This window comes from Kitasatospora sp. NPDC001603 (genome assembly GCF_040298365.1).
Lineage (GTDB): Bacteria > Actinomycetota > Actinomycetes > Streptomycetales > Streptomycetaceae > Kitasatospora.
The window spans coordinates 1-87,298 of sequence record NZ_JBEPAA010000036.1; the positions used below are offsets into that span (position 1 = coordinate 1).

At 71.9% G+C, this 87,298-nt stretch carries 67 protein-coding genes and 5 pseudogenes; 35 read left to right on the top strand and 37 right to left on the bottom strand.

The window, feature by feature from the left end; genetic code table 11:
* Positions 1-429: 429 nt before the first annotated feature.
* Both ABT263_RS22290 and ABT263_RS22295 read left to right on the top strand, forming a co-directional pair.
* A pseudogene (locus tag ABT263_RS22290) lies at positions 430-656 on the top strand (hypothetical protein); the annotation flags it as partial.
* Positions 657-662: 6 nt separating this feature from the next.
* A complete protein-coding gene (locus ABT263_RS22295; protein WP_352292640.1) occupies positions 663-884 on the top strand; it encodes a discoidin domain-containing protein in 222 nt (73 codons plus the stop codon).
* A gap of 475 nt (positions 885-1,359) precedes the next feature.
* Here the strand turns inward: ABT263_RS22295 and ABT263_RS22300 are convergent, their stop codons facing one another.
* Entirely contained in the window at positions 1,360-1,911 is a 552-nt protein-coding gene (locus tag ABT263_RS22300) for an EF-hand domain-containing protein (protein ID WP_352292522.1), read from the bottom strand.
* Between the two features lie 133 nt (positions 1,912-2,044).
* Positions 2,045-4,354, bottom strand: a complete 2,310-nt coding sequence (locus tag ABT263_RS22305) for a molybdopterin-dependent oxidoreductase (protein ID WP_352292524.1) — start codon at positions 4,352-4,354, stop codon at positions 2,045-2,047.
* 607 nt (positions 4,355-4,961) lie between these two features.
* On the opposite strand from ABT263_RS22305, the pseudogene ABT263_RS22310 reads away from it, so the two are divergent.
* Positions 4,962-5,172: pseudogene (locus ABT263_RS22310) on the top strand (amidohydrolase); the annotation flags it as partial.
* A 1,129-nt stretch (positions 5,173-6,301) separates the two neighbouring features.
* On the opposite strand, the gene ABT263_RS22315 reads toward ABT263_RS22310, so the two are convergent.
* The 3 genes from ABT263_RS22315 to ABT263_RS22325 form a co-directional block, all read right to left on the bottom strand.
* Complete coding sequence (locus tag ABT263_RS22315) at positions 6,302-6,772, bottom strand: ricin-type beta-trefoil lectin domain protein (RefSeq protein WP_352292526.1); 471 nt, start codon at positions 6,770-6,772, stop codon at positions 6,302-6,304.
* 946 nt (positions 6,773-7,718) lie between these two features.
* Positions 7,719-10,646 (bottom strand): hypothetical protein, encoded by a 2,928-nt coding sequence (locus tag ABT263_RS22320; protein ID WP_352292528.1) that lies wholly within the window; start codon positions 10,644-10,646, stop codon positions 7,719-7,721.
* Positions 10,647-11,651: 1,005 nt separating this feature from the next.
* A complete protein-coding gene (locus tag ABT263_RS22325; RefSeq protein ID WP_352292530.1) occupies positions 11,652-12,521 on the bottom strand; it encodes an SDR family NAD(P)-dependent oxidoreductase in 870 nt (289 codons plus the stop codon).
* Between the two features lie 105 nt (positions 12,522-12,626).
* Between ABT263_RS22325 and ABT263_RS22330 the strand changes: the two genes are divergently transcribed.
* Both ABT263_RS22330 and ABT263_RS38940 read left to right on the top strand, forming a co-directional pair.
* Positions 12,627-13,202, top strand: coding sequence for a CGNR zinc finger domain-containing protein (locus ABT263_RS22330; protein ID WP_352292532.1), 576 nt, complete (start codon positions 12,627-12,629; stop codon positions 13,200-13,202).
* Positions 13,203-13,238: 36 nt separating this feature from the next.
* Positions 13,239-13,319, top strand: a pseudogene (locus tag ABT263_RS38940) (ATP-binding protein); the annotation flags it as partial.
* 81 nt (positions 13,320-13,400) lie between these two features.
* On the opposite strand, the gene ABT263_RS22340 reads toward ABT263_RS38940, so the two are convergent.
* From ABT263_RS22340 to ABT263_RS22360, 5 genes are all read right to left on the bottom strand, one after another.
* Complete coding sequence (locus ABT263_RS22340) at positions 13,401-13,799, bottom strand: hypothetical protein (protein WP_352292534.1); 399 nt, start codon at positions 13,797-13,799, stop codon at positions 13,401-13,403.
* A gap of 51 nt (positions 13,800-13,850) precedes the next feature.
* Positions 13,851-14,195, bottom strand: a complete 345-nt coding sequence (locus tag ABT263_RS22345; RefSeq protein WP_352292536.1) for a hypothetical protein — start codon at positions 14,193-14,195, stop codon at positions 13,851-13,853.
* Between the two features lie 60 nt (positions 14,196-14,255).
* Positions 14,256-14,993, bottom strand: coding sequence for a hypothetical protein (locus ABT263_RS22350; protein ID WP_352292538.1), 738 nt, complete (start codon positions 14,991-14,993; stop codon positions 14,256-14,258).
* A 389-nt stretch (positions 14,994-15,382) separates the two neighbouring features.
* Entirely contained in the window at positions 15,383-15,832 is a 450-nt protein-coding gene (locus ABT263_RS22355) for an SRPBCC family protein (protein ID WP_329491774.1), read from the bottom strand.
* A gap of 582 nt (positions 15,833-16,414) precedes the next feature.
* Positions 16,415-17,671 carry a serine hydrolase domain-containing protein gene (locus ABT263_RS22360; RefSeq protein ID WP_502885846.1) on the bottom strand — a complete coding sequence of 419 codons (1,257 nt, stop codon included), beginning with the start codon at positions 17,669-17,671 and terminating at the stop codon, positions 16,415-16,417.
* 327 nt (positions 17,672-17,998) lie between these two features.
* Between ABT263_RS22360 and ABT263_RS22365 the strand changes: the two genes are divergently transcribed.
* The 5 genes from ABT263_RS22365 (at position 17,999) to ABT263_RS22385 (ending at position 21,405) form a co-directional block, all read left to right on the top strand.
* Entirely contained in the window at positions 17,999-18,376 is a 378-nt protein-coding gene (locus ABT263_RS22365; protein ID WP_329485116.1) for a nuclear transport factor 2 family protein, read from the top strand.
* A gap of 353 nt (positions 18,377-18,729) precedes the next feature.
* On the top strand, positions 18,730-19,101 hold the full coding sequence (locus tag ABT263_RS22370; RefSeq protein ID WP_352292644.1) for a hypothetical protein: 372 nt from the start codon (positions 18,730-18,732) through the stop codon (positions 19,099-19,101).
* 679 nt (positions 19,102-19,780) lie between these two features.
* Positions 19,781-20,098, top strand: a complete 318-nt coding sequence (locus ABT263_RS22375; RefSeq protein WP_352292540.1) for a hypothetical protein — start codon at positions 19,781-19,783, stop codon at positions 20,096-20,098.
* Positions 20,095-20,361 carry a DUF4235 domain-containing protein gene (locus ABT263_RS22380; protein WP_329485119.1) on the top strand — a complete coding sequence of 89 codons (267 nt, stop codon included), beginning with the start codon at positions 20,095-20,097 and terminating at the stop codon, positions 20,359-20,361. Before ABT263_RS22375 ends, ABT263_RS22380 begins: the two co-directional genes overlap by 4 nt.
* Before the next feature lie 474 nt (positions 20,362-20,835).
* Positions 20,836-21,405 (top strand): Asp23/Gls24 family envelope stress response protein, encoded by a 570-nt coding sequence (locus tag ABT263_RS22385; RefSeq protein WP_352292542.1) that lies wholly within the window; start codon positions 20,836-20,838, stop codon positions 21,403-21,405.
* Positions 21,406-21,743: 338 nt separating this feature from the next.
* On the opposite strand, the gene ABT263_RS22390 is transcribed toward ABT263_RS22385, so the two are convergent.
* The 4 genes from ABT263_RS22390 to ABT263_RS22405 all read right to left on the bottom strand — a co-directional run bounded on the left by ABT263_RS22390 (position 21,744) and on the right by ABT263_RS22405 (position 25,545).
* Positions 21,744-22,607 (bottom strand): hypothetical protein, encoded by an 864-nt coding sequence (locus tag ABT263_RS22390; RefSeq protein WP_352292544.1) that lies wholly within the window; start codon positions 22,605-22,607, stop codon positions 21,744-21,746.
* 578 nt (positions 22,608-23,185) lie between these two features.
* Positions 23,186-24,298, bottom strand: a complete 1,113-nt coding sequence (locus tag ABT263_RS22395) for a TGL-type protein-glutamine gamma-glutamyltransferase (protein ID WP_352292546.1) — start codon at positions 24,296-24,298, stop codon at positions 23,186-23,188.
* Positions 24,299-24,467: 169 nt separating this feature from the next.
* Positions 24,468-24,815: a VOC family protein gene (locus ABT263_RS22400; protein ID WP_352292548.1), complete on the bottom strand. Its 348-nt coding sequence runs from the start codon at positions 24,813-24,815 to the stop codon at positions 24,468-24,470.
* A 196-nt stretch (positions 24,816-25,011) separates the two neighbouring features.
* Positions 25,012-25,545 (bottom strand): hypothetical protein, encoded by a 534-nt coding sequence (locus tag ABT263_RS22405; RefSeq protein ID WP_352292550.1) that lies wholly within the window; start codon positions 25,543-25,545, stop codon positions 25,012-25,014.
* Between the two features lie 750 nt (positions 25,546-26,295).
* Between ABT263_RS22405 and ABT263_RS22410 the strand changes: the two genes are divergently transcribed.
* Positions 26,296-26,541 carry a hypervirulence associated TUDOR domain-containing protein gene (locus ABT263_RS22410; RefSeq protein ID WP_352292552.1) on the top strand — a complete coding sequence of 82 codons (246 nt, stop codon included), beginning with the start codon at positions 26,296-26,298 and terminating at the stop codon, positions 26,539-26,541.
* Between the two features lie 460 nt (positions 26,542-27,001).
* Entirely contained in the window at positions 27,002-27,859 is an 858-nt protein-coding gene (locus ABT263_RS22415) for an SMI1/KNR4 family protein (protein WP_352292554.1), read from the top strand.
* Positions 27,860-28,658: 799 nt separating this feature from the next.
* On the opposite strand, the gene ABT263_RS22420 is transcribed toward ABT263_RS22415, so the two are convergent.
* Positions 28,659-29,573, bottom strand: a complete 915-nt coding sequence (locus ABT263_RS22420) for an oxygenase MpaB family protein (RefSeq protein WP_352292556.1) — start codon at positions 29,571-29,573, stop codon at positions 28,659-28,661.
* 417 nt (positions 29,574-29,990) lie between these two features.
* Positions 29,991-31,130: a PucR family transcriptional regulator gene (locus ABT263_RS22425; RefSeq protein ID WP_352292558.1), complete on the bottom strand. Its 1,140-nt coding sequence runs from the start codon at positions 31,128-31,130 to the stop codon at positions 29,991-29,993.
* A gap of 132 nt (positions 31,131-31,262) precedes the next feature.
* Between ABT263_RS22425 and ABT263_RS22430 the strand changes: the two genes are divergently transcribed.
* Both ABT263_RS22430 and ABT263_RS22435 read left to right on the top strand, forming a co-directional pair.
* Positions 31,263-32,273, top strand: a complete 1,011-nt coding sequence (locus tag ABT263_RS22430; protein WP_352292646.1) for a ferredoxin reductase — start codon at positions 31,263-31,265, stop codon at positions 32,271-32,273.
* Between the two features lie 7 nt (positions 32,274-32,280).
* A complete protein-coding gene (locus ABT263_RS22435) occupies positions 32,281-33,405 on the top strand; it encodes a fatty acid desaturase family protein (protein ID WP_352292560.1) in 1,125 nt (374 codons plus the stop codon).
* Between the two features lie 39 nt (positions 33,406-33,444).
* On the opposite strand, the gene ABT263_RS22440 is transcribed toward ABT263_RS22435, so the two are convergent.
* Both ABT263_RS22440 and xylB read right to left on the bottom strand, forming a co-directional pair.
* Positions 33,445-34,638, bottom strand: a complete 1,194-nt coding sequence (locus tag ABT263_RS22440; protein WP_352292562.1) for an ROK family transcriptional regulator — start codon at positions 34,636-34,638, stop codon at positions 33,445-33,447.
* 73 nt (positions 34,639-34,711) lie between these two features.
* On the bottom strand, positions 34,712-36,142 hold the full coding sequence (gene xylB / locus ABT263_RS22445; RefSeq protein ID WP_352292564.1) for a xylulokinase: 1,431 nt from the start codon (positions 36,140-36,142) through the stop codon (positions 34,712-34,714).
* A 95-nt stretch (positions 36,143-36,237) separates the two neighbouring features.
* Between xylB and xylA the strand changes: the two genes are divergently transcribed.
* On the top strand, positions 36,238-37,410 hold the full coding sequence (xylA, locus tag ABT263_RS22450; protein WP_352292566.1) for a xylose isomerase: 1,173 nt from the start codon (positions 36,238-36,240) through the stop codon (positions 37,408-37,410).
* A gap of 134 nt (positions 37,411-37,544) precedes the next feature.
* Here the strand turns inward: xylA and yjfF are convergent, their stop codons facing one another.
* The 4 genes from yjfF to ABT263_RS22470 all read right to left on the bottom strand — a co-directional run bounded on the left by yjfF (position 37,545) and on the right by ABT263_RS22470 (position 42,170).
* Positions 37,545-38,516, bottom strand: coding sequence for a galactofuranose ABC transporter, permease protein YjfF (gene yjfF, locus ABT263_RS22455; RefSeq protein ID WP_352292568.1), 972 nt, complete (start codon positions 38,514-38,516; stop codon positions 37,545-37,547).
* Positions 38,513-39,598, bottom strand: coding sequence for an ABC transporter permease (locus ABT263_RS22460; protein WP_352292570.1), 1,086 nt, complete (start codon positions 39,596-39,598; stop codon positions 38,513-38,515). Before ABT263_RS22460 ends, yjfF begins: the two co-directional genes overlap by 4 nt.
* A complete protein-coding gene (locus ABT263_RS22465) occupies positions 39,595-41,118 on the bottom strand; it encodes a sugar ABC transporter ATP-binding protein (protein WP_352292572.1) in 1,524 nt (507 codons plus the stop codon). The genes ABT263_RS22460 and ABT263_RS22465 overlap by 4 nt, the downstream gene beginning before the upstream one ends.
* A 68-nt stretch (positions 41,119-41,186) precedes the next feature.
* The gene (locus ABT263_RS22470; protein ID WP_352292574.1) at positions 41,187-42,170 is read right to left on the bottom strand and encodes an ABC transporter substrate-binding protein; all 984 of its coding nucleotides are present in this window, start codon (positions 42,168-42,170) and stop codon (positions 41,187-41,189) included.
* A 984-nt stretch (positions 42,171-43,154) separates the two neighbouring features.
* Here ABT263_RS22470 and ABT263_RS22475 point away from each other — a divergent pair.
* A pseudogene (locus tag ABT263_RS22475) lies at positions 43,155-44,624 on the top strand (glycoside hydrolase family 10 protein); the annotation flags it as partial.
* Positions 44,625-44,927: 303 nt separating this feature from the next.
* Positions 44,928-46,349 carry a non-reducing end alpha-L-arabinofuranosidase family hydrolase gene (locus ABT263_RS22480; protein ID WP_352292578.1) on the top strand — a complete coding sequence of 474 codons (1,422 nt, stop codon included), beginning with the start codon at positions 44,928-44,930 and terminating at the stop codon, positions 46,347-46,349.
* Between the two features lie 164 nt (positions 46,350-46,513).
* Here the strand turns inward: ABT263_RS22480 and ABT263_RS22485 are convergent.
* The 5 genes and pseudogenes from ABT263_RS22485 to ABT263_RS22505 all read right to left on the bottom strand — a co-directional run.
* A pseudogene (locus ABT263_RS22485) lies at positions 46,514-46,702 on the bottom strand (glycoside hydrolase family 6 protein); the annotation flags it as partial.
* Positions 46,703-46,764: 62 nt separating this feature from the next.
* The gene (gene araA / locus ABT263_RS22490; RefSeq protein WP_352292580.1) at positions 46,765-48,273 is read right to left on the bottom strand and encodes an L-arabinose isomerase; all 1,509 of its coding nucleotides are present in this window, start codon (positions 48,271-48,273) and stop codon (positions 46,765-46,767) included.
* Between the two features lie 11 nt (positions 48,274-48,284).
* Positions 48,285-48,959: an L-ribulose-5-phosphate 4-epimerase gene (locus tag ABT263_RS22495; RefSeq protein ID WP_352292582.1), complete on the bottom strand. Its 675-nt coding sequence runs from the start codon at positions 48,957-48,959 to the stop codon at positions 48,285-48,287.
* Positions 48,956-50,653: a ribulokinase gene (locus ABT263_RS22500; protein WP_352292584.1), complete on the bottom strand. Its 1,698-nt coding sequence runs from the start codon at positions 50,651-50,653 to the stop codon at positions 48,956-48,958. The genes ABT263_RS22495 and ABT263_RS22500 overlap by 4 nt, the downstream gene beginning before the upstream one ends.
* 331 nt (positions 50,654-50,984) lie before the next feature.
* A complete protein-coding gene (locus ABT263_RS22505; RefSeq protein ID WP_352292586.1) occupies positions 50,985-52,016 on the bottom strand; it encodes a LacI family DNA-binding transcriptional regulator in 1,032 nt (343 codons plus the stop codon).
* A 645-nt stretch (positions 52,017-52,661) separates the two neighbouring features.
* On the opposite strand from ABT263_RS22505, the gene chvE reads away from it, so the two are divergent.
* The 8 genes from chvE to ABT263_RS22545 all read left to right on the top strand — a co-directional run bounded on the left by chvE (position 52,662) and on the right by ABT263_RS22545 (position 63,183).
* Positions 52,662-53,756, top strand: coding sequence for a multiple monosaccharide ABC transporter substrate-binding protein (gene chvE, locus ABT263_RS22510; RefSeq protein WP_352292588.1), 1,095 nt, complete (start codon positions 52,662-52,664; stop codon positions 53,754-53,756).
* A 115-nt stretch (positions 53,757-53,871) separates the two neighbouring features.
* Complete coding sequence (gene mmsA / locus ABT263_RS22515) at positions 53,872-55,437, top strand: multiple monosaccharide ABC transporter ATP-binding protein (RefSeq protein ID WP_352292590.1); 1,566 nt, start codon at positions 53,872-53,874, stop codon at positions 55,435-55,437.
* Positions 55,438-55,440: 3 nt separating this feature from the next.
* Positions 55,441-56,682: a multiple monosaccharide ABC transporter permease gene (gene mmsB / locus ABT263_RS22520; RefSeq protein WP_352292592.1), complete on the top strand. Its 1,242-nt coding sequence runs from the start codon at positions 55,441-55,443 to the stop codon at positions 56,680-56,682.
* Between the two features lie 316 nt (positions 56,683-56,998).
* Positions 56,999-59,650 (top strand): RICIN domain-containing protein, encoded by a 2,652-nt coding sequence (locus ABT263_RS22525; RefSeq protein ID WP_352292594.1) that lies wholly within the window; start codon positions 56,999-57,001, stop codon positions 59,648-59,650.
* Between the two features lie 478 nt (positions 59,651-60,128).
* A complete protein-coding gene (locus ABT263_RS22530) occupies positions 60,129-60,914 on the top strand; it encodes an expansin EXLX1 family cellulose-binding protein (RefSeq protein ID WP_352292596.1) in 786 nt (261 codons plus the stop codon).
* Between the two features lie 128 nt (positions 60,915-61,042).
* A complete protein-coding gene (locus ABT263_RS22535) occupies positions 61,043-61,576 on the top strand; it encodes a SigE family RNA polymerase sigma factor (RefSeq protein ID WP_352292598.1) in 534 nt (177 codons plus the stop codon).
* Positions 61,573-62,355: a hypothetical protein gene (locus ABT263_RS22540; protein ID WP_352292600.1), complete on the top strand. Its 783-nt coding sequence runs from the start codon at positions 61,573-61,575 to the stop codon at positions 62,353-62,355. The genes ABT263_RS22535 and ABT263_RS22540 overlap by 4 nt, the downstream gene beginning before the upstream one ends.
* Positions 62,356-63,183, top strand: coding sequence for a DUF4132 domain-containing protein (locus ABT263_RS22545; RefSeq protein ID WP_352292648.1), 828 nt, complete (start codon positions 62,356-62,358; stop codon positions 63,181-63,183).
* Positions 63,184-64,222: 1,039 nt separating this feature from the next.
* Here the strand turns inward: ABT263_RS22545 and ABT263_RS22550 are convergent.
* Positions 64,223-64,654 (bottom strand): hypothetical protein, encoded by a 432-nt coding sequence (locus tag ABT263_RS22550; RefSeq protein WP_352292602.1) that lies wholly within the window; start codon positions 64,652-64,654, stop codon positions 64,223-64,225.
* 422 nt (positions 64,655-65,076) lie between these two features.
* Here ABT263_RS22550 and ABT263_RS22555 point away from each other — a divergent pair, with 422 nt between their 5' ends.
* Positions 65,077-66,105, top strand: a complete 1,029-nt coding sequence (locus tag ABT263_RS22555) for an ArsR/SmtB family transcription factor (protein ID WP_352292604.1) — start codon at positions 65,077-65,079, stop codon at positions 66,103-66,105.
* A gap of 851 nt (positions 66,106-66,956) precedes the next feature.
* Here ABT263_RS22555 and ABT263_RS22560 read toward each other — a convergent pair.
* The 6 genes from ABT263_RS22560 to ABT263_RS22585 form a co-directional block, all read right to left on the bottom strand.
* Entirely contained in the window at positions 66,957-68,135 is a 1,179-nt protein-coding gene (locus ABT263_RS22560; RefSeq protein ID WP_352292606.1) for a Cmx/CmrA family chloramphenicol efflux MFS transporter, read from the bottom strand.
* Positions 68,136-68,830: 695 nt separating this feature from the next.
* The gene (locus ABT263_RS22565) at positions 68,831-69,205 is read right to left on the bottom strand and encodes a nuclear transport factor 2 family protein (protein ID WP_352292608.1); all 375 of its coding nucleotides are present in this window, start codon (positions 69,203-69,205) and stop codon (positions 68,831-68,833) included.
* 114 nt (positions 69,206-69,319) lie between these two features.
* Positions 69,320-70,372, bottom strand: coding sequence for an MFS transporter (locus tag ABT263_RS22570; RefSeq protein ID WP_352292610.1), 1,053 nt, complete (start codon positions 70,370-70,372; stop codon positions 69,320-69,322).
* Positions 70,373-70,564: 192 nt separating this feature from the next.
* Positions 70,565-70,981 carry a hypothetical protein gene (locus tag ABT263_RS22575; RefSeq protein ID WP_352292612.1) on the bottom strand — a complete coding sequence of 139 codons (417 nt, stop codon included), beginning with the start codon at positions 70,979-70,981 and terminating at the stop codon, positions 70,565-70,567.
* A 1,082-nt stretch (positions 70,982-72,063) separates the two neighbouring features.
* Complete coding sequence (locus tag ABT263_RS22580) at positions 72,064-72,492, bottom strand: MarR family winged helix-turn-helix transcriptional regulator (RefSeq protein WP_352292614.1); 429 nt, start codon at positions 72,490-72,492, stop codon at positions 72,064-72,066.
* Entirely contained in the window at positions 72,492-72,908 is a 417-nt protein-coding gene (locus ABT263_RS22585; RefSeq protein ID WP_352292616.1) for an SRPBCC family protein, read from the bottom strand. The genes ABT263_RS22580 and ABT263_RS22585 overlap by 1 nt, the downstream gene beginning before the upstream one ends.
* A 451-nt stretch (positions 72,909-73,359) precedes the next feature.
* On the opposite strand from ABT263_RS22585, the gene ABT263_RS22590 reads away from it, so the two are divergent.
* Complete coding sequence (locus tag ABT263_RS22590; protein ID WP_352292618.1) at positions 73,360-73,860, top strand: hemerythrin domain-containing protein; 501 nt, start codon at positions 73,360-73,362, stop codon at positions 73,858-73,860.
* Between the two features lie 146 nt (positions 73,861-74,006).
* Positions 74,007-76,271 carry a catalase gene (locus tag ABT263_RS22595; protein ID WP_352292620.1) on the top strand — a complete coding sequence of 755 codons (2,265 nt, stop codon included), beginning with the start codon at positions 74,007-74,009 and terminating at the stop codon, positions 76,269-76,271.
* 791 nt (positions 76,272-77,062) lie between these two features.
* On the opposite strand, the gene ABT263_RS22600 is transcribed toward ABT263_RS22595, so the two are convergent.
* Positions 77,063-77,419: a PRC-barrel domain containing protein gene (locus ABT263_RS22600; protein ID WP_352292622.1), complete on the bottom strand. Its 357-nt coding sequence runs from the start codon at positions 77,417-77,419 to the stop codon at positions 77,063-77,065.
* 205 nt (positions 77,420-77,624) lie between these two features.
* On the opposite strand from ABT263_RS22600, the gene ABT263_RS22605 reads away from it, so the two are divergent.
* Positions 77,625-77,765, top strand: coding sequence for a hypothetical protein (locus tag ABT263_RS22605; RefSeq protein ID WP_352292624.1), 141 nt, complete (start codon positions 77,625-77,627; stop codon positions 77,763-77,765).
* 110 nt (positions 77,766-77,875) lie between these two features.
* On the opposite strand, the gene ABT263_RS22610 is transcribed toward ABT263_RS22605, so the two are convergent.
* Together ABT263_RS22610 and ABT263_RS22615 are read right to left on the bottom strand one after the other, a co-directional pair.
* Positions 77,876-77,998 (bottom strand): hypothetical protein, encoded by a 123-nt coding sequence (locus ABT263_RS22610; RefSeq protein WP_352292626.1) that lies wholly within the window; start codon positions 77,996-77,998, stop codon positions 77,876-77,878.
* A gap of 328 nt (positions 77,999-78,326) precedes the next feature.
* Positions 78,327-79,130 (bottom strand): NAD-dependent epimerase/dehydratase family protein, encoded by an 804-nt coding sequence (locus tag ABT263_RS22615; protein ID WP_352292650.1) that lies wholly within the window; start codon positions 79,128-79,130, stop codon positions 78,327-78,329.
* A 1,099-nt stretch (positions 79,131-80,229) separates the two neighbouring features.
* Here ABT263_RS22615 and ABT263_RS22620 point away from each other — a divergent pair.
* The 6 genes from ABT263_RS22620 (at position 80,230) to ABT263_RS22645 (ending at position 86,589) form a co-directional block, all read left to right on the top strand.
* A complete protein-coding gene (locus ABT263_RS22620; protein ID WP_352292628.1) occupies positions 80,230-81,114 on the top strand; it encodes a SigB/SigF/SigG family RNA polymerase sigma factor in 885 nt (294 codons plus the stop codon).
* 92 nt (positions 81,115-81,206) lie between these two features.
* The gene (locus ABT263_RS22625) at positions 81,207-81,596 is read left to right on the top strand and encodes an STAS domain-containing protein (protein ID WP_352292630.1); all 390 of its coding nucleotides are present in this window, start codon (positions 81,207-81,209) and stop codon (positions 81,594-81,596) included.
* A gap of 107 nt (positions 81,597-81,703) precedes the next feature.
* Positions 81,704-82,156 (top strand): ATP-binding protein, encoded by a 453-nt coding sequence (locus tag ABT263_RS22630; RefSeq protein ID WP_352292632.1) that lies wholly within the window; start codon positions 81,704-81,706, stop codon positions 82,154-82,156.
* A 762-nt stretch (positions 82,157-82,918) separates the two neighbouring features.
* Positions 82,919-83,440, top strand: coding sequence for a TerD family protein (locus ABT263_RS22635; RefSeq protein ID WP_352292634.1), 522 nt, complete (start codon positions 82,919-82,921; stop codon positions 83,438-83,440).
* Between the two features lie 745 nt (positions 83,441-84,185).
* Positions 84,186-84,512: a MazG-like family protein gene (locus tag ABT263_RS22640; RefSeq protein ID WP_352292636.1), complete on the top strand. Its 327-nt coding sequence runs from the start codon at positions 84,186-84,188 to the stop codon at positions 84,510-84,512.
* A gap of 85 nt (positions 84,513-84,597) precedes the next feature.
* A complete protein-coding gene (locus tag ABT263_RS22645) occupies positions 84,598-86,589 on the top strand; it encodes an ATP-binding cassette domain-containing protein (RefSeq protein ID WP_352292638.1) in 1,992 nt (663 codons plus the stop codon).
* The last annotated feature ends 709 nt before the right edge of the window (positions 86,590-87,298 follow it).

Below are 87,298 nucleotides of genomic sequence, written 5' to 3' on the forward strand. Positions count from 1 at the left end.
CTGTTCTTGCGCCCGATCCGGTCCACTGCTGTGCTCTTCTACGCGGGCCCCGCCCCCCCGCCGCCCCCCCCCCCCCCGCCAGCGGCGTCTCCGGTCCGGCCTCAGGAGGACAGGTGGGCCCTGCGGAGGACTGCCCGTAGGCCGGCCCCGCAGCAAGCGGGCACAACGGAGGCAGCGCCGCGGACTGATCGGATGGCGTGGGGGTCCTATAACGTGACCCGCTCTCTGGGAGGGCGTAAGTGAACGACAAGACGCGCAATCTCATCCCGTGGGTAGTGCTCGTGGCCGCAGTCGGCGGCCTGGTCACCCGTCTGATCGACGCGCACGTGCGCTGACGGCCGTACAGGCCGAGCGCCGGGCGCGCCTCGCCGCGCTGCCGGACTTCACGGTGATCTGGAGGTGGCGCTGGAGGGGCTCGCCGAGGTGGCTTTGTCGGTGAGTAGGGAGAGCACCTGTTGCTCAGCGACGAGAGCACCTCGTCGACGGGCATGCCGGCTGCTGCGGCTGCCGGCCGTCCGCGCGCAGTTCCCCGAGCTCGCCGAGGCGGCCTCGCGCGAGCAGATGTGTCCTACCTCGGCTTCCTGGCAGAGCTGCTGAGGTCTGCGTGCGAGGACCGGGCCCGACGCCGCTCCGAGCGCCGCACCAAGGCCGCCGGCAGCCGGGTGAGCCTGACCCCGCGCACCGACGGTGCCAACACCGGTCTGGGCTTCCCGGTGGACTACACCGTCCAGGTCTCGGCGGACGGCAGCACCTGGTCGACCGTCGCCACCCGGACGGGCACGCCGCGCCCCGGCGCGGCGCCGCAGGTCCTCACCTTCGCTCCGACCACGGCCCGGTACGTGAAGGTCACCGGCACCCGGCTGTTCTCGGCCGTCAGGTCGTAGCGGGCGGTCAGTTCGGGGCAGATGCGCGCCAGATCCTCGGTGGTGCTGTCGGCGTCGGCCCCTACGGGATGGTACGCAGGCGGCGCCCGCCGCCTGCGTACCATCCCGGCCCGCACGTCGCACCCACCGTCCGCCGAGCTACATGCCGCTGGCGCCCGGTGCGGCCTCCGGACTCCCCGAGGCGTCCCAGCCCCGTCCCCTCGTCCCAGGGTCTGGTGGAGTCCCGCCTCGTGCTCGGTAGTGCTGGCACCGATCGCGGCTCCGTCACCCGATCGGTGGCCGCTCTGGACCTGCTCAGTGGTTCCGAGGTCCAGGTTCGGCCTCGGGGCGCCGTTGGCCCCCAAGGCCGAGGCCGCGTCAGCGGCACCATACCTCCGAAGGAGGCGCCAGAAACTGCCTGGCCCGTGGCCTCGACGCCGACGGCCCACACACCGGCAGGTGTGGGCCATCGGGGCCGGGGCCGTATCCGGGGCTGTCAGGCGGTGGCCCTGCCGAACAGGTGGTTGGCAGGAGCGTCCGGGTCGTCGCCGTAGAAGAACTCCGAGACCGCCTGGTGGAACTCGGTGCGGTCCAGCGCGCCGGAGCCGTCCCGGTCCAAGGCGGCGAAGACCTCGGCGCAGTCCTCGCCGGGAACGCCTGAGATCGAGTTGAACATCAGCTGGAACTCCGCCTGCTCGATCTTGCCGTTTCCGTTGAGGTCGACGAGGTCGAAGAAGCAGTTGGTGACCGGCTCGATCTGTTCCGGGAACCGGGCAGGGTCGGTCAGGGCCCGCTTGAAGCCTTCGGTCATCTCCCGCAGATCGACCTTTCCGTCACCGTCCTGGTCCATCGGGGCGATCACGTTCGTCCAGAACTCGTCCATCCCGTCGGTGAGCCGGCGGGCGGTCGCGGAGTCGGGCGCGGTGCCCCGGGCGGCGATGTAGCGCTCGCTCATCGCACGGACGTCCTGCCGGGTGATGAACCCGTCGCCGTCGGTGTCGGCGCCCCTGAACCACTGGCCGTACTTGAGGTCTCGAAGTGCACTCATGACTGCGCACAGTATTCATTCGGTTACCCAATCGCAAACGGGTGAGTGGGGTATCCCGGCGGGCCGGCCAGTGGCGCGCGCTTGACGACGGCGAACCCGAGACACGCCCCGACGGGGTCGGGAGTTCTTCGTGTCAACGTTCGAAGTGTGGCGGCACGAAGGCGAGCACCTCCGGAAGAGGGACGTCGTAGACCTCGACGTCGACCAGCGCGCTGTGCGCACTCGGCCCCTGGGACAGGCGCGAGCAGCCTCGATCCGCGGTGAGGGAGTTCGGATTGCCGTGGCGGTCCAGGGTTCCGCTCAGGCCCGGCCGGACCGGATCCCACCACGCTCCCGTGGACAGCTGGACGACGCCTGGCATGACGTCGTCCGACAGGACTGCGCCCGCCAGGCAACTGCCCCGATCGTTGTGGACCCGCACGATCATGCCGCTTTCGATGCCGCGGGACGCGGCATCCAGCGGATTGATCGTCACGGGCTCACGACCAAGGATCTTCGACTTGAGGCTGTGGCCGCCGTTGTCGTACTGGCTGTGCAGACGCGAGGCCGGCTGATTCGAGATCAGGTGCAGGGGGAATCGCTCCGACAGGCCGCCACGGAGCCACTCCACCGGTTCGAACCACGCCGGATGCCCGGTGCAGTCGTCGTAGCCGAACGAGTCGATCTCCTCGGAGAAGATCTCGATCCGACCCGAGGGCGTCGTCAGGGGGAACCGCTGCGGATCTGAGCGCAGCGCCTCGAAGCTGCCGGGGAACGGTCCGCTCAGCGCCGGCAGCGCAGCGGTGGAGCGTCGCCAGAAGTCGTCGAAGCTGGGCAAGGCGGTGTCGTCGCCGAGGCTGGCCCTCGTCTGCTCGTAGAGGTGCCGGACCCATTCGATCTCGGAGCGCGACTTCGTGAACTCCTGCTCGTATCCGAGCCGGGAGGCCAGGGCGGTGAAGATGTGGTGGTCGGTGCGCGACTCACCCTCCGGCTCGCGGACCTTCGGCATCGCGACGAGGTGAGGGTCGGAGAACCCGGCGGCGAAGTCGTCGCGCTCGAGGCTGGTGGCGACGGGAAGGACGATGTCGGCGAACTTGGCCGTGGTGTTCCACCAGGCTTCGTGCACCACCACCGTGTCAGGAATCTGCCAGGCGCGCGCCAGCCGGTGGAGATCCTGGTGGTGGTGGAACGGGTTGCCTCCGCACCAGTAGATCAGGCGAAGCTCGGGCAGGGTGAGGCGCCGGCCGTCGTAGTCGATGGTCCTGCCCGGATGCAGCAGGGTGTCGGCGATCCGTGCGACAGGGATGAAATCCGCAACAGGGTTGGGACCCTGGGGAATCGACGCCACGGAGGGCCGGCCGGGGGCGACACCGGTCGCGTCCATCGTCGCGTAGCCCGCGCCCCAGCCGCAGCCGGGCCGCCCCATCGAGCCCGCCATGGCAGCCAGCACGACCGACATCCAGACTGGCTGTTCGCCGTGGTCCGCCCGCTGTATCGCGTAGTTGACCATGATGAGGGAAGGTTGCGTGGTGAGGCGGCGCGCGAGGTCGGTGATCGTGTCGCGGCTGATGCCCGTGATCGTCGCCGCCCAGTCAGCGTCCTTCGGGACGCCGTCCAGGTCGCCGACCAGGTAGGAGGCGAAGCGGTCGAACCCGACGCAGCACCGGCGCAGGAAGTCTTCGTCGTGCCATCCGTTGACCAGCATCGTGTGGGCGATGCCGAGCATCGCGGCGGTGTCGGTGTTGGGAATGACGGGTAGCCACTCGGCGTCGAGGAAACCTGCGGCGTCGCTGCGGATGGGGCTGACGTTCACGAACCGCACCCCGGCCGCTCGGCACTTCCGTTGCAGCTCCTGCGTCCGGTGCCGGGCCAGCCCGCCCGGGTTGACCTGGCTGTTCTTCAGGGCCAGCCCTCCGAACGCCACCACCAGCTCACAGTTCTCGGCGATCTCGTCCCACATCGGCATCCGGGACTGGTAGCTCCACGGGGCCCCGCCGATCACATGGGGAAGGATGACCTCCAAGGCCGCGGTGCTGTACGTGTTGCGCGAGTCGGTGAATCCCCCGCCCAACGCCAGGAACCGGTGGAGCTGACCTTGCGCGTTGTGGAAGGCCCCCGCACTCGCCCAGCCGTACGATCCGCCGAACACCGCGCTGTCTCCGTGCTGGGCACGCACCCGACTCAGTTCCTCGCTCACCAGGGTGATCGCGTCGTCCCAACTCACCTCCACGAAGGCGTCCGTGCCCCTGGCCGTGTCGTGGACGCGCGGCAGACCGTTCAGCCAGCCCCTGCGGACCGCTGGGCGCAACACGCGAGCGCTGTCGTCGGCGGCTGTCACCATCCCGGGGCCGATAGGCGACGGCGCCGGGTCATCGCTCCTCGGCTCGATGCGCACCAACCGGCCAGAATCGACCACCGCGATGAAACTGCCCCAGTGCGTCGCAACCGACATGCGTCGTTCCACCGTGCATCAACTCCACTCCTGATGTTTGCCCGGCTCCCGGACAGCGGTTGTCTACGCCGCAGGGCTCCACTTCACTCGGCGGGCCGCAGAACACAGGCTCCCCCTGCGGCCCGCCGCCCAACCCAGTAGGTGACGAGCCTTCCAAGAGCCGCACGGCAGCGCCGACCGACGCCCGGCAGGTCGCCAGCCTGTTCGAGCCAGCGGGCCAGCAGGAGGGAAGTCGAGGGCGCGAGAACGCAGGTGCGGCCCCTCGTCCCCCGGGGCAGCCAGGAAGAACATCACCGAGTTCGCCTCGTCCGCGGACTTCCGGGACGCGACGAGGAGCAGGCCGACGGCCACGCCGGCCAGCTCTGCGACCCGGCTTTCGGGCACGCCCTCACGGACCGCTCGCTGCACCATCGGGTGGACCCGCACGGAGCGGTGCTGGTCCGCCGGGTCGTGGTCGAGCAGCCTCCAGCGGTGTGACGATGCTCCCGCTACCTCCCTACGATGCCCTCGGTGCCGGTGGCGTGCTGCGCGGGCTCACGCGACCGGCAGGTCACGGACGGCGGGACGGTGGTCGTGCTGACCCGCCGCGACCGACTGCCCGATCTGGTCCGCCGCTGACCACCTGGCGCGCCTCCAGGCCGTCGACCCGAGCGACCTGCCGCGCTCGGCGCGCTCGCCAACGTCCAGCCTCTCCGGGCTGCCCACGAGCCGCAGAGGGACGAGCTGACCATCCCGTTCCTCGGTCCCGAACGGGCCGCCTGGCCGTACCCGTTCGGCGGCCTGCGCGGGCCGGCGCCCCCCTGGCGGCGGGCAGCGACCGGCCGGCGGCCGTCGCTCGAGCGCCGGGCGCGTCCGCCGGGGTGGCGGACGCACCCGGCGTTCCGGGCATCCCCCGGCATTCCCGGCGCACCCCCGGCGCACCCCCGGCGTCCCCGCCCGCGCCGGGGAGCCGGCCGGCGGAGCGGTGCCGCCCTGCCCGCCGTCGAGGCCAAGCCGCGCATCGCCGCCGACGTGGACGCGGCCCTCTGCCGGTAGACCGGCGGGAGGGCCGACGCCTCCTCGCCGTCGAGTCCCGGGGGAGGCTCGACGGCGAGGTGACCGCCGCGGTCCTGACGCGTCCTGCTCGACCTCACCCCGGAGAGCAGGGCCTTCCGACCGCTTCGTGGCGGCGCGGGCGCAGTGGAGGACGTCGGCGAGGGCTTGGCGGGCACAGACCGCGCACCGTCGCGGGCCGACCGGTCGAGCTGGAGGAGCAGCAGGCGGTCGGCGCGCGCCAGCCGGTCGCCGAGGGCGAGGAGCTCGGCGGCCACCGGGTCATCGGCCAGGCCGTCGGGCAGCCCCGCTTCACCCCGGCGCGCTTCGGCGGCGACGGCGAGGGCCTTGCCCCGCTTCTCGTTCTCCCGGGCGCGGTCCGCCTTCGACGAGCACACCTTGGAGCAGTACGTCGGCCGGCGGCCCTTGCCCGCCCACGCCAGCTCCGCCGCGCACACCGGCCCGCCGAACAGCATCGGCTGGACCGCCACCTTTTGCCGCGGGAAGAAACTCATGCCCGGATGCCAGCCCCACGACCACCACCCTTTCCCCTCAGGGTGAAACGGCCGGACAGCAGGGGCCCGCGCGCAGCGGGCGATGCGCAGCATGCCGGGCCAGGGAGTAGACGGCGGGCGGCCGGGGGCTGGGCGCGCCGTCCGCGACCGGCCAGCGGTGGCCGTGGCCCTCGCGCCCTGCGCACGAGCGCGGTGAGAGCAGCCGCAGCCCGCGGTTCCGGTGGGATCGCCGAGAAGGGCCCACGCCGGGGTTTCGGACGGAGCGTGCGGCGGGCGGTCGCTGAACTCGGTCCTGCACGAGCGGGCCGCCGCAGCGCGGCGGCCCGCTGAGCCGATGTCACCTACGCGATCCCGCCCGTCAAGGGCGGCCTGCGGCCCGGAGATCACAGTGTCCGGGCGCGGTGGTGGGGCGTCAGGCGAGGGCGAGGCTGATCTGGTCGCCGAAGACGACCCAGTTCTGTCCGCGGTCGTTGCTGTCGCAGGGCTTGGTGGAGATGTTGGGGGTGTTCCAGGTGTTGGCGAGGCAGTAGGCGGGGGCGAAGGTGAGGGAGATCCTCTGACCGGTCACGGTCCAGTACTGGCCCTGGTCCTTGGAGTCGCACGGCTTCACCGAGACGTCCTGCGCGTTCCAGGTGTTGGCGAGGCAGTAGGCGGGGGCGTTGGCGAGGGAGACCTTCTGCCCCGCGAGAGTCCAGTGCTGGCCCTGGTCGTTCGAGTTGCAGGGCTTCGTGGAGGTGCTCGGAGTGCTCCAGGTGTTGGCGAGGCAGTAGAGGCTGGGGGTGCGCGGTGTCGGGTCGGCGGCGCCTGCCCCGCCGGCGGGCAGGAGAGAGGCGGCCAGGGTCAGCGTGGCGAGGGCGAGCGTCCTGCGAAGTGCGACTGCCATGGGTGGGTTCCCGTTCTCGCTGTTTGCCGTGCGGCTTCGCGTACGACAGTGGGGTGCTTTCCGGACAGTTGGAGATCTTGGCGATTGCCAGCGTCACTTGCCGACGAACAACCGTTTCTGCAGACCCGCGTTCATCCGAACGGGTGGCCGACCGGCCGAGCCGGGAAGCCCCACAGCGATCGGCTGAACCCGGACGGCCGGTGGAAACAACCCGTTCACGACACCGGCCGTCCTGCGGCAAACCCGCCCGGCCCGGCGTGACCGCCGCCTCCGGGAGCGGTTCACCTGCCATGACGCCCTCACTCCCCTCACTGCCGGCCCAGCCGCTGCCGCCGCTTGCCCCGTAGGACGGTGGCCCGCTCGCTCGCCGCGGCCCGGTAACCAACCCGGGCACGAGCCGGCGACAGTCCGGCCCCGGGTCGGTCAGCTCCCGCCGCCCGCCGCCGGGGCGCTCACAGCGGCGAACAGGGCGGCCGCCTCCTGGCCGGAGGTGTCACCGCACGAGCAGCAGGTCCAGCTCGGCGATGGAGCGCAGCACGGGCCGCGACAGCGCCGGTGGAGCGTCCGACCGAGCGGGCACGGCCCCCGACCTTCCTGGAGGACGGACGGATGGACTTCGCGGCGTCCAGGCCGAGGTCGGTCAGGCACGTCGCAAGACATCGACGCAAGTCTCCTTGCCGGCCGCCACGCTGCCGACGCAGGTGATCCTCGCGCCCCCAGGTCTCATGTCCCCAGGGTGCCACCCGCGACGATGGGCGAAATAGGCTCCCGGGCCGGCCGGGCTGTCGTCGTTCGGTTGTACTGGGCCCGGACGAGCCGGGCGCTGTCCGGGCACGTGCGTGCTCCCCGCACCTCACCACCGTGATCGCCGGCGGGCCCGCTTGGTGGGTGTGCTGGTCGGACGGGGCGGGCCCGGGTGGCGGCCCGGGCCCGCGTGGTGGGGTGATCAGGCTTTGGCCTCGGGCTTGCCGCCTTGGTTGAGCATGCCGCCGAGGGCGCTCAGGTTGCCGGCGCCGCCGGCGCCGCCGGTTACGAGAGGCGCTGCCTTGCCGGCGGCGTCGACGGCGATCTGGGCCATCTTCTGCAGGTGTTCGGTGGCGGTCTTCAGGGCCTCCTGGGCGCGTGCGCCGGCGTCCTTGTCGTTGCTGGCCGCGCTCTCGATGCCCTTGGTGAGGACCTGGCCCATGGTGTTGAGGCCGCTCATGTCGCGGAACAGGTTCGCGGTGGTGATGGCCTGCGCCGCCTGCAGGGCGCTCGGGTCGGGCATGGCGGCCAGGGGCGTGAACTTCGCCTGGGTGGCGGCCAGGGCGGCCACCGTGGTGTCGAGGTTCTGGGCGCGGGTGCCGGTGGCGACCGGTGCGATGTCGGCGGGCGTGATCTGGAGGGGCGAGTCCTTCCAGTTCCAGAAACGGGTGAGGTCGATCTTCTCGGCCGAGTTGGCCCGGCCGAGCACGGCCTCGGCGAAGACGCCCTTGGTGGCGATGGCGATCGTGTTGGTCACCGGCGTGCCGAAGGTGGCGTCGCCCGGCTGTCGGGCTTTGGTCCACTCCTGGCGCTCCTGTTCGCTGCCGAAGTTCCACCGGAAGCCGAGGTAGTTGCCGGTGGCGGCGATCGGCTTCGGGTCCAGCAGCGTGCCGAGCAGGACCGGCGGGGCGGTCGAGCCGGCAGGCGTGTACGAGTAGTTGGCGAGGATGCGGCTGAGCGTCAGTTCGTCCGCGTTGGCCCACACGGCCTGGCTGTAGTGGCGGCGGTTGTCGTTCAGGTGGTCCAGGACGGCCTGCGACACGTTGCCGCCGCGGACGTGGAAGCCGAGCGATGCGAGGTAGGTGCGGGTGCCGGACTTCACGGTCGAGCCGAACAGTCCGCAGATGGCGGCGCCGCCGGCGTCCTCGGTCAGGTCCGGCGCGGCGGCGGTGCTTTCCGCGATCCCGAAGTTGACCACGCCCGACGTCATCGTCAGGCGCAGCCCGGCGAGGCTGCCGCGGGCGGCGGTGCCGGACCAGGCGTCGAGGGAGAGGAGTTTGTCGGCGCCGGCGAAGGTGTGGGTCGCGTGGTGCTGTATGCCGGAGCCGCCGGTGTCGCCGCAGCGGAAGGTGTGGCCGGGGAATACCACCTGGAGGCTGCGGATCCCGAACTCGTCGTACCAGACGTCGATCTTGGAGGCGTAGGGGGAGTCGGTCTTCGGCGCGGCGTCGAAGGGGATCGGTGTCTCCCGTGGCGCGGTGAGCAGCCGCAGGAGCCCGGCGTTCGTCAGCGCCCAGTAGTCCCCGCCGGTGGACGAGACGACGTCGACCAGTCCGGTGGCCCCGTTGAAGTACTTGGGGGCGCTCCAGGTGGTCGCAGCGGGCTCCACCACCAGGGCCTTGCCGTCGGCCGTGATGCCCCACAGGACGCCGTCCAGGCCGGCGGACAGGCGCTTCACGTTCGGTGCGGGGGTCCGCTCCAACCAGGTGGTGCCGTTGCGCTCCCAGGTCCGTCCTTCCTTGCAGTACCAGAGCTTGTCCCTGCCGACGACGGCGACGTCGTCGGCCAGGATGTTCATGTCCTGCGATACGCCGCTCGGGGAGCGGTGGTGGATCGAACCGGCGCCCATGCCGATGAGGTAGAGCGTGCCGTCCGGTCCGCATGCGAGGCTCCGCCCCGCCCAGCCCTGCGGGTCGAGCCGCCAGGTCCTCCCGTCGAAGTACACGAGCCTGTTGTCCGTCCGCAGCCCCCACACCGTGTCCTTTCCCGGGGCGATGCGGACCAGGTCGCCGTCGAGCCCGGTGGTGGGCAGCGGGTTCCACTGCCGGGCCACCGGATCGAACCGGACCGGGCTGCCGTCGTACTTGCGCACCCCGTACACGCCCATGGCCGAGGCGGCGATGTCGGCCAGGTCCACGCCGTCGAACACCTGGGCGACCGACGGTGCCTCCGGTGCGGTGCAGGCGTCGAGCTTGCGCACGGTGGTGTCGAACGGGTTCGCGGCCCGGATCTTCGCCGCCCAGTCGGCCGGCGCCACCGACGCGAGCACCTCCTTGTAGCGTTGCAGGCTGGTGTAGTTGAAGGTGAGCTCCTGCAGCGGGATGAACAGGCAGCGTTCCAGCTTGGTCGGCTTGGTCGTCACGTTGTAGATCTGGACGACCTCGTAGTACTGCACCGACATCGCGTGCATGTGGTTGTAGTTGGTGACGACCCGGGTGAGGACCTGGTCCTTCTCCGCCTGCGTCGTCTCGCGCACGACGGTCATGTTGCGGCTGCGGGCCGCGGTCGCCAGCTGCTGGGTCCGCTCGCTGATGCGCTGCGAGGCCTCGACCGCGACCGACTTCACCCCGGTCGAGCGGGACACCGCGGTCGCGAAGCCGCTGTTGGACGACTCGCCCCAGTTGCCACCGCCGCCCAGGCCGAAGAACGCGACGCCGATGCTGCCGCCGGAGCTGGAGGATTTGCTCGACTGGGACATCTGGGAGTTGCCGTACTGCTCCTCGCGGGCGATCGCGTTCGCGACCTCGCTGATCGACCGGTTCTGGTCGGTGGTGGCGGACAGCGCGTCGGCCTCTGCGGTCGTCTCGGTGCCGGAGGCCTTGGTGGTGCGCTGCCAGTCGACGACCGCGACCTTGGTGCTCTCGCCGGGCGCGAGCGCCAGGCTGTGCAGCAGCCGGCCGAGCGTGACCCCCTGGGCCGACCAGCTCTGCTCGGTCGTGACGATCATGCCCTCGGCCGGCCGGTCGTAGAACGGCAGGTTCTCCTCCCCGAGGTCGATGGCCCCGGTCAGCTTCCGTGCCGGCTTCGCCCCGGGGATGTCGGTGAGCACCACCGAGCGGTACCGGACGATCTCCACCGGGTAGTTGCCCGTGGTCGGAAGCAGGTCCTTCGGCGTCGGGCCGTCGAGCATCGCCTTGTCCACTTCGAACGCGGGCGACGTGCTCGTCGGGGTCGCACTCGCGGGCGTTGTCCCGCTCGCCGGGGCTGTCGCTGGTGTGGTGGCAGGTGTTCCGGTACTCGGGGTGGTCATCACGATCCCGTCTATGAGGAAGAGGAGAGAGGCCGACACGCTCACCAGGACCTGGCGCGGCCAGCCCATCGGCGAACGCCGCCTTCCGGACCGCTCGAAACTACACAGCTCGATCACAACAGCCGCACAATTTCCCGAACTTGGCCGGAACCCGCACCCGCCCCAGCAGCCCTCCCGCAGCACCCGCTCCAGAAATCCGTCGGACGCTGCGCAAAGCGGCGGGCGTGATCGCGCAGCACTGCACGGCGTGCAGCGGCATCCGGCGCAGCCCGGCGGACCGTGCTTCACAGGCACCCCTCACGGCCGACATCCAGCGCGCCCGCACGTCGACCTCGGGGAGACACCCCCGCCTGAGGGAGCATCAGCCGGGCTGCGGTGGGGTACTTGCGGGTCGGCGTGAAGGACCGGCGCAGTCGGTCGACGGCCCTGGGCAGGTCCTCCAGCACGCCGTAGAGCACCGCATCCCGGGAACTGGGGGTGGGCAGCCGGGCGCCGATCCCGCATTCCACGGGGTGGAGTCACAGCGGAATGTTCCAGATCGGGCGTGTCCCGTCTCAACCGATCTGGTCCGGTGCGAACAGATGCTGCTCGCCGCCCCCATCGATCCGGCCTGCCAGTGCCGTTTCGAAGTGCCGCCGGCTCCGGCCGTTGAGCCGGAACTGATCCCGGATCCACCGGTCAACAGGCGGTCCAGGGCCTGGACACGAAGGCGCGGATGCTCTCTGACCTGGGAAGGTGGCTCTTCCTGCCGTTCCAAGTCCGCAGATCAGGAGAGCATCCGCGATCGGCCGTCTGCCGCCCCTGGCGCGCCTGCCTTGCGGCCCGAGGGCTTGGCGCTCGCACCGTCCGCACGACAGCTGACGCTCGCACGGCACCCCGTCGGTGCTACGGCTGACGGTCGTACGCTGCCCCGTCGGCGCTACGGCTGACCTCGGCCCAGGCGTCCAGTTCGCGCAGGCGTGCGGTGAGAGCCTGGCGGAGGCCGTCCTCGGCCGCGCGCCCGAGGGCGAGGCGCAGAGGAGGCTGCTTGGCGTCGACGGCGGCCATGACGGCCGCGGCGACCCGGGCGGGAGCGGCGAACGCCTCGGGCGGCAGTTCGCCGAGCGAGCTCTGGACGGCGCGCACGGTCCCGTCGTAGTCGGCGGTGGGTTCGGCGAAGACCAGGTGGGACAGGAAGCCGGTCCCCAGATATCCGGGCTCGATCATGGTGACCTTGATGTTCAGGGGCGCGAGCTCGGCCGCCAGAGCGTCGGAGAGTCCTTCGAGCGCGTACTTGCCGGCTGCGAGCAGTCCGACACCCGGGTGCGCCGACTGTCCGTAGAGCGAGGAGCCCTGGAGGATGTGGCCCGAGCGCTGCCTGCGCAGCACCGGCAGTGTCGCGCGCAGCACGTTGAGCGGCCCGAACACGTTGGTGTCGAAGATGGCCCTGGCCTGCGCGTCGGTCGCCTCCTCGACGGCGCCGAACAGTCCGTAGCCCGCGTTGTTGGCGACCACGTCGATTCGTCCGAACGCGGAAACGGTCTGCTCGACGGCGCGGTGGGCCGCTTCCTCGTCCCGGACGTCGAGTTGGAGGGCGATGGCCTGTCCGGGGTACCGCCCGACCAGGTCGCTGATCGATTCCGTGCGGCGGGCGGTGGCCGCGACGCGGTCGCCACGGTCGAGGGCGGTGAGTGCGAGGGCGCGGCCGAGGCCCTGGGAGGAGCCGGTGATGAACCAGGTGCGGGTGGTGTCCGAGGTCTGCTCGTTCTTCGTCATGGTTATGACCATATTGATTTAGCACCTAACGCACAAGCCTCAATGTGCCCTGGTGTCTATGTGCATGATCAGTGGCGCCTCTCAGGTCTCGGGTATCGTTGCCGTATGCCCATGGATACGACCCGGACGATTCTCAGTCCCTCGGCGGCTGCTGAGACTGTCCTCGCCTTTGTCAACACGCGGGCGATCGACGGCAGTCGGGAGCAGCTCGGGGACGGGGCGGCCTTCGCGCAGTGGCTGCGACTGGAGGGCCTGACCGGCCCCGGCGTGCTGGTCACCCATGCCGACGCCGCCGCCGCCCGGGAGCTGAGGGATGCCCTGGTCCTCGTCCTTCTCGCGCACGCGGGCGAGGAGGACGACGAGGGCCGGGCGAGAGCCGAGGAGTACCTGCGCCGCAGTGCACGGCTGTATCCCCTGGCGCCCGTCGTCACCGCTTCCGGCGTCCAGCTCCTGCCCACTGGGGACGGCGTCCCCGGCGCACTCGCACATGTGCTTGCCGCGGCGTCCGACGTCGCTCTACGAGGCGCCTGGATGAGGCTCAAGGCCTGCCGGAACCCCCCGTGCCACCTCGGGTTCTACGACCGCTCGCGCAACTCCTCGGCGGCGTACTGCAGCCCGAACCGCTGCGGGGCGCAGGTCGCCATGCGTACCTACCGCACCCGCAAGGCGCAGGAAGAGTGACCTTCCCCCGCTGAACTCGACAGAACAGCCAAGGCCGAGGCCGCGAACCTGTTCTTCCAACTCTCATCGGACAGGTACGAACGTGCCAGCGTGATCGTCACCTCGAACAAGCCCTTCACCAAAGCGCACATGTTCCGGCGAACTTGTGCGAGGTGCCGCCGAATGTCGACGGGTTCGGCTTGGGGTCTCGTCGCGTGATCAGTCGTCTGCATAGGAGAGGCAGACTGCGGTGGGTTCGAGCACCACCTGGTCTTGGGTGAAGCAGTCGGCCTGCTTGGTGGCCACTTCCGCTCCGCAGTTCCCGCAGACCACATTGGGTCCGTTGGTGCCGCTGGGTCCCTGGCAGCAGGCGCTCAATCGGTCCCACCCAGCGTGCAATTCGGTGCCGACGACGTCGTCGGGATGAACCACAAAGCCGGGGATGTCGATGGTGAACTCCCTCAGCCGGAAGTTCGGGGCATAGGTGCCGCGCGGCATCCGGGGCGGCCGTGTCCGGATGTCGGGAGTCTCTGAGGGCGGGACCGGCGGCGGAACTTTGATCTTGGTGACCGATGTGGTGAGCGGGCATCGGCAACGGTCACACAAGAAGCGCGGCATGCTGCTGATTCTGCAGCCCGATATCCGTCCTGACCAGCGATTTCAAACCGGTCACGGCTCCGGCAGACGGGTGGCATCGATGTGGTCGGCGAGATAGATCAGCGTGGCCGTGGGGTCCATGCCGAACGCGGCAGCGACGAGTTTGGGATCGACGGTGTTCGCCAGGTCAACCAGGCGGGTGCTGCGGACATCCGGGGGCGGGAAGCCCCAGTCGTTAAGGACGTGGGAAAGATAGGCAGTTGAGGCTGCTCCCCGTCCGGCTTTCGTTCCCTTGGTGACCATGACGTGGGGGTAGTCGGTTGGCCAGCTGTCGCGGTGGTCCAGGCACCGCTGCAGCATCGTCCAGGAGGCCGGGTCCAGGGAGACCTGGTCGACATCGAGCTGCTGCGCGCCCACATCGCCACCGAGGAAGCCGGCCCCGCCCTGCGGCGGCCTCGACCGGTGTGCCGTGCCGTCCTACTTGTCGAGGACGCCGACCGCGTGGGCGATGACGAGCAGCGAGGTCATGAGTGCGGCGATGCTCTCGATGGCCATCAGCGCCTTGGCCCGGGGGGACAGCGGCATGGTGTCGGTGGGGCTGAAGGCGGTGGAGTTGGTGACCGAGACGTACAGGTAGTCCATCAGGGTGGGGACCCAGTCGCTGGTGCGGGACGAGCCGTCGGCGACCTCCTCGACGGCGTCGTCGTTCTCGTCCTGGGAGAACCGGAAGTCGGCCAGCGGCAGTTCAGAGCGCTCGGCCTGGGTGCGCGCCACGGGGCCGCCGCGGTCGAGTTCCCAGAACGCCAGGCCGAAGACGATGATGCCGGTGGCCCAGACCTGGAGCGCGGCGAGCAGGAGGGGGCCGCCCTCCTGGGCCTTGTCGGTGACCATGGCGTGCACCAGCAGGCCGAGCGAGATCAGGTTGCTGATGCCGATGAGGGCGACCAGGGTCAGCGACACGATCCGGGAGAGGCGGTTCTGCCGGGTCATCCGGCGCGGGTTGACCGCGATCAGCGGTATCAAGAGCAGCACTTCCAGGCCCGGCACGACGAAGCGCGGGACGAACAGCAGCTGCTCCGGCAGGACGAGGTAGAGCAGCACGGCCGCCAGGGTGGCGAGCACCGCGGGCAGCCGGGCCTCGCCGCGGCGGTCGTGGCGCGGGAAGCGCTGCAGCGCCTTCGCCCGGTTGGCGGGCGTCTTCCTGCCTGAGTCCATGGAGCGTCTCCCGTGTGCGGCGTGGCTGTCACCAGCGGGTTCCCCGCCGTACGGGGTTCACGCTCCCGGGGGGCCGGTAAGGCACAGCAGACCGGTACATCCCGGAGGAGCGCCGAGGTGGACGCCGGCCAGGTGAATGGCGGAGCGTCGGCGGATCTCGTGCAGGGGCCCTCGGGTAGCTTCCTTCGGCTGAGCCAGACCCTCTCGCGGACCGGGCCACCATGGCGCCGGGGTGAGGTGCCCCCGCCTGCGGCCCGTCAGCTCCGGCGCAGCGCGTGACGCGGTGCTTCACCGGCGACGCGACGTCGGCCGGGTTCGGTCCCGCTCGCGCATGACCCCGCCCCGCCACATCCGTGGACGTGGCGGGGGGGCTGACGGCGTGGTCCGGGTCAGAGGGTGTCGCGGTAGCCGCCGGAGGCGGTGCCGCGCTTCTCGATGAAGTGCTTGAACCGCTTGAGGTCGCCCTTGACCTGCCGGTCGAGCATGCCGGTCATGTCGGCGGCCTTCTCGGCCATGCCGCCGGGCTGGAAGTCCATCTCCATCATCACCCGGGTATGGGTCGCGTCGATCGGCTCGAACCGCACCATCCCCGTCTGCCGCACGTCACCACTGGTGGTACGCCACGCCACGTGGTCGTCCGGCACCTGGTCGACGATCTCGGTGTCGAACTCCCGGGACACACCGGCGATCTTCGTCTTCCAGTGGTTGTGCCGCTCGTCGAGCTGGGTGATCTCCTCGACACCCTCCATGAACATCGGGAACTGCTCGAACTGCGTCCACTGGTTGTACGCCGTGCTGACCGGCACATCGACGTCGATCTGCTCCTGCACCTTGCTCATCGCTGCTCACTCGCCTTCGCATCGCTTTCACGGTCGGACAAGCGCCTGCCCCGACCGCCGGCCGGTATGCCTGGCCCCTACCGATTCCGTCCCATCCCGGGCGAACCGGCAGCAGCCCCACCCACCCGAGGACGAGCGCCTACGGCCGCGGTGCGCCTTACGGCGGTGCCGCAGCCCGGGGCACCGGCTGATGCGCCGCCGCCGTGCAGCCCGGTCGACCCTACGGTTGGGCGGGTCCGCTCTTCTCGCCCGTGCCCGCGGTTCCTCACCGCGCGGCACCCGGGTCGCAGCCCGGATGCTGCGCGGGAGGGGTGCGGTGCAGGGCCGGGTGCGGTGCCGCCGGGTCCGCACCGCACTGGCCATCCGGACGCGGGAACGGGAGCCGAGGGTGGTCCTCACCACGGCCCCCGGCCCCGGGACAGCGACCGCGGTGATGTGGCCATCACCTCGCAGGCGCACACGATCCGGTCGAAGGCCGGGCAGGTGCCACGTCCGGATCCGGGCCGCCGTCCCGTTCTCCTCGTCAAGGCGGGGGCCAATCCCCCGGGAGTCGGTACGGAGGGGGCCGGCCCTCCCGCCGGTCTACCGGCAGAGGGCCGCGTCCACGTCGGCGGCGATACGCGGCTTGGCCTCGACGGCGGGCACGGTGGTCACCGCGATGTTGGCGGCGCGGCCGTCCTCCGTGACGCCGCCGCGGGTCACATAGCCGGGGAGGGTACCGCCGTGGCCCCAGTAGACGCCGCCGCACGTCAGCGGGAAGCTGATCAGACCCAGCCCGTAGCGGGCCCCCTGGCCGAGGTGCTCGTCCGCCGGGACGGTCGTGCGCATCTGCGCGAGCAGCTCCGGGGCGATCAGGCCGCCGCCGATCAGCGTCGTGTAGAACCGGTTCAGATCGGTGTTCGTGGAGACCAGCGCCCCCGCGGCCCAACCCCAGGACATGTCCTGCCGCGTCACGTCGGTGAGCGGACCGCCCGGCGTCAGCCGGTCGTAGCCCTCGGGGTGCGCCTCGTGCACGGTGGTGTCCCCCGGGACCGGGAAGTAGGTGTGCCGCAGACCGATCCGGTCGATGACGCGGTGGGTGATCTCCTCACCCACCGGCCGGCCTGTGATCCTCTGGATGATCATCCCGGCGACCAGGTACCCGGTGTTGCTGTACTTCCAGCCGTCGCCAGGGGTGAAGTCGGACGTGTGGGCGAGCGCGAGGTCGAGGAGCTCCCGGGGCTCGTAGTAGCGGTCCAGCCGGTCGCCCTCCAGGTATTCCGTGTAGTTGGGCAGCCCCGAGGTGTGCTGGAGGAGCTGACGGACGGTGATGTTCCGTCCGTCGATGCCGTCCCCGCGCAGCAGGCCGGGCAGGTAGGTGTCGACGAAGGCGTCGAGCCCCACCTTGCCCTCGCCGACCAGTTGCAGCAAGACCACCGAGGTGAAGGCCTTGGTGTTGCTGCCGACCCGCACCTGGCCGTCCACCGGCACCTTCGCCCCGGTGGCCAGGTCACCGACTCCGGCCGTGTAGCGGCGGGTCCGGCCGTCCCGGCCGGTGACGGTGGCCAGCGCGGCCGGAGCCTTGAAGTCCCTCACCAGGGCCTCCAACCGCTGCTGGACTCCGTCCGGCCGCCGCGAGGCGGACGCGGCGTCACCGACGGTCGCCAGGTCGGCGGCGAAGGCCGTGGAAGCCCCGGAGGCCGGGGATGCCGTGGAGGCCGGGGACGCCGTGGCGGAGGTCGGCACGCCGATCGTCAGCGTGCCGAGCGTCAGTGCGCCGGCGATGACGGCCACCGCTGTGCGGGCCCGCCCGCCGGGTCGGGGACGGAGGCGGAACCGGGGCGACACACGCTCGTTCACGAAGGAACTCCTGTCGATGGAGGGTTCCCGGGGCCTCCCGGGTGGTTTCCAGCGAACCACCCACCGCCCACGAGGGTCGTCCGCGCACAGGACGAGACCACCCCCTCGCCGCTGCGCCCCCGGGATGACACCTCAGGGACCGCGGTCCCACCCACCCGTCCTCCCGGAGCCCGACGCCCCGCCCCGAGCGGCACCCCCTCCTTCCCTCTGCGCCCCCGCCGTTGCGGTGGAGCTCTTCGTCGCAGCGCTAGCGCTGTGACCGGTCCGCCGTGATCGGAAGGCGGCTCGCGGGATGAGCGCACGCGCGATGGCTGGTATTACTGGGGGATGCAGGAAGAGACGGCACGCTCCGCGATCGACACGTTCATCTCCGCGTTCAACACCTCGGACGACAGCTATGTGACTGCCCTGCTCTCCCGGGCCCTGACCTCAGACGTGGTCTTCTGGGGACCGTTGGGTCGCAGCGAAGGAATCGCGGCAGTCGAGCGGTTCGTGCTGGACATCCGACGCCACCCGGCGGGGAGCGGCACGATGGTGCGCTGCTCAGCGGTGGACATGCCTGACGAGTGGGCCCGGTACCAGTGGGTCTTCACCACGCCGGACGGAGGCCCCCGCCTGGCGGGAACGGACGTCGTCCATCTACGGCGGAGCCTCATCGACCAGTTCATCGTCTTTGCGGGGGAGATCGAGCCGTCCGCCTCCTGAATCGTCCTTCTGTCGCTGTCCTTCTCCTGAACGTGCCCCGTCGGCGTTCGGGGGCTGAGGTTCGCGGTCGCTCAGGCCGCGGTGTTGAGGGGGCGTCCGCCCCAACCGATGCCCTTCTCACTGCGGACAGCCGAACGGCCAGGATCACCTCCCAGGCACACACGGGCGGTGCCACCACCGCCCGTGGAGGGACACGGTGGAGAACGGCTCCCCCACCCGCCTGAGCGTCAGCGGGCCGCACCGTTCCGGGGCACGGGCGGGGAGCCGGGGTGCGGCGGCGGCGCCCCGAACCCCTGGCCGTCGGCCACGCGCCGTGAGATCGTCCGCAGGTGACCGACACCGCTGCCGGGGCAATGACCTCGGAACGCCCGGACGACCGCGTTGCGTCCGCGCTCCGCTTCTCGACGGAACTCGTCGCCTGGGTGGCCACCCCCTGGGCGCTGGCCGACTACTCGTGGCTGCTTGCCACCCTCTCCGTACTGGCCCTGATCGGCCTTCCGACGTTGTTCTCCACCCCGGGGGACAAAGCCAACGTGGTCGTCGCGGTGCCGGGTTGGGCCACGATCCTGCTGGTACTGCTCCAGCTCGCGGCGGCGGTGGTCTCCTCGTGGCTGGCCTGGCCCGCCTGGGTGGCGGCCCTCGTGACCGTACTGGCCGCCGCCACCCTCTTCACGGAGCGTCGACGCTGGCGGCGGCTGGTCTCCGCGCGCCGACGCGCAGGCTGAGGCTGCCCGCTGCCCGCTGCGGAGTTGGCCCGGCCCGGGTCCGCCGCAGGGTCCGCGACATCCGCGCCGACGCCCCGCTCCCCCGGCCAGCGTGCCGAGACCCTCCGGACCGGCCCCGGACGGTCCCAGGTTCGAAGAACCGCAAGCCAGCGCCCCGCCATGACGTCGGCGAGACCACTCAGCACTGCCTATGATCCGGTCCAGAACGGCGGTCCGACTGCCGCCCCCCGCGCCGCCGACGGCACACTCCACGTCACGCCAACGCCGCAGCCAGGAAGACCAGTTCGCGGTTCGACCGCTGACCTCTCCCTGATGGCCGCACTCGACCTGTTCGGGTGGCGGTGGAGCCTGCGCATCCTCTGGGAGCTGAGCGGCGGCCCCGTGCGGGCACTGCGCAAGGCGCTGGAGGAGCAGGGCGTTGTCGCGGGGCAGCCACGGCGCGGCGGCGAAACCGTCCGCTTCGGACATACCTCGCCACCGATACCCCGTCATCCCACGACCCCGTTCCACCCGGACGGGATCACCTGGGCCGCCCGCGCCGAACAAAGGCGGATGCGCGGCGCGTTCGGGGGTAGCCGGGGTTGTACCGGCCCAGCCGCACCCGCGGAGGACTCGGCCGTACATCGGACGCCGACGGGCGGGCCACGCACCCGGCCCTCGCCGACGAAAGGGGACAGCTGTGAAGAACCCGGCACAGGAGACCGTCGCACACGCCGCCGAGGCGGTTCGCGACACGGTCACCAAAACCGCCCGGACCATGCGTGACCACGCCCCGAAGGATGTCCTGGACCGCGCCGGAAACCTGGCGGCCCAGGCCCGCGGTACGGCGGCGCATGCCGGGCGTGTCGCGGCGGACCACACCCCGGCGCAGGTCCGCTCGAAGGCGGGCCGGGCCGTGGGGGCCGCCCGCGCCAACCGGTCGCCGCTGCTGGCAGCCGCCGCGGCAGCCGTCCTCGCGGTGGTCCTGCTCCGCAGCCTGCTCGGACGGCGCCGGTGAAGGCCGCCAAGATCGCCTACAGGCCGGTCGGCCTGCTGCTGGGCGCATCCGCCGGCCTCCTGGCCGGCGCCCTCTTCAAGCAGACCTGGAAGGTCCTGGGCCACGACGACGACGCGCCGAACGCGACCGACGAGCACCGTACCTGGCTGGAGATACTCGTCGCGGCCGCCCTCCAGGGCGCGATCTTCGGCACCGTGAAGGCCGCCGTCGAACGGGGAGGCGCGGCCGCCACCCACCGCCTGACGGGCACCTGGCCCGCCTGAACCACGGCACTTTCGAGCTGGAGCAGCGCCCCCGGCTCCGGTTAACGCCGAGCCCTACGACCCCCGGCGGTCGCCCCGTTCACGCCCGGGCCGAGGGCCGGGCGTGAATGGGGCCTCGACCCCACCGGCCGGACACCGGGCCACCCCGTTTCCACTGGATCCACTGGTTCCACTGGTTCCACCAGGGAGGGAAGCACAAGCGGGGGCGTCGAGCACGAGCGGGCACCGGGCGTTCTGCGCCTGCTGCCCCTCGGGACGGCACGCGGCGTGTTGTCCGCGGGCTCGGAAGACGTCGAGGCCGGCCTTGCTCGGCCATCTCCAGTAGCCGAACCTCAGCCGCCCGCCCTGCTCCCGGCGCCACGGCACCCCGATCGCCGGTCGCCGGTCGAACCAGGGTTGGTCCACCCGGTGGTGGGAAGGTGCTCGGTGGTCGGCCGGTACGGTCGGCCACGAGGTGCAGGCAGGTGAACGATGATGACCTATCCCACCAACCCGACGGGCAGCGGTGCGGTGCAGAAACCCGCGACGACGGCCCCCAGGCCCCCCGGCGACTACACGGCCGCAGCAGCCGAGCCCCCGTCGGCGCCCGGTACCGGGCCCGGACGCCCCGGGCCGAAGCGCCCCGGTCCCGTGGCCGCGGTACGGCAGCAGGACGCCTCGGAGCCGCCCGCCGGCAGAACGACCGTTCTGAAGGGTGCGGTGGCAAGGATCGTGGCCACCGCCGCCTGCGAGGTTCCGGGTGTCCACCGGCTGGGCGGCGGGCCTTCGCTCACACATGGCGATCACGGGGGCGCTGATCGGAACGACTCCGCTCGCGGGGTGGAGGTGGAGGTCGGCGAACGGCAGGCCGCCGTCGATCTCGATGTCGTGACGGAGTACGGGTTCTCCATCCCGCGCACGGTCGACGCTCTCCGGGCCGCCGTGGTCGCCGCAGTGGAGCAGATGACCGGCCTGGAGGTGGTCGAGGTGAACGTCCGCGTCACCGATGTCCACCTGCCTCAGGACGATCTCCCGGCGGCGGGCGAGACACCACGGGTCATCTGACCCGGACCCTCAGGGCCGTCCGGGGCCCACCCGTACGGCCTGTCCGGGCGCCCGGTCGACCGGTCCCGGTCGGCCCGATCACCGCAGGCCCGCTCCCGCACTCCCGGGCCGGCTTCGAGCACCGAGTAGCAGGAACGACCGGCCGCCCGCGCAGGCACGGACGGCCCCTGAACCTCCTCTCTCCAGCGGCAGGGCAGGCCGGCCGCGGCCCCGCTGGAGAGGCCACCCAGCGCCACCACTCAGCTGCACCAAGGAGTCGATCACCCTCCGCGCGCCCGCTGATCACCCAGCCACGCGCCGCCCCCGCCGGTGCGGCGCAGGGGCGGTTCGGGAGGAACTCAGACCGCCGCCCGCGCGGGGCCGTCGGCCGGGGAGCCTTGTGCCAGGTCGATCCGGTTGTCCGCGCTCAGGACGTCGCCGGTCAGGGGTGATCCGGATGCGCGTCGCAGCGCGCCGACGGCGGGGTCGGAGATGGAGACCGTGAGCCGGTAGGGCGGGTCGCCGATGATGGTGTTCGACGAGTCCAGCGGTGACACGAGCACCCGCTGGAGCGCGAAGCCGTCGTACCCCGGGCACAGCGCCTGCGCGGGGAGCGTGACCCCCGCCGATCCGCCGCTGCCCGGCGTGATGCGGACCTTGCCTTCCGGGGACGGGACCTCGTCGTCGGAGAGCGTGACCGGCAGGCCGTACGCACCGCCGACGATCCCCTCGGGTCCTTCGATCTCCACGGCCACGCCCTCCGGGCCGAGCGGGCCCGACAGTTCGAGCTCGCGCTCCGTGCCGGGGCCCAGTAGCAGATCGATGGTGAACTCCCCCTGGTCGTCGACCCCGTGTCGCCCGAAGCCGTAGGAGCCGAGGACCAGCTGCGGGCCCGGTGTGCGGCGACCCCGCCCTTCGCCCCGGCCGGTGGGCTCGGGGACAGGTGTGACCGGCGGTGTGAAGTGGTGGAAGTTCTTGGTACCGCACCGGCTCCCGATGAACGTGCCGCCGCCCGGCAGCGCCGCGTCGGTCGTCGGCCTCGGCGCAGTCGTGGGCAGGGCCGGGGCCGGAGGCCAGGCCGAGAAGGCGGGCCCAGCGGCAGATGCCGGCCCCGGAGAATCGGACCGGTTCGGGTCGAACCACGGATTCCGGTAGGTGACCAGGCCGCCGACCGCGGCCACGAGCACTACCCACGGGATGAGGTTCCGCGCCTTTTCGTTCATGTACGCCCTCCCAGACAGCGGGACACCTTATCGGATTCCCACCACATATGATCAACTGCTTGATCTCGTCCTTCGGCAGGTCCGAACCCTCACGAGGCGGCGGCGGGCTGTCGGGGCTACGGCTCGCGGGGGCGCAGAGCGTCGCTCTACCGCGGACCAGTCGGTTGAATTCCTCGGCGTGGACAGGATGTGGCCTCGAACGCCGTACTGGCTGGTTCCTCGTACTGGATCATGGTGCGGTCACGCGCCGGTGGCGCTCTCCTCGGGAGTGCACGGACGCGTTCGGTGGATCCCGGCCCTGCGAAATCCTGCTCGCGGCACCCTGCTCGGCCCTAAGGTCCTCGTGCGGTTCGCGGACCGGCCCCGGGGCGAGGGGCGGCCCGGCCGCTCCACCGGCACACGGCGCAGCACCCCCGCCGCCGGAGTCGGCGGTGGAGGCTGGACAGCTGAAACGTCACACCGCGCGCGACCCGCGACCCGGCCCGATCACTCCAACGCCAGGGACCGCGGGAGTCACAGATCCGACGCCCGCGGAGGTGGCCCGCTGAGCCGTCATCCGCACCGCCGCCCGGCGGCCGCTACCGGGCGGTGCTCTCCGGGGTGATCGTGTAGACCTCCACCTCGCCGAGGTAGAGCAGGTCGTGGACGTACTCGTCGAAGTCGTCGTACAGCAGGTTCTCCGTCCAGATCCGGTGGTCCATGATCCACGTGACCAGGGCCCCCCGGTCGTCGACGGCGAGCAACCGGTCCAGTTCCTCCTGTGCGGAGCGGGCCTCGTCCGGACCGATCGAGTCGTGCTCGCCGGCCACCGCGCGGGCCAGCGTGGCGTCGATCTCGTCGCCGTAGCGCAGCACGGTCTGCTGTGCGAGCGCCCGCTTCGTCGCCGCGGCCGAGAGGATGCCGAACGGGTGCGAGGCGTAGGTGCCGTCGGGCAGCTTGACGGTGTTCTCCCGCTCGAAGTCGCTGCCTTCGGCCTTCGGGTCGGCGTTGACGAACGCCACCCGGCTCCCCGGCGGAGCCAGGCGCAGCAACTGCGGCTCGTCCGTGTCGACGACGGGCTCAAGTGTTCGGAGGCGGTCGGAAGCGGGGGTGCGCAACCGGAACTCGGCGCCCTGCGAGTCCCTGAACCAGAGCTTGCGGTGGGTCAGCCCGGTGGATCCGTGCTCCTTGAGATCGAACGGCCGCGCGACCCGCCGGTCGAACGCGTCGCTCCCTACCGCTTCGGCCCACGCGCCGAGTTGGACGGCTTGCACGAACGTGGCGCAGTCCAGCGTCCAGGCGGCGGAGTGGTCCACCAGGTCGCGCACCGCGCTGTACGGCGAACTGCCGGTGCGCAGCCGAAGGAAGGCGTCGTCCCCGTGCCCCTGTTGCACCCAGTTCAGCCGGTTGAACGTCTTGTCCCGACCGCTGTTCTCGAACACGGGCCTTCCGGCGAGGATGCTGCGCGCGGTGAGGTCGACCTGCCCCCGGTAGGCGTAGGCGTAGCCGTCACCGCCGACGAGGCAGCCGCCCAGGCTCACCAGGACGGCGTCCAGCGAGGAGAACTCCGTCCGGCCGGCCTCTGCCAGCTCCGGCAGTGCGGCGACGTAACCGGCGTGCCAGAGCACGTCGCTGCCCTTCTCCGCCGCCAACCCCGCGATCCTGGTGAGAAGTTCCTGTGCCGTGTAGTGCTGCCCAGCAACCGTGAACACCACTGCCCCCCATCCGCTTCGAGCGACTCCACTCCCCTGCGGTGGGACACTAGTGACACCCCGTCACCCTGTCTACGCGATCGGCGGATCCCGGGCGGTGCCGGGCACGCCTGGGCGGTGCCGCGCGGCGCCTGGCGGGACGGGCCCGGTCGCCGCGCGGGACGCACCGTCAGCGGTGGCCCAGCACGTTGACCACGCGCCCGCTGGGGTCGCGGACGAAGAATCGTCGTACGCCCCACTCCTCGTCCTGCAAGGGGTAAACGATCTCGGCACCGCTCTGCCGCATGAGCGCGTAGGCCGCGTCCACGTCGTCCACCTCGACGCTCATGTCGGGTGTGACCGGCGCGGTCCTGTCCTCGGTCATGACGCTGATCTGCGCCGCCGGGCTGGCCGGGGAGGCGAGCGTCATGATCCAGCCGTGGTTCATGACCTCCTCGAAGCCCAGCAGGCCGTAGAACTGCCGACTCTCCTCCGCGGCCTCCGACCGGATGTTGGGAACGACACGGCGAACGGTCATCGACGGCTCCAAACGCGAGTGGACCTCTGGTTCTCCCAGGAGTACCAGGAAACGCCGGCCACCCGCGCGCACGTTCCGGCCCCCCCGGGCTGCCCCGGCCCTGCGGCCACCACGCTGCCGTGGCCCGCCCGGCCGGCCCAAGGGGGCAGGTAAGAGCCGCAGGGCGGCCGGTGCCGGGCGGTCCTTCAAGGGCGCGTCAGGCCCGGCGGCGGGAAAGCGCCACGACAGCGGCGGCGAGGAGCATGGCGGCACCGGCGGCGGCCAGTACCGGCCCGGCGTACCGGGCGGACTGGAGTACCACGTCCCGGGCCGGGCCCTCCCCGTCGCGCGCGACGGCCGACCCGGCCGTGTCGGCGAAACCCGCGAAACCCGCCTTCGCCCGCACCGCCCCGGCGCGCAGGCTGTCGGTGGCCCCGCCGAGCCCCTCCTCCACGGCGTGCCGGGCCTGGTCCGCGCCGTGGCCGACGAGTTCCCGGGCGTGCTCGGCGGTGTGGCTGACGCGCTCCCGTGCGTCGGCCACCCCGTGGCTGACCCGTTCCCGGGCCTGCTCGGTGCTTCGGAGCACGCGTTCCCGGGCCTGTTCGGCTGCATCGCGCGCCCGGGCAGCGACGTCGCTGGCGGCTTCGGGCTCCTCGCCCGTGTCGGCGAGACGGTCGCGGGCCTCCTCGGCCTGCGAACTCAGCTCCGCCATGGTGCGGGCGGACTCATTGGTGCTGTGGTCGGCGTCCATCGGGGCACACTCCTCGGTCACGTCGATGTGTCGGTCACGTCGATGTCGGTCAGGTGGACGGGGCGGTCAGCTGGACGGGGGCAGGGGCGGTCGTGCGGTTGACGTCAGCGCAGGGCCGACGGGCAGGTTCTCCCAGACGGACGCGGCCCGGTGGGGCCCGGGCGTGGGACGGGAACCGCGTCACAGCTCACGCAGGGCGGGGAGCAGGGCGCGCTCGGGCCAGTCGAGGAAGGCCTCCCGGTGGTCACCGCCGCCTGGACCGGCGCCACCGCGTCGGACCCCGCGTCGGCGTACGCCCGGACCGCTTGGACGAAGCCCTCGACGCGGTCGCCGCAGGGAGCCGCGAGGAATCGACTCGGCGACGTGTCCAGCCACGGAGAGTAGTCGTCGGAGATGGCAGCGAAGTCGTAGCCCGTCTGCTCGGCGTGGACGACGTCCCGCACCAGCTGCCGGGGGCCGGCCCGCCCGCTCATCACCGTGTAGCCGAATCTCACCATGTCCGGACGCCTGCCCGGGTCCCGCAGAACCACACTTCCTTGCCGGTCGATCGGCCCGAGATGGGGCGGCGGGCGCCGCTTCGAGCGACGCCCGACCGCCGCACGACCGCCCGCCGCACGACCGACCGCCGCGCCGGGGCAGCGGACGGCTGGAGCTCCACGCTCCTGTCGCGGCCCACCAGATTCGCTTCGGCCGAGGATGGGCACACGCCCGGTCGGACCCATGACGCGGTCGGAGCCGGGAGGACGCACCATGACGACCAAGTCCCACGCCACCGGGAACGGGAGAAAGCGGCTGCGGCGAGGCGACCACGTCTCCTGGCGTAGTCACGGAACCACCGTGACCGGCCGGGTCGAGCGGGAGATCACCTCGCGGGTCGAGGCCGCGGGCCGGACGGTCGACGCCTCACCCGAGGAGCCGCAGTACGAGGTGCGCAGCTCCGCCTCCGGGCGGACGGCCGTACACCGGCCGTCGGCCCTGCGCCGGCGGAAGGACTGACCGGACACGGCGGCGCCGGCACGCACCGCTCGCCCTGACGGCGCGCCAGCAAGAGCGGCTTCAGCCAGAGCGGCGTCAGCAAGAGCGTCGGCGGGTCGCCCTCCGAGAGGAACACGACCACGTCATCAGGCTTGCAGCGTGAGTCGGCGAGGTCGAAGAGGGACCCGAGCGCGGGCCGGCAGGACCGCTCGAAGGCCTCGTGCCCGGCCCAGGTCCGGTATCGGCCGAGCGGGCCGCCGCCCGGCCGCTCATGGTGGAGCACTGGCCCGCCGACGAGGAGTACCGGGCGAGGAACGACCGGTAGATCCCGGTGGTCGTGATCGAGCCGACGGCGTTCGGTCGGCCGACGGGCCGCCGGGGGCCCGGCCGGGCGGCCCGGCTCGACGCCGTCGTCCGGCGGGGACTGTCCCCTCCCGGCGGTAGGGTCGTGCCGCCGACGCACCGACCGAGGGGGACCCTGATGACCAACCGCACGACCGACCGCGCCGCGAGCACGCCCAGCGCGGCCCAGGTCGCCGGCAGCGCCGCCGGCGACGACGCCGTACGGACCGCGGGGCGGCTGCGGCGGGTGGCGGAGTCCTCCGAGGGGCTGGTGGTCCTGGACCCGGGGATCAGCGACGAGGAGATGGACGGCTGGCCGGCGCCGGTGCCCGAGGAGATCCGCGCGCTGCTGCGGGTCGTCGGGGGCGTGCGGATCACGGTCTCGCGGTCCGCGGTCAACCAGCACCTGTCGATCGAGCACGTCGACCTGGGTCACCCCTTCAACCGGGGCTGCTACCCGGCCGGTGACAGCAGCTGGTACGTGGAGCACGCCGGCGGCGCCGGCACCCACTGGTTCGTCCACCTCGACCACGGCGACGGCCACACCTACGTGGACGTCGACCGGGTCACGGGGGCGTGGGGCCCGGTCTTCCGTTTCTGGGACGCCACCGACTCCGTGCGCGTGGCGCCGTCGCTGACCGCCTGGCTGGAGCGCCTCGCCGACTGCCTGGAGGAGGCACTCGCCGCGGCCCGGGCCGAGGCCGGACCCGGCACCGCCATCGAGATCAGGACGTTCGGCCGACACTTCGGCGATCGGTGGCCGGACCCGGAGCGGGAGGCTACGACGGTGGAGCCGGTCACCGCCGCGGCGGCCCGGGTGAGCGGTGACCCCCTGCTGCGCGAGGCCGCAGCGGCCCTGCCCGACGACGCCCTGCTCGCCGATCTGCGGTCCGTCACCGGCCCCGCCGCCGTCGACTTCCCGCTGCCGGTGAGCTGCCGCTACGCCCGCTGGTCGGCCGGGGCCCTGCTGTCCGCCACCGCGTGGGACGGCGAATAGCTCCGAGGGGCGGGGCCGTCGGCCCACTTGGCCGAATCTCGCCCCCGGTCGGCGGGCCGACGCCCGTGTGGTCCCGGCCGCGCGGGGAACGCGGGCTCCCGGACGGCGCCGGACACGAGGTCCGGCGCCGCACGGCTGGACGAGAGAGGGCGATCCTCATGATGGCGACAGTGGCGGTGCTGGCTCTGACGATCCTGCTCTTCAGTGCCGGACTCGGTCTCACCGTGGCGGTGGCGGGCCTGGCGAATCGGTTCGGGCGGTCGGCCGCGCGCCGCCGGCGATGACCGGTGGGCGACCGACCCCGCCGGCAGGGGCCGCCCGTGCAGGACGGAGGAGAGCGCCGCACCGCACCCCGCCAGGAACCAGGCCAGGCGGCCGTGGGTGCGGGCCAGGCCGATCCCCGGCACGGCGAGCGCCTCGCGCCGCCGCTCCAGCCGCTGGGGCTCCACCGCACCCTCCCGGCCGGCCACCCCCGGCCGGCGGCCAGCGCCCGGTCCTCCGGCGTGAGGTCCCCACCCTGCCGTCCCGAGCTGCTGAGGTCGCTGTCCACCCCCTTCCCCCCGGTCAGGGCGGGGGGTCGCGATGGCCGCCCGGCCGCGGGCCGCGGACGGACTCCGGACACTGCGCTTCCCGACCCTCCCGGTACGGCGCCCGGCGCAGGAGGAGTTCAGCGAACCCGGCCGCCGGTCTGGTCCTGGCCGTGATCGGCGTGGTCCTCCGGGCGGCGGCCGCCGCCACTACCGGTAGACGCCGGGTGTCCACCCCCTCGGGGCACCGAGGTCCTGCTCAGACGCCCTGGTCAGGTCGGGACGCCCGGGTCCACCCGCCGACCCGCCTCGCCCCCGGGCGGGCGGGTCATCGCCCACCTGATCCCCCTGGTCACGGTGGCCGCGCCCAGCCGGACCGCAGGTCCCTCCACCACCGGCAGGGAGGGCAGGCGGAGCTCCCGCCGCGCCCACCCCGGCAGCAGCGAGACCGCGCCGGCCGCGAGCAGCCCGTAGGGCGGGCGGACCACCCACGGCAGGGGCGGCCGGAGGAGGATGAACCGCGCCGCGTCGAGGGCCGCCCTGGTCCGGTGCAACTCGGCGCGGTACGCCGCGAGGACGCCGGCGAGCTGCCGCTGGTCGCGCGGCGGGTCGACGACACCCAGCGCGGCGGCCACGACGGCGGCGTCGGCCACGTAGCCGTCATAGGCCTCGTCGTCCAACGGCCTTTCTCCGTAGGCCCGGTGGGCACGGAGGAAGCTGTCGACCTCGGCGGCGTGCACCCAGCCGAGCAGGTGTGGATCACCGGCCCGGTACGCCTCCCCCGAGGCACTGGTGCCGCGGACCCGCTCGTGCACCGCCCGTACGTGGTCGACCGCCTGCTGCGCGTCGGCCGCCGTCCCGAACGTGGTGACCGCGAGAAAAGTGCTGGTGCGCTGGAGCCGGCCCCACGGATCGCCCCGGTAGCCGGAGTGCGCCTCGACGGCGGCCATCGCCAGCGGGTGCAGCGACTGCAGCAGGAGCGCCCGGAGTCCGCCGACGAACATCGAGGCGTCTCCGTGGACGACCCGGATGGGCCGGTCCGGGCCGAACCACCGGGGGCCCGGCGTCTCGTGGATCCGGCTCCGGGTGGCCGGGCCCTGCGGCCCGGCCACCCGGGCGAACAGCTCCGCGCCGGCGCGCTGCCGGATCGCGGCGAGGGCCGGGATGCCGGAGATGCCATCGGTCATACCTGCCACTGTAGTTCCGCGCCGCGCCGACGCGCCGCCACCCACGGGCCGCCACCCACGGGCCGCCACCCACGGGCCGCCACCGACGGGCCGCGCCACCGGCCGGGCCGGTCGCGCGACGATCCCCGCTACCGGCGGCCGGGACCACGGACTGGGGTGAGGGCCCGTGGAGAGCCGGGCGGGGTCGGCTCTCCGGGGACCGTCGGAGCGGGCGCGCCGGCGCCCGGAGCGGCGGCGTAGGTGCCGTTCCCGTCGTCGCCGGCGCCGGAGACGGTACCGACTCAGGGGTCCGCACTGGGCACCGCACGCGGCCGGCCACGCACCTCACCTGGGAAGACGTGGCCCGGCCTTCGGTCCGGGAATCGCTTCTGATCCTGGCCCGCGCGCGGACGCGGTCGTGGACGCCCGGAGTACGCGTCAGCCGGCCGGAAGACCCACCGCCAGGGTGAGTTCGAGGACCCGGTACGGCGACGCGAGATCCGGGAACAGCTCCCGCAGCTGCGACATCCGGTACCGGACTGTCTGGGGATGGACGAACAGCGCCGCCGCCACCTCGTCCCGCCTGCCCTGGTGCAGCAGCCACGCTCGCAACGTCTCCTCCAGCCGCCGCGCGGTCGCGACGGGCAAGGTCCGCAACGGTGCGAGCGCGCGGGCACGCAGGTCTGAGAACGCGTCCATGTCGGCGCTCAGCACCAGCTCGGGCAGGTGGGCCTCGGTGTCGCGGATGTCAGAGGAGAGGGAGCGCGCGCGTACGGCTCGCGCGTACGAGGCGCACGCACGAGTCCACGGCCGGGCCGGGCCGACCACGGCGGTGCGGTCGGCCAGCTGCCGCAGGAGATGCGCTCTGTCGGCATCGGGAACGAGCAGCACACCGGTGGCGTCCGGCAGATCATCGAGGACGAGGGTGCCCGGGTCGAGCGCGCGGTAGGCAGGCCGGGCCTGGGCCGCGGGCAGCAGGACCGCGGTCAGCGACGTCGGAGGCTGCCACCCGGCCCGTTGAACAGCGGCCAGCAGCACGTCCGGGCTCGCGTCGGCGAGGAGGTCGCGGGCCAGGTGTTCCAGGTGGCGCTCGCGGGCCCTGCCCCGGGCCGCCAGTTCGTCGGCGTGGCCCGCGGCGCTCGCGGCGGAGAGCTCGTCGATGTAGGCGAAGGTCAGCTCGGCGAACTTGGCGACCTCGGCGGCGGGCAGGCCGACGGGTACGGCACCCGCTGCCAGGCATCGCCAGGCCACGCGGGCGCCGACGCGGTAGGCGCTGAGCAGGGCGTCCATCGATCGGCCGTCGCGCACCTCGCCGCGGCCCAGCTCGTAGGCTGCGTCACCGGCGTCGCCGCCCGTGGCATTCCCGCTCGCGAGGTCCAGGTAGTGGCCCAGGGCGGTGCGGACGGCTCGGCGGATGGTGCCGCCCATGCGGCCCGAAAGGGCGTTCGCGTAGGGAGGGACCTCGTCGATGATCGCCTGGACGACCTCGTCGGCGGTGGCCCTCAGCGCGGCCCGAAGCGCGGTGACCGTCGTCTCATCCAGGACCAGCTCGCTGGCCCGCCGGATTGCTTGACTCACGCTTTTGTTCCCTGCGAACAATTCGGTCGAGCAGATTCACGTCCTACGGTCAGGACTTTACACCCTGAGGCGCAGCAAGCTGGAGTCATGACGAGTACAGCCCTCCGCAAGAGGGCGTGGAAACTGCTGGAGATGGTCACGACGCCGCTGCTGCCGTCGGACTACCTCGACCTGGTCAGCCCGCTGCGTGCGGGCGCCGACCTGCGCGGGCGCATCGAGGCCGTGCACCCCGAGACGGGTGACGCCGCGACCGTCGTGATCAGGCCGGGGCGGGGCTGGCGCGGCCACGCGGCCGGTCAGTACGTGCGGATCGGGGTCGACGTCGACGGGAGGCGCCTGTGGCGCGCCTACTCCATCACCTCGCCGACGGACCGCCAGGACGGCCGGATCACGATCACCGTGAAGGCGATCCCGGACGGCAAGGTCAGCAACCACCTGGTCCGCAGGGCGACACCGGGCACGCTGGTCCAGCTCGACCAGCCGACCGGTGACTTCGTGCTGCCGCACGCCAAGCCCGCCAAGGTGCTCTACCTGACGGCCGGCAGCGGCATCACGCCCGTGATGGGCATGCTGCGCGACATCGAGTTGGATGACGTCGTCATGGTCCACTGTGCGCCGCGGCCCCAGGACGTGATCTTCCGCGACGAGCTGCACGGCCTGGTCGCGGACGAGAAGCTGCGCCTCGCCGAGGTGCACAGCGCCACGGACGGCAAGCTCGACCTCGCCCGCCTCGGCGAACTCGTGCCCGACTGGGCCGAGCGCGAGACCTGGGCCTGCGGGCCCGCGGGCCTGCTCGACGCCGCGGAGGAGCACTGGAGCGGGCACGGCGTCCGGGAGCGCCTGCGCACCGAACGCTTCCGACCCCGCGTCGTCGTGGCCGGCGACGGCGGCGAGGTCACGTTCAGCGCCACCGGCACGACAGTCGACGCGGACGGCGCCACGCCGTTGCTGGACATCGGCGAGGAGGCCGGCGTGCTCATGCCCTCCGGGTGCCGCATGGGCATCTGCTTCGGCTGCGTCACGCCGCTCAAGGCGGGCGCCGTCCGCGACCTGCGCACCGGCGAGATCACCGAGGCCGAGCCGGGCGTCCTCATCCAGACCTGCGTGTCCGCCGCGGCGGGCCCCTGCGACATCGAACGGTAGACGCACCTTGACCGCCATCGACCCCACCGCCCACCTGACCGCGCAGCAGATCGAGGAGCTCGGCCGCGAGCTGGACGCGATCCGCGACGAGGTGATCGCCGACCGCGGCGAGAAGGACGCCGCCTACATCCGCAAGGTCATCTCGGCGCAGCGCAAGCTCGAGCTGGCCAGCAGGGGCGTGCTGCTGTTCTCGGTCTTCCCGCCCGCGTGGCTGCTCGGCACCGCCGGCCTGTCCGTGGCGAAGATCATGGACAACATGGAGATCGGCCACAACGTCCTGCACGGCCAGTGGGACTGGATGCGGGACCCGAAGATCCACTCCACCACCTGGGAGTGGGATCACGTCTCGCCGGCCGAGCAGTGGAAGCACTCGCACAACGAGTTGCACCACACGTACACCAACGTGATCGGCAAGGACAACGACCTCGGCTACGGCATCATGCGCGTCGACGAGGACCAGAAGTGGCACCCGGCCCACCTCGGCCAGCCGCTGTGGAACTTCCTCAACGCCTGCTTCTTCGAGTACGGCATCGCGGCGTACGACCTGGAGCTCGGCAAGAACCTGCACAAGCGCCGCCGCAAGGACCCGGAGTTCCGCGCGCGGGCCAAGGCCGTGGGCCGCAAGATCCGCAAGCAGGTGCTCAAGGACTACGTGATCCACCCCCTGCTGTCAGGCCCGTCGTTCCTCACCACGCTCGCCGCCACGTTCACCGCGAACCTGGTCCGCAACGTCTGGTCGCACTCGGTGATCATGTGCGGGCACTTCCCCGAGGGCGTACAGGTCTTCGAGCGCCGGTCGATCAAGGGCGAGACTCGCGGCCAGTGGTACCTGCGCCAGATGATGGGCTCGGCGAACATCAGCGGCAGCAGGGCCATGCACTTCATGACCGGCAACCTGTCGCACCAGATCGAGCACCACCTGTTCCCGGACCTGCCGAGCAACCGGTACGCCGAGGTCGCGGTGAAGGTGCGCGCGCTGTTCGAGAAGTACGAGCTGGAGTACGTCACCGGGCCGCTGCCGGAGCAGGTGTTCTCCGCGTGGCACAAGGTCTTCCGGCTCTCGCTGCCCACCAAGAAGCCCAAGGTCATGACCCCGGCCGGGCGCGCGAGGGTCGTGGTCGAGCACGACTGACCCGGTGACGGCGACGGCCCCGGGACGCTCCCCGGGCCGTCAGCCGACGGACAGCAGGGTCGGGTCCGCGATGATCCGGCGGATCGTGGTCTGCGCCGCGCCCAGCACGGGTCCGCGACGCCCCAGGGCGGACGAGCGCAGCGCCTCCGGGGGCCAGGGCCGGACGGTGACCCGGTCGGTGAGTTCGGCACGGACGGACGGCAGCAGCCACGCGGCCAGTTCGGCGTAGGTGCCGCCGAGGACGAGGCCGTCCGGGTCGATGAGGTCGACGGCGGAGGTGAGGGCGAGGCCGAGGGCACGGCCGGCGCGGTCCAGGGCCGCCAGGGTCGGCGGGTGCCCGGCCCCGGCCCGCTCGGCCAGCAGGGCGACCGGGTCGCCGGCCGCCGCGGGTCCGGCCGGACCCGGGTCGTGCTGGGCGAGACCGGCCTCTCGCAGCACGGCCGCCTGGCCCGCGTACTGCTCCAGGCAGCCGCGCGCGCCGCAGACGCACCGGAGGCCGTCCGGGTGCACGGGGACGTGGCCGAGTTCGCCGGCGAAGCCGCGGGCGCCGCGGAACACCTGCCCGTCGATGACCAGGGCGGCGCCGATCCCGGCGTCCGCGGAGACGTGCACGAAGGTCTCCGCGGCCTGCTCGGCGTTCCAGTACTCGGCCAGAGCCCCGAGGTTGGCCTCGTTCTCCGGCTCGGGCGCGGTGTCCGGATCGGGCCAGTGGTCGGCGACGCGGACGGTGTGCCAGCCGAGGTTGGGCGCGCGATCGACCTGTCCGACGGGTTCGTTCGGCACCACCCCGGGCACGGCCAGGACCCGGCCCTCGACGCGGAGGCCGAGGTCGCGGGCCTCGGCCTCCGCGTCGGCGGCCAGCGCGGCGACCTCCGCCAGCACCTGCCCGACCGGCCGGCCGGCGTTCGACCGTTCGACCCGGCGCCACACCCGGGGTTCTCCGCGCAGGTCAACGACGCACGCGCCGAGGTGCATGACGCCGATCTCCAGACCGAGGCCGGCGGGGCCCCGGTCGCTCACCGACAGCGCGCGTCCGGGGCGGCCGACCCGTCCGTCGGGGGCGGTCTCCGTCTCGGTCAGCGCACCCCGGCCGATCAGTTCGTCGACCAGCGAGGAGACGGCCGCCCTGGTCAGGCCGACGCGTGCGGCGACATCCGCGCGGGACAGCGGGCGGCCGAGCGGGTTGTGCGCGGCGACCGCGCCGAGGACCACCGAGAGGTTGCGCCGTCGCATGTCCTGTTGCGAAGCGGGCCCGGAGCCCCGGCCGTGCCCCGTTCTGCCGACCACTCCCACGCGCGGGCCCCTCCTACCGGTCCTCGTCCGGGGCTCCCTGCAAGGCCCCGGCCCGACGCAGGGTACCGCTGATCCGTTCGAGTGCGTCCGCGTCCCGTGCCACGGGCTCCAGCACCGGGCCGTCGGCGGTACGCCAGCGGCGGGCCACCGCGTCGGCGGGCTCGCCGGTGAGCAGGGCGGCGGCTTGGGCGGCCGCGCCGAGTGCGACCAGTTCCCGCGCGGCGGGTACCCGCACGGCCCGGCCCGAGAGCCGCAGGACGGTCCGCTGCCAGGCGCGGCCCCGGGCGCCGCCCCCGATCAGCAGCAGCGGCTCGTCGCCCGCCGGCTCCTCGCCGCCCGCGCGCAGCACCTCGTCCAGGGCGGTGAGCAGGGCGTGGGCGGCGCCGTCGTAGGCGGCTTGGAGCACCTCCCCCGGGGTGGTGTCGTGACGGAGTCCGTGGACCAGGCCGGACGCGCCGGGCAGGTCCGGTGTGCGCTCGCCGTCCAGGTAGGGCAGCACCACCACGGTGCCGCCGTCCTCGACCTCCTCGCGCCCGCGTCCGAGGAGGCCGGCGACGCGGTCGACGGCGAGGGTGCAGTTGAGCGTGCAGGCGAGCGGCAGCCAGCCGCCGAGGGCGTCGGCGAAGCCCGCGACCGTCCCGCTCGCGTCCAGCGGCCTCTTCCGGCCGACGGCGTAGACCGTCCCGGAGGTGCCGAGGCTGAGCACGGGCTGGCCGGGCCGCAGTCCCAGCCCGAGGGCGGCGGCCATGTTGTCGCCGGTTCCGGCGGCCACCAGGGCCCCCTCGCGCAGCGCCGTCCCGGGGCGGACCAGGCCGGCCGGTGCGCCCGGCACGAGGACCTGCGGCAGCAGGGCCGGGTCGAGGCCGATGCGGTCGAGGACGTCCTCGTCGTAGCCGTCCGGCCCCCACCAGCCGGTCCCCGACGCGTCGCCGCGGTCGGTCACCGCCTCCCCGGTCAGCCGCTCGGTCAGGAAGTCGTGCGGGAGGCGGACGGCCGCGACACGGTCGGCCGCGGCCGGCTCGTTGGCACGCAGCCAGGCCCACTTGGGAGCGGTGAAGGCGGCGGTCGGCAGGCTGCCGGTGCGCCGGACGATCTCCGCCGGGCCGATCCCGGCTCGCAGCGCGGCGGCCTGGGGGGCGGACCGGACGTCGTTCCACAGCAGCGCCGGGCGGACCGGTGCGCCGGCCGCGTCGAGGGTGACCAGGCCGTGCTGCTGGCCGGCGATCGAGACGGCGGACGCGCGTCCGGCCCAGCCCGTCCCCGAGACCGCCTCGTCGAAGGCCCGCCACCACTGCTCGGCATCGCTCTCCCGGCCGGCTCCCTCGCTGACGGTGTGCGGGGCTCGACCCTCGCCCAGGACCGTGCCCGTGTCGATGTCGACGGCGAGGGCCTTGGTGGACTGGGTGGAGCTGTCGACGCCGATCACGACACGCTGCTCAGCCATGCGTTCCTCCGATGGGGGTTCCTTCTGACGCCCCGGCATACTAATTTGTTGAGAGCCCTGACAAACACCCCTCCGCACCGATCCGGAGCCGCGCCATGTCCAGCGACCCGCTCGCCCCCACCCCCGCGCACAAGTTCACCTTCGGCCTGTGGACCGTCGGCTGGCAGGGTCGCGACCCCTTCGGCGACGCGACCCGCCCCGCCCTCGACCCGGTCGAGACCGTGCGGCGGCTGGCCGGACTCGGCGCCTACGGCGTCACCTTCCACGACGACGACCTGATCCCCTTCGGCGCGGACGACGCCACCCGTGAGGAGACCGTCAAGCGCTTCCGCGCCGCGCTGGACGCCGCCGGACTGAAGGTCCCGATGGCGACCACCAATCTGTTCACCCACCCCGTCTTCAAGGACGGTGCGTTCACCGCCAACGACCGCGGCGTGCGGCGCTACGCGCTGCGCAAGACGATCCGCAACATCGACCTGGCCGCGGAGCTCGGCGCCTCGGTCTACGTCGCCTGGGGCGGTCGCGAGGGCGCGGAGTCCGGCGCGGCCAAGGACGTGCGCACCGCGCTGGACCGGCTGAAGGAGGCCTTCGACCTGCTGGGCGAGTACGTCGAGCAGCAGGGCTACGACCTGCGGTTCGCGATCGAGCCCAAGCCCAACGAGCCGCGCGGCGACATCCTGCTGCCCACGGTCGGCCACGCCCTGGCGTTCATCAACGAGCTGGAGCGCCCCGAACGGGTCGGCGTCAACCCGGAGGTGGGCCACGAGCAGATGGCCGGGCTCAACTTCCCGCACGGAATCGCCCAGGCCCTGTGGCACGGCAAGCTGTTCCACATCGACCTCAACGGCCAGTCCGGCATCAAGTACGACCAGGACCTGCGCTTCGGCGCGGGCGACCTCCGGCAGGCCTTCTGGCTGGTCGACCTGCTGGAGTCGGCCGGCTACGACGGCCCGCGCCATTTCGACTTCAAGCCGCCGCGCACCGAGGACTTCGACGGCGTCTGGGCCTCGGCGGCCGGTTGCATGCGCAACTACCTGCTGCTGGCCGAGCGCTCCCGCGCCTTCCGGGCCGACCCGGAGGTGCAGGCCGCGCTCGCCGCGTCCCGGTTGCCCGAACTCGCCCTCCCCACCGCCCAGGACGGCCTGGCCGGCCTGCTGGCGGACCGCTCCGCCTTCGAGGAGTACGACGTCCACGCCGCCGCGCGGCGTGGCATGGCCTTCGAGCAGCTGGACCAGCTGGCCCTCGAACACCTCCTCCGGGCCCGCTGACCCCGGCCACGGCGAAGCCGGGTCGTGCGCGCCGCACGACCCGGCGCCCCCCCGGTGCCCGCCTCGGCCGCTGGCCGCGGTCCGGTACGCACCCCGGCACGGCCGGGGCGGGCCGGCCGGGGTGGCGCGGTGTTCTACCGACGACGGACGGGGTTCAGGCGCTGGAGGACGATGAAGAAGAACAGCAGCCCGCCGATCACGATCCTGGTCCACCACGAGCTGAGGGTGCCCTGGAAGCTGATGACGGTCTGGATCAGGCCCAGCACCAGCACACCCAGCACGGTGCCCAGCAGGTAGCCGGAGCCGCCGGTGAGCAGGGTGCCGCCGATCACCACGGCGGCGATCGCGTCCAGTTCCAGCCCGACCGCGTGCAGGCCGTACCCGGAGAGCATGTAGAAGGTGAGCAGCACGCCGCCGAGCGCCGAGCAGAAGCCGCTGATCGCGTACACGGTGATCTTGGTCCGCCGCACCGGCAGACCCATCAGCAGGGCGGACTGCTCGCTGCCGCCGAGCGCGTACACGTTCCGCCCGAGCCGGGTGTAGTGCAGCACGACGAACCCGGCTGCCAGCACCAGCAGTGCGATCACCACACTCGGCGAGACGAACAGGTCGCCGAGCGGGATCCGGGTCTGCGCCATCGCGGTGTACCACGGATCCGTGATGGAGATCGACTCGATGCCGATCGTGTAGCACAGGCCGCGGGCCAGGAACATGCCCGCCAGCGTCACGATGAAGGGCTGGATCTCGAAGACGTGGATCACCCACCCCATCACCCAACCGCCGGCCGTGCCCATCAGCAGCACCAGCGGGATGACCACCAGCGGCGGCCAGCCGTGCCGCTCCACCAGCCAGGCGGAGACCATGGTGGACAGCGCCACCACCGCACCGACCGACAGGTCGATGCCACCGGTCAGCACGACGAAGGTCATCCCGATCGCGACCACGAGCAGGAAGGCGTTGTCGATCAGCAGGTTGAGCAGCACCTGCCCGGAGAAGAACCCGTCGTACCGCACCGAGCCGACGGTGAACATCGACACCAGCGCGACAGAGGTGACCAGCAGCGGGATCTGCTCGCGGACCCTGGTCAGCAGGGTGATGGCGTTCACGCGCCGACCTCCCGGTTGGTGATGGCGGCGGCGGGGCCCGGCCGGACGCCGCTGCGGCGGCCGGCGCCGCGCCGGGCGAGCTTGGCACGGAAGTTCGGCGACTGGATCAGACAGACCGTGATCACCACGAAGGCCTTGAAGACCAGCGTGGTCTCCGGCGGGATGCCGATGGTGTAGACGGTGGTGGCGAGGGTCTGGATGATCAGCGCGCCGAGGACGGTGCCGCCGATCGAGAACCGGCCGCCGTTGAGCGAGGTCCCGCCGATCACCACCGCGAGGATGGCGTCGAGTTCGATCCACAGCCCGGCGTTGTTGCCGTCCGCCGCCGAGACGTTCGAGGAGACCATCAGTCCGGCGACCGCCGCGCACAGCGCGCTGAACACGTACACCAGTGCGACCAGGCGCGTCGCCCGGATCCCGACCAGCCGGCTGGCCACGGGATTGCCGCCGACCGACTCCAGCAGCAGGCCGAGCGCGGTGGATCGGGTGAGCAGCGCGGTGAGCAGCGTGACGAGTCCGCTGAGCAGGATCGCGAACGGCATCGCCAGCCAGTAGCCGCCGCCGATCAGCTTGTACGGCTCGCTGGTGATCGTGATGATCTGGCCGTCGGTGATCAGCTGGGCGACGCCGCGTCCGGCGACCATCAGGATCAGGGTGGCGATGATCGGCTGCACCCCGACCCGGGCCACCAGCACCCCGTTCGCGATGCCCAGCAGTACCGCCGTGCCGAGCGCGATGGCGACCGCGCCGAGCACCGTGCCAAGGCTCCCCGGGTCGGTGGCCTCGCTGATGTGCAGGCAGGCCAGCGCGCCGGCGATGGCGACGGTGGAACCGACCGAGAGGTCGATCCCACCGGTGGCGATCACCAGGGTCATGCCGAGCGACACCAGGATCAGCGGCGCTCCGAAGTGCAGGATGTCGATCGTACTGCCGTACAGATGACCGCCCTTGAGGTGGAGGGCGAAGAAGTCCGAGGTGAAGGCGAGGTTGGCGGTCAGCAGCACCGCCAGCACCGCGGCCGGCCAGAACAGCCGGTGCCGGGTCACCGCCCTGATCCTCGGGGTGGTCGGCGCCGTGGTCATTGTTCCGCTCCGCTCGCGATGGTGGCCAGGACGCGCTCCGGGGTGAGCCCGCCGTCGTTGTCGAGTTGGGCGACCATCCGGCGGTCGCGCAGCACGCCGACGCGATGGCTGAGCCGCAGCACCTCCTCCAGTTCGGCGGAGATGAACAGCACCGCCATGCCCTTCTCGGCGAGGTTCGCGACCAGCTTCTGGATCTCGGCCTTGGCACCGATGTCGATGCCGCGGGTGGGCTCGTCCAGGATCAGCAGCTTGGGGTCGGTGATCAGCCAGCGGGCCAGCAGCACCTTCTGCTGGTTCCCGCCACTGAGGTTGCGGACCAGCGCCTCCGGGTCGCCCGGGCGGATGTCCAGGGCGCGGATCCAGCGCAGCGCCAACTCGTCCTGCGTGGTGCGCGACAGCGGACGGGCCCAGCCGCGGGCCGCCTGTAGCGCCAGCACGATGTTCTCCCGGACGGTCAGCTCGCCGACCAGGCCCTCGGTCTTGCGGTTCTCCGAGCAGAACGCGATGCCGTGGGCGATCGCGTCGCGCGGGCCGCGCAGGTCCGTCTCGGTGCCGTTGATCCGCACGGTGCCGCGGTCCTTGTGGTCGGCGCCGAACAGCAGTCGGGCGGCCTCGGTCCGGCCGGATCCCAACAGGCCTGCCAGACCGACCACTTCACCGGGACGAATGGCGAGGTCGTACGGTTCGACGGCGCCCCGCCGGGCCAGGCCCTCGGTCCGCAGGAAGGCCCGGTCGGTGGCCGGCACTGAGCGTCCGCGCCGCTTGCCGTCGGCGAGTTGGTCGAGCCCGGCGAGCTCGGCGCCGATCATCCGGGAGACCAGTTCGACCTGGTCGAGCTCGCTGGTCAGGTACTCGCCCTCGAGCCGGCCGTTGCGCAGCACGGTCATCCGGTCGCAGATCTCGTAGATCTGGTCGAGGAAGTGCGAGACGAACAGGATGGCGACCCCCTGGTCGCGCAACCGCCTCAGCACGGTGAAGAGTTGGCCAACCTCGTCACGGTCCAGGCTGGAGGTCGGCTCGTCCAGGATCAGCACCTTGGCGCAGACGCCCACCGCGCGGACGATGGCGACCAGTTGCTGGACGGCGATGGAGCAGCCGGCCAGCGGCGCGCCGACGTCGAGGTCCAGCTCCAGCGTACGGACCAGCTCGGCGGCCCGGCGGCGCATTTCGGCCCAGTCGATCAGGCCGAGGCGGCGCGGCTCCCGACCGATGAAGATGTTCTCCGCGACCGACAGGTTCGGGCAGAGGTTCACCTCCTGGTAGACGGTGCTGATGCCCGCCTGCTGGGCCTGCAGCGGACCGGCGATCCGCACCCGCTGCCCGGCCAGCACCACGTCGCCGCCGTCCGCCGGGTGCACCCCGGTCAGCACCTTGATCAGCGTGGACTTGCCGGCGCCGTTCTCCCCCATCAGGGCGTGCACCTCGCCGGGGAAGAGCCGGACGTCGACCCCGTCCAGCGCCACCACCCCGGGGAACTCCTTGCGGATCCCCCGCACTTCCAGGACCGGTTGCTGACGCACGCCGGTTCTCCTCTCCTCGTGCGGCCCGGACCGCCCGAGGAGAGGCTCCCCGGGCGGGCCGGAGCCGTTCAGTACTGGCGGGTCGGCAGCGCGGCAGCGGCCTGGTCCTGGGTGAAGACGCCCTCCTGCGTCTTGATCCGCTTCGGCACCTGTTCGCCGGCCTTGACCTTCTTCACCAGGTCCATCAGCTGGTCACCGAGGAGCGGGTTGCACTCCACATCGACGTTGATCTTGCCCTGGCTCATCGCGGTGAAGGCGTCCTTGACCCCGTCCACCGAGATGATCTTGATGTCGGCGCCCGGCTTCCGGCCGGCCTCCTCGATCGCCTGGATCGCACCGAGGGCCATGTCGTCGTTGTGCGCGTACAGCACGTCGATCTTCGGCTGGGCCTTCAGGAAGGCCTGCATGACCTCCTTGCCCTTCGCCCGGGTGAAGTCACCGGTCTGCGAGGCCGCCACCTTGAACTTCGCGTCCGCCTTGATCACGTCACCGAAGCCCGACTTGCGGTCGTTGGCCGGCGCCGAACCCGTGGTGCCCTGCAGCTCGACGATGTTCACCTCGTCGGACCTGCCCTGGTACTCCTTCACCAGCCACTCGCCGGCCTTCCTGCCCTCCTCGACGAAGTCCGAGCCGAGAAAGGAGACGTAGAGCGAGTCGTCCTTGGAGTCCACCGCCCGGTCGGTGAGGATCACCGGGATCCCGGAGTCCTTCGCCTCCTTCAGCACGGTGTCCCAACCCGACTCCACCACCGGCGAGAAGGCGATCACATCCACCTTCTGCTGGATGAACGAGCGGATCGCCTTGATCTGGTTCTCCTGCTTCTGCTGCGCGTCGGAGAACTTCAGCTCGATGCCCGCCTTCTTCGCGGACTCCTGGACCGACTTGGTGTTCGCGGTGCGCCAGCCGCTCTCCGCGCCGACCTGCGAGAAGCCCACGACGAGCTTGCGGCCGGCACCCTTGTCGGCCGAGCCTCCACCGCCGCCGGAACCGCATGCGGTGAGGACGATGACCATCGAACCGGCGACCAGGGCCGCCGCAGCTCTCTTGGACATGGTGGGACTTCCTCTCGGGGTTGTCGATCGCGCGAACGGCACCGCCGACGTGAACGTGACGCGTCGGCACCGTTTCGCTCGTGAGAGATTGTTAACGCTCACAATTGGCATCGGCAAGGCCGTCACGCCTCGTTACCCAATCTTGACCAGCCCGTCGGCCACAGCTGATGGAGTGTCAGTTCAGCGACGAAGGGAGCCCCTTGACCCGACTCTCACCCGCAGCACTCCCGGCCTTCGGCCCGGGAGCGCCCACCTCGCCCGCACGGACTCCCGCCGCGTTCCACCGGAGCGCGCGCACCCTCGGGCACCATGCACCCCGAGATCACGGCCGACGAGGGCTACCGGAGCAGCGGCCGCTCCCCCCTCACGCCGGCCTCCTCCACCGGCGGCGGCTGCGCCGCGACCCCCTCCGCCGGTACCCCGTGGAACGACCGCGACAACCCCAACGTCTCGGTCAGCGGCTCCGACGCGTGGGAGGTGACCGCGAAGCCCCCCGGAGAAGACCAGCTCGGCCTGGAACACCGGTGCGCCCCACCCCGGCGCCCGGACCCTCGTCGCCATCCCCGACGGCGCGGGCGGCGACTGGAGCATGACGATACGTCAACACCACCCGGCCGAGCGTCTCCTACGGCGTGGGCCGACGGACCGCCGCTGCGCGAAGCATTGACAACGCGCGCCGCCTGTTGAACATTAGCCTGAACACGTCAGGCAGGACGGGTACCTCTCGGGTCAATTGTTAGCGCTAACAGACTCCGGGCGGCCAGGCCGATCGCCCTTCGGCCGGACCGCGGGAACCTGTGAGCTGCGCGTCCACCGACAGCACGGCCCTTGCACGGGACCAGGCGCCACGTCCCCGAACGCACACCACCCACCCTGCGCGGCAGGAAGGGTCCGGCCGAGTGCGCGCTCGCACAGGCGTCAGGACGAGACGTCGGCTGCCGAGCGGCGCACGGCATCCCCCACCCACAAGGAGAACGCTCCGTCATGCCATGGATCAAGCAGAAACCCCGTCTCCGCACGGTCCTGACGGCGGCCGCGTGCCTGGTCGCCGGCTCAGCCACGGCCGTCACCGCGAGCCCCGCGGCGCATGCCGCCGGGGCGACCACGCTGGGTACGGCAGCGGCCGGCAGCGGCCGCTACTTCGGCACGGCAGTGCCCACGAGCAAGCTCGGCGACTCGACGTACTCCACCGTTCTCGACCGGGAATTCACCATGGTCACCCCGGAGAACGAGATGAAGTGGGACGCCATCGAGCCCGCCCGCGGGTCGTTCAACTTCGCCCCCGCCGACTCGATCGTCAACCACGCCTCCGCGCACGGCCAGCGCATGCGCGGCCACACCCTGGTCTGGCACTCCCAACTGCCCGACTGGGTCAAGTCCATCGGCGACGCCAACACCCTGCGCAGCGTGACGAACAACCACATCACCCAGGAGATGAACCACTACAAGGGCAAGATCTACGCCTGGGACGTGGTCAACGAGGCCTTCGCGGACGGCGGCAGCGGGCAGCACCGCGACTCCGTGTTCCAGAGCGTGCTGGGCAACGGCTTCATCGAGGAGGCCTTCCGCACCGCTCGGAGCGTCGACTCCTCGGCCAAGCTCTGCTACAACGACTACAGCATCGAGAACTGGACGGACGCCAAGACCCAGGGCGTCTACAGCATGGTCAAGGACTTCAAGGCCCGCGGCGTGCCCATCGACTGCGTCGGCTTCCAGAGCCACTTCGGCGCCGGCGGCCCGCCGGCCAGTTTCCAGACCACCCTGTCCAGCTTCGCCGCGCTCGGCGTGGACGTCCAGATCACCGAGCTCGACATCGCCCAGGCGTCCGCCGGCGCGTACGCCAACGCCGTCAAGGCCTGCCTCAACACCACTCGCTGCACCGGCATCACGGTGTGGGGCATCCGCGACAGCGACTCCTGGCGCACCGGCGAGAACCCGCTGCTGTTCGACGACAACGGCAACAAGAAGGCCGCCTACAGCGCGGTGCTCACCGCGCTGGGCGGAGCCGGCGGCGGCACGCCGACCGGAGGCATCACCCCCGGCGCCGTCTACACCCTCTCCGACGTGGCCGCCGGACGCGTTCTCGACCAGCCCGCCGGACAGAACGGCAACGGCACCCCGCTCCACGTGTGGGACGCCAGCGGCGCCACCAACCAGCAGTGGCGCGCCTCCCGGAACGGCGACGGCTCCTACACCCTCACCAACGTCGCCAGCGGCCGGGCCCTGGACGAGCCGGCCGACCGGACGGGCAACGGGACGAGGGTGGCGGTCTGGGACCCCAACGGCGGCGCCAACCAGCACTGGAAGGCCACCCGGAACGGCGACGGCTCCTACACCCTCACCAACGTCGCCAGCGGCCGGGCCCTGGAGACCCCCGGCAACCAGACCGCCAACGGCACCCCCGTCCAGATCTGGGACTCCCACGGCGGCGCCAACCAGCACTGGACCTTCAGGTGACCTGAACCGCCGGGGGTGGGGCGGGGGGCTCCCCCGCCCCACCCCGAAACCTCCGGGCCCACCGGGAGCCACCGGGGAGCACGACCCACCCGGTACCGCGGCGCGGCCCGACCAGAATCCCGGTGACCTGGCAGACGCCCAGGTCACCGGGCGTACGGAAGTCTCGACACCGTACGGGCAAGAGGCGCGGATTCCCGCGCCGGCCGAGTGACGACTCTTGGAGCGCGCACGCCCGGCGGCACTCGAATGCCGACAACACAGCCGTGTGACAGCTCCGTCCGACCACCAAGGAGATTCTCCGTGCGCAGACGAAGTTCCAGCCGCGGGCACCTGTCCGCCGTACTCACCGCCGTGCTGGCGGTCGTGGCGGCACTGGCGACGCTGGTCGTCGCCAACCCCGCTCAGGCGGCCACCAGCGGCGCCCTGCGGGGGGTGGGTTCGGGTCGATGCCTCGACGTGCCGAACGCCGGGCAGACCGATGGCACGAACCTGCAGATCTACGACTGCTTCGGCGGGACCAACCAGCTGTGGACGTCGACGGCCGGCAACCAGCTGACCGTGTACGGCAACAAGTGCCTGGACGTTCCGGGCCATGCCACCACGCCCGGCACCAAGGTGCAGATCTGGACCTGTAGCGGCGGTGCGAACCAGCAGTGGCGGGTGAACTCCGACGGCACGATCGTCGGCGTGGAGTCCGGGCTCTGCCTGGACGTCACGGGCGCCGGTACGGCCAACGGCACGGCCGTGGGGCTCTGGACGTGCGGCGGCGGCAGCAACCAGAAGTGGACCGGCCTGACCGGGACGACGCCACCGGGCGGCCCCTGTGCTCTTCCGTCGACGTACCGCTGGTCGTCGACGGGTGCGCTCGCGCAGCCGGCGAACGGGTGGACCTCGGTGAAGGACTTCACCACCGTGGTGTACAACGGCAAGCACCTGGTCTACGCGTCCGACGTGTCGGGCTCGTCGTACGGGTCGATGATGTTCAGCCCCTTCACCAACTGGTCGGACATGGCGTCGGCCGGCCAGACCGGGATGAGCCAGTCCACGGTGGCGCCCACGCTGTTCTACTTCGCGCCCAGGAACATCTGGGTGCTGGCCTACCAGTGGGGTGCCTGGCCCTTCATCTACCGGACGTCGAGCGACCCCACCAACCCCAACGGCTGGTCCGCGCCGCAGCCCCTGTTCACCGGCAGCATCCCCGGCGCCGCCCCGATCGACCAGACCCTGATCGCCGACGGCCAGAACATGTACCTGTTCTTCGCCGGTGACAACGGCAGCATCTACCGGGCGAGCATGCCGATCGGGAACTTCCCGGGCAACTTCGGCTCGTCGTACAGGACGGTCATGAGCGACACGGTGAAGAACCTGTTCGAGGCGCCGCAGGTCTACAAGGTCCAGGGCCAGAACCAGTACCTGATGATCGTCGAGGCCCGGGGGGCGAACGAGCAGCGCTACTTCCGCTCGTTCACCGCCACCAGCCTGAGCGGGTCCTGGACCCCGCAGGCCGCCACCGAGAGCAACCCCTTCGCCGGCAAGGCCAACAGCGGTGCCACCTGGACCAACGACATCAGCCACGGTGACCTGGTCCGCGACAACCCCGACCAGACCATGACCATCGACCCCTGCGACCTGCAGTTCCTCTACCAGGGCAAGTCCCCCACCGCGAACGGCCCCTACGACCAGCTGCCGTACCGGCCGGGCGTCCTCACCCTGCGGCGCTGACCTGCCCGAGCCACGGTGCTCGCGATCGGGTGCAGTCTGCCCGGTACGTGGAGCAGCGGTCCACGACGTGGGCCACGAAGCCGTGCCCCGGGCCCGGCCCCCGCCGCACGCGCCCCCGCTCGACGGGGGCCCGCGGCGGGGGCCGTCTCCGCACCGCTCCACGGTCAGTAGCCGTAGATCATCTTGTACGCGACCTCGGGCAGGAACTGCCCGGCGGTCGAGCCGGCGCCGACGCCGCAGTTTCCGTCGGACTCACCGGGCACCTTGATCCACAACAGCATCTCGGCGCCACCGCCCCACCGGGTCGTGGTCCCGATCCTCCGCCCCGCCGGGTTGCACCTGGCCGGATTCGCGGCCTGGGGTGCCACCGCCCAACCCGTGCCGCTGTCCTGGGGCGGTGGCGGACGCGCTGGGGTCAGAACCCCTGGGCCAGCCGGTGGTAGGCCTGGTTCCAGCGCAGTTCCTTGGTGAACCGGCGGATGTTCGTGTCGTCGTCGATCACCAGCAGCTCCACGCCGATCATCTGGGCGAGGTCCTCCAGTTCCTCGACCCCGAGCGCACCGGAGAACACGGTGTGGTGCGGTGCGCCGGCCGTCAGCCAGGCCTCGGTGGAGGTGCGCAGGTCCGGACGCGGCTTCCAGACGGCGCGGGCGACGGGCAGGTTGGGCAGCGGTGCCGGCGGCTCGACCACGTCGACCTCGTTGGCGACCATGCGGAAGCGGTCGCCGAGGTCCGCCAGGCCGACCACCACCGCGGGACCGGGTTCGGCGTCGAAGACCAGCCGGACCGGGTCCTCGCGCCCGCCGATGGAGAGCGGATGGATCTCGCAGGACGGGGTGGCCGCCGCGATGCTCGGGCAGACCTCCAGCATGTGGGCACCGAGGATCAGCTCGCGGCCGGGTTCCAGGTGGTAGGTGTAGTCCTCCATGAAGGAGGTACCTCCGGGAAGCCCGGTGGCGGCCGCCTTGAGGGTGCGCAGCAGGGTCGCGGTCTTCCAGTCGCCCTCGCCGCCGAAGCCGTAGCCGTCGGCCATCAGCCGCTGCACGGCGAGGCCGGGCAGCTGGCGGAGCCCTCCGAGGTCCTCGAAGTTGGTGGTGAAGGCCCGGAAGCCGCCCTGTTCGAGGAATCCGCGCAGGCCGAGTTCGATCCGCGCGGCGTACCGCAGCGACTCGTGGCGCTCCCCGCCGGCCCGCAGCTCGGGCGCGAGGCGGTAGCCGTCCTCGTACTCCTTGACCAGCGCGGTGACGTCGCTCTCCACCGTCGCGTCCACGGCCTCGACGAGGTCGTTGACGCCGTAGGTGTTGACGGAGACGCCGAAGCGGAGTTGGGCCTCGACCTTGTCGCCCTCGGTGACGGCGACGTCGCGCATGTTGTCGCCGAAGCGGGCGAGCTTCAGGTCGCGCAGTTCGGCCCGGCCGACGGCCGCTCGGGCCCAGGTGGCGATCCTGGCGGACACCGCCGGGTCGCTGACGTGTCCGGCGACGGTCGTGCGCGGCACCCCGAGGCGGGACTGGATGTAGCCGAACTCGCGGTCGCCGTGGGCGGCCTGGTTCAGGTTCATGAAGTCCATGTCGATCGTCTGCCACGGCAGTTCGACGTCGGCCTGGGTGTGCAGGTGGAGCAGCGGCTTCCGCAGGGCGTCCAGGCCGGCGATCCACATCTTCGCCGGGGAGAAGGTGTGCATCCAGGCGATCAGGCCGATGCAGTCGTCGGCGGAGTTCGCCTCCAGGCAGACCCGGCGAATCGCCGCGGCGTCGGTGAGGACGGGCTTCCAGACGATCTCGACCGGCACCGCGGCGTCGCCGTCCAGGGTCTCGGCGATCCGCTGGGACTGCCCCGCGACCTGGCGCAGCGTCTCCTCGCCGTAGAGTTCCTGACTGCCGGTCAGGAACCAGACCTGGCGGCTCTCCAGTGGCTTCTTCATGGGGTGGCTCCTCACCGGGCCTGGGGCTGGCCGTAGACGTTCTGGTAGCGGAAGTTGAGGCTGTCGATGTCCGCCTGGGCGATCGGCAGGGGCTCGCCGAGCTGGCGGGAGAGGTGGACGGTGCGGGCGACGTCCTCGCACATCACGGCGGCCTTGACCGCCGCCTCGGCGTCCTTGCCGATGGTGAACACACCATGGTTCTGCATCAGGACGGCGGGCGAGCGGTGGCCCTTGAGGGTGTCCACGATGCCCCGGCCGATCGAGTCGTCGCCGATCAGGGCGAAGGGACCGACCGGGATCTCGGCGCCGAACTCGTCGGCCATCGCGGTGAGGACGCAGGGGACGGCCTCGCCGCGGGCGGCCCAGGCGCAGGCGTAGGTGGAGTGGGTGTGGACCACCCCGCCGACCTCGGGGAGGTGGCGGTAGACGTAGGCGTGCGCGGCGGTGTCGGAGGACGGCGCATGGCCGCCTTCGACGACGTTGCCGTCCAGATCGCAGACGATCATGTTCTGCGGTGTCAGTTCGTCGTAGGAGACGCCGCTGGGCTTGATCACGAGCAGGTCCTCGCCGGGGACGCGGGCCGAGACGTTGCCGGCGGTCCAGACCACCAGGTTGTAGCGGATCAGTTCCCGGTGCAGGTCGCTGACCTGTCGGCGAATGAGGTCGATGGTCGCGTTCGCGTTCACAGTGCCTCGCTGGGTGTGGTGAGGGCGGCGTTCCGGATGTCGCGCAGGCGGTGCAGGAGCTTGTCGGCGCCGAGGCCGAAGTGGTCGTGCAGGGCGCGGTACTCGGCGAAGAGCCGGTCGTACACGTCGGCGGCGGCCTGGTCCGGCCGGTAGGCGCCCTGCCGCACCCGGCCCATGGCGTCGGCCGCGGTCCGTACGTCCGGGTAGGCCCCGGCGGCGACCGCGGCATGGATCGCCGAGCCGAGCGCGGGTCCCTGCTCCGACTCGGCCACCGAGACCGGCCGGCGCAGCACGTCGGCGTAGATCTGCATCAGCAGGGCGTTCTTCTTGAGGCCGCCGGTGACGATGAACTCGGTGACCGGGACCCCACCGCGTTCCAGTGCCTCGACGATGACCCGGGTGCCGAAGGCGGTGGCCTCCAGCAGGGCCCGGTAGATCTCCTCGGGGCGGGTGGCGAGGGTGAGTCCGACGATCACGCCGGACAGGTGGTGGTCGACCAGGGTGGAGCGGTTGCCGTTCATCCAGTCGAGCGCCACCAGGCCGTGGGCGCCGACGGGTTGGGCGGCGGCCTTGCGGCTGAGCAGCCGGTGCAGGTCCTCGCCGCCGGCCTCGGCCTCGGCCAGGTAGTCGGCGGGCACGCCCTGGCGCAGCCACCAGGCGAAGATGTCGCCGACGGCGCTCTGGCCGGCCTCGTAGCCGTAGGAGCCGGCGACGATGCCGTCCTCGACCACGCCACAGATGCCGGGGACGTCCGCGAGCACCGCGCCGTTGACGACGTGACAGGTGGACGTGCCCATGATGGCGAGGAGCCGGCCGTTGTCGACGGCGCGGGCGGCCGGGGCGGCGACGTGGGCGTCGACGTTGCCGGCGGCGACCGCGATGCCCTCCGGCAGGCCGGTCCACTGCGCCGCCTGTGCGGTGAGGGAGCCGACCCGGGAGCCGAGAGGGGAGAGCGGGTGCTCCAGGCGGGTGCGGGCGAAGTCGGCGAAGTCCGGGTGGAGCGCGGCGAGGTAGTCCTCGCTCGGGTAACTCCCGTCCTGGTGGATGCCCTTGTAGCCGGCCGTGCAGGCGTTGCGGCTCTCGGCGCCGGTGAGCTGCCAGACGATCCAGTCGGCGGCCTCGACCCAGCGGGCGGTCGCGGCGTAGACGGCCGGGTCCTCCTCCAGGACCTGGAGTGCCTTGGCGTACTGCCACTCGGCGGAGATCCGGCCACCGTAGCGGGAGATCCACTTCTCGCCCCTGGCGTGGGCCAGGGCGTTGATCCGGTCGGCCTGGCCCTGGGCGGCGTGGTGCTTCCAGAGCTTGGGCCAGGCATGCGGGCGGGTCGCCCACCCGGACGTCTCGGCGAGCGGGGTGCCGTCGGCGAGCACCGGCAGGACGGTGCAGGCCGTGAAGTCGGTGGCGATCCCGATGACGTGCGCCGGATCGACCCCGGCGGCGGCGAGCGCGGCGGGGACGGCGGTGCGCAGCACCTCGCGCCAGTCACCGGGGTGCTGCAGCGCCCAGTCCGGCGGGAGCGGCCGGCCGGCGCCGGGCAGTTCGCGCTCGATGACGGCGTGCGGGTAGTCGTGGACGGCGGTTCCCACCTCCTCACCGTCCCGCACCCGGACCACCACGGCGCGGCCGGAGAGCGTGCCGAAGTCGATTCCGACCACGTAGCGGTCCGGATCCGGGGCGGCGGGATTGTTGGTCACGTGTGCTCATCCTTCGTACGGGGTAACGGCGTTGGTGCCGTGAGCAACTGTTGTCGCCTGTCGCCGGCACGGTCCACGACCGGGGCAGGGGGAGCACACCGGCGACAGGCGCCGTTCCGCTACCTCTCCCTCATGGAGGGCGGAACGCGGGGACCACCGGCCGAGCACCCAGAAGCGGGATGTCAGTGCTCGGCCGGTGGAGCTGGGAGGCTCTTGTTAACGCTCACAGGAATTGTGAGCGTTAACAATATCCGTGTCAAGAGAAGTTCCCTGGTCGGCGGCCAGGTTCGGAACGGGAGAACAGGAGCGCTACCGCGGACCTGCCGTGGGGTCAAGGCCGGGCAGCGGGGCCCACACTGCGGCGCAGCACCAGCTCCGGGGAGATCTGCACCTGGGCCGGAGAGGGCGCGGTGCCCTCCAGCTCCTCGACGAGCAGTTCCAGAGCCCGCCTGCCGAGTTCGCCGAAGTCCTGCCGCACGGTGGTCAGCGGCGGGATGAAGTAGGCGGCCTCCGGAATGTCGTCGAAGCCGACCACGCTGATCTCCGCCGGGACCGACCGGCCGGCCTCGTTCAGGGCACGCAGCAGGCCGAGGGCCATCTGGTCGTTGGCGCAGAAGACGGCCGTGACATCGGGCAGTTCGGCGATCCGCAGCCCCGCCTGGTAGCCCGAGCGGGCGCTCCAGTCGCCACGCTCCACGTCCGGCACGGGGGCCCCCGCCGCCTGCAGCGCGAGGCGCCACCCTTCCTCGCGGTCCTGGCTCTCGACCCAGTTCGCCGGCCCCGCCACGTGGTGCACGGTGCGGTGGCCCAGGTCGAGCAGGTGCCCGGTGGCCTCTCCGGCACCGAAGCGGTTGCCCACCGACACCATCGGCACCTGCGTCTGCCTGCCCGATCCGACCGCGACGACCGGCACCGAGCTGGAGAGCCGGGCCACCGCGCTGACGGCGGAGGTCTGCGGCGCGATCACCACGACGCCCTCCACCCCCTGGTCGCGCAGCCGGTCGACGGCCTCCTGGACCGATCGGCCGTCCAGCGAGCGCAGGCTGGTCACGCTGACGAAGTACCCGGCACTGCGTGCGGCCTGCTCGATTCCGTCCAGCATCGAGGCGGGCCCGTAGAGCGTCGAGTCGAAGCTGACGACGCCAAGGGTCTGCGAACGACGGGTGACCAGGGCGCGGGCGGCGGAGTTGGGCCGGTAGTCCAGCTCCCGGATGGCCGCCAGCACCCGGTCCCGGGTGTCCGGCCGGACGTGCGGCGCACCGTTGAGCACCCGGGACACCGTCTGGTGGGACACACCCGCCAGTTTCGCCACGTCCGCCATCACGGGCTGGCGCTGTTCCGTCCCGGCACTCTCGGTTCCCACTCGCAGTCCCCTCTCGGCTGTGACCACAGTACGCGACCAGGTCCAGGCCAATTCGTCACCCTCGATCCGAAGGGTGGTCCTCTTCTTACCAGCCCTTCCGGCCGCCGGCATGTGGCCATTGCGGCGAGGGAGCGCTCCGGAGTTCGCCCCAACCATCAAAAGGGGCCGGATCGGACCTTTCGGGCACGTACATGATTTCGACGCCTCCGGCGCCTTCCCGCTTCGCGGCCGGGCCACAGTTTGGCGATCCACGCGCAAGCGACCACACCTCCGGTGACCCGACTCGGCCACCACCGCCGATCACCTGAACGCCAAGCGCGGCGAGGAGGTCCTGAGCCCGCGCCGGATCCCGGCGCCCGCCCGTCGATCGGCCACGCCCGCACCCGACGACTTCCGTCAGATCCTCCCCTCCGCCCCGCAGCGCACCGCGCGCCCGGCCGACGGCGCACCGCGATCCAACGGTGATCCCGGACCCTCTTGACGCCACCTTTGTGAGCGTTAACAATTCATTTCACGCCAGGCCAGAGCTATCGCCGCCGAACACTCCACAGCGCGAGGACCCGCTCCGGCCGGCCCCGCTCGACCGCTCCCAGTCGCCCATCAGGGGTGCTCTGTGCCCGGTCGCGGAACATCACTGGAGGAACTGTGCGGAAGATTTCGGCGGGCCTGGTCGCCGGGGGCCTGGTGCTCTCGCTGGCGGCCTGCGGCCAGAGTGCCAACGGTGCCGGTGACGGCCCCGCCACGGGCGACGCCAAGGGTGGCCTGGTCGGCATCGCGATGCCGACCAAGTCGTCGGAACGCTGGATCAACGACGGCACCAACATGGTCAAGGAGTTCCAGGCCAAGGGCTACAGGACAGACCTGCAGTACGGCGACAACGTGGTGGAGAACCAGGTCTCCCAGGTGGAGAACATGATCACCAAGGGCGCCAAGCTGCTGGTGATCGCGGCCATCGACGGCTCCTCCCTCACCAACGTGCTGCAGAAGGCCGCCGACGCCCACATCCCGGTGATCTCCTACGACCGGCTGATCCGCGGCACGGCGAACGTCGACTACTACGCGACCTTCGACAACACGAAGGTCGGTGTCCTCCAGGGCAGCTACATCGTCGACAAGCTCGGCCTCAAGGACGGCAAGGGGCCGTTCAACATCGAACTGTTCGCCGGTTCCCCGGACGACAACAACGCCACCTTCTTCTTCAACGGCGCGATGAGCGTCCTCAAGCCGTACATCGACCAGAAGAAGCTGGTCGTGCAGAGCGGCCAGACCGACTTCAACCAGGTCGCCACGCTGCGCTGGGACGGCGGTGTCGCCCAGTCCCGGATGGACAACCTGCTGAGCAAGGCCTACACCTCCGCCCACGTCGACGCCGTGCTCTCGCCGTACGACGGCATCTCGATCGGGATCCTGTCCTCGCTCAAGGGCGTCGGGTACGGCACCGTCAAGTCGCTGCCGGTCGTCACGGGCCAGGACGGCGAGCTGGCCTCGGTGAAGTCGATCATCGCGGGCGAGCAGACCCAGACCGTCTACAAGGACACCCGCCAACTGGCCAAGGCCGCCGTCCAGATGGGCGACGCACTGCTGACCGGCGGAAAGCCCGAGGTCAACGACACCAGCCAGTACAACAACGGCGCGAAGACCGTCCCGGCGCAGCTGCTCCAGCCGGTCAGTGTCGACAAGGACAACTACCAGCAGGTCCTGGTCGACAGCGGCCAGTACACCGCGGACCAGCTCAAGTAGCCCGCGGGGCCCGGCCGACGGGCCCCGCGCCGAGACCGGCGGTACGGATCCCGGGCTCCCCGGAGCCCGGGACCCTCCCCCACCGCACCGCCCCGAACGATACGGACGCACACCCATGGCTGGACCCGTTCTCGAAATGCGGTCGATCAGCAAGTCGTTCCCCGGTGTCAAAGCGCTCTCCGAGGTCAACCTGACCGTCTCCGCCGGCGAGGTGCACGCCGTCTGCGGCGAGAACGGCGCCGGCAAGTCCACCCTGATGAAGGTGCTCAGCGGCGTCTACCCGCACGGCGCCTACGAGGGCGAGATCCTCTTCGAGGGCGAGCCCTGCCGGTTCAGGGACATCCGGGCCAGCGAGCAGCGCGGCATCGTCATCATCCACCAGGAACTGGCGCTGGTGCCGTACCTGTCCATCGCCGAGAACGTCTTCCTCGGCAACGAACACGCCTCCCGCGGCATCATCAGCTGGCGCCGGACGCTCACCCACGCCGCCGAACTGCTCCGCCAGGTCGGCCTCGACGAGAGCCCGCACACCCGGATCGCCGACCTCGGCGTGGGCAAGCAGCAGCTGGTCGAGATCGCCAAGGCGCTGGCCAAGAAGGTCAAGCTGCTCATCCTGGACGAGCCGACCGCGGCGCTGAACGACGAGGACAGCCGCAAGCTGCTCGACCTGATCCTCGAACTCAAGGCGCAGGGCATCTCCTGCATCATCATCTCGCACAAGCTGAACGAGATCGCCCGGGTCGCGGACTCCGTGACCATCCTGCGCGACGGGCGGACCATCGAGACCATCGCGATCGGCCCCGGGGGCGCCTCCGAGGACCGGATCATCCGCGGCATGGTCGGCCGCGACCTGGAGCACCGCTACCCCGAGCGACAGCCCTTCACCGGTGACGGGGCCGGCGCCGGCGAACTCGCCTTCGAGGTCGAGGACTGGAGCGTCAGGCACCCCATCGACCAGCAGCGCATGGTGGTGGACGGCGCCTCGCTGAACGTGCGGCGCGGTGAGATCGTCGGCATCGCCGGCCTGATGGGCGCCGGCCGTACCGAGCTGGCGATGAGCGTCTTCGGCCGCTCGTACGGGCGGTGGGCCGCCGGCCGGGTGCGACTGCACGGCCGGGAGATCCGCACCCGGACGGTGCCCGAGGCGATCGGGCACGGCATCGCGTACGTGACCGAGGACCGCAAGCAGCTCGGCCTCAACCTCATCGACGACATCAGCCGGAACATCTCGCTGAGCGCGCTCGGCAAGGTCGCCAGGTACGGCCGGGTCAACCGACACGAGGAGAACAAGGTCGCCGAATCCTTCCGGCGCACCATGAACATCAAGGCCCCGACGGTGTTCACCCGGACCGGCACGCTCAGCGGCGGCAACCAGCAGAAGGTCGTCCTCAGCAAGTGGATCTTCGCCGAGCCGGAGGTGCTGATCCTCGACGAGCCCACCCGCGGCATCGACATCGGCGCGAAGGCGGAGATCTACACGGTCATCGCCGAGTTGGCCGCCCAGGGCAAGGCCGTGCTCGTCATCTCGTCCGAACTCCCCGAACTCCTGGGCCTGTGCGACCGGATCTACACCATGGCCGAAGGCCGGATCACCGGCGAGGTGGCCCGTGCCGACGCCACCCAGGAATCCCTCATGCGGCTCATGACCATGAGCGCCGCATCCAGCAACGAGCAGGTGTGAGGCATGGCCCAGACCGAGATCATCCCCATCCCGGATTCGTCCCCGAAGGCACCGCAGGCCGGCCCCGGCCCCTCCCTCGGCGGCGTACTGGCCCGCGCGCTGCGCGGCAACGTGCGCCAGTACGGCATGCTGCTCGCCCTCGCGCTGATCGTGCTGCTGTTCCAGATCTGGACGGACGGCATCCTGCTCCAGCCGCTCAACATCACCAACCTGATCCAGCAGAACGGCTACATCCTCATCCTGGCGATCGGGATGATGATCGTCATCATCGCCGGGCACATCGACCTCTCGGTCGGCTCGCTGGCCGCCTTCGTGGGGGCCGCCGCTGCGGTGATGATGGTCAAGCACCACCTGCCGTGGCCCGTGGCGGTGCTGGCCGCGCTGCTGATCGGCGCCCTCGCCGGGGCCTGGCAGGGCTTCTGGATCGCCTACCTGGGGATCCCGTCGTTCATCGTCACCCTGGCGGGCATGCTGCTCTTCCGTGGCGGCACCCAGATCCTGCTGCAGGGCCAGTCGGTGGCGCCGTTCCCCAAGGGCTTCCAGAGCATCAGCAGCGGCTTCCTCCCCGAGGTCGGCCCGCACACCGACTACCACAACCTCACCCTGCTGCTGGGCCTCGCGGTGCTGGCCGTCGCGATCCTGCAGGAGGTGCGCGGCCGGCGGCAGACCGTCACGTACGGGCTGGAGCCGCTCCCCCTCGCGCTGTTCCTGGCCAAGCTCGCCGTGATCACCGCGGCTGTGTCCGTCTTCACCCTGCTGCTGGCCAGCTACCACGGCGTGCCGATCGTGCTGCTGATCCTCGGCGCGCTGCTGGTCGGCTTCGGCTATCTGATGCGCAACTCCATCATCGGGCGGCACACCTACGCCATCGGCGGCAACGAGCCGGCGGCCAAGCTCTCCGGGGTGAAGAGCAAGCGGGTCGTCTTCTTCGCCTTCACCAACATGGGCGTCCTCGCGGCGCTGGCCGGGCTGGTCTTCGCCGCCCGCCTGAACGCCGGCACCCCGCAGGCCGGCATCAACTTCGAACTGGAGGCCATCGCCGCCGCCTTCATCGGTGGCGCCTCCGCCAGCGGCGGCGTGGGCACCGTCCTCGGAGCGATCATCGGCGGCCTGGTGCTCGGCGTGCTGAACAACGGCATGTCGCTGGTCGGTGTCGGCACCGACTACCAGCAGGTCATCAAGGGCCTGGTGCTGCTCGCGGCCGTCGGCTTCGACGTCTACAACAAGCGCCGGGCCGGTTCCTGACCCCGGAACCACCCCGAACGCCCTCGCCCTCGGCCGTCCTCCCTCGGACGGCCGAGGGCGACACGCGTTCGCGCCCCGGCGGACTCGACCAGGTCAGCCGGGCACGTGGTCAGGCCCGTGCCCGATCGTCAAGGCCGGACGCGGGCCACGAGAATCCTCGACCGGGCGGCAACCTCGCGCGCACCGGCGGCAACTGATGGACGACACCGCGGGCCGAACACCCCCGGGTCGTCCGATCGATCCCACCGCCGACCGCCGTCGCACCGCCTGACCGGGCGGGCGCGTGCTGGCGGGGCCGAAGCAAGGAGTAGCCCCCATGAACGAGACGGATCCCACGGCGGCCGGCCGCGACCGGCGCGGCCGCCCGGCCGCCAGTGGCGCGCGGCGTCCCCGTGGGCGTCACCGCCGGCGCTGGACCACGCTGGGCCTGGCCCTGGGGGTGCCCGGTGTGCTCGGCCCCTACCTGCTGTTCGGGCAGGCCGACTCGAAGGCCGCGTCGGTGGACCCCGACGCCTACTACACCGTGGTGTCCGTCCGCAGCGGCAAGGCGCTGGACGTGCCGGGAGCGGACACGGCAGACGGTGCCTGGATACGGCAGATGAACCGCGCGGCCGGCGCCGCGAGCCAGCAGTGGCGGACGCGGCTGACGGGGGACGGCTACTACGAGCTGGAGAACCGCGGCAGCCACAAGGTCCTCGGGGTGCGCGGTGACTCCTCGCAGTCCGCCGCCGCGGTCGAGCAGCAGAGCGACCGCGCCTCCGCCGCCCAGCAGTGGCGGATGCAGGACGTCGGGGACGGCGCGGTGAAGTTCGTCTCCCGCGGCACCGGCATGGTGCTGGACGTGTGGGGCGGCGGCAGCGACGAGGGCGTGCCCCTCGTCCAGTACGCCGACCGGGGCAGCACCAACCAGCAGTGGCGGCTGGTCAAGGTGTCCGGCACGGGCGGGTACACCTGGCACAACGCGCAGATCGTCGGCGGCGGCTTCGTCACCGGACTGGTCTTCAATCCCACCCGCAAGGACCTCCTCTACGCCCGGACCGACATCGGCGGCGCCTACCGCTGGGACGCGGCCGCCGGACGGTGGACCTCGCTGACCGACTGGATCGGCGGCACCGACTGGAACCTGCTCGGGATCGAGAGCCTGGCGACCGACCCGGTCGACCCGGACCGGCTGTACCTCGCCAGCGGCACCTACACCAACGACTGGGCGGGCAACGGCGCGATCCTCCGCTCCACCGACCAGGGCCGGACGTTCCAGCGCACCGACCTGCCGTTCAAGCTGGGCGGCAACGAGGACGGCCGGGCCATGGGCGAGCGGCTGGTGGTGGACCCGTCCGATCACCGCACGCTCTACCTGGGCACCCGCAAGAACGGCCTCTGGCGCAGCACCGACTACGGCGTCACCTGGAACCAGGTCGGCGGCTTTCCGGTCAAGGACGGTGCGAGCAGCGGGGTCGGCCTGTCCTTCGTGACCTTCGGCCCGTCCGGCAGCAGGACGATCTACGTCGGCGTGGCCGACAGGTCGACCTCGCTGTACCGCTCCACCGACGGCGGTGCCGGCTGGCAGGCCGTCCCGGGCCAGCCGACGGGGCAGTTGCCGCAGCACGGTGTGCTGTCCGGCGACGGCTCGTTCTACCTGACCTACACCAACGCGCCCGGCCCGAACGGGGTGACGGCCGGCTCGGTGTGGAAGTACACGCCGTCCACCGGGGCCTGGAAGAACGTCTCCCCGTCCAGCGGCGGTTACGGCTTCGCCGGCCTGGCGGTCGACCCGCAGCACCCGGCCACCGTGATGGTGACGACACTGGACCGCTGGTGGCCCTCCGACGAGCTCTACCGCTCGACCGACGGCGGCGGCGCCTGGAAGGCGCTCGGTGCGAGCTCGGAGCGGGACGACTCCGCGGCGCCCTACGTGGGTACCGGCATCGGGCACTGGATGGGCACGCTGGCCATCGACCCCTTCGACTCCGGGCACGTGCTCTACGGCACCGGATCGGGAATGTGGGGCAGCAGCGACGTGACGGCGGCGGACAGCGGGCGTCCGACCCACTGGACCGTCCCCGCCAGGGGCCTGGAGGAGACCGCGACGCTAGGTCTGGTCAAGCCTCCCGGCCTCCCGCTGATCAGCGCGCTCGGCGACGTCAGCGGGTTCCGGCACGACGACCTCACCAAGGTCCCCGCCAAGGCGCTGAGCGGGCCTCTGTTCACCAACACCACCGGCATCGACTTCGCCCAGGGCAAGCCGGAGTTCATGGTGCGGGTCGGCCTCGGCGGCGCGCAGCACGGCGCCTACTCGACCGACGGCGGTACCGGCTGGACTCCCTTCGCGACGGCTCCGGTGGGCGACGCGGGCGGCGGTTCCACGGCCGTCTCGGCGGACGGCGGCGCCGTGGTGTGGAGCCCCGCGGGCCGGACGCCGTTCCTCTCGACCGACCGGGGCGCGTCCTGGGCGGCGGTCTCCGGCCTGCCCGAGGACACGGCAGTGGTGGCCGACCGTTCGGTGGCGAGCGCCTTCTACGCCCTCAGCGGTGGCACCCTGTACGCCTCCACCGACGGCGGGAGGCACTTCACCGCCCGGGCCGCCGGGCTGGGCGACGGGCAGCTCAAGGCGGTCCCGGGTGTCGCCGGTGACCTGTGGATCGCCGGCGGGGGCAACGGGCTGCGGCACTCCACCGACGGCGGGGCGGGCTTCCGCGAGCTCGACGGCGTCGAGCAGGCGAGCGCCGTCGGTTTCGGCAAGGCCGCTCCCGGCGCCGGCTACCAGGCCGTCTACCTCAGCGGGAAGGTGAAGGGCGTGATCGGCCTGTTCCGCTCCACCGACGGCGGCTCGACCTGGGCCCGGATCAACGACGACCAGCACCAGTTCGGCGGGATCGTCATCAACGTCGTCTCCGGCGACCCCGACGTCTACGGCCGGATCTACCTGGGCGGCTACGGCCGCGGCGTGGTCTACGGCGACCCGTCCTGACCGGCCCGGCCCGTGGGCGGCAGATCCGCGTCGCCCGCCCACGGGCCGGCCCCAGGAAACGCCGGACAGAAAGCCGCGTCGGCGCGGCAACCTTTTCGCTCCCCGGCGCCCACTGCGCAGTGCGACGTCGAGTCGATCTACCGAATGGATGGGAATGAGGGCAACGAAGCACGCCGCCCCGCAGTCGAACCGCAGGCGTGGGCTGGTCATGGGCATTCCGTTGGCGCTGGCGGCGATCGGTGCGCTGATGTGCCTGGCCTTAGCACTCCTGCCGGGCCGCGGGGGTAGCGCCGAGTCCGCCGCGCCGGCTGCCGCCGGGTCCGCGGCGCCGGCTGCCGCCGGGTCCGCGGGGACCACCGGGTCCGCGGGAACCACCGGGTCCGCGGGAACCACCGGCTCTCCGGGGACCACCGGGTCGAGCGTTCCGGCGTCCTCCGGCGTCCCGACCGGTGCCACTCCCTCGGCGGCGGCGCCGTCGGTGACCGGCCCCGCGCCCTCGGCCACCGGCACCCCGCCGTCCTCGGGCAGTCCCACGCCGCGACCGGCCACCACGGCCTCCCCCACCGCGGCCACTCCCGTCCCGGCCACCCCGTCACCGCCGGCCGCCGCCAGCGGTACCGGCGCCGCACCGGCCGCGGCGCCGCCGGCCGGGCGGGTCAAGCCCGGGACGAGCTACCAGGGCGTCGCGACCTCCTACGACGCCGCCGACGGCAACGGCGCCTGCTCGTTCGGTCCGTCCGGCGATCTCATGGTCGCGGCGATGAACCACACCGACTACGAGTCGTCCAGGGCGTGCGGAGCGTCGGTGCTCGTCCGCGCCGCCAACGGGGTCGGCATCACGGTGCGGATCGTCAACGAGTGCCCCTTGCCCTGCGCGCCCGGGCAGCTCGACCTCAGCCACGAGGCCTTCGCCAAGCTCGCCGAACTCTCGGTGGGCCGCCTCCCGGTCACCTGGACGGTGCTGAGCCCGGGCACGGCGCCGGACACGATGTCGATCCGGTACAAGAGCGGGTCCAGCCAGTGGTGGTGCGGGATCCAGGTGATCGGCCACCGGAACCCGGTGGCGGCGCTGGAGGTCCGGACCGCCACCGGGTGGCGGCAGCTCGCCCGCACCGACTACAACTACTTCCTCTCCCCCGACGGTGGCGGGTGCGGCGGGCCGATCAGGGTCACCGACGTCTACGGGGAGCACCTGACCGTCGACGGGATCGCGGTGAAGCCGGACATCGCCCAGCCGACCCGAGTCCAGTTCGCCCGGCATTGACCGCGCCGCTCGCCCCTCGGCCGGCGGTCCCCCGCCGGGGCGACCACCGCCCCGTCCTGGAGACGGGCACTGCTAGGCTCACGCCTGTTGTTAGCGTTCACATTGCAGGGAGAGGGCGACCGGGGGACATGCTCCTCGATGCCGCGGACGCGGAGTTCCACGACTTCTTCGAACGCCACTACGCCGAACTCGCCCGTCTCGCCCACCTCCTGACCGGCGAGACGGACGCGGCCGACGACCTCGCCGCGGACGCCCTGCTCGCCCTGTGGCAGCGCTGGGACCGGCTCCGCGCGGCCGACCACCCGCTCGCCTACGCGCGCGGGGTGGTCGCCAACATGGCGCGGGCCCGGATCCGCAGCGCGGTTCGCGAGCGGCGCCGGGTCCTGCTGTTCTGGTCCCGCGCCCCGGAGCGAACGGACGGCCCGGACACGGCTGCCGTGCTGGACGTCCGTTCGGCGCTCGCCCGGCTGCCGTTCCGCAAGCGGGCGTGCGTGGTGCTGCGCCACGCCTTCGACCTGTCGGAGAAGGACACCGCCGCGGCCCTGGGCGTCTCGGTGGGTACGGTGAAGAGCCAGACCTCGAAGGGCATGGCCGAGCTGGAACGCGCACTCGGCGCACGAGCGGTCGGCGAACTGGCGACGGGAGGGAGGAACGAACGGTGAACGACCACATCGCCCGACGGCTGCGCGAGGCCGCCGAAGCCCACCAGCCCGACCGCGCACGGATGCTGGCACGGGTAGAACGCGGCGCGGCCGGCCCGCCCGCCCGCCACCGAAGCCCGTTGTTCGCGAGGTCGTGGCCCAGGGCCTCGCTCGCAGGCCTCGCCGTCGCCGGAATCCTGGCGACCGGCGGCCTCGCCGTCGCCGGCATCGTCCGGACGCCACCGCCGTCGGACACCGTCACCACCGCTCCGGCCGCCCCGTCTCCGACGGTCACCCCTTCGCCGACGCCACCGGCCGCCCCGAGCAGCGTCGCCCCGGCACCCGTGCCGGCCCCGGCCACCAGCACTCCGACCGGTCCGCGCCCGACCCCCTCGAGCAGCCACCCCCAGGACGGATCGCTGCGGTCGGAGGGGTCGGTCGACCCGCACAGCACGGTCTACTGGTCCCAGCACAACCTCGTCCTCAAGACCGCCCAGCCGCTCACCTCACTCACCGTGGAGCTGCGCATCGCCCAGACCGGCGACGTACGGGACACCGGCAACTGGCGGACCCTGCCGAGCGACGACTTCACCGTCACCGCTCAGGAGTCCGGCGGCCTACTGGTCTACCGCTGGGTCCTGAAGCCGGGCCGCACGGTGCCGGCCGGACAGCACGAGTTCGCCGGCCAGTTCAACCACGCTACCGGCACGCGCAGCGCCGCGAACGACGGCTACCGGGTCGACGCCCAGTCGTCCAGCGGGCCCGCCTCGGTCTGGGGAGGGTTCGGCCCGGCACGGTGACTGGACGCGGCCGGCGCCCGCCGCAAGGACCTGCCCGCCCCGGGGGCGCGGGACGACGCCGAGCTGGCGCCCGCCGAGCGCAAGCGCTTCGCCGCGCTGAAGAAGGACGTCCGCACGGTGGCGGGGGATCAGGTCCGCCGCCTGGAGGAGGCGATGATCTCCCAACGCTCATGGACGGCACAGGAGTTCGACCAGCTCTTCGTCGGGCATCCGCTGCTGTGGCACCTGGTGCGCCGCCTGGTGTGGCTCTCCGAGACGGACGGCACGGTGACGGCGTTCCGCGTCACCGAGGACCGCACCCTGGCGGACGTCCGGGACGAGGCGTTCGCGCTGCCGGCCACGGCCTCCGTCCGGCTGGCGCACCCGCTCCTGCTCGGCGACGTCCTCGCCGACTGGTCGGAGCTGTTCGCCGACTTCGAGATCCTCCAGCCGTTCCGCCAGCTCGGCCGCCCGGTGTACGCGCTGACCGACGAGGAGCGGGCCGGCCATCGACTCACCCGCTTCGAGAACGGTCCGGTGCTGCCCACCCCCCGGCTGGTCGGAATGGAACGGCGCGGCTGGCGGCGCGGCGAGCCCCAGGACAACGGCGTCGAGCAGTGGCTGTCCCGCCGGGTCGGGCCCGACCTCTACGTGGTGATCGCCCCGGAGGACGGCATCGCCGTCGGCATGTTCGACTCCTACCCCGAGCAGCGGGTGGAAACGGTGTGGCTCGACAGGCGCCCGGGCGACTACTGGACCCACGACCGCACCTTCCCGACCTTCGCCGAGCTCGACCCGGTGATCGCCTCCGAGGTGATCGCCGACCTCACCGAGCTGACCACGTTGTGACCCCTCGCCACCTCACCGACGGCCACCCGGGAAAGGCCGCCGGGACCACGATCACCACTGCGGAGGAGCTCCAGCGCCCGCCTGCCGAGATCCGGCCCGCCGCGGCGTGCGCCGCGCGGGCCGCGGCCCGGCCCGGGTCACCGCGGTCGACTGGCTGGACGACATCCACCGCGTCTTCCCGAGATGGCGTCTTCGTGACCTGCGAGGGCAGCGGACACGGGACCTATGCCCCAACCCGGGCCGGCAGACCTGCAGTCGGGCCGACCTGCGCGACGTGTGCATCGGCGCCGTACTGGGCGCCGTCCGCCCGCTCCTCCCCACCGATCCCGCACCCGACTGGCCGCGCTAGGTTCGTCGAAGTGGCGGCCCGATACCACCCAGGCTCGACCCGGACACCCTCTTCGCAGCCCCGGCCGTCCCATGTGAGGGCACGCCGGACCGGACCGGCGAACGGCGTGCGCTGACCGCGATCGCGGCCGAGTTCGGTGTGAGCCTGGTGCAGTCGGCTGTCCGTCACGCGGAGCTGTACTTCGTCAAAGGCGACCGCCGCAAGTCCGTTCGGCTCAGAAAGTGTTGGTAATTGATCAACTGCGTGGCGTGATCCGCCGGCGGCTCCCGGATGCCGGATGCCGGCCCCACCAGTGGCCTCCGGGACCGTCCTGCTGCACGGACGGGTGCGGCGGCGACCGTGCCACCATCACGGCCTGCGGAGCCGAGCCCGCCTGAGCATGGCGCCCTCTGTCCGGGACACGTCCGGAGCCGTCCCGGACGGGATCTCCCCTTGCCGCTCCCGGCCGGCCCGCCACAAGGTGAGGTCGCTGCCGGACCAACCCGGGCCCGCGGCGTAACCTCCCCGGTCGAATGGAGCACCAGCATGCGCGTTCGAGTCCTCACCGCCACCGCGGGCATCGCGGTCCCGGCCGTCCCGGTGGCCCCGGTCGCCGCTTGGGCGGGTGACGTGGCCGTGGCCGGTGATGCTCGACCCCGCCGGCGCCGCCGGGCGGAACGGACGTCCGTTCGCCCGGCGACCCGGAGCGGCCTAGCCGTACGTCACGCAGTCGATGAACTGGTCATCGCCGTAGTACTCGCACACCTGGAGGGCGGCGCTGCTGACGTTGTAGACGGTGACGGAGCTCAGCAGCGCGCTCCGCCCCTCGCCGGAGACGCTCCCGAGCTTCGTGATCTGCTTCGTACCGGTGCCGCACTTGTACGTGATCAGATACGCGATGGCCCCGTTCCCGTCGCCGTCGGTGTCGTAGATCTTCGCGGCCCCGTCGGACTTGACCTTCGCGTAGTCGCAGCCCGACGTGGGCTCGATGAGGGTGCCCTCGACCTTGGCACCCCGGTCGGAGTTGTAGCCGGAGATCCAGTGGCCGCTGCTGGCGGCCGACGGGCCCGCGAGCCCGAGCAGCAAGCCGGTCACGGCGGTCGCCGCGACCGCGGAGCGAACCAGTACGGAGCGAATGGTCATCACGCTTTCCTTTGCGAGATCGGCCGGGGAATCCCGGCGACGAAATTACCGATGACATCGGCGACGACGGCGGGTCCGACGTACGAACCCGGCCGGCGCGCCGGCCGGACCAACCGTGAGACGTCACAGAAATACGTGCACGAAGGAGACGGCCGCTCAGGTTGACCCCCAAATCGGAAAGTCGAAGGCGCCGTCATTGAGCGATTCGTGTCGACACCTTCCGGCCGCCCCCGGCCCGGCGCGACGGCGTCGGCGCGACACACATGCACGTGCTCCCTCCTCCAGGGACGCCTGGTCGGTCTTTCGGTTGGCCTGGACACAGCATGTTCGGCCGCGGGCTCTCTCGACAACGACCTTCGGGCGTAGCCGAATATCCCTGGCCTCGGGAGGAGTCCTTCGAGAATCGGACACAGGGGACTGTCATGTTGCGAATCCACTTCACGGCCGAGGATCTGGCCCGGACGGTGCTGACCGGCGGCCGCGCGCTGCCGGTGAGCGAGGCGGTGATGAGCCTGCAGACGCTGCGGCGCCCTTGCGGGCGGAGGTTCTCCGCGTGGCGGCAGCACGTCCTGCAGCGGCTACCCGAACACGCCTCACTGCTCGGTTCGGTGGTTCCGGCCACCGGCTGGGTGCCGGACTTCCTCACCCTCGGCACCCGGGCGTCCTCCGGCCCGGCCGCTCTCGACGCGATACGGTCCACGCCCCGCAGGCGTCTGTTGGCCGACCTGCGGCGCCTCGCGGGCCAGCAGCGCCTGCCCTCCTGGACGGGGGCACTGGCCGCGGGGGACCGTGCGGCACTGGATGCCGTGGTCGACGCGCTGGCGGCGTACTACGACATCGCCGTGACGCCCTTCGCCGGGCAGATGCGGACGGTCCTGGACGCCGACCGGGCGTGGCGGGTGCACACCATGGCCCGCGCCGGCATCGGGGCGGTGCTGACCGGACTGCATCCCCGGGCGCGCTGGCAAGAGCCCGTGCTGGAGCTGCCCGCGCTGACCGGACAGGAGGAGGCCGACATCCACCTGGAGGGGCGAGGCCTTTCCCTGTGCGCCCACGTCTTCTGCGGCCCCCGCCCCCGGGCCCTGATCAACGACCTCGACACGCCGGTCCTGGCCTACCAACCCGTCTGGGCCTCCCGGAACGGTCATCTCACCCCCGGGCCGTCGCCCGCCGGCCCCGGCCGGACACCGGGCGCCCTGGCGACGCTCCTGGGCCGCACCCGTGCTGCCGTACTGACCGTCCTGGCCGCCCTGGACGGCCGCACCACCACGCAGCTCGCCCGGGATCTCGCCATCTCACCTGCCTCGGCCTCCGAGCACGTGGCGGCCCTGCGGGCCGCCGGCCTGGTGACCAGCCTCCGGCACGGCAACACGGTGCGGCACGCCGCCACCCGGTCGGGGACCGACCTCGTCTCGGCTGCGCGCACCTGCGGCGACGGCGGAGGCGAGTGACCCCGGCCGCGGCTCGCCGCGGCCACCGGGGGGGCAGCGGTGCTGCCCGGGGGCAGGGACGGTGCAAAGACTGCCAGCGGTCTGCCATCTGGACGGCCTGCGGCGCTCCGACGGAGGCGCCCTCAGAGAAGTACGGTGCGCGGTCGCGGCATACGTTCTCGACGCCAGGGGCGCCCGGCGAGCCAGGCCGTCAGGCCCGCGCCGATGCCCGCCGGCCGCCCCCAAGCCCGGCAAGATCGCCCCGAGCCGGGGAGTGCTGGCCGGCCGGGAACAGCACCCAGTCGGCTACGCCGGTGTGGTCGACCACCGGGCGGCCAGGGGGACCGACGCGCCCCGGATGACGATCACGGAGCCGTCGGCCAGTACCGTCGCCGCCACGACGCTGATGGTCGCCGGCCACGGGGCGACGAGCGGCGCCACCGGAAGCACCGGAGTGGGGTTGGTAACCCTCGACCTCCGCAGTTGCTCACCCTGGCCACCGACAGCCCGGTCTACTTTCTGTGATCCGGACAGCCCCTGGCAGCGCGGCTCCAACGAGTACACCACGGCCTGCTCCACCAGTACTCCCCCAAGGGCACCGACCTGGCCGGTCCAGGCCCGCAACACGAACCGGGCCTGGACCGGCCTCGACGAGATCCCCATCACCTACGTACGCCCGCACATGGTCCGCAGGACGATGGCGATGGTCCCCGACCAGTTCCCCAACTCCGAGATCGCGCCGGCATCCACCTCAAGCACATCGCCGAGCGGGCCCGGGCCACACCCTTGGCGGGGTCTCAGTGACGGTCAGCCGCATCGAACCGGGCCGTGGTCGAGACCACCCGTTATCTACTCGGCGACGGTGGCATGCGTCACCGGAGCGCCTCGGCGCGTCGGCCAGGGGAGATCACAGTACGGAGGGGGAACGCGATGAGCAGCGCGACAGCGACCAGGAGCCCGCTTGCCCACAGCGGCCCGAGGTCCCCGGCCGCGGTGCCAAGAGTTGTCGCGGCGATGAGAGGTCCGGCGGCAGCGCCCACATTGAGTGCCGCGGTCGCGTACGAGCCGGCCATGGTGGGCGCTCCCGCCGCCGCGTAGAGAACCCGCGTGATCAGCGTGCTGCCCAGCGCGAACGACAGAGCGCCTTGAACGAACACGAGGCCGAGCAGCGCGACCGGCTCGTCAGCCAGCACGGCCAGGGCTGGCCAGCCGATGAGCAGCAGCGGACCACCGACTGCGAGGACTTGGGTCGGGCGCTGGTCCGACAGTCGTCCAGCGACGGTGACGCCGACGAAGGAACCGGCACCGAAGAGCACCAGAGCGACAGAGATCCACAGCTCGTCCAGCCTGGCGGTGTCGGTCACGACCGGGGCGAGGAAGGTCAAGCCGGCGAAGGTCGCCGCGTTCACCAGCGCGCCGAGCAGCATGACCAGCGTCAACCGAGGGCTTTTGAGCTGGGCGAGCTCCGCGCGCAAGGTTAGCCCGCCAGTCGCCTCTTCCTTTACACGGCCTGCGGGGACTCCCGTCAGGATGCCAAGAGCCGCAGGCAGACAGAGGGCGGCGACCGCCCAGAATGTGGTCCGCCAGCCGAGTAGCATGCCGAGTACCGACCCACCGGGGACGCCGGCGATCGTGGCTACCGTTGTGCCTGACAGGAGTACGGCCAGCGCACGTCCCTTCCTGTCGGCAGGGACCAGTGTGGCGGCAGCCGTCAGAGCGACCGCGAGGAATCCTGCGTTCGCGAGCGCGGCGACGACCCGGGTGGCGAACAGCATCGGGAAGCTGGTGGTGATGGCTCCCACGGCGTGAGCTGCGGCGAAGGCGAGGATGAACGCCAGGAGGGTGGAGCGCCTGGGCCAGTTGCGGGCAAGCGCAGCCACAAGGGGAGCACCGACGATCATGCCGATCGCGAAGGCCGAGGTGAGTGCGCCTGCTGTCCCGACTGTGACGTCGAGATCCGAGGCGATGTCCGGCAGTAGGCCGGCGAGCATGAACTCCGAGGTGCCCATGGCGAAGACCGCCACGGCAAGTAGGTACAACGGAAGAAGCATCGAGTGGCTCCGAAGTCGAGGAGAAGCACGAGAAGGTCATCTCGTCACCGCGACCAGCCCCCCGGGGGCGCGCTCGTCCGACCGCGGAACGCGGCGCGACGGCAGGATGATGAGCTCAGTGACTCAGGGGGCTGACGGCGTGACCGAAAGCCCCCACGGTGTCTGACTCAGGACTCGACATGGTCAGCACGCTACCCGACCACCGCCCATCGAGGCACCTTGGTTTCACCAACGTTGGCAAGTGTGCCGCGGACGTCATGGCTCGCGACAAACAGTGACTCGTTCAGCGTCTGCTGGCCGCGCTGCCCCTGCGAGCTACGGACGAGGCCGAAGCCGAACGGCGGCTGCCGTCAGCGGCTGCTGTCAGAGCTGATCGGCCCGGGTATGGGCGGCGGTCGACGGCCGGACGAGCCGAGAGGGCCGCGAGCCCCGCTGCGGGCGCGGGCGTCGGTGACGGCGGCGGCGGCATGGATCCTTCCGATCTCACACAGGTGCTCACGTCCATGCTGCCGAAGGCTTCCGCCCCGGCATCGGGAGGTCCGGCCGCAGGGCCACGCGGAAGGTGGCGGTCTCGGCGTAGCTGGCCACGCTGACGAGCCAGGACTTGAAGCCATCGCCGCTGGTCTCGCCGGACTTCCGGCGCGGGCGAGGTGGCTGTGGCCTCGTGGCCCGCGCCGGAATCGGGACGGCGGGGTTCAGTTGGCGAGTTGGGCCTGGAAGACTGCGCGGTTGAAGTAGGCCTTGGCGTCCCGGATGAGGCCGGCTTCGTCCAGTTCGTAGACGTTGATGCCGGACCAGTTGACCGGCCTGCCGTCGACGGTGACGGCGGCTCCCCGCCAGGAGACGGCGACGTGGTTGCCGAGGGTGTGGGCCTCGGTGGGGGTCAGCCCGAGGAAGGGCTGGAAGGCGGGCAGGACGCCGGCGATGAAGTCCCGGATCGCCGCGCGTCCAACGATCGGCGGGGTGCCGACGGGGTCGTGGAAGACGCCGTCCTCGGCGAACGCCTTCGCCCAGGTGTCGGCATCGCCCTCCCGGGAGGCGCTGAAGAACTGCAGGATGGCGGGTGGCATGGCCGGGAACGTCATGGTGATCCTTCACGTCGGGTTCTTGATTCGTCTGCGTCTGCGACTGCGTGGCTGGGCACGGCAGCGGTGGTGGTGCCCGCGCCGAGGTCCGGTGGCCGTTCACCGCGGTGGTCCGGCGTGCGATGCGATGTGCTCCCCGACGTCCGACCTCTCGGGCCGCGGACGGTGGTGGTAGCGGCGGCGGTCGGCGAGCCGGGCGGTGAGGGCGAGGGCCGCGGCGAGGGCGATGAGCGCGCACACGCCGGGCCAGTCCAGCAGGGCGAAGGCGTGGATGCCGAGCCAGGATCCGGCGGTGCCACCGAGGAACGAACACGTCATGTAGGCGGTGTTGAGGCGGCTGCGGGCCTCCGGGCGCAGCGAGAAGATGCGGGCCTGGTTGGCGATCTGGCTGGTTTGCACGGCCAGGTCGAGCAGCAGGAGTCCCAGGGCGACGGCCGCCAGCCCCGCCGCGCCGCCCGCGACCCCGGCGGTCAGTGCCGGCGCGGCGGCGAGGACGCCGCCGGTGCACCAGGTGCTCACGTGGTCCGCGCCACGCCGGTCCACCCAGCGTCCGGCGGCCGGGGCGCAGCCCATGCCGGCCGCGCCGATCAGGGCCAGAACGCCGACGGCCTGGGCGTCCATGCGGTAGTGCGGGCCGGTGAGCAGCAGGGCGAGCGCCGTCCAGGCGGCGCTGAAGGCGCCGAAGAGGGTTGACTGGTAGAGGGCGGAGCGGCGCAGGTCCGGCTCGGTGCGTAGCATCCGCACGGTGTCCGCGAGGAGTGCCGGGTACCGGTCGCGGGTGGCGGGCGCGGTGGTGGGCAGGGCCAGGCCGAGGACGAGGGCGAGCAGGCCGGTGAGTACGGCGGCGGTCAGGTACGGGGCGCGCCAGCCGAGGTGTTCGCCGATCACGCCGCCGAAGGTGCGGGCCAGCAGGATTCCGCCGATGAGGCCGCCCTGGAGGGTGCCGATCACCGAGCCGCGCCGGTCCGGGGCGACCAGGCCCGCGGCCATCGGCAGCAGGAGCTGCGGGACGACGGTACCCTCGGCCTGGTCGGCTGGACCCTGGCCATGCCTCAGCTTCGCCGCATGATCCTCGGCGCGGACCACAGCCTCGACGATCTCCGCTCCACCATCGCCCACGCCGTCCGCGCCCTGCCGACCGAAGACGGGCAAGGCCCGGCGCACCACGACAGGGCGTAGGCCCGGGAGGCGTCCACGCCGGTCGCGGACGGCCGGAGACCCCGTCCGTCCGCGACGACGAACGAAGCCGCGAGCAGCGGACCCCGGGCCCGGGAGGGACCGGCCCGGGCCGAAGGTGTACCAGGCGGCAGCTGACCGGGCGGCAGCGGCGTCGCGGGGACCTCCTCACAGGTCCCGGACCTGGTAGGCCGACCTGACTTTCCGCAGAAGGTCGTCGGCGGTCCGGCCCGCCGTCGTGCCGGCCGGGACGTCCACCCAGATGCTGAGACGCTCCTGACGGGAACTGACCAGGATCAAGGCCTTGGACAGCCGCCTGGGCGTCCCCTTGCTGTCCTGGCTGTAGGTCTCGGTGATGATCGCAGCGTCCCGGCCCTGCTCGGTGCCGGACTCCACCGTCGCCACGCTGGCGGCGCCACCCTGTGGAGGGGTGGCCCTCTCGTGTTCCCGCTTCCAGCGCTCGGCGATCGCCCGGGCCGCCTCGGGGGACTTCTCCTTCCGGTCGACCCCGATCCACATGTCTCCCTTGGGTGAGGTGTAGGAGGTGCCCCGGTAGGCGCCGCTGGTGTCCTCCAGGCCGTCCAAGGGTCTTGATGGTCCAGTCGGCCGGGGCCGCGAGGGCCAACTGCATCCGGTACTCGTCGTAGCGCTTCCGCCCGTCCGGGAGGTCACCCCCCGCCAGTTGCACGACGAGGGCGAACACAACGGCGAGGGCGACCGCGCCCACCACGCTCGTGGTGAGGCCGGTGCGACTGCGCAGCCAGCGCCGGGTCCGGACCACGGACGGGGCCCGCCACACCGTGCCCATGCCGCCGGCGCCGAGGCGTTCCAGCAACGGGTACCGGCCGCCGATCAGCCGCCCAGCACCGGCTGCCGGGGCTGCCGCGCCCGGCACCGGTCGAGGCGCCGGACGGCCGGCCGGCAGCGACTCGGAGCCAGCGGGCGTCCCGTTGGTCGTCTCGCGCTGTTGCTCCGGTCGGCGCACCTGTGGTGGCGGCCAGAGACCGCAGCTGGGCGGCTCGCCCTGTACTCCACTGATGTCCACGTCTCCCCTTGACTCCCCTGGCGAGCTGCGCACTCGCCCGGAACCACGCACCGCCGTCCGCAGGCGGCCCTACCGTCTCCGAACCTCCAGATGGTCAACCGTATTGAGGGGCCCGCGGCCTGCCGTCCATCCAAGGGTCGGTCACTGGCAACAACCAGCGCTGCGGCAACGGGCAGCGACGGTGCCGCCACCCTCGCAGCACCGGCGCTGTCACCCCCTTCGTCCGCGGCGCGGGCAGGTCAGTCGAGCTCGATGTACTTCGAACAATCGCCGACGCCAGGGAATGCCGTCTTGAAGGTGGCCTTGAGGTACGGCCTGCGGCTCTTGGCGCTGGCCACGTCCTTGGTGGCGGAGTCGGGCAGCCGTGCCCCCGTGGGCAGCGTTCTCGTTGCGGCCGCCGGGGCGGCCGTCTGTGGCGCCGCTCCGGTGTGGCCACCACGCTAGGGAGATGTCCGGCTGGAAGCTTCCCCCTCCTGACTGATCCGGGAGGTAAACCCTGGCGGTAGTTCACCGGCTTGCTACAGCGGAGGGTGGAGAAGCGTGGTTTCCTCGGGCCTGCGGACGCGGCGGAGTCGACCTTCCCGTCCGGGTTCGGTGGCTTGCGGTTGCCGGTGAGGGCGTTTCAGGTGTCGGGATGGGCCAGGCGGCCGAGCAGGGCCACCGCGTCGTCGAGGGGCACCGGCTCGAAGAACCGCGCGTCGGCGCGCTCGACGGCGGCAATCGCGCGTGGGGCCAGGTCAGCACCGGTGACGGTGACGCGCAGTCGTTTGGCGCGGGTGTCGGCCGGGTCGACTTCACGCTCGATGAGTCCCTTGTGTTCCAGGGTGCGCAGTACCTGGGAGGTCATCTTGACGTCGGTGCCGGCTTGGCGGGCGAGGGCCAGTTGGTTGGGATGCTCGCCCTGGGTGTTGAGCCACCACGTACAGGCGAGCAGCACGAACTGCACGTGGGTGAGATCGAGCGGGGACAGGGCTGTGGCGATGTCGCGCTGCCAGCGCAGGGTGGCGTGCCACAGCAGGAATCCGGGGCTGGCGCCGGGGCTGAGGGGCATCAGCGAAGCGCCAGCTCGGCCAGCGAGGCCATTGTCTCGGGCCAGTCGGCGGTTATGCCCGGGCCGATCTGCGGGCCGGCCTCGTCGGCGCCGGTGCCGGTGATCTCCATCCGGTACACCACGCGGATGCGGGTCTCGTTGATCCGGTGGATCCGGTGGATCGTGCGCAGCAGCAGGCCGTCGAAGCGCGCCTCGTCGACGAATAGTTCGTCTTCGACGGCTTCGGCGATGTGCAGCAGTACCGGGTCGTCCCCGGGCGGCACCATCGTGATCTGCGTGCCCGCCGCGAACGGGCCATTCATCTCGATCTTGTCGATCTCGGCGTTCCAGGTACCCCAGTTCTCGACGTCGGCCCAGAGTCGCCAGATCGCCTCGGGGGTGGCGCTGGTCTCGATGCTGTGCTCGTACTCCCACATAAGGCGGTCTCCTCGACTAGGCGATCTACGCATAGATTATCTCCGCAGAGACTATCCGTCCAATGGTGGCACGCCCCCATCCCGCGGAGCCGCGCGTCACCGCTCCGGCCCCGCCGCCAAGACGCAGAGCGGTCCAGGCAACGACCCCTCGCAGATCCCGGTCGATGGCGCACCGGGCGCCGTCGAGGTCAAGGTCGCCGACCGAAACAGGCCCAGCAGGCGAACGTCGACGGTCTACTGGTCGGGCTCAAGCGATCCGACGGTGGAGAGGACGCCGCCGGCCTCGACTACACGCGATCCCCCAGCCGGCGGTTCCTGCCGCGTTGACGGTCTCGACGACCGGTCCTCGGAGGCCGACGGCATCCACCCGTTCGGCGGCGGGCATGCATGCGGCGGGGGCGGGCGGGGGAGACGGGGAGGCACACCTCGCAGCCCGCAGAAAGGAACCCTCATGTCCACCGACGCCATCGTTCTCCTCAAGGAGGACCACAAGGACGTCCGCCGTCTGTTCCGTGCCTTCACGAGCGCCGGCGAGAACGCCCGCGCGGAGAAGGCCGACCTGGTGAAGCAGATCCTGGAAGCCCTCACCGTGCACACCTACATCGAGAACGAGGTGATGTACCCCGAGGTCCGCAGGCTCGTGCCGGACCTGGAGAGCGACATCCTGGAGTCCTACGAGGAACATCACGTCGCCGACCTGCTCTGCACGGAACTGTCCGCGATGAGCCCCGAGGACGAGCGCTTCGACGCCAAGACCACGGTGCTGATCGAGAGCGTGAGCCACCACATCGAGGAGGAGGAGAACGACTGGTTCCCCAAGGTCCGCGAAGCGCTGGGCCGAAAGGAGTTGCAGGAGATCGGCGCCCGCCTGATCGAAGCGCGGGCGAAGGCACCCCGCGCGCCGCAGCAGCCCGGCGCCCTGAAGAAGGCAGCCGACGCGATCCTGTCCTGACCCGAAGCGCTCCCGACCCGAACAGCCGCCCCAGCAGCGCGCCCGACCCACCCGGCCTCCATGCTGGGGGCGGCGCCACGCCGCCTGGTCGTGAGTGCGCCGACCGATTCAGCACGTACTGCCCTTTCCGGCATCCGGAGGAACCGATGGACAAGTCCAACCCCGTACGGAAGGTCGTCGACGCCGTGGCGGACGCGGTGGCCGAGGTGAAGGACCGGGCCCGGCCGGCCGTCCCGGGCGCCCCCGGGGCCGAGCCACCGTCGGTGGCCGAGCCGACGGAACCGCGGGCTCCCCTTCCGCCCAAGCCCGACCAGGACGAGCCGGCCGTCGTCTCCGCCACCGGGCGCGACAGCGGGGCCGCTCGGGACGTGCGGTCGCAGAGCGGTGGCTACCTCACCACGGCGAACGGCACGCGGGTCTTCGACAGTGATCACTCGTTGAAGGCGGGCCCGCGGGGGCCGGTGCTGCTGCAGGACCATCACCTGCGCGAGAAGATCATGCATTTCGACCACGAGCGGATCCCGGAGCGGGTGGTGCACGCCCGTGGCGCCGCCGCCCACGGCGTGTTCCGCGGCTACGGCACCGCCGGAGAGGTCACCAAGGCGGCGTTCCTCGCGGACGGTGTCGAGACGCCGGTCTTCGTGCGCTTCTCCACCGTGCTCGGCTCCCGCGGGTCGGCGGACACCGTGCGCGACACGCGCGGCTTCGCGACGAAGTTCTACACCACCGAGGGCGTCTTCGATCTCGTCGGCAACAACATCCCGGTCTTCTTCATCCAGGACGCCATCAAGTTCCCCGACGTCATCCACGCCGGCAAGCCGCACCCGGACCGGGAGATCCCGCAGGCACAGAGCGCCCACGACACGTTCTGGGACTTCGTGTCCCTGCACACCGAGGCCACCCACCACACCATCTGGAACATGTCCGACCGGGGCATCCCGCGCTCCTTGCGGATGATGGAGGGCTTCGGTGTCCACACCTTCCGCCTGGTCAACGCCGAGGGCTCCGCCAGTCTGGTGAAGTTCCACTGGAAGCCGAAGGCGGGCGTGCACTCCCTCGTCTGGGAGGAGGCCCAGCTTCTGGGCGGCATGGACCCTGACTTCCACCGCCGCGACCTCGCCGACGCCATCGAGGCGGGGGCCTTCCCCCAGTGGGAGCTCGGCGTCCAGGTCTTCCCCGACACCCCGGAGCAGACCTTTCACGGCATCGACCTGCTCGACCCCACCAAGATCGTTCCGGAGGAACTCGCCCCCGTCCGCCCGGTCGGCCTGATGACCCTCAACGCCAACCCGAGCAACTACTTCGCCGAGACCGAACAGGTCGCCTTCCACCCCGGCCACCTCGTCCCCGGCATCGACGTCACGGACGACCCGCTGCTCGCCGGACGCCTGTTCTCCTACCTCGACACCCAGATCACCCGGCTCGGTGGCCCGAACTTCGCGCAGATCCCGATCAACCGCACCCACGCGCCGGTCAACGACATGCTCCGCGACGGCTTCCACCAGGACGCGGTGCACACCGGCGTCGCACCCTACAAGCCGAACTCGCTCGACGGCGGATGCCCCTTCTTCGCCGGTGCCGACGAGCGCGCCTACATCGAGTTCCCCACCCCCCTCGCGGCCGCGAACAAGGTCCGCGAGGCGCCCGCGTCGTTCGCCGACCACTTCAGCCAGCCCCGGCTGTTCTGGCTCAGCCTCAGCCCCGTCGAGCAGCAGCACGTCATCGCCGCCTACACCTTCGAACTCACCAAGGTCTACGAGCAGGCGATCAAGGAGCGGGTTCTCACCGTCCTCGCCAACATCGACACCACCCTCTGTGCCGAGGTGGCGAGCGGCCTGGGCCTGCCCGCACCGCAGGCCACCGTCAAGCCCGCAGACGCCACCCCGAGCCCCGCCCTGTCCCAGCTCGGTGCGAGCTGGCCGGTCGACGGCCGCGTGGTGGGTGTCGTCGCCGCCCCCGGCAGCGACCTGGACCCCGTCCGCCAGGCCCGCGACGCCGTCCGCGCGGCCGGCATGACCGCTCTGCTCATCGCCCCCACCGGCGCACCGCTCGCCGAGGACCTCACCGTCCAGCGGACGTTCGCCGCCGCCCGCTCCGTGGAGTTCGACGCCCTCGTGGTCACCGGCGCGCCGGCGCCGGGCGCGGACGACCTGGGCGCGCGCGACGCCAAGTCCGGGCCGGCCCAGGGAGCGGTCGACTCCCGCGTCGCGCTGCTGGTCAACGAGGCCTACCGGCACGCCAAGCCGATCGCCGGCCTCCCCGCCGCCCGGCCCGTCTGGGTGTCGGCCGCCGTCGACCCCCAGGCGCCCGGGGTACTCGTCGCGGACAACCCGGCCGAGCTGGTCACAGGCCTGGCAGAGCTGCTCGCCACCCATCGCGTCTGGGCGCGCTTCCCCGCCCCGACCAGCTGACGCGGTTCACCCCGCTGACGCTCCTGCCCGCCGGAGCAGGCCTTCGGCCGACGCTCCGGCGGGCATCCCGGGACAGGCCCGGGGCGGAAGGTACACCGCGCTGGGCAATTGCCCGGACCGCGTCCGCGACGCGCTGCTCGGACCGCACCCGGACTCCTACACCCGGGAGCAGGACGGCTTCTGCGCCCACGTCCTTCACCTGACGGTCGCGCGGCACCTCGGCGAGCGCCCGGAGGCGGCCGTGGTCCTCGACGGCCGCACCTGTTCCCGCCGCTACCGGGTCGAGGACGTGCAGCGGGCGGCCGGCCGAGGAGACCGGCCGGCCGCTGCGCGGCATCGGGTACGTCTGCCCTGACGACGTCGCCGCCGCCCGTCTGCACCGGGACGTGCGGACGGGCACGCACCCGGCCGCCAACCGCGACCCGGGCCTCCCCCGGCGGCTCAAGACCTCCGCAGAGCCTGCTCACCGTCCCCGCGCTGCGCCTGGACACCAGCACCCCCGTGCTGGACCGCACCCGCGTCGCCCTGGCCCACCTGACGGCCGCGACCACCCTCACCCGGCCTGCTCCGGAGGGAGCCGCTCACCATCCCGATATCGCCGCCCGCACCCGACAGCCGACGAGCGGGCCGGCGGCGATACCCGGTTCAACGACCGACCGGCCCGGCAGAGCACGGCCGTCGCGGATCCCGGCCGGAACGGCACCCGGCGCCCGGTCGGCCGGGAACGCCGGCGGGGCCCTCACCGGCCAAGGACCTCTTGGCCGGTGAGGGCCCCGCGCGATGACGTGCCGTCAGAGGGCGGTGCCGGTGCCGCCGTAGTAGCCGTCGATTCGGTCGTGGTACTCGCGGTTGCCGGTGTGCTGGTCCTTGTCGAACGCCGGGGCGTTCTTCACCTCGTCCTGGGTCCGGGCGACCCACACTGTCTTCTCGTCCACGTCGACGCGGGTGATGGTGCCCGCCGGGAGGAGAACCTCGCGGCCGAAGATCCACGGGCCGGTGTCGACGACGATGTGGGCGGTGTCGACGTCCTCGGTGTGCTTGTCGACCTTGCCGATGTGCCCGTCGGTCGCCTCGACGCGGAAGCCGGTCAGGTCGGTGCCCGCCGCGTAGCCCTCGGTGTTCTCGTAGCCCCACAGTCCGCTGGTCACAATGTGCTCCTCGTCGTTTGGTGTTGCTTGGACGAGAGCCCGGCTACCCCAGCCGGTGGCCGGCATGCCTGCGCCTTCCGGAGAGATCAGGCCACGCGGGTGGCGGTGAGGTGCCGGGCCGACGCGGCTGGGAGAAGGAAGTGTTGGAGGCCGGATCACGGGCAGGAGGGCGTGCGCGGGCCCGTCGTGAGTGGGAGGCCATGGGATGCTGATCCTTCTGTTGGTGCTGCTGATCGGGGCGGCTGCCGTCGAGGTGGCCATCGCCCCCGCCGGGCGCCACCGAGGCGTTCGACGTCTCGTGCCGGTCGGCTCCGAGGGCGCGGCGGATGCCCGGCACCGCCGCTGACAGGCAGCCCGCGAGGCAGCCCCGTGAGACCCGTCTGATGCTGTGCCGGTACTGGGAACGAGTCGCCCCGGACCCCGCCGCCGGGGGCCGGGGCGTCAGCATGGAGGCTGTCAGCCGGTCCAGCCAATCTCGCCGTCGATGAAGCCACCGGTGAGCCCGTCCGGGGCGGCCATCACCGCGCCGGTGAAGCAGGAGGCGCCGTCCGGACCGAACTCGGCCTCGGTGAGGTGCACGCCCGCCCCGCCCGGGCCGACGGTGAAGTCGCCCTCTCGAACTCGCCGCTCGGTACGTCGTGGGCGCTGGCCGCAGCGGCGGTGCCGAGCGCGAGAGGCAGGGACGAGGCGCCGGCCACGAGGGCACCGTCTCCACAGTGACCGCCCTCCCGCCGCCCGTGACCGCCCCGCTGTAGGCGGGGTGTCGGCGTTTGTGTGAAAGTGCACGACCTGGCACAGGCGAACGTGCGCCGCGCGGTGCACCACAGGGTCGGCGCACGACAGTCAGCCTCGATCGGCCACGTCGGCCCGGCCGCGTCGAGGGTGTCGCTCACGGGTGGCCGTGCAGTCAGGGTCGGAGGTGCGGAAGGGTGAACTCGGGCAGGGCGTAGGGGCCGGCCTGGGGCGCTGCCGGGTCGGTCGGGAGGTCGGCTCCGGGAATGTCGACGGCGTGGGGTTCGGCGTTGTCGACGGGTGTGTAGTCCAGTACCGCCGGATCCGGGATCTCCCAGAAACGGCGGGTGTTGGCGGAGACGGCGTACACGGTGGCGAAGCGGGTGGAGGGCGGGGCCGTCAGCGCGGCCCGAATGTATCCGACGGCGTCGCGCGGGCTGAGCCACGTCGCCAGATGCCGGGGCTCGGTTGGGACGGGCTCGAAGCTGCCGATGCGCAGGCAGATGACGGACAGGCCGAACTTGTCGGCGTAGAGCTGTCCGAGGGCCTCGATGGCCGCCTTGCTCACCCCGTACAGGCCGTCAGGCCGTACGGGCTCCTGCGGCCTCGTGAGATGCCCGACGGGGTAGAAGCCGGTCACGCGGTTGCTGCTGGCCAGCACTACCCGCTCGGTGCCTGTTCGTCGTGCCGCCTCCAGGACGTGGTGGGTGCCGAGCACGTTGGCGTCGAGGAGATCCGTGAGCTGCGCTTCGTCCGGCACACCGCCCAGATGGAGCACCTGATCAGCGTCTGCGAGTGCCGATTCCACGGCGGCCGCGTCGCGCAGGTCGATGGTGCGCACGTCCTCGTTGTCGGCCTCCGGCCGCAGCGGCACCCGGTCGAGCAGGATCACACGCGCCGCTTCACCCCGAAGTGCCTGGCGCACGACGGACCCGATGTTCCCCGCCGCGCCCGTTACCGCCACTGTCCCCAGACGCACTACGCCTCCCCGGATGATCTCGCCTTCTGTATCCTCGTCGCTGACCTTCCACCGATCAAGCGATGGCCCGCGAAAACACCCGGTCACCCGGCGATCACCATGGCCGGGTATGAGGAGCAGCCCGAAGAGGCTCCGGGGCTCTGTGCCCGTCGAGCCGTACCTACCGGAGCACGTTCACGCGTACGCCGACACGGGGAGGGCTGATCGCGCGTCAACCGCCGGGTTGACTTTCCGGCGCCCCGCCCGGGCGGCGATTCGAGGCGTGCCCGGCCGCTACTCCGTCCCGGCTCGGCGGGGCGGAGCCGGGGGCGTTCTGGACGGCCGTCACGACTGGGCCGGCGCACGGGCGGTCGGCGCGGCAGCGCGGGTCAGGTGCGGAGGATGCCGGCTTCGCCGAGGTAGCGAAGGCGGCGGATGCACGCCTGCGCGCCGAACCGGGCGAAGTACAGGGCGGCCTCCCCGCCGGCGGATGCCACCCACGGTCTCAGACCGCCCAGGAGCAGCGACCCAGACTGTCGGCGGGCAGCCGCACCGCGACCCGCGGGGCCACCGGTTCGTCCTGCAGCTCCGCCCCCGCCTTCCTCGCCCGGCCCCGACCCTACGTGCGTCGCCCGTCGTGCACACCGACAACGCGCACAGTGGGCAGGCGCACCGGACGGCCCGCGCCACCGGGGCGGCGCGCCCGGTGGTGTTCGGGAGCGCGCTCGGCGGCGGAACTCAGCGGGCCACCCTCCTTCTCGGGAGGGCGGCTGCCGGGATGCTGGTGCGATGACGAACGGACGACGAGGCCGCCGCCTGTCCCGGCTCGAGGAGCTGGGTGCCATCCCGGCCCCCGCCAACGGGAACTGCCCCGGAACGGACGGTCGCCCCTCGCGCACTGGCTGGCCCGCCACCTCCCCTCACCTCGCTACCGCGTGCGGAACCCGCCGCCGTCTCACCCCGGGAGCGGGACCAAGGGCCCGGGGCGGCCGGGAGAAGCCGCTATAAGGTTGGCCGGACCCCCGGCTTCCACGAAAACTCCACCCGAATGGCGTGAATGGATCCGCGATCCCGGGGTATCCGGGGGCCGACTATTCACAGCGCGAGGGAAGGGAACGACATGGCCGTGACCAGTGGACTCCTCCAGGAAACCCGCCCCCTGACCGGCACGGAGGCCGCCCTCCCGTCCCGCTCGGCCGACATCGCCCCCGAGCTGGCCGACGTGGAGGACCTGGCGGAAGTCGCCCCCACGGATGCGCGGGACATGTCCCGGGTCCTGCTGGTGCGGCTGGCCTCACTGGAGGAGGGCACCCGCGAGTACTCCTACGTCCGCTCCTCCCTGGTCGAGCTCAACCTCTCCCTGGTGCGCTTCGTGCTGCGCCGCTTCGGCGCGCACCGCGAGAGCATGGAGGACCTGATGCAGGTCGGCTCGGTCGGCCTGATCAAGGCCATCGACCGCTTCGACCCCGACCGAGGGGCGGAGTTCACCACTTTCGCGATCCCCACGATCCTGGGCGAGATCCGCCGCCACTTCCGGGACACCACCTGGGCCGTCCACGTCCCCCGCCGCCTGCAGGAGCTGCGCCTGACGCTTGCCAAGGCCCAGGACGCGCTCGCGCACGACCTGGACCGGTCGCCGACGGTCGCCGAACTCGCCTCCTACCTGGAGATGTCGCAGGAGGAGGTCATCGAGGGCCTCACCGCGGCCAACGCGCACAGCGTCGACTCCCTCGACGTGCCGGCCGGCGACGGCGAAGGCCCGGGTGCGCTCGCTGCCCGGCTCGGTGGCACCGACGACCGCTTTACCCTGATCGAGGACCTCGTCTCCCTCCAGCCGCTGGTCGCAGCGCTGCCCGAGCGCGACCGGTTGATCCTGTCGATGCGCTTCACCCAGGAGATGACCCAGTCCCAGATCGGCGAGCGGCTCGGGGTGTCCCAGATGCACGTCTCCCGTCTGCTGTCCCGCATCCTCACCCAGCTCCGCAAGGGCCTGGAAGCAGCCTGACCCGCAACTCCTCGGGGCGGGGCGGCCAGTGCAGTGGCCGCCCCGCCCCGAGCGTGCGGACCGACACGACGCAGTTCCAGGAGGGGATGAGGATGTCGGCACGCCATGAGCCGCCCGCGCTCGGAGCAGCGGATCTCGACGAGGAGGGTGTGCACGTCGAGATGCGATTGGCGCCCGGTCACACTGTGGTCGCCATCGCCGGCGACCTGGACATCGAGACCCTGCTGCCGGCCCAGGAGGCTCTGGAGCGCGCCTTCTGGGACAACCAGGTCGTGATCGCCGACCTTGAGCAGGTCACCTTCTGCGACTCCTCCGCCCTCAACCTCCTCCTGAAGGTCCGTGCGAACGCGATCGCGGCCGGGGCGCAGCTGAGGCTGGCCGCGGTGTCGGAGCCGGTGCGGCGGCTACTCGAAATAACCGGCTGCGCTGCGGTCTTCGATGTGTGCCCCACGGTGGGGGCTGCTCTCCCGGAGGCCTCGTGAGCACCGGCTTCGCACCGCCGCGCGGGCGGTACGAGCAGATTTGTGGTCTGAGTCGCGGCGCAGCGGGCAGTCGCAGCTCAAGACCGCTGATACGAAGGGCTGACCGAATGAGCGCACCCGGGCCGACCCTCAACGGCCACCGGCCCACCGCGGCACTGACGATGCCGCCTGGCGGGCAGCGCCGCCGCCTGCCGCTCGCCGGGCAGCACAGGCCCGTCGCTGCGGCGCGGGCCTTCGTCCAGACCGCGCTGGACGACTGGTCGTGGCCCGGCCAGGGCGACATCGTGCTCCTGGTGGCGGAGCTGGTCGCCAATACGCTGCTGCACGCCGACGGCCCGCTGGAGCTGGTCCTGGACGCGACCGGGCAAAGGCTGCGGATCGAGGTCAGTGACGGCTCCCCGGTCCTGCCCGTCGCCCGCGAGCCGCACCTTCCCGCCCGGCCGGGCGGCCACGGCCTCCACATCATCGCCTGCACCAGCGACCGCTGGGGCGCCGCACTCCAGTCCTGGGGCAAGACGGTCTGGGCCGAGATCGACGCCCCGGCACCGCCTCGTCCCTGACGCTCCCCCACCACAGGCCGTGCCAGGGAGCCGACCACGCAGCCGGCCCCGCCCGGCCGCGGCCGATTGTCCGCAGTGCGGCGGCAAGGAGGGGGGCGAGGGGGGCAACCGGCTCGGGTGGCGGCGCGCGGGCCAGGCGCCGGATCCGGGCGAACGCGTCCTCCGGGGCGAGTTGGGCGAAGTGCTCGTCCGGGCTGTGGGCGAGCGCGGCGCGCCACACCGCCGGGGCTTGTCAGGACCTCCTACGCCGGATCGGTAGGCACCGGCTTCAACAGCCCCGAACGTCGCACCCTGCGGCCGCGCTGCGCCACCTCGGCCGGTACGCGCCACCGTTTACCACGGACCGGGCGGGACAGGGGCCGCCACGCTGCGTCAGGTGCGCTACGCGCGGCCCGAGCTCCCGGCCGACGAATCCCTGGAGCTCACACAGGCCGGCCGCGACAGAAGCCGCCATGAGGGCCTGCGCGCGTGAGCTGCCCACCCCGGGCCGGTGGCTCGGGTGGGCAGCGGCTCTGCGGTGCCGCCGGTCAGCCAGCGGCCGCTGCCGGGGCGGCGAAGGTCTCGCGGGGCCCGAAGTCTGTGTAGGTCACGGAGAGGGCGGATTTGGGGTTCGATGACGAGCACGGTCACGCCCATGTCGACCCGAGGCCCCGGTTGGCATTGATAGTATGTCAATTACACAGTAGTGCAATGCTCTTGACCACCGAGGACTGGTACGCGACAGCGCAAATCCGGTCGGTACGACGACGAAGGGACAGTCCGGTGAGCAGTCTCAACAAGGGTCTGGAACGGATCGAAGTAGGCCTGTTGTGGGATCCGAGTCCCGCAGGTTCGGCCCGTCACGATCTGGACCTCGTCGCCGCGACATACACCGCCCCCGCCCCGTCCGGCGCCCCCGCCTACCTGGTTCATTTCGACAGCCGCGCTCCCGACGGCACGATCACCCTCACCCGAGACAGCCTTGACGGCAAGGGCCTCGGCGTCGACGAACGCCTCGTCCTGGAGCTCGACCGTCTGGCCGACCGCTACGTCCGGGTGGTCGTGGGCGTCGCCATCCAACAGAACGCCGGCCGACTGACGTTCGGGGACATAGCGAACCCCGTGGTGAAGATCCGGAACGGGCGCGATGAGTTCGCGGCTGTGGACTTCGCCGGCGCCGGTGAGGCGACAGCGGCGAGGGTCGCGGAGTTCGTCCGGGACAGCTCGGGGGCCTGGGGATTCCAGCCCGGCGTCTACGGCTTCGATGCCGATCCGGCGACTTTCGCGAGGATCATGGGCACCTGAAACCTGTTGCAGAAGGTCGGGTACGAGTAGGCCGGGATGCCTTGAACTACCCTCCTGATGCCGTCCGCGATCTCCCGCACCAGCAGTTCACCCCCGCCTCCGGTGTGCAGGAGGGCATTGGGCATTCGCAGCTGGGCTCGCACGATCTCGCGCACGTGCGGCCGGCGCGAGAGATCCCGCTAACCCCCGACACCATCGCGCCCGCCCTGAACCTGCCGCCCGCCGCCCCAGGCCCAGGACCCTGGGTGCGAGGCGATCACCCACGGAACCCTGGTCGGCTGACCGGTGGCACGCACCGCTGCCCGTCGGAGCGCGGCACCCCTCACGGAGCGGCAGCCCCCACGAAGTACCAGCCGGGGCGGCATTACCGCGACTGCGCCACCGGCAGGCCGCGGTGGCCGTCGACCGGCCGCAGGCGCAGCACGCCACTCCGGGCGTCCCAGGTGTCGAGGAACCCGAACACTGCGGTCCGGCCTCCTCGTCGGCCAGCAGCGGCTTGAGCAGGTCGCGGACGTTCCCGTCGTGGTGGTGGGCGGCGTCCGCCGGGGCCTTCGCGTAGCCGGGCCAGGGCTTCCTGCCTGGCCCACAAGGCTGCCTCACTGGCCGACTATCGCGTCCAGGCCCGGGCGAACCCGGCATGGCTGATCGGGCCGCCGGGGAATCGAAAAGTGCCGGGCTCGCCGGGAACCGCCAGATTAGGAATCGGCTTGCTCGCCCCATTCGAACAGGGGCAGGATCCTCACTCATGGAACAGACCTGGCAGATTGTCAACTCCCTTGCCAGTAGGCTCGATGTGCACTTCGACCGCAGCGAGGAGCTGCGCTGGACGGTGCAGGCTCTGAAGCTCCAGGAGGAGGCCGGGGAGGTCGCGGAGGCCGTCATCGGGGCCCTCGGCGCCAATCCCCGCAAGGGGTTCTCCCACGACTGGGACGACGTGCGCAAGGAGACCTGCGACGTGGCGCTGTCCGCCCTGGTGATGCTCGCCCGGATGGGCGGCGACCCCCGCCGGTTCTTCGACGAGCACCTTCGCTCGGTCGCCGCCCGCGACGCCCACGGGAGCACCCCGGCCTGAGCACCCGCCGCAGCCCGAGACCGGGAGTCCACTCCCGCCCTCGGGCTCCACGCCCGTACGCCCACCCGTCGACGGAAGGAACCGGATGAGCAGGACTCCGAATCGCGCCGAGGAGGTCTCCGACAGCGAGCAGCTGCTGTTCGGCGGGCCGATGCGCTACGACTACGGCTGGGCCAAGCACGAGATGGCCAGCGGGGAGGTCACGTTCTGGGCGGTGGCCCGGCAGATGCCCCGCTTCCTGCGTCTGGCCGGCCGGATGGCGTGGGAGGCCGACCCCCGGGCGCTGGTCGCCCTGATCGGCGTGGAGGTCCTCCGCGGCCTTGCCGCGGCCGGCGCGCTGATCGCCACCAACCGCGCCCTGTCCGCGGCCCTCGCCCCGGGAGAGGTCGGACAGGTACTGCGGGCCGCCGTCCCGGCGGTCGTCGCCGTCGGGTTCCTGGCCGCGTTCTCCTCGTGCCTGTCCGTGGCCTCCGGTTGGGCGGGCGGAAAGCTGGAGCCCGCCGTCTTCCGTCGGGCGACGGTGGAGTTCCTGGGCATCGTCAGCCGCTCCGAGCTGGAGGCCATCGAGGACCCCGAGTTCCTCGCCGAGGTCGACAGCGCCCGCTGGGGCGCGATGTCCCTGCAGAACATCATCGGCCAGGCCACCTCCGTGCTCACCGCAGGACTGTCGCTGATCTCCGCAGCCGGCGTCCTGTCCCTCCTCCACCCCGCCCTGCTGCCGATGCTGGTACTGATCACCGCGCCACGCGGCTGGGGCGCCGTGCTCACCGCCCGCCGCCAGTACGCCTCCACCCGCGCCTGGCTCCAGCACTCCCGGGCCAGCAGCGCACTGGCGGACATGATGATCCGCCCCTACTCCGCGGCCGAGCAGCGCGTCCACGCCAGCGGACCCTTCCTCCTCCACCACTACGAACAGATGGCCGCTTCCGCCGAGAGGGAACAGGCCCGCCTCGCCGGCGCCCGCGCCCGCACCGACCTGCTCACCGCCGCCCTCGCCGGCCTCGCCACCACGGGAGCGTTCGCCGTGCTCGGCTGGCTCGTCATGGACGGCGTGATCCCCCTCGCCGCCGCCGGCACCGCCGTCGTCGCGATCCGCACCGGATCCGCGAGCATCGGCGGCCTCGTCGCCCAGATCAACCGCCTCTACGAGGAGTCGCTCTTCGTGCGCGACCTCGACCAGCTGCGCCGCGACGGCCACCTCCGGGCGATCCCCACCGGAGGTACCCCCCTGCCGGACCGCCCTGAGACGATCAGCGTCGAGGATGTCACCTTCAGCTACCCCGGCCGCGACACCCCGGCCCTGGACAAGGTCACCCTCACCCTTCCGCGCGGGAAAGTCGTGGCTCTCGTCGGCGCGAACGGGTCGGGCAAGTCCACGCTCGCCCACATCCTGTGCGGCGTCTACCAGCCCCACCAGGGCAGGGTGCTGTGGGACGGGGTCGACACCGCTTCGGCCGACCGTCACCAGCAGTTCCGTTCGGTCACCCTGCTCGCGCAGAACTTCCAGCGCTGGATCTTCACGGTGCGGGCCAACCTCCTGCTGGGACGCCCCGAAGTCCCCCTGGACCAGGAGCGCCTGGACACCGTCGCCGACCACGCCGACCTGCAGACGGTGATCGACGAACTGCCCCGCGGCTGGGACACTTTGCTGGCCAAGGGGTTCGAGGGCGGAGTGAACCTCTCCGGCGGACAGTGGCAGAAGGTCGCCCTCGCCCGCACCCGCCTACGCCTGACCACCCCCGACACGGACGGCCGCCTCCCCGCGCTGGTCGTCGTCGACGAGCCGACCTCCGCCCTCGATCCCCAGGCCGAAGTCGAAGCCTTCGAGCAGATCCGCCGTCTCAGCGACCTCGGCGTCACCGTCGTCCTCATCACCCACCGCCTCGGGGCCACCGCGAAAGCCGACCACATCTTCGTCCTCGACCACGGCAAGCTCACCGAGGAGGGCAACCACACCGACCTCATGACCCGCCAACCCCCCTCCCGGTACCGGGAGGCGTATCTGCTGCAGGCACACCAGTACGAGACCACCGTCCCCGGCCAGGCCCGCGGCCGGGCCGACGCCGACACCCGCTGAGCCCGATCCGGGCACCGGCCAGCGAAGCTCCTCGCTCACCGTCCCGGCTCTGCCTCGCACCCCGACGTCCGGCAACCGGTGGTCCCGCCTTCCTGCACCGCTGCACACCGATGAGAGGCGCTCCCTTGCCGCAGCCGTCCTCCGCGCTCGCCGTGATCGCGCACCCTGCTGACGAGGCGCTCCTCGTCAGCAGGGTCCTCGCCTGGCCCTCCGCTTCGACGCCCGATCGGCCGTCCTCCGACGGGGGGCTCGCCCACCTCCGGGCCCCAACCTGTGGCGGACCGGCAGGCTGACCGCAGGGTCGCGGCCCCTGCTCTCCGGACTCTGGGAGATCACGGAGAGGATCCTGCAGACGGTGGCCGACGCGCAGCAGCACGCCGACCCGAGCGGCACGCTCACCACGGTCGAGGCGACGCCGTTCGCCACGGCGGAGCAGACGGCCGCCCGCCGCCTGGCACGGTCATCGAAGGTTGACGAGTCTCACCGGAGTTTGACCGGCGGGCCGGGCGGGACGCGCTACGCCCGTACCTCGGTTGCGGTCAAGCCGCGGCAAGGTCGGGCAAAGACCGGGGCGACCTGTTGGGGCGGGCCCGGGACGGCCGCCGGGGGGGGGGGGGGGGGGCGCGGCCGCCCCGCGCGCGCGCGGGGGGGGGGGGGGGGGGGGAGAGAGGTAGGGGGGGTTGGTGGTGGTTTTGTGTGGAGGTGGTTT

What these genes read in the sequence shown, in the direction of transcription:
- ABT263_RS22400 (WP_352292548.1), bottom strand. Translation starts at nt 24,815, where the DNA reads ATGACCGTTCGCCGTGTCGTTCCCAACATCCGGTCGGAGGCCGCGGAG.
- ABT263_RS22340 (WP_352292534.1), bottom strand. Translation starts at nt 13,799, where the DNA reads ATGCCGCGCTTCTTGTGTGACCGTTGCCGATGCCCGCTCACCACATCG.
- mmsA (WP_352292590.1), top strand. Translation starts at nt 53,872, where the DNA reads ATGGCTGGACCCGTTCTCGAAATGCGGTCGATCAGCAAGTCGTTCCCC.
- ABT263_RS22325 (WP_352292530.1), bottom strand. Translation starts at nt 12,521, where the DNA reads ATGACGAAGAACGAGCAGACCTCGGACACCACCCGCACCTGGTTCATC.
- ABT263_RS22555 (WP_352292604.1), top strand. Translation starts at nt 65,077, where the DNA reads ATGTTGCGAATCCACTTCACGGCCGAGGATCTGGCCCGGACGGTGCTG.
- ABT263_RS22440 (WP_352292562.1), bottom strand. Translation starts at nt 34,638, where the DNA reads ATGCGACGGCGCAACCTCTCGGTGGTCCTCGGCGCGGTCGCCGCGCAC.
- ABT263_RS22300 (WP_352292522.1), bottom strand. Translation starts at nt 1,911, where the DNA reads ATGAGTGCACTTCGAGACCTCAAGTACGGCCAGTGGTTCAGGGGCGCC.
- ABT263_RS22430 (WP_352292646.1), top strand. Translation starts at nt 31,263, where the DNA reads ATGGTCACGACGCCGCTGCTGCCGTCGGACTACCTCGACCTGGTCAGC.
- ABT263_RS22550 (WP_352292602.1), bottom strand. Translation starts at nt 64,654, where the DNA reads ATGACCATTCGCTCCGTACTGGTTCGCTCCGCGGTCGCGGCGACCGCC.
- ABT263_RS22415 (WP_352292554.1), top strand. Translation starts at nt 27,002, where the DNA reads ATGACCAACCGCACGACCGACCGCGCCGCGAGCACGCCCAGCGCGGCC.
- ABT263_RS22605 (WP_352292624.1), top strand. Translation starts at nt 77,625, where the DNA reads ATGCTGATCCTTCTGTTGGTGCTGCTGATCGGGGCGGCTGCCGTCGAG.
- ABT263_RS22595 (WP_352292620.1), top strand. Translation starts at nt 74,007, where the DNA reads ATGGACAAGTCCAACCCCGTACGGAAGGTCGTCGACGCCGTGGCGGAC.
- ABT263_RS22385 (WP_352292542.1), top strand. Translation starts at nt 20,836, where the DNA reads ATGACCTATCCCACCAACCCGACGGGCAGCGGTGCGGTGCAGAAACCC.
- ABT263_RS22315 (WP_352292526.1), bottom strand. Translation starts at nt 6,772, where the DNA reads ATGGCAGTCGCACTTCGCAGGACGCTCGCCCTCGCCACGCTGACCCTG.
- ABT263_RS22580 (WP_352292614.1), bottom strand. Translation starts at nt 72,492, where the DNA reads ATGCCCCTCAGCCCCGGCGCCAGCCCCGGATTCCTGCTGTGGCACGCC.
- ABT263_RS22625 (WP_352292630.1), top strand. Translation starts at nt 81,207, where the DNA reads ATGTCGGCACGCCATGAGCCGCCCGCGCTCGGAGCAGCGGATCTCGAC.
- ABT263_RS22630 (WP_352292632.1), top strand. Translation starts at nt 81,704, where the DNA reads ATGAGCGCACCCGGGCCGACCCTCAACGGCCACCGGCCCACCGCGGCA.
- ABT263_RS22390 (WP_352292544.1), bottom strand. Translation starts at nt 22,607, where the DNA reads ATGAACGAAAAGGCGCGGAACCTCATCCCGTGGGTAGTGCTCGTGGCC.
- xylA (WP_352292566.1), top strand. Translation starts at nt 36,238, where the DNA reads ATGTCCAGCGACCCGCTCGCCCCCACCCCCGCGCACAAGTTCACCTTC.
- ABT263_RS22645 (WP_352292638.1), top strand. Translation starts at nt 84,598, where the DNA reads ATGAGCAGGACTCCGAATCGCGCCGAGGAGGTCTCCGACAGCGAGCAG.
- ABT263_RS22405 (WP_352292550.1), bottom strand. Translation starts at nt 25,545, where the DNA reads ATGGACGCCGACCACAGCACCAATGAGTCCGCCCGCACCATGGCGGAG.
- ABT263_RS22365 (WP_329485116.1), top strand. Translation starts at nt 17,999, where the DNA reads ATGCAGGAAGAGACGGCACGCTCCGCGATCGACACGTTCATCTCCGCG.
- ABT263_RS22590 (WP_352292618.1), top strand. Translation starts at nt 73,360, where the DNA reads ATGTCCACCGACGCCATCGTTCTCCTCAAGGAGGACCACAAGGACGTC.
- ABT263_RS22525 (WP_352292594.1), top strand. Translation starts at nt 56,999, where the DNA reads ATGAACGAGACGGATCCCACGGCGGCCGGCCGCGACCGGCGCGGCCGC.
- ABT263_RS22620 (WP_352292628.1), top strand. Translation starts at nt 80,230, where the DNA reads ATGGCCGTGACCAGTGGACTCCTCCAGGAAACCCGCCCCCTGACCGGC.
- ABT263_RS22565 (WP_352292608.1), bottom strand. Translation starts at nt 69,205, where the DNA reads ATGCCACCCGCCATCCTGCAGTTCTTCAGCGCCTCCCGGGAGGGCGAT.
- ABT263_RS22355 (WP_329491774.1), bottom strand. Translation starts at nt 15,832, where the DNA reads ATGAGCAAGGTGCAGGAGCAGATCGACGTCGATGTGCCGGTCAGCACG.
- ABT263_RS22330 (WP_352292532.1), top strand. Translation starts at nt 12,627, where the DNA reads ATGCCCATGGATACGACCCGGACGATTCTCAGTCCCTCGGCGGCTGCT.
- ABT263_RS22410 (WP_352292552.1), top strand. Translation starts at nt 26,296, where the DNA reads ATGACGACCAAGTCCCACGCCACCGGGAACGGGAGAAAGCGGCTGCGG.
- ABT263_RS22585 (WP_352292616.1), bottom strand. Translation starts at nt 72,908, where the DNA reads ATGTGGGAGTACGAGCACAGCATCGAGACCAGCGCCACCCCCGAGGCG.
- ABT263_RS22560 (WP_352292606.1), bottom strand. Translation starts at nt 68,135, where the DNA reads ATGCTTCTTCCGTTGTACCTACTTGCCGTGGCGGTCTTCGCCATGGGC.
- mmsB (WP_352292592.1), top strand. Translation starts at nt 55,441, where the DNA reads ATGGCCCAGACCGAGATCATCCCCATCCCGGATTCGTCCCCGAAGGCA.
- xylB (WP_352292564.1), bottom strand. Translation starts at nt 36,142, where the DNA reads ATGGCTGAGCAGCGTGTCGTGATCGGCGTCGACAGCTCCACCCAGTCC.
- ABT263_RS22370 (WP_352292644.1), top strand. Translation starts at nt 18,730, where the DNA reads ATGACCTCGGAACGCCCGGACGACCGCGTTGCGTCCGCGCTCCGCTTC.
- ABT263_RS22460 (WP_352292570.1), bottom strand. Translation starts at nt 39,598, where the DNA reads ATGACCACGGCGCCGACCACCCCGAGGATCAGGGCGGTGACCCGGCAC.
- ABT263_RS22640 (WP_352292636.1), top strand. Translation starts at nt 84,186, where the DNA reads ATGGAACAGACCTGGCAGATTGTCAACTCCCTTGCCAGTAGGCTCGAT.
- ABT263_RS22420 (WP_352292556.1), bottom strand. Translation starts at nt 29,573, where the DNA reads ATGACCGATGGCATCTCCGGCATCCCGGCCCTCGCCGCGATCCGGCAG.
- ABT263_RS22320 (WP_352292528.1), bottom strand. Translation starts at nt 10,646, where the DNA reads ATGCTCGACGGCCCGACGCCGAAGGACCTGCTTCCGACCACGGGCAAC.
- ABT263_RS22470 (WP_352292574.1), bottom strand. Translation starts at nt 42,170, where the DNA reads ATGTCCAAGAGAGCTGCGGCGGCCCTGGTCGCCGGTTCGATGGTCATC.
- araA (WP_352292580.1), bottom strand. Translation starts at nt 48,273, where the DNA reads ATGAAGAAGCCACTGGAGAGCCGCCAGGTCTGGTTCCTGACCGGCAGT.
- ABT263_RS22350 (WP_352292538.1), bottom strand. Translation starts at nt 14,993, where the DNA reads ATGGACTCAGGCAGGAAGACGCCCGCCAACCGGGCGAAGGCGCTGCAG.
- ABT263_RS22535 (WP_352292598.1), top strand. Translation starts at nt 61,043, where the DNA reads ATGCTCCTCGATGCCGCGGACGCGGAGTTCCACGACTTCTTCGAACGC.